This window comes from Enorma massiliensis phI (genome assembly GCF_000311845.1).
Classification (GTDB): Bacteria; Actinomycetota; Coriobacteriia; order Coriobacteriales; family Coriobacteriaceae; genus Enorma; species Enorma massiliensis.
The window spans coordinates 502,091-590,603 of sequence record NZ_HE978575.1 but is presented as its reverse complement, the minus strand read 5'-3'; the positions used below and the strand labels follow the sequence as shown (position 1 = coordinate 590,603).

General features: G+C 62.4%; 67 protein-coding genes and 3 pseudogenes. 29 read left to right on the top strand and 41 right to left on the bottom strand.

From position 1 onward, the window contains the following. Positions 1–62 precede the first annotated feature (62 nt). From rpmE to HGEM_RS10550, 3 genes and pseudogenes are all read right to left on the bottom strand, one after another. Positions 63–494 carry a 50S ribosomal protein L31 gene (gene rpmE, locus HGEM_RS09230; protein ID WP_019129152.1) on the bottom strand — a complete coding sequence of 144 codons (432 nt, stop codon included), beginning with the start codon at positions 492–494 and terminating at the stop codon, positions 63–65. Between the two features lie 648 nt (positions 495–1,142). Next, the gene (locus HGEM_RS10555) at positions 1,143–1,631 is read right to left on the bottom strand and encodes an HAD hydrolase family protein (RefSeq protein WP_019129151.1); all 489 of its coding nucleotides are present in this window, start codon (positions 1,629–1,631) and stop codon (positions 1,143–1,145) included. A 130-nt stretch (positions 1,632–1,761) separates the two neighbouring features. Then, a pseudogene (locus HGEM_RS10550) lies at positions 1,762–1,989 on the bottom strand (HAD hydrolase family protein); the annotation flags it as partial. Positions 1,990–2,215: 226 nt separating this feature from the next. Between HGEM_RS10550 and HGEM_RS09220 the strand changes: the two are divergent. The 6 genes from HGEM_RS09220 (at position 2,216) to HGEM_RS09195 (ending at position 9,355) form a co-directional block, all read left to right on the top strand. Then, on the top strand, positions 2,216–2,437 hold the full coding sequence (locus HGEM_RS09220) for a phosphoheptose isomerase family protein (RefSeq protein WP_019129150.1): 222 nt from the start codon (positions 2,216–2,218) through the stop codon (positions 2,435–2,437). 431 nt (positions 2,438–2,868) lie between these two features. Further along, positions 2,869–3,156, top strand: a complete 288-nt coding sequence (locus tag HGEM_RS09215; RefSeq protein WP_019129149.1) for an ACT domain-containing protein — start codon at positions 2,869–2,871, stop codon at positions 3,154–3,156. Between the two features lie 111 nt (positions 3,157–3,267). Beyond that, positions 3,268–4,683 (top strand): citrate synthase, encoded by a 1,416-nt coding sequence (locus HGEM_RS09210; RefSeq protein ID WP_019129148.1) that lies wholly within the window; start codon positions 3,268–3,270, stop codon positions 4,681–4,683. 26 nt (positions 4,684–4,709) lie between these two features. Then, positions 4,710–5,540 (top strand): Cof-type HAD-IIB family hydrolase, encoded by an 831-nt coding sequence (locus HGEM_RS09205; protein WP_230197266.1) that lies wholly within the window; start codon positions 4,710–4,712, stop codon positions 5,538–5,540. 255 nt (positions 5,541–5,795) lie between these two features. After that, positions 5,796–7,619, top strand: a complete 1,824-nt coding sequence (locus HGEM_RS09200; protein ID WP_019129146.1) for an NAD(P)-binding protein — start codon at positions 5,796–5,798, stop codon at positions 7,617–7,619. Further along, positions 7,613–9,355 carry a [FeFe] hydrogenase, group A gene (locus HGEM_RS09195; RefSeq protein WP_019129145.1) on the top strand — a complete coding sequence of 581 codons (1,743 nt, stop codon included), beginning with the start codon at positions 7,613–7,615 and terminating at the stop codon, positions 9,353–9,355. The genes HGEM_RS09200 and HGEM_RS09195 overlap by 7 nt, the downstream gene beginning before the upstream one ends. 273 nt (positions 9,356–9,628) lie before the next feature. On the opposite strand, the gene HGEM_RS09190 is transcribed toward HGEM_RS09195, so the two are convergent. Genes HGEM_RS09190 through HGEM_RS09175 form a run of 4 tightly spaced genes read right to left on the bottom strand, consistent with a single transcriptional unit; the run spans position 9,629 to position 15,104 of the window. Beyond that, positions 9,629–12,412: a LuxR C-terminal-related transcriptional regulator gene (locus HGEM_RS09190; protein WP_195891261.1), complete on the bottom strand. Its 2,784-nt coding sequence runs from the start codon at positions 12,410–12,412 to the stop codon at positions 9,629–9,631. Between the two features lie 31 nt (positions 12,413–12,443). Continuing rightward, positions 12,444–13,253: an ABC transporter ATP-binding protein gene (locus HGEM_RS09185; RefSeq protein WP_019129143.1), complete on the bottom strand. Its 810-nt coding sequence runs from the start codon at positions 13,251–13,253 to the stop codon at positions 12,444–12,446. A gap of 4 nt (positions 13,254–13,257) precedes the next feature. Beyond that, positions 13,258–14,256 (bottom strand): hypothetical protein, encoded by a 999-nt coding sequence (locus HGEM_RS09180; protein ID WP_019129142.1) that lies wholly within the window; start codon positions 14,254–14,256, stop codon positions 13,258–13,260. Beyond that, positions 14,235–15,104 (bottom strand): hypothetical protein, encoded by an 870-nt coding sequence (locus HGEM_RS09175; protein ID WP_154646837.1) that lies wholly within the window; start codon positions 15,102–15,104, stop codon positions 14,235–14,237. Before HGEM_RS09175 ends, HGEM_RS09180 begins: the two co-directional genes overlap by 22 nt. Before the next feature lie 269 nt (positions 15,105–15,373). On the opposite strand from HGEM_RS09175, the gene HGEM_RS09170 reads away from it, so the two are divergent. Then, a complete protein-coding gene (locus HGEM_RS09170) occupies positions 15,374–16,534 on the top strand; it encodes an ABC transporter substrate-binding protein (RefSeq protein WP_019129140.1) in 1,161 nt (386 codons plus the stop codon). A gap of 18 nt (positions 16,535–16,552) precedes the next feature. Then, the gene (locus tag HGEM_RS09165; protein WP_019129139.1) at positions 16,553–18,058 is read left to right on the top strand and encodes an ATP-binding cassette domain-containing protein; all 1,506 of its coding nucleotides are present in this window, start codon (positions 16,553–16,555) and stop codon (positions 18,056–18,058) included. Between the two features lie 96 nt (positions 18,059–18,154). On the opposite strand, the gene HGEM_RS09160 is transcribed toward HGEM_RS09165, so the two are convergent. The 14 genes from HGEM_RS09160 to HGEM_RS09095 form a co-directional block, all read right to left on the bottom strand. Beyond that, positions 18,155–18,949: a Cof-type HAD-IIB family hydrolase gene (locus tag HGEM_RS09160; RefSeq protein ID WP_035101983.1), complete on the bottom strand. Its 795-nt coding sequence runs from the start codon at positions 18,947–18,949 to the stop codon at positions 18,155–18,157. 18 nt (positions 18,950–18,967) lie between these two features. Then, a complete protein-coding gene (locus HGEM_RS09155; RefSeq protein WP_019129137.1) occupies positions 18,968–20,788 on the bottom strand; it encodes an adenine deaminase in 1,821 nt (606 codons plus the stop codon). A 241-nt stretch (positions 20,789–21,029) separates the two neighbouring features. Beyond that, the gene (locus HGEM_RS09150; RefSeq protein ID WP_019129136.1) at positions 21,030–21,836 is read right to left on the bottom strand and encodes an AIM24 family protein; all 807 of its coding nucleotides are present in this window, start codon (positions 21,834–21,836) and stop codon (positions 21,030–21,032) included. 266 nt (positions 21,837–22,102) lie between these two features. After that, the gene (locus tag HGEM_RS09145) at positions 22,103–22,879 is read right to left on the bottom strand and encodes a vWA domain-containing protein (protein WP_019129135.1); all 777 of its coding nucleotides are present in this window, start codon (positions 22,877–22,879) and stop codon (positions 22,103–22,105) included. Between the two features lie 214 nt (positions 22,880–23,093). Beyond that, a complete protein-coding gene (locus HGEM_RS09140; RefSeq protein ID WP_019129134.1) occupies positions 23,094–24,230 on the bottom strand; it encodes a macro domain-containing protein in 1,137 nt (378 codons plus the stop codon). A 59-nt stretch (positions 24,231–24,289) separates the two neighbouring features. Beyond that, the gene (gene brnQ, locus HGEM_RS09135) at positions 24,290–25,636 is read right to left on the bottom strand and encodes a branched-chain amino acid transport system II carrier protein (protein ID WP_051008511.1); all 1,347 of its coding nucleotides are present in this window, start codon (positions 25,634–25,636) and stop codon (positions 24,290–24,292) included. Between the two features lie 280 nt (positions 25,637–25,916). Continuing rightward, entirely contained in the window at positions 25,917–26,141 is a 225-nt protein-coding gene (locus tag HGEM_RS09130) for a hypothetical protein (protein WP_019129132.1), read from the bottom strand. 194 nt (positions 26,142–26,335) lie between these two features. Continuing rightward, positions 26,336–27,334 (bottom strand): DUF362 domain-containing protein, encoded by a 999-nt coding sequence (locus HGEM_RS09125; RefSeq protein ID WP_019129131.1) that lies wholly within the window; start codon positions 27,332–27,334, stop codon positions 26,336–26,338. Positions 27,335–27,553: 219 nt separating this feature from the next. Next, on the bottom strand, positions 27,554–28,273 hold the full coding sequence (locus tag HGEM_RS09120) for a copper homeostasis protein CutC (protein ID WP_019129130.1): 720 nt from the start codon (positions 28,271–28,273) through the stop codon (positions 27,554–27,556). A gap of 537 nt (positions 28,274–28,810) precedes the next feature. After that, the gene (locus HGEM_RS09115) at positions 28,811–29,512 is read right to left on the bottom strand and encodes an ABC transporter ATP-binding protein (RefSeq protein WP_019129129.1); all 702 of its coding nucleotides are present in this window, start codon (positions 29,510–29,512) and stop codon (positions 28,811–28,813) included. Further along, positions 29,513–30,388, bottom strand: a complete 876-nt coding sequence (locus HGEM_RS09110) for an ABC transporter ATP-binding protein (protein ID WP_019129128.1) — start codon at positions 30,386–30,388, stop codon at positions 29,513–29,515. Beyond that, positions 30,381–31,463 (bottom strand): branched-chain amino acid ABC transporter permease, encoded by a 1,083-nt coding sequence (locus HGEM_RS09105; RefSeq protein WP_035101978.1) that lies wholly within the window; start codon positions 31,461–31,463, stop codon positions 30,381–30,383. The genes HGEM_RS09110 and HGEM_RS09105 overlap by 8 nt, the downstream gene beginning before the upstream one ends. Positions 31,464–31,472: 9 nt before the next feature. Beyond that, positions 31,473–32,354, bottom strand: coding sequence for a branched-chain amino acid ABC transporter permease (locus HGEM_RS09100; RefSeq protein WP_019129126.1), 882 nt, complete (start codon positions 32,352–32,354; stop codon positions 31,473–31,475). Between the two features lie 93 nt (positions 32,355–32,447). Next, positions 32,448–33,722, bottom strand: a complete 1,275-nt coding sequence (locus HGEM_RS09095) for an ABC transporter substrate-binding protein (RefSeq protein ID WP_019129125.1) — start codon at positions 33,720–33,722, stop codon at positions 32,448–32,450. A gap of 436 nt (positions 33,723–34,158) precedes the next feature. Between HGEM_RS09095 and HGEM_RS09090 the strand changes: the two genes are divergently transcribed. From HGEM_RS09090 to HGEM_RS09055, 8 genes and pseudogenes are all read left to right on the top strand, one after another. Beyond that, a complete protein-coding gene (locus HGEM_RS09090; protein WP_019129124.1) occupies positions 34,159–35,496 on the top strand; it encodes a homoserine dehydrogenase in 1,338 nt (445 codons plus the stop codon). 578 nt (positions 35,497–36,074) lie between these two features. Beyond that, positions 36,075–39,830: a phosphoribosylformylglycinamidine synthase gene (locus HGEM_RS09085; protein WP_019129123.1), complete on the top strand. Its 3,756-nt coding sequence runs from the start codon at positions 36,075–36,077 to the stop codon at positions 39,828–39,830. Between the two features lie 345 nt (positions 39,831–40,175). Continuing rightward, positions 40,176–41,546 (top strand): ATP-binding protein, encoded by a 1,371-nt coding sequence (locus tag HGEM_RS09080; protein WP_019129122.1) that lies wholly within the window; start codon positions 40,176–40,178, stop codon positions 41,544–41,546. Between the two features lie 5 nt (positions 41,547–41,551). After that, positions 41,552–42,484, top strand: coding sequence for an HD domain-containing protein (locus HGEM_RS09075; RefSeq protein ID WP_035101653.1), 933 nt, complete (start codon positions 41,552–41,554; stop codon positions 42,482–42,484). A 650-nt stretch (positions 42,485–43,134) separates the two neighbouring features. After that, a pseudogene (locus HGEM_RS10710) lies at positions 43,135–44,526 on the top strand (TrpB-like pyridoxal phosphate-dependent enzyme). Between the two features lie 341 nt (positions 44,527–44,867). After that, positions 44,868–45,617: a cyclase family protein gene (locus HGEM_RS09065; RefSeq protein WP_019129117.1), complete on the top strand. Its 750-nt coding sequence runs from the start codon at positions 44,868–44,870 to the stop codon at positions 45,615–45,617. Positions 45,618–46,088: 471 nt separating this feature from the next. Beyond that, a complete protein-coding gene (locus tag HGEM_RS09060) occupies positions 46,089–46,940 on the top strand; it encodes an AzlC family ABC transporter permease (protein WP_019129116.1) in 852 nt (283 codons plus the stop codon). After that, positions 46,937–47,266, top strand: coding sequence for a branched-chain amino acid transporter permease (locus HGEM_RS09055; protein ID WP_019129115.1), 330 nt, complete (start codon positions 46,937–46,939; stop codon positions 47,264–47,266). Before HGEM_RS09060 ends, HGEM_RS09055 begins: the two co-directional genes overlap by 4 nt. A 44-nt stretch (positions 47,267–47,310) precedes the next feature. Here HGEM_RS09055 and HGEM_RS09050 read toward each other — a convergent pair whose 3' ends face one another. The 3 genes from HGEM_RS09050 to HGEM_RS09040 are packed head-to-tail and all read right to left on the bottom strand — an operon-like array spanning position 47,311 to position 51,235. Continuing rightward, positions 47,311–48,531: an electron transfer flavoprotein subunit alpha gene (locus HGEM_RS09050; RefSeq protein WP_019129114.1), complete on the bottom strand. Its 1,221-nt coding sequence runs from the start codon at positions 48,529–48,531 to the stop codon at positions 47,311–47,313. Next, a complete protein-coding gene (locus HGEM_RS09045; protein ID WP_019129113.1) occupies positions 48,528–49,394 on the bottom strand; it encodes an electron transfer flavoprotein subunit beta/FixA family protein in 867 nt (288 codons plus the stop codon). Before HGEM_RS09045 ends, HGEM_RS09050 begins: the two co-directional genes overlap by 4 nt. After that, complete coding sequence (locus HGEM_RS09040; protein ID WP_019129112.1) at positions 49,394–51,235, bottom strand: FAD-binding oxidoreductase; 1,842 nt, start codon at positions 51,233–51,235, stop codon at positions 49,394–49,396. The genes HGEM_RS09045 and HGEM_RS09040 overlap by 1 nt, the downstream gene beginning before the upstream one ends. A gap of 316 nt (positions 51,236–51,551) precedes the next feature. Between HGEM_RS09040 and HGEM_RS09035 the strand changes: the two genes are divergently transcribed. The 6 genes from HGEM_RS09035 to HGEM_RS09005 all read left to right on the top strand — a co-directional run bounded on the left by HGEM_RS09035 (position 51,552) and on the right by HGEM_RS09005 (position 64,003). Beyond that, positions 51,552–51,896: a hypothetical protein gene (locus tag HGEM_RS09035; RefSeq protein ID WP_019129111.1), complete on the top strand. Its 345-nt coding sequence runs from the start codon at positions 51,552–51,554 to the stop codon at positions 51,894–51,896. Between the two features lie 138 nt (positions 51,897–52,034). After that, positions 52,035–56,594, top strand: coding sequence for an MSCRAMM family protein (locus HGEM_RS09030; protein ID WP_019129110.1), 4,560 nt, complete (start codon positions 52,035–52,037; stop codon positions 56,592–56,594). Between the two features lie 292 nt (positions 56,595–56,886). Beyond that, positions 56,887–57,603: a DUF554 domain-containing protein gene (locus tag HGEM_RS09020; protein WP_019129109.1), complete on the top strand. Its 717-nt coding sequence runs from the start codon at positions 56,887–56,889 to the stop codon at positions 57,601–57,603. 538 nt (positions 57,604–58,141) lie between these two features. Continuing rightward, positions 58,142–60,022: a TerB N-terminal domain-containing protein gene (locus HGEM_RS09015; RefSeq protein WP_019129108.1), complete on the top strand. Its 1,881-nt coding sequence runs from the start codon at positions 58,142–58,144 to the stop codon at positions 60,020–60,022. Then, on the top strand, positions 60,019–61,488 hold the full coding sequence (locus tag HGEM_RS09010; protein ID WP_019129107.1) for an ATP-binding protein: 1,470 nt from the start codon (positions 60,019–60,021) through the stop codon (positions 61,486–61,488). Before HGEM_RS09015 ends, HGEM_RS09010 begins: the two co-directional genes overlap by 4 nt. An 85-nt stretch (positions 61,489–61,573) precedes the next feature. Then, positions 61,574–64,003, top strand: coding sequence for a DEAD/DEAH box helicase (locus tag HGEM_RS09005; protein WP_019129106.1), 2,430 nt, complete (start codon positions 61,574–61,576; stop codon positions 64,001–64,003). 70 nt (positions 64,004–64,073) lie between these two features. On the opposite strand, the gene HGEM_RS10280 is transcribed toward HGEM_RS09005, so the two are convergent. Then, a complete protein-coding gene (locus tag HGEM_RS10280) occupies positions 64,074–64,247 on the bottom strand; it encodes a hypothetical protein (protein WP_019129105.1) in 174 nt (57 codons plus the stop codon). Positions 64,248–64,264: 17 nt separating this feature from the next. Continuing rightward, a pseudogene (locus HGEM_RS10535) lies at positions 64,265–64,423 on the bottom strand (IS256 family transposase); the annotation flags it as partial. A 108-nt stretch (positions 64,424–64,531) separates the two neighbouring features. Here HGEM_RS10535 and HGEM_RS09000 point away from each other — a divergent pair. Both HGEM_RS09000 and HGEM_RS08995 read left to right on the top strand, forming a co-directional pair. After that, positions 64,532–64,882 carry a type II toxin-antitoxin system RelB/DinJ family antitoxin gene (locus tag HGEM_RS09000; protein ID WP_019129104.1) on the top strand — a complete coding sequence of 117 codons (351 nt, stop codon included), beginning with the start codon at positions 64,532–64,534 and terminating at the stop codon, positions 64,880–64,882. Continuing rightward, entirely contained in the window at positions 64,879–65,409 is a 531-nt protein-coding gene (locus HGEM_RS08995; RefSeq protein WP_019129103.1) for a type II toxin-antitoxin system VapC family toxin, read from the top strand. The genes HGEM_RS09000 and HGEM_RS08995 overlap by 4 nt, the downstream gene beginning before the upstream one ends. A 46-nt stretch (positions 65,410–65,455) precedes the next feature. Here HGEM_RS08995 and HGEM_RS09845 read toward each other — a convergent pair whose 3' ends face one another. Both HGEM_RS09845 and HGEM_RS08980 read right to left on the bottom strand, forming a co-directional pair. Continuing rightward, a complete protein-coding gene (locus tag HGEM_RS09845; protein WP_019129102.1) occupies positions 65,456–66,637 on the bottom strand; it encodes a spermidine synthase in 1,182 nt (393 codons plus the stop codon). Beyond that, positions 66,630–68,603 carry an elongator complex protein 3 gene (locus HGEM_RS08980; protein WP_019129101.1) on the bottom strand — a complete coding sequence of 658 codons (1,974 nt, stop codon included), beginning with the start codon at positions 68,601–68,603 and terminating at the stop codon, positions 66,630–66,632. The genes HGEM_RS09845 and HGEM_RS08980 overlap by 8 nt, the downstream gene beginning before the upstream one ends. A 67-nt stretch (positions 68,604–68,670) precedes the next feature. On the opposite strand from HGEM_RS08980, the gene HGEM_RS08975 reads away from it, so the two are divergent. From HGEM_RS08975 to HGEM_RS08965, 3 genes are all read left to right on the top strand, one after another. After that, on the top strand, positions 68,671–69,492 hold the full coding sequence (locus tag HGEM_RS08975) for a class I SAM-dependent methyltransferase (protein ID WP_019129100.1): 822 nt from the start codon (positions 68,671–68,673) through the stop codon (positions 69,490–69,492). A gap of 226 nt (positions 69,493–69,718) precedes the next feature. Beyond that, a complete protein-coding gene (gene trmB / locus HGEM_RS08970) occupies positions 69,719–70,612 on the top strand; it encodes a tRNA (guanine(46)-N(7))-methyltransferase TrmB (protein ID WP_019129099.1) in 894 nt (297 codons plus the stop codon). 389 nt (positions 70,613–71,001) lie between these two features. Next, positions 71,002–73,794: a DEAD/DEAH box helicase gene (locus HGEM_RS08965; protein ID WP_019129098.1), complete on the top strand. Its 2,793-nt coding sequence runs from the start codon at positions 71,002–71,004 to the stop codon at positions 73,792–73,794. Positions 73,795–74,191: 397 nt separating this feature from the next. Here HGEM_RS08965 and HGEM_RS08960 read toward each other — a convergent pair whose 3' ends face one another. From HGEM_RS08960 to HGEM_RS10525, 12 genes are all read right to left on the bottom strand, one after another. Then, positions 74,192–74,473: a hypothetical protein gene (locus HGEM_RS08960; RefSeq protein WP_035101646.1), complete on the bottom strand. Its 282-nt coding sequence runs from the start codon at positions 74,471–74,473 to the stop codon at positions 74,192–74,194. An 83-nt stretch (positions 74,474–74,556) separates the two neighbouring features. Next, complete coding sequence (locus HGEM_RS08955) at positions 74,557–74,997, bottom strand: type II toxin-antitoxin system VapC family toxin (protein WP_019129096.1); 441 nt, start codon at positions 74,995–74,997, stop codon at positions 74,557–74,559. Beyond that, positions 74,990–75,280, bottom strand: coding sequence for a type II toxin-antitoxin system Phd/YefM family antitoxin (locus HGEM_RS09840; RefSeq protein ID WP_019129095.1), 291 nt, complete (start codon positions 75,278–75,280; stop codon positions 74,990–74,992). The genes HGEM_RS08955 and HGEM_RS09840 overlap by 8 nt, the downstream gene beginning before the upstream one ends. 311 nt (positions 75,281–75,591) lie before the next feature. Next, entirely contained in the window at positions 75,592–75,918 is a 327-nt protein-coding gene (locus tag HGEM_RS08945) for an HIRAN domain-containing protein (RefSeq protein ID WP_019129094.1), read from the bottom strand. Positions 75,919–76,079: 161 nt separating this feature from the next. Continuing rightward, complete coding sequence (locus HGEM_RS08940) at positions 76,080–76,556, bottom strand: hypothetical protein (protein WP_019129093.1); 477 nt, start codon at positions 76,554–76,556, stop codon at positions 76,080–76,082. Beyond that, positions 76,549–78,564, bottom strand: a complete 2,016-nt coding sequence (locus HGEM_RS08935; protein WP_019129092.1) for an AAA family ATPase — start codon at positions 78,562–78,564, stop codon at positions 76,549–76,551. Before HGEM_RS08935 ends, HGEM_RS08940 begins: the two co-directional genes overlap by 8 nt. After that, a complete protein-coding gene (locus tag HGEM_RS10275) occupies positions 78,561–78,734 on the bottom strand; it encodes a hypothetical protein (protein ID WP_019129091.1) in 174 nt (57 codons plus the stop codon). Before HGEM_RS10275 ends, HGEM_RS08935 begins: the two co-directional genes overlap by 4 nt. Further along, positions 78,724–80,838 (bottom strand): DEAD/DEAH box helicase family protein, encoded by a 2,115-nt coding sequence (locus HGEM_RS08930; protein WP_019129090.1) that lies wholly within the window; start codon positions 80,836–80,838, stop codon positions 78,724–78,726. Before HGEM_RS08930 ends, HGEM_RS10275 begins: the two co-directional genes overlap by 11 nt. Then, positions 80,835–81,368, bottom strand: coding sequence for a hypothetical protein (locus tag HGEM_RS08925; protein WP_019129089.1), 534 nt, complete (start codon positions 81,366–81,368; stop codon positions 80,835–80,837). The genes HGEM_RS08930 and HGEM_RS08925 overlap by 4 nt, the downstream gene beginning before the upstream one ends. Further along, positions 81,338–82,747: a radical SAM protein gene (locus HGEM_RS08920; RefSeq protein WP_019129088.1), complete on the bottom strand. Its 1,410-nt coding sequence runs from the start codon at positions 82,745–82,747 to the stop codon at positions 81,338–81,340. Before HGEM_RS08920 ends, HGEM_RS08925 begins: the two co-directional genes overlap by 31 nt. A gap of 141 nt (positions 82,748–82,888) precedes the next feature. After that, positions 82,889–83,041, bottom strand: a complete 153-nt coding sequence (locus tag HGEM_RS10530) for a hypothetical protein (protein ID WP_230197264.1) — start codon at positions 83,039–83,041, stop codon at positions 82,889–82,891. Continuing rightward, positions 82,981–85,557 (bottom strand): Sau3AI family type II restriction endonuclease, encoded by a 2,577-nt coding sequence (locus HGEM_RS10525; RefSeq protein WP_230197263.1) that lies wholly within the window; start codon positions 85,555–85,557, stop codon positions 82,981–82,983. The genes HGEM_RS10530 and HGEM_RS10525 overlap by 61 nt, the downstream gene beginning before the upstream one ends. 304 nt (positions 85,558–85,861) lie before the next feature. On the opposite strand from HGEM_RS10525, the gene HGEM_RS08910 reads away from it, so the two are divergent. Together HGEM_RS08910 and HGEM_RS08905 are read left to right on the top strand one after the other, a co-directional pair. After that, positions 85,862–86,602 (top strand): SDR family NAD(P)-dependent oxidoreductase, encoded by a 741-nt coding sequence (locus HGEM_RS08910; protein ID WP_019129087.1) that lies wholly within the window; start codon positions 85,862–85,864, stop codon positions 86,600–86,602. A 713-nt stretch (positions 86,603–87,315) separates the two neighbouring features. Further along, positions 87,316–87,876, top strand: a complete 561-nt coding sequence (locus tag HGEM_RS08905) for a ferritin family protein (protein ID WP_019129086.1) — start codon at positions 87,316–87,318, stop codon at positions 87,874–87,876. Positions 87,877–88,180: 304 nt separating this feature from the next. Here the strand turns inward: HGEM_RS08905 and HGEM_RS08900 are convergent. After that, the coding region (locus HGEM_RS08900) for a hypothetical protein (RefSeq protein WP_019129085.1) at positions 88,181–88,513 on the bottom strand (333 nt) is incomplete at its 5' end.

Below are 88,513 nucleotides of genomic sequence, written 5' to 3'. Positions count from 1 at the left end.
CAAAAACGACCCGCACCGGATTCCGATGCGGGTCGTTCTTCCCTCCGTGCGCGTAGCAGGTGCTACTCAGCAGCAGCCTCGGTCTCAGCCTCAGCAGCGGGGGCCTCGGTCTCGGCGGGAGCCTGAGCGGCCTCCTCCTCAGCCTTCTTGGCGGCCTCGGCGGCGTACTTGGCAGCACGCTTTGCCTTCTCGGCGGCCTTGGCCTCGCGCTCGGCGGCCTTCTTGGCAGCGGCCTCCTCGGCGGCCTTCTGACGCTCAGCCTTCTTGGCGGCCTCGCGCTCGAGCGCAGCCTGAGCGGCACCGCCGAACTTGTCGGCGAAGCGCTGGACTCGTCCACCGGTGTCAACGAACTTCTGCTGGCCCGTGTAGAACGGGTGGCACTCATTGCAGAGCTCGACGCGAATCTCGGGGACGGTGGCGCGGGTCACGAAGGTGTTGCCGCAAGAGCAACGGACCGTGCACTCCATGTACTCGGGATGGATTCCAGGTTTCATGCAGGGACTCCTTACGATCTCGTCCTGGTTACCGACCAGGGCATAAGGCGTCTTGGTTTCCGACCAAGACAGAACAACTGCGATAGGATAGCACACCTGCGCGAAAGCTAGGCGAAGTCATAAAAGCATCATGCTCCAGGAGAACGCCTGCCGCAACGTGCACCCGGCCTTACGGGATCTTAGCCCGCGACCGGAATGACCATCATCGCACCCGGCGAAGCGCCTCCTTGCCCAGGTCCTTCCCAAGCGAAATGCCAATCGCGCGCGGCGGCGGAGCCCATGGAAACGACGGCGAAGCCCAGAAACAACGGACCACTTGCCTAGCGCAGTAAAACTCTCGTCAAACTTGCCTGGCACAGCAAAACTCTCGTCAAAGGCGCGGATTTTCGAGAACCGCCCAGATATACCCGGTTCAAACAAAATTAAAACTGCAGGTAGGAGAAGTGTCGTTGTATAGGCTACTCCGCCCGAGCCATAAAATTCGATCCTTTGACGGGAGTTTTGCCCCGCGCAGGGCCACGAAGGGGCGGACGTCTCGGAACCTCGGCCGAAGCGCCTCGGATGCCTCAGCTAGGGCGTCCCGAAGCTTCGGCCAACGCGCCTCGGATGCCGCGGCCGCAGCGTCACGAGCGCCGCGCGGGAGGAAGCTTACTCCTGGTCGATGAGCCCTAGATGCACGAAAGCGTTCCAGAGGCCGCCGTCGTCCACATCGGTTGTAACCCAATCAGCGGCCTCCTTGGCCTCCATGCCGCCGGAGCCCATGCAGACGCTCTGGGCGCACGCCTCGAACATGGGGATGTCCACCTTGGCGTCGCCCATGGCGATGGTGTCGGCCAAATCGGCACCGAGGTGCTCCATGAGCACGCGCACGGCATGGGCCTTATCGATACCCCTAACCCCAAGGTCGCCGAACAGCGCATGCTCGCCCTTGCCGCCCCATGTACCCGCTTTGAGGTCGGGGAACTCCTCGACAGAATCAAGATGGTCCTGATAGCTCGACAAAATGAAACTCACTTTGTTGAGGTCGTCGCGGTAGAGCTCGGCACCATACACGATGCCGTGAAGGACGTCGTCGACCTCGAGCCCATCGGCCTCCTCGGGCGTAGCCCCCTTGCCCAGCATATACTGGCGCAGCACGGGCCGCGCCGCCTCCTGGAAGCGTTCGCTCGCAAACAGACCGTTGTTGCTCTCGAGGTAGAACTAGGGCCTGCAGCCAGTCCACGATACGCTTGCACTGGTCGAGCGTGATGAGCTGGTGCATCACGACCTCGCCTGCGTCCTCGACGTACGAACCGTTGCCGCCAATCATGCCGTCGAAGCCAATTGCCCAGATTTCTAGCGGATTCTCGGCCTTGCTGCGGCCCGTGCACATATAGACGCGGTGGCCGCGGGCGCGAGCCAGCCGAATCGCGCGAACCGCCGAAGGCGGGACGTTGTTCTCGTAGTCCGTGATGGTTCCATCGACGTCGAGAAAAATGATCTTGCAATCGGCCATGGAGCATCCTTTCCGCCTGCCGCGAGAAGAGAACTGCCGCCTAACGCTTCGAGGCGAGGGCGGCACGCCTGCGCGCCCGCTCTGGGGCGACGCCATCGGCGCACCACCCCTCGAGCCGAAGGCGGCGCACCGGGAGCGCAGCCTCGTCTTCTCATCTAAAAGTCCTAGGGTCGCCGGCGCATGATGAGTCAAAACAAACCCGTCCCAAAATAGCTCACTCGCAGAGGTGCTCGACAACGCTGCATGCATCGATATCTATACGCAGTCGCATAACCTCTATCCTGCGCAGATGTTCTGCGATCGGCTGCTCTCCGCAGGGCGCAACGCAACCTGCCACGAAAGTCCGGAGCGGCTCGTGCGAACCGCCCTGGCCACAGGGGCCAACCACGCCGCGGTGGCCATCTCGTACTCGGGGCTCAACCAACAGCTCGATGCCCTCTATGGATGACTGTTCGCTCGCGACTACGAGCGCAGCATCGCGTTTCTGGAACGGTCGCTCCCCTACACGAGGCTGCCGGGATCGGACGACGCGGAGCCCGGCCAGGCGCACCCCCGATCTGCGGGAACCGGAGCGCGGCCGAGCGGTACGGGCCCTCAATCCAGTCATAACTCCATATTTGCCACAGTGGTGATACGCGGCGGACGCCGAGCCCCGCTGGATGTCGACCCCACCACCCGGATCCCCCCTCGGCAGCAGCCCTCCTGGGCGCCCCTCTGCCGGATGCAGACCCCTCGGCATGTTGCCCGCATGTTTCGCCAGTGTGGTTCTCCTGTGTTCCGCGCCGCGCGCCGCGCCGCTCCATTGCGCAAATGGGTATAGGTGAATCCATGCATCTACACCGCCCACGGGCTGGGGAGCCCGCGAGAGAAAGGCGCCTCATGGCAGAGAACGCATCCAACCGCATCGTCATCACCGTGCTCGGAAAGAATCGCCCGGGCATCGTCGCCGGCATCTCGCGCGTGCTCGGCGATGAAAACGTCGATATCCGCGATATCACCCAGAGCATCATCGAAGACATCTTCACCATGACGATGATCGCCGACATCTCCGCCACCGCGTCCGATTTCACCACGCTCCAGGAGCGCCTGTCTGCAGCGGGCGAGAGCATCGGGGTGAACGTGCAGATCCAGCGCGAGGACGTCTTCAACTACATGTACCGCCTGTAGAGCGAACGCTTCGCCAGGCTGAGCGCCGCACCCGGGCACGAGCTGCGGCGCCCACGGCCCGCGCGACCGGTTAGGTCGCGCCGCCTCGAACCCGAATGGAGGTTGCTGCCCGTGAGCATGACCGAGATCAATCTGAGGCACCCGCTCATTGCCGAGCGCACAACGATCGACTTCGCCGAGACCCGCGAGGTCTCCCCTGCCACCAAGCGCCTGTACGACGGCGCCGTCATGGTGCCCTACGACGAGGAGCTCTTCCGCTCCCATGATGTTAAGCGAGGCCTGCGCAACGCGGACGGGTCGGGCGTGGTCGCCGGCCTTACGAGGATCTCGGATGTGCATGGCTATCGTCGCGAGAACGGGACGCTTGTCCCAGATGAGGGCAAGCTCACCATATGCGGATACAACATCGAAAAACTCGTTGCCCATGCGCAGCAGGAGCAGCGCTTTGGTTATGAGGAACTCGTATTCCTGCTGCTCACCGGCGAGCTACCGCGGCAAGACGAACTCGATGCCACCTGCGCGCGCATCGCAAGCCAGCGCCTGCTGCCCATGGATTACATCAACGAGTTCCCCCTCACCACCAAGTCCAAGAGCATCATGAACGTGCTCGCGCGAGCCGTTCTCATGCTCTACGCCTTCGACGAAACCCCCGACGACATCTCCGCCCCGCACGAGATCGATGTGGCGCTCTCGCTCCTCGCCCGCTTGCCGCGCATCGCAGCCATCGCGCACAGCGTGCGCAATGCGGAGTTCGAGGGGCGCCGGGCGCACATCCCTCGGCCCAACCCGTCCTACTCGATGGCGGAAACCATCTTGCAGGTGCTCCGCGAGGGCGACAACTTCACCCACGACGAGGCAATGCTCCTTGATGTGATGCTCATGCTCCACGCCGAGCACGGCGGCGGCAACAACTCGACCTTCGCCTGCCGCGTTCTTTCGAGCTCCGCGACCGACGCCTATTCCGCCTACGCCGCGGCCATCGGCTCGCTCAAGGGCCCGCGCCACGGCGGCGCCAACTCCAAGGTCATGGCCATGCATGCAGATATCCGCGAGCACGTGCGCCGCTGGGACGACGACGGCGAGGTAGCAGGATACCTCATGAAGATCTTGAACCGCGAGGCGTTCGACGGCGCCGGCCTCATCTACGGCATGGGGCATGCCGTCTACACGCTCTCGGACCCACGCGCCAAGATCTGCCGCCAGTACGCGCGCAAGCTCGCGGAGCAGAAAGGATTGGGTGAAGAGTTCGCGCTCATAGAGCGCATCGAGCGCCTAGCGCCGCAGGTCATGCGCGACGTGCGCGGAACCACCAAACCCATCTGCGCGAACATCGACCTCTACACCGGCTTCATCTACAACATGCTCGGCGTGCCCGAAGATCTCTACACGCCCATCTTTGCCGTAGCGCGCACCGCCGGCTGGGCTGCCCATCGCATGGAGGAGATCTATGGCGCCAACCGCATCATCCGTCCTGCCTATAATTCTGTGATGGAGCAGGCGGAGTACGTTCCCCTCTCCGAGCGATAGGCAAGCGAAGCGAGGGCGAGGCAGCCGTGCCACACCAGAACTTGATCTTCTTTTCCGACCTCGACGGCACGTTTTTGACATCGAGGAAGGAGGTACCGGAGGGAAATCTAGCGGCGCTCGACGCCATTCACGAGGCGGGCGCCCAGTTCGTGCCGTGCACGGGACGGTCCCTTGCCGCCATTCCCAAGGTGCTGCTTAAGCACCCTGCCGCGCGCTATGCCGTGAGCGCGAACGGGGCAACGGTAACCGACCTCTCCACCGGCGAGGCCATACACCGCTGCGATCTGGGCCACGAGCGGACGCGGACGCTGCTCCAATTTGCCGAAGGTCGCGACGTCACCTTCGACCTCTTCGCGGACGGGCGCGTGTTCGAGCATCGCAAGACGTATGACCGGCTTGCCGAGTTCGCGGACGACCCCTACCAGCTTGAGCTCATGCGCTCCATTCGCACTCCCTTTGATGGGGAGACCGAGGCGTTCATGACCACGCTTGAGCACATCGAGCGCATCTCCTACTTCTGGTACGACCCCGCCGATTGCGCCGCGCTGCTCGAGGCGGTGCAACAGGTGCCCGATATCTCGGTCGTGCGCTCGGTATCCAATAGCATCGAGATCTCCGACGCGCGGGCCACCAAGGGCGAGGCGCTCTCATGGCTCTGCTCGTACCTGGACATATCGCGCGCAGACGCAGTAGCATTCGGCGACAACATCAACGACATCCCGATGATCGAAGCGGCGGGCACCGGAGTGGCCGTGGCCAACGCAGAAGACGAAACGAAGGACGCAGCCGACGCCGTGTGCGGCGCCAACAACAACGCGGGCGTCGGGGCTTTCATCATGCAACTGCTCGCAGAGTGAATCTACTGCCCCTCCGGCGCTGCCGCCCAAAGGCCGCCGGGAATGAAACGCAGACACCCGGTGTCTGCGTTTCAACTTGCCTGCGGTGTCCGGATCTTGCCCGAAAGCGCGGCGCGGTGCGAACAGAAATAACCCTTTGTCGAACAGTTTGACCGTTCGCCCGGTTGGGGGCTGCGGGACGGAACACGAGACAGTAGTGTGAGTATTTAGGTGCAAAATACATCGCCAGCACCGCATGGCAGAGGGGATAAGCATATGCTGTTTGAGAACGACAGCTCCTACGGCGCGTTGGGCGAAATGTGCTCCAACACAAGCCGACGTTTGGGAGCGAACGCCCGCGGCACCTGCCCCGTCGATATGACGCGCGCGCTCGTGGGCGTGGCGCACGCGCAAAGCTGCGGCAAATGCACGCCGTGCCGCGTGGGCCTGGGCGCCATGACCGACATGCTCGAGCAGATCATCGGCGGCACCGCCGATCCGGGCACAATCGAACGCCTTGAAGACCTTGCCGAGCAGATTCGCGTGAGCTCCGATTGCGCGGTAGGCTACCAGGCCGCCGAGCAGGTGCTCATGAGCGTGAAGGCCTTCCGCGACGACTTCGAATACCACGCCGCCACCGGCGGGTGCCTTCGCAGCTCGAGCCAGGGCGTGCCGTGCGAGGTCAGCTGCCCGGCGCACGTGGACATCCCCGGCTACATCGCCCTTACGGCAGCGGGCCGCTACGACGAGGCCGTGGAACTCATCCGCAAGGACAACCCCTTCCCCAGCGCATGCGCCTATGTATGCGAGCATCCCTGCGAGGAGACTTGCCGCCGCACCATGGTGGACGATGCCGTGAACATCCGCGGCATCAAGCGCTACGCCGTAGACCACGCGACCGGCCCGCGCGCGACCGATCGAGGCCCCGCCACGGGCAAGCGCATCGCCATCGTGGGCGCCGGGCCCTCGGGCCTCACCTGCGGCTATTACCTCGCCCGCATGGGCCATGAGGTCGTCGCGTTCGAGCAGCGCGAGAAGGCAGGCGGCATGCTGCGCTACGGCATCCCCAACTACCGCCTGCCCAAGAACATCCTCGACGACGAAATCGCCTCCATCGAGGCAGCCGGTGTCGAGATTCGCTGCAGCACCCCGGTGGGACCAGCCGGCATCACCCTCGAAGAGCTCCAGCGCGACTTCGACGTGGTCTACATCGCCATGGGCGCGCACGGCGATAAGAAGCTCCGCATGCCCGGGGAGGACGCCGAGGGCGTCGTGCCCGCCGTGCGGATGCTGCGCGAGATCGGTCTGGGCAACACGCCCGATTACACGGGCCTCGAGGTCTGCGTGGTGGGCGGCGGCAACGTTGCCATGGACGCCGCGCGCTCGGCGGTGCGCTGCGGGGCAAAGAAGGTCACCGTGGTCTACCGTCGCCGCGTAGCCGACATGACAGCGCTACCCGAGGAAATCGAAGGAACCATCGCCGATGGCTGCGAGATCGCCGATCTCATGGCCCCGCTCGAGGTGCTCACCGATGCGGAGGGCCGCGTTCGCGCGCTCAAGGCGCAACCCCAGATCATCGGCCCCGTGAAACGCGGGCGCCCCGCACCCGTGACCGCCGACCGCGAGCCGCATGAATTCCCCTGCCAGGTGGTCATCGTGGCCATCGGCCAGGATATCCAGTCCGACTACTTCGCCGACGAGGGCCTGCCCACGAGCTGGAAGCAGTTCGATGTGGACGAGAGCCTTGCCGTGCCGGAGCATCCGGGCATCTTCAGCGGCGGCGACTGCATGCGCGGGCCCGCAACGGTGATCCTTGCCATCGCCGACGGCAAGAAGGCGGCACGTTCCATCGATACGTACCTCGGCTTCCACCACACCGTATCGGTCGACATCAAGCTGCCGACGCCGCGCCTAGACGACCGCGTGCCCTGCGGCCGCTCCGTGAACGGCGAGCGCCCCACCGAGGAGCGCGTGCACGACTTTGAGCTCGTAGAGTACGGCCTGTCGGAACAGGAAATCCGCCAAGAGACGCTCAGGTGCCTCAACTGCGACCACTTCGGCTGCGGCATCCTGCATGAGGAAGGACGGATGTCATGGTAGAGATCACGATCGACGGTAACGTCTACGAAGCCGAAGAGGGCGCCACGATCCTTGAGGTGGCGCGTGAGCACCGCGTGGACATCCCCACCCTGTGCTACCTGCGCGAGATCAACGAGATCGGCGCGTGCCGCGTATGCCTCGTGGAGGTCGAGGGCATCGACCACCTGGTGGCCGCGTGCAACAACGAGGTCACGGATGGCATGGTGGTCTACACCGACACGCCGCGCGTGCGGCGCGCCCGCGTGGCCAACCTGCAGCTCATCCTTTCGCGGCACGATCGCCGCTGCCCCACGTGCTTCCGCAACGGAACCTGCCAGCTGCAAGCGCTTACCGACCGCATGGGCGTCCACGAGGTGCCCTATACCACGTTCTTCGAGACCAAGCCCATCGACGCGCGGTTCCCGCTCGTGCGCGAGCCCGAGAAATGCGTGAACTGTCTGCGCTGCGTTTCCACATGCCAGAAGGTGCAGGCGCTCGGCGTTTGGGACCTCGTGGACTCCGGAAGCCGCGCGCACGTGGACGCCGTGGCTCCCGACGACTGCGCTTTCTGCGGCCAGTGCATCGCCAACTGCCCCACGGGCGCACTTCATGAACGCGACGACACCGAGCGCGTCTTCGATGCGATCTTTGACCCCGACACAATTACCATCGCGCAGGTGGCACCCGCCGTTCGCTCCTCCTGGGCAGAGCTCCTCGACTTGGGGGGCAAGCCGCCGACACCGGGCCGCATGGTCGCGGCGATTCGCCGCCTGGGCTTCGACTACGTCTTCGACACCGACTTCGCTGCCGACGTGACCATCATGGAGGAGGCAAGCGAGCTCATCGAGCATCTGAAGGAAGGCGCCGAGGGGCCCATGTTCACCTCATGCTGCCCCGGCTGGGTGCGCTTCGCGAAGACGCGCTACCCCGAGCTTGCGAAGAAGCTCTCCACCACGAAGAGCCCGCAGCAGATCTTCGGCGCGCTCGCCAAGACGTACTATGCCGAGATCCTCGGCGTGGACCCCGCAAAGATCTTCGTTGTGTCCTATATGCCGTGCGTCGCCAAGAAGATGGAGGCCGCCTACCCCGGCATGGACTCCACCGGCACCGGTCCGGACGTGGATGCCGTGCTCTCGGTCCGCGAGCTCACGCGCCAGCTTCGCCAGCGCTTCGTAAACGTGGACCTTCTGGAAGAAGAGGACTTCGACCGCCCGCTCGGCGTGGCGACGGGCGCCGGACACATCTTCGGCGTGACGGGCGGCGTGATGGAAGCCGCACTCCGCACCGCCTACAACTTTGTGACCGGTGAGAACCCCGACGCGGACGCATTCCATGAGATTCGCTCCGAAGGACCCGAGCGCGGATGGCGCGAGAAGGGGTTCCAGCTGCCCGACCGTACGCTCCGCATCGCGGTGGCGAGCGGCCTTGCCAACGCAGACGCGCTCTGCCGTGCCATCGAGCGCGGCGAGGCGAGCTACGATTTCGTTGAGGTCATGGCCTGCCCCGGTGGCTGCGTGGGTGGCGGTGGCCAGCCCATCATCGAAGGGTTCAACCTTTCCGCCGACCGCGGCTGCACGCTGCGCATCATCGATGAGCAGAGCGAGCTGCGCTTTAGCCACGAGAACCCGGCGGTCAAGGCCTGCTACGACGACTTCCTGGGCGAACCGCTCTCCGAGCGCGCGGAGGAGCTGCTTCATTCCGACCACGGAGACTGGGCCATGCCCTTCCGTGTGACGGCCGACGGCACCGAGGCATAGCCCGCGGCCACACAGCGGGGCGCGCGACGGGACCAGGCCTCACCCAAAAGCGTCGCATAACTCGTAGGCGAAGGCCTAATATCGACCTCGCCTTCGAGTTGTGCGACGCTTTGCGAACAAGGGGCGCGACCTCGAACGTATCCCGCCGTGCTCTTGGCACCGCTTCAAACGAGAATGCGAGGCGCTGAGACCCGGTCTCAGCGCCTCACGCACGTATGAAATCGTAGACGCCTGGTGTCTACGATTCACTCTTCGACAGGAATGCCCCTCAGCCTAGAGACGCTCCTCATAGCGCTCGAGGCGGCGCTCTACGGCATCGAAGAGCTCCGAGCGACCGTGAACGCCGAGTTTTGCGTATACGTGCCGCACGTGGGTTCGGGCGGTGTTCAAGCTCACCGTGAGCTCGCGCGCGATACCCGCCGCCGTGAACCCTCGGAACAGGTACCCGAGCACGACGCACTCGGCATCGGTCAGCCCCGAACCCTCAAGCGCTTGGTCGAGGAACCCAGCAGTACGCCGCGAAAACGCCAGGCGCCGCCGATAGCTTGCTATCGTACTCGCAAGCGCCCACGCGCCGCAAACCATACCGATAGCGACCAACGCGATAACCGAGCGAACGGAACCATGCGGCTGGAGCAGCACATCGACGAGCACGCCGCTGCTGCACCCAAAGCCAAGAAGCCACGGCATGGCAATGGGAGAGACCACGTCGAGCAGAGACCGCCCTGCACGTTGGGCGAAGCGCATTGCCCGCATCGACGCATACAGCACAGCCGAAAGCGTCGTGCCGTGCAGGGCAAGATGCCATGCGAGCGACGACGCTAGGCGCCATGGATGCAAGGCGGTATACGACCCGTTCAGCAGCTGGAAGAGCATACCGCAGGACATACCTGCCACCACCAGAGCCGCGCCGCGCACGAGACCGATGCGAAGCGAGAAGGCCCGCGGCGAAGTTCGAGGATCCCCGCCATGCGGAACGCTTTCCCCAGGTATGGACGAAGCGGGGGCAGACGCGCACGAGCACGCGTGGACCACCATGGCAGCAATGCAGACAACACCGCAGCTGAGCACAACCGGCACCAGCGCATCGAAGCAAACGGAGCACCCGAACGCCAGGGATGATGCCATGGGAACAGCAACGAGCTCCCGCAGCGGCAGGGCATCGCGCCACAGGCTCCAAAGCGCATGGAACGCAAGCGCAACCGCAGTAAACCCCGAGATACAGGCTACGAGGGCAACCGTGCCCCTCCCAATGCGATGCACTGCGGCCCAACTCAACCCGCCCGGAGCGAAAGCAAGCGCCGCAAAGACCAGTATTGCGACGACCTGCAGCCACATCACGCCCGAAGCGTTTATACGAGGCGAACGGACGGGCGAGGCGCTCCCTAACGCTCCGCCGCAAACTCCTCGAGAAGCCGTGCTCGACCGACTATCTCCCACGCCCGTCCACGTGAGGGTAGCAATCATCACCAGCAGGGCCATGAGGGGAGCCGCTTCCCCATGAAGCGACCAAAACGATTGAGCAGAGCCCAACCAAGACAGGACGAGGGCCTCAGCAAGGAGCGACCAACTCATGAGACTCAAAGCCGCAAAGACGCGTTTGCCATGCAAGCGCACGACAATCTCATGCAGCAGCGGTGGACTCGCCGCATCCTCGGCGGTATGCGGCGCCCCCTCCCCCGCGGCAGCATTCGCCGTGCCCCGCCCCTCGGCGAACGTCGCCCCGCCAGCTTCGATGCACGCGCGAGCCTCCTGGCGCGCGCCCGCAGCGGCCTCTCGCCGCACCGCCTCGAGCGCCTCGGCACGCGATGCAACGCCGAGTTTTACATAAGCTCGTGCGGCATAGGTACCAGCCGTGGATTTCGTTATGCCCTCCGCCTGGGCGATCTGCGCAAGGGAGCGTCCTTCGGCCATGGCAGAAACGACCGCCTCTTCTCGCGGAGTGAAGTCGTGATGCCGAGCGAGCCGGGCGCATGCGTCCCGCACTTCGGCGGCCTTGCTATCGAGAAGCCGGCCAGGTGCCGAATTCCCACCATCTTTTTGGCCGCAATCGGACGGAACGCGAGCCCCATCTGCCCCGCCCATGCCAGCTCTCGAATGCATCCAAACCGCTTGGACGATAAGGAGCACCATGCCGGAGATTTCGAATACCAGCAACGTCGCGGGCTCATTCGCCCCCATCGCGAACGACCGTGCCAATGAGGTTGAAAGCACGACGCCGACCGGTAGAAAGGCCGCACCCGCGCTTTGGCCGTCTGCAGACGCGGAAAGACGGTGCATCGCGAACAGCCAGATGCACGCGACGGCCGCAAATGCAAGCGACGCCCCAAAGGAGGCGAGGGACGCTCCCAAGGGCACCCCGCCCAGCATCCATGAGCCGCATGCAGAGAAGACGGGCAGGATGAGCGCGCCGCGCCAATGGGGAACGCGGCAGATATACGCCAACGCGGCGACCGCGCACCAGCAGCACACGGCGGACCACGCTGCGACCACATGCAGGTCGGGAGAGGCCCACTGGACAACCCCATCGACGTATACCCGCGCGCTTGATAGCATCGCAGCATAGAGAGAGACGACCAAAAGGGAGATGCAGCAAGCCACGAGCGGCGAGCGCCTCACCGGCAAATGCGGCGGCACTTCAAACGCCTCATCTTTCCCCTGCCCCGCGCCCAAACACGCGCTCCCAGCATCGCACGAGAAAAGCGAGACCGCGAGAGGCAGCCACAGCGCGCATCCAACAAGCAGGAAGAGCGATCCCCATAGCGCGCTTCCGCGTAGAAGGAGGATAACCGCAGGCAGCACGACAAGAAGGTCGCTCTTCCAAAGCCGCATGCCGAAACGGAACAGGGCCCGGCGAGCTGGAGCGGCAAGCCACCATGCCGCCAACAAGGCAAGCATGAGAAGCCCGGCAACATCGGCGCACGACAGCCAAGAAATCACGGGGAGGCCGGCATTCCAGCCGACGATCGCAAAAGGCTCGAACGACCAGCCCCAAAGACCGGTCATCGCAACGATCGCGAGGAGACAGAACGCGGCGCGCGAGACCGCCATCGGCATGCGGCACCGGCGCAAACGGGCATCGCAAGCCTTATCTCGCATACGCAGCAGCATGTTCGACATACACGCTCTCAAGATGCTCGACATCCGTCACCTCAAAACACGACCCATCGATAAGCATATACGCCTTGTCGCACACGAGCGAGAGCTCATGCAGCAGATGGCTCGAAACCACCACGATTGCCCCGGTCGCCGCGAGGTGGCGGAGCGCGGCGCGCATCTCTATGACCGCGAGCGGATCGAGCCCGTTCATCGGCTCATCGAGCAGATAGAGAGCCGGCTTGCCGAGCATGGCTTGGGCAAAGCCCAGCCGCTTCCGCATACCCTGCGAGTAGCGCCCCACCCGCGTGCGCGAGCCAGGATTCAGGCCCACGCGCGCCATGGCATCGCGCGCCGCCGTCTCCGCCGATTGCGGCGACATCCCAGCGAGGCGCGCGAGGCTGCGAAGGTTTTCAGCACCGGTACGGTCGTCGTCAAACGGCGGGTGCTCGAATATGATGCCGCAGGGCACACGCTTCCGCCCGCCTAATGGCGCGCCGCATATGGACCCCACGCCGCGCTGGGGACACAGCAGCCCTGCGAGCACGTTGATGAGCGTCGTCTTGCCGGTGCCGTTCGGCCCCATAAGGCCGACGATCTGACCAGGCGATGCGGTGAAAGCGACACCATCGAGCACAACCGCCCCACGAAAGGAAACTCCGATTTCCTTGAGCCAGATACCCTGTCGCACGTCGGGCGCGACGTCCGCGATGCCGGCGCCGGACGCGCGGCTAGCACCGGGTGCGACGGTCGCGCGCACCGCCGCCCCCGCTGTGCGCGCGTGCTTTCCCAACGGTCTCATATCCTCATCCCTTCCCGTGCCGCACACGGCGCTTGAATCCTGGCAGCCCCGCGTTGCGCAACGATGCCGAGAGCACCGCGCACGAGGCGATAAGCATCGCACCGATCATTGCCGTGAGCTGGGCGAAGCTGTTGATGGGAAATGTCATGTCCACGTATTCCGTGTGTTCTGCCGCAGCAATCGCCTCCCCCGCCAGCTGCCCTGCCTGCGTCTGGAAGAACCCGGCGCCAAGCCGGTAGTTGGCGAGGCTGAACCGATCGGCAACCCATCCCACAACACTCCGGCCGCCCTCCAAGCCAAACGCGACCGCAATCGATGACCCGATATCGCCGAGCATGTTGAGCAGCACCACGACGAGGCATCCGCCCACGATAGGCGCCAACCGGGTGCGGCACCGCACGCCGAAAGCCATGACGACGAGCACAATCGATGTCTCGATGATGGAAAACGCGCCCACGAGCGCCGCGAGCACGGCAGGATATGACCAGCCAGCGGGTATGGGGCTCCACATGCCCCACGTCGTATACTCCGGCCCGCGCGTCAACAACCACGCAGGAACGCTTCCATCACCGAGCGGTAGTCCCCGCTGCAGTGCGCCCATCGCAAGTGAAAGCGCGAATAGCGCGACGACGCACCCGGAGCAGAGTACGAACGCAGCGAGCACCTTCGCGGCCGCATAGGACGAACGCCTCGTGCAATGCGACACGATAAGCAAGCGGCTGCTCTCATGCGCATCGCGCGAGATAAGGTCACCGGCGAGCACGATGCATGCGATGGGGAGCGTAGTGCTCGCCTCGACGTTGAGCGCCATGTAAAACGTGTCGAACGCGGTTGCGCCGGCGAGCACAGATGCACCCTCGTACGCCTGCTGCATCGCCACGGTATCGATGACAGCAAGCGATGCCTGAACAATCGCAACCAGTATGCCGAACACGAGCGCCGTGCGCGGCAAGGTTAGCGTGCGCTCAAGCTCATAAGCCGTTAGACGCATGATTTCCGCCATAGCGCCCACCTCCGATCCCGAGCAACGCTGCCGTGAACCATTGCGGCAGCACCTACGCTTACTGCTACCATCGCGACCGCAACGAGCAGCACATCGAGCAGATAGGGCACAACCAGGCGAGCGTCCCCCAGAGGAAGGCCCGCGATGAACCCGAAGAGATCGGGTGGGGCCCACGTGCTGGGCAAGCTGCACGACCATAACGCGCTGCCCACTGGGGTAAAGCGCTGTATCGCCCAAAGCGCCGGCCAGAAAACCATGGCGAAAATCGGGCGGGGGACAGCGAGCGCGATGGACCCCGTCATCGTCGCAATCGCAAGGCAGCTCACGAGCTGCAGTGCGATGAGCCCTGCGCTCCCCGCAGCGCCCCACGAGAGCATCGGCGCGAAGTCGGTGTCCGCCATGTTGATGAGCCCCGTTTCGAACGAGCCGCTGCATACCAGCGCGCAAACGGCGCCGGTTACGAGAGCGACCACGGCGAACGACAGCATCGTCGCAATCATGAGTGCAACCATGCAGGAAAGCGACAAGCGAACCGGGTCGACACCCTTGGCTACGAGAAGGCTGAGGTACCCGTTCTTGAAGCTCCACGCGCTATCGGCAAGTAAAGCAAGGGGAAGCAGCAACGCGAACGCCTCCGAACCGCCCATCGTCATCGCCGCCATGAAAAGCGGAGGCAGGTCGACGCCGAGTAGGCTATCCGCACCGACCGTGCCGTATGAGATGGATAAGTCGTCAGTCAGTTGGTACGCCACAACGATCGCCATCGCGACGGTGATGAGCGCGAACCGCCTCCCGCATATCAGGCGAAGCATGTGCCTGATGAGCACGAACGCACCCACGCTAGCCATGCGCACTCCCCTCAGCATCCCAAGCCTTTCCATCCCGCGCCCCCTCATCCCGCAAACACACGGAACGCATCACGGCATCAGCATGGCAGACAAAGCGAAGACCGTCTGTCGTACGGCATGGGTGAAATGTTGTATACGCAGGTAGAAAGCGTGAAGTCATCGAGGCGAAACCATATCGGCCCCGTCGCGCACGCGCGGGGAGCGCATTCGATTCCGCACTGATATAGTGGTAGGTATCCGCGCTCATCACACAAATTCTGGGGGTTTCCATGGGCACCACGCAACAGCAGCACCATGCCACCATCACGCGTCGCGCTTTCGCCAGCGGGCTCGCCACCATCGCCATCGGTCTGGGCATCACCGGCTGCAGCTCAAATACGGACGGTGGGTCGAACGCCGGCAGCGGGATGAACTCTTCGAGCGAGGGCGCAGAGCCCACCACCGTGCGCATCGGAGCGCTCAAAGGGCCTACGGGCATGGGCCTCGTCGGGCTCATGGACGCCGCGAGCATGTTCGCAGCAAGTGATGCTGCGGCCACCGACGACGGCTCATCGGGCGATGCCGTCGCAACCGATACCCCCGTGGGCACCGACCCCGCCGGCATCGGAGCGCTCGAGAACGACTACGAGTTCACGCTCGCGGGCTCTGCCGACGAGCTCGCTCCGCAGCTCATCCAGGGCGACCTCGACGTGTTGTGCGTGCCCGCGAACCTCGCCGCCACGCTCTATCAGAAGACCGAAGGGGCGGTAACGGTACTCTGCGTGAACACCCTCGGCGTGCTCGACATCGTGGAAGCAGGAGAGACCATCCACGACATCACCGACCTCGCTGGCCGCACCATCTATTCCGCCGGCCGCGGTTCGACCCCGCAGTACGCGCTTGAGTACCTGCTGCGCGAAAACGGCATCGACCCCGAAACGGATGTGACCATCCAATGGGCGAGCGAGCATGCCGAGTGCCTGGCAGCGCTCCAAGCCGACCCGTCCATCGTCTGCATGCTCCCCCAGCCCTTCGCCACGAGCGCGCTCGCCAAGGTGGAAGGCGCGCGCATCGCACTCGACCTCACCGAGGTCTGGGACGAAACCGTCGCTGCCAACGGCGGCGACTCGCAGCTCATCACCGGCGTAGCCGTGGCTCGGAGCGCATTTTCGAGCGAGCACCCGGCGGCGGTCGAAGAGCTCCTTGATGCCTACGCCGCATCCGTCGACTTCGTGAACGACGACCCCTCGGCGGCGGCCCAGCTCATCGAGGCAGCCGATATCGTGACCGCGCAGGTGGCAGAGCGGGCCATCCCCTACTGCAACATCGTCTGCATGACGGGCGCGGAGATGGCGGGAGCGCTCACCGGGTATCTCCAGACGCTCTACGACGCCGACCCCGCCTCCGTGGGCGGCGCGATGCCGGGCGACGATTTCTGCTACGGCGCCTAGCCGAGCATATCTAGATCCATGAGCAAGCGGCAGACATCCGAGCACACGGAACGCGAAGGGCGCACCGGCGCAAAGGGCGAGCGCCCAAGCCGCCGCCCGACTCTCTGGGCCGGCGCCTTCTGGCTCGCGATCTGGCAGCTTGCCGCGATTGCCCTGGGAAGCGAGCTCTTGCTGCCGGGACCCGCCGCCGTGCTTGCGCGCCTCGTCGAGATGGTGCCCCAACCCGCGTTTTGGGCGCGCGTGGGGTTCTCCCTCGTGCGCATTGCGGGCGGCTTCGCGCTCGGAGCGGCATGCGGCACGGTCGGGGCATTCGCCGGCGCGCGCTGGCGCATCGTAGAAGAGCTCCTCGCGCCCCTCATGGCGCTCGCAAAGAGCGTGCCCGTGGCGTCCATCACCGTGCTCGCGCTCATCTGGCTGCGCGCCGCCAACCTCGCCGTGCTCGTCGTGCTGCTCGTGGTGCTGCCCATCGTATACGAGAACGTCCTCCAGGGGCTGCGCGCGACGGACGGCAAGCTGGAAGAGGCGGCCAGGCTCTACCATGTCCCGCCTGTTCGCCGCCTGCGCTTTCTCGTGATGCCAACGCTCTTCCCCTATCTGAGCACCGCACTTGCGCTCGGGCTCAGCACCGCATGGAAAGCCGGAGTTGCGGCCGAGGTCATCGGCATACCTGCAGGATCGCTCGGCGAAGCGATCTACGACGCGAAGGTTTACTTTGATACGCCTGAGCTCTTCGCGGTGACGCTCGCCGTGGTGCTGGCGAGCGCCGCGTGCACAGCCGCCCTGTGCGGGGCGCTCGCATGGATTGAGCCCCTTGCCTGCGGGCGGGCAGGACGCGCCGGTCGCATCGAGCGCACAACGACAGCCGAGTCGCCGGTCGGCAACGCGCTGGCAACCGGTGCGCCCGCCGCACAGAATGCAGAGCATCGCTTGTGTATCGAGCGGCTATCGAAGGCGTTCGGCGGCGCGCCCGTCCTCAATGGCGTCGAGTTCTCGGCGCGCAGCGGCGAGCCGATCTGCCTCATGGCGCCGTCCGGCTCGGGAAAGACAACGCTCCTGCGCATCATCGCCGGGCTCGAGACAGCCGGCGACGGATCCGTCGTGTTCGGGGATCCATGCGATCGCGAACCTCTCCCCCGCGTCGCGATGAGCTTCCAAGACGACCGCCTTGCCGACCAAGCGAGCGCGCTGGCGAACGCGCGCATCGGGCTCCCTGCCGAGAGCCCTGCATGGGCCGAGGCCCCGAGCCTGCTCCAGGCCCTCGGCATCGGCGAGCGACAACTCGCCCCGGCGGGCACCTGCTCAGGCGGCGAGCGTCGGCGCATCGGGCTCGCCCGGGCGCTGCTCACCCCACACGAAATACTATTGCTGGACGAGCCCTTCAACGGACTCGACGCAGCCGCCCGGGAGCACGTCGCCGCCATCATCCGCGAGCGCGAACGGGGGCGCATCGTTGTCATGGCTTCGCACGACGAGCGCGACGCCGAGCTCATCGGCGCGCGCATCGTGCACGTAGGGCTCAGATAAGAGCAGATCCGAAGCAGAAGCGGAAGCGCATGTGCATGCAGAAGGCGCGCGTGCTCTAATCCGCTCTACCGAGCACGGCAGCGCGAATCGAACGCGCTAGCCCAAGCTCTCCAAGAGCTTCCGCATCTCGCCCTGCACAGCCTGGTCATAGTTGTAGCCAATCACGCGGTTGGCAACTGCCTTGAGCGCGGGGCGGCCGTTGGCCATCGCGCAACCGGTGCCCACGAACCGGATGATTTCGTAGTCGTTCATCGAATCGCCGAACGCCATCACCTCGTCGCGCGTGATCCCATGGTGCGCCATGACTTGCTCGATGCCCGTGGCCTTGTTCACGCCGCGCTGAAGCGCATCGATCCAGTGCGTGCCCGAGGGCGCGAATAGGAACTCGTCGCCCAGCTCGCGGGAGAGCGCGTAGGCATAGTCCATCACATGCCCGTCCTCGCAGTAGATCGAGATCTTGAGAATGCTCACATCGGGCCCGGGCAGATACCAGATGCGCTCGGCGTTGGGAAGGTCCTTATCAATCTCGCGCACGAACTTATCCTCGTCGTCGAGCAGGAACGACTTCTCATCGTCGAAAAGCGCCATGTGCAAGCTCTCGAATTTACCAACGGTCTTCGCCAAGCGGCGAATGCCCAGATGGGAGAACACCTCGCGATCCACGAGCTCGCCATCCACATACACCTGGGCGCCGTTGGCGGCCACGAAATCCATCTTGTCTCTCACGGGTGCGAAGAACTGGCACAGCCGGTCGAAGCGGCGTCCCGAGGATGCAGCGAAGTGCACGCCCTTCTCGCGCAGGGCGAGAATGAGGTCGTAGGTCTCGGGCGGAACCTCGCTATGCTCGTCAAGCAGGGTACCGTCCATGTCGGAGGCGATGAGGCGGATCAACATGAGCTCCTTTCGGCATTAGCTTGCATACGTGAAGGTCGTGACATCGAAAACGCCTTCAGGGCGAATCCTGAGCGTGGGGATGACTGGAAGCGGGAGGAAGATCATGCCCATGATGGGATCGAGCGGGGGCTCGATGCCGGCAGCGCGCGCAGCCTGCACGAAGGCATCGTGCTCGCGGGCCACGTCTTCCGCCGTGCCATCGCTCATGAGCCCGCCGAGCGGGAGCGCGAGCTTTGCGACCACCGCGCCGTCGCGCACGAGCACAAAGCCGCCCTGTCCCACGTTTCGCACGGCCTCGAACATATCGTGCGGGTTATCGCCCACCACGCAGACGTTATGGGAATCGTGACCCACCGTGGAGGCGATGGCGCCGCCGGTGATGGTGAAGCCGCGCACCCATCCACGCCCGATGTGCGTGCCCGTAAGGCCGCATCCAGCAGTGCCTGTGCCGTCCGCGCCCGCAGCTTGCGCGGCCACGCCGCGGCCATGACGCTCGATGAGCATGATGCGCCGGAGGCCCTCGCCAGAATCGGGATGCGCGGCCCCCGTGATGGCATTGCCGGGAATCACGTCGATCACCGCGCTTCCAGGCTGGTAATCGTAGGAGAACACCTCGGGCGAGAGCTCGGGCAGGCGTACGGAGCCGCGAAGCGTCGCCTCGAGCTCCTGCACGCGCGCGGTCTCCGGTGCAACGTCGCCCACGAACAAGCCGTCTTCGGCAACGAGCTTTCCCGCAGCATACACGCGATGCGGAGCACGCTCGAACGAAAGGTCGTCAAGCAGCAGCAGGTCGGCGCGCTTGCCCGGCGCGATGGCGCCGCGATGCTCGAGCGGGCCGCCGTGCCCGTGATCGAGCCCGAAGCACTCGGCCGTGGAGAGCGTGCCCATGGAGATGGCGAGCACCGGATCGATGCCGCGCTCCACCGCGAGTCTGCAAGCATTGTCGATCATGCCGATCGCGAGGGCATCCGACGGCGCACGGTCATCGGTGGCAAAGCAGCAGCGGCGCGCGCGAAGCGGGTTCTCGAGCACCACGGGGCTCAGCGCCTCGAGATCATGGCTGCATGTTCCCTCGCGCAGCATGATATACATCCCACGCGAAAGCTTATCGAGCGCCTCCTCGGGACCGGTGCACTCATGGTCGGCGATGACGCCGCTTGCAACATAGGCGTTGAGGTCCGCCCCGGCTACGAGCGGCGCATGACCGTCCACCACGCCCGAAACGGTCGCAGCGGCGGCATCGATGCGCGCAAGGGTCTCCGCATCCGCCGCCTCAACGCCCGGATAGTTCATCATCTCGCCCAAGCCGAAGACCTCGCCCGGATGCTCGCCCATGAACGCGCGCATATCCTCGGCGGTGATGGAGGCACCCGCCTGCTCGTCGGGCAGCGCGGGCACGCACGAGGGCATCATGAACTTGATATCGAGTGGAACGCGGCGAGCATCCTCGATCATGAACGCGAGGCCGTCGAGCCCGCAGACGTTCGCGATCTCGTGGCTGTCCGCGATGGCCGTCGTGGTGCCGCGCGCGAGCGCCATGCGCGCATATTCTGCGGGTCGCACATTCGAGGATTCGATATGCAGGTGGCCATCTATGAAACCAGGGGCAAGATAGCGGCCCTCACAGTCGATGACCTGCGCCGCAGGGGGATCGGGAACAGCACCGTCGCGATCGTCGAAGAGCACTCCCGCGATCGCACCATCTGCCACCACCACACGGCCGCGCACCACGCGCTGCCCGTAGACGTCTACGATCTGGGCATTGGTGAATAGCGTATCGGCCTGTGCACGGCCCTCTGCCACGTCGACCAGGAGCTTGATCTCGTCTGCCGCCATGCTATCCCCTCTCCATCGGGTGCCGGACCGCCCTCGCGCGCAGGAATCCCTGCCGAACCACACGCAGGAATCCCCACCGAACCACGCAGCGCACGTTTGTGGAGCATGATACCCAAAACCGCGCGCGCAATCCGCTGAGGGGCTGCAGCGAAACATAGTAGGAGCGCGATAGATGAAAAAACGGGGCGCCGCGCATAGCACGCCGCGCCCCGCAATGCTTCGCCGAGCACTCGCCGTATCGCTAGTCCGTAGGATTGGCGGCGTTCGTGTTATAGCTCGTCGCCGGCTGCATGGGAGCCATCATGATACGGCCGGTACCACGGTACACGTTCACCAGTCCCTCCCCGCTCACCGCAGAGCCGATGAGCGACTTGCCGGAGCGCTCGACCGCGAACTCGAGTCCCGAAGTCCATGCGAGCGCATAGTTGCCATCGACCTTGAGCTCGTCGCTTTGCAGGTCGACGTAGAGCACTTCGGTTTGCGGGCACGGCGACTCGAGCGCGACCACGCCCGTGCCATCGAGCCTCAGATTGAACAGACCCTCGTTGCCCGCCACGGCCGACGATATATTCGACCGACGCTGCAAGTCGTGGCGAATGGTGCTGTCGCACGCAAGGAACAGGCCGTCATTGAGCACGATCGAATTGCCCCATTGCGAGAGATCGAGCAAGAGCAGGTGGCGCCAGGTGGGCTCGCACACGAGCATGCCCGTGCCGGAATACTCGGGCTTGATGATGGAATCCTGGCTCACCGCGCCGCGCACCATCTTTCCGAAGAGATCGCCCGCGCTCTTGACGCCGGTATTGGCTTGGATCTGTCCGACCGTCCACTGCATGGCCCCCGCCTGCAGGGTCACGCCCGTGCGGCCATCGAGGGTCGCGACGAGCTGGCGACGGCGCACATCCATCTGCGAGGCGAACCACGCCTCCTGCGCGCTCCAGGGCGCAACGGACAGGTCGCGGTCCCACTGGATAACCTGGAATTGCCCCGCCTGGTGCAAAACCTTTACATCGTCGTTGTTGAGAAAGTTGTAGATGGTGTACGACATGATTGCCCCCTCATCTGCGCCGTGCGCCCTAACCTTACCGGGATTATAGGGCCGCGAGGCAGTGCGCCGCGGCGCACCGGGCACCCTTTCGCCCAACGGGGCCGTTGTGCGCGCGAGCGCTCTATGCCTCAACGGGCCGTGGCGAGCGCCCTTTCCCCATGGACCGCAGCGCGAGCTCTCGCTCACGACGCGCCGTGGCGAGCGAGCCCCTCAACGTTCCATGGCGGACGAGCGTCCCGAGAGCAAGCGGGCGGATCGCGCGACGGCTAGCACCCGCGCCGGCGCACGTCCTCCTCGAGCTCGCGACGCCAAACACCCGCCTCCAACGGCTCGCTGCACCGCACCATGCGGGCTGCGCACGACGCCGCCCGATACATCACATTCGTGCCGACCTCATCGTGCACGTATCCGACGGCGCAGTCGCGGTCGATGCCGAGCCGTTCCGCCTCGCGGGCAACGTCGATGTTCGCCCCGACGAAGATGAACTCCCAGCCCTTCTCCCTCTGCCGCTCGATCAGCCGCTTTACCTCGCGATACGAGTAGCGGCTGCTCGCATTCTCCATACCATCCGTCGTGATGACGAAAAGCACTTTGTCCGCCTCGTAGCCCGCAGGCTGCACGCGCTGCACAAGGTCGACATGGTCGATGGCCCCGCCCACCGCGTCGAGCAGCGCCGTGCAGCCGCTGCAGCGATACTCGTTCCGCGTGAGCGGCTCGACGCTGCGGACACCCACGCGGTCGTGGAGCACGCGCGCATGATCGTTGAATATGAGCGTGGATACGATGGCCTCGCCCGGCCCGTCGCGGTGCTCGGCAAGCATCGCATTGAAGCCTCCCACGGTGTCGTCTTCCAACCCTGACATCGAACCGCTCGCATCGAGGATGAATATCAGCTCGGTGCGCGCGGCGGGCTCATCATGCTTGGTGCGCTCGGTGCGCGCGGCGGGCTCATCATGCTTGGCGCGCTCGGGTCGCGCGGCGGGCTCGCTGCAGGCGTTCGAACGGATGCGCCCGGCGTTATGATCGAGGTGTCGCTTATCCATGGTTGCCTCCTTACGGCATCGACTATCCGACACCGTGAAGGGTACGCTGCGCCGATGCGCCGGTGGTCAACCGTCGGGCGACATTTGGCGCAGGTGCCCGGAACGCGCCCGCGAAACGCCCGGCGCCGCCCGAACGCCCGGCCCGCCAAGTGCCCCGGGGCGCCATCCGAGTGCGCCGGCGCCCACCAAGTGCCCCGGCGCCGCCCGAACGCGGCTACACCGAACCGACGAGCGGCAGGTCGTAGGCGAACAGCACTTCGTTAAGCTGGAAGAGGTCGTAGATGCTGCGCTCTATGAAGAAGCGGACGATCACGTCGAACTTGCTGCTCTTCGACAGCGTGAACCCCGCTCGAGCAAGTAGGTCCTGCGTGGCACTCATATCAAGCTCAAGCGCGATGGCGAGCGCCACGACCGTCTGCTTGGACGGGCGATACGATTCATTTCCTCGTATCTTCGAGAAGAGCTGACGGCTGATGTTCGCACGATGGTACACCTCGGCGTCCGTCATGCCCCGGGCATCGATGAGAGCGAGCAGCGTCGTGGAAAACGGTGCGTCGAGCGTAGCGACCAGCTGGGCAATCTCCGCATCGAGCGTAGCGCCGGCACGCGACGGCGCGCCTGACATCGCAGCGCCCGGCATCCTAATGTTTGCAGCAACGAACGGCCTCGGCGCCGCGATAGATGCATCGTCCTCTTGGAGGTATTCAGGCAGGGCGACGGGCTCAGCCATCTCCACAGAAAGCGGCGCAGAGGCATCCTCCGTCCACTGCAGCTCGCGTTCAAGCTCACCCATATCGCGCCGCATGAAGGAGCTCGAATCGACGTATTCGTCATCGATATACTCTTGAACCTGCTCGACGAGCGCGTTGCCCATCTGGACGACCGCGCGCTCGAACACCACGAGCGTCAGCGCGACCTCGTCGTGATGACTCAGGAATGCAGCGACTTCCTCGCGCGCGATAGCGAGCGCTCGCTCAACGGGGAATCCATAGATGCCCGCCGAAATAAGCGGGAACGCGACCGACCGGGCGCCGAGCTCCACGGCGCGCGCGAAGGCGCTGCGGTAGCAACGGTGCAGCAGCTCTTCCTCGTGGGCTCTCCCGCCACGCCAGATGGGCCCCACGGCATGCACGCACCAGCGCGCAGGCAAGTTGAACGCGGGCGTCGCCACGGCATCTCCCGTCGCGCACCCTCCGATAGCCTCGCATGCCGCGCGCATCTCGTCGAACCCCGCAGCCGAGAACAACGCCCCGCATACGCCGCCGCCCGGCGCCAAGCGCACGTTTGCGGCATTCACCAGAACGTCTGCGTGCACGCGAGAGATGTCATCGCGAACGATCGAAAACGGCATGATCGACCCCCCCCCATCAACCTAACGCCGCGCGTACCCGCCGCCGCCAAGCAACAACCCTACCGGCACGCGCCACGAGCGGAAACCTTAGCATGCAGCGCGCCGATGCACGCTGCCGCAATCGCCGGAACGACCCAGCCGAGCCCCCAAGAGGCGAGCGGCAGAGCATCGATGGGCAGCCACGCGCCCGGAGCGACGGCGTCGCGCACGCTCCCGAGTACGCCCACCACGGCAACGACTCCCACCACCCATGGCCACATCTGGGGCAGGCGGTCGCACACGGAATGGCACATGCCCATGATCACGAGCGCGATCGCCACCGGGTACAGGGCGCTCAGCAGCGGAACCGAGAACGCCAAGATGGCGTCGAGGCCCGCATTCGAGGCGATGCACGAGAAGAGAGCGAACGCAAGCGCCCATCCACGATACGGAATACGCGGCACCTCCTGCGAGAAGTAGGTACCGCAGCAACCGATGAGCCCGATGCAGACGTTCAGGCATGCCAGCAGGAATATGGCAGCGACCACCGCCGTTCCCACCGTTCCGAAATGCAATGTCGCAGAAGCCGTGAGCACCGTGGCACCGTTCGTAGCACCCGCGAGCGATTCACTCAACCGAACCCCCACCACGGCAAGACCGCCGTAAATGAGCATCATGAGCACGCCGGCGATGAGGCCCGCGCGACAGACCTCGCGCGTCACGCCAGCGGGCTCGGTCACGCCCATGCCGCGGATGCTCGTCGCGATCACCAGACCAAAGGTGAGCGACGCGAGCAGGTCCATGGTCTGGTAGCCCGTAAGAAAGCCCTGCACGGCTGGGTTTGCGTCGTACGGGGCACTGGCGGGCGCGAGCGGCTCGCCCTCGGAAAAGAGCGCAGAGCCCACGACCGCGATGATGAGCACGATGAGCAGGGGGCCGGTGATCTTACCCAGAAGCCGCGTGATGCGTCCCGGGTGCATGGCGAGCGCATAGGCGAGAACGAAGAACGCCACCGAGAACGCCAGGCGCATCAAGCCGGGGTCCACGGATGTGGGAAGGAGCGGCAGAAGCATCTCATACGCCGTTGAAGAGGTGCGCGGTATGGCAAGGCAGGGACCGATGGCAAGGTAGACCACCGCGACGAAGGCGCGTGAGAACACCGGATGGACGCGGGTGGCGAGGTCGCGCACCGTGCCCGCGAGGGCAACGGCAACGATGCCCAGCACAGGCAGGCCTACTCCCGCGACGAAAAATCCGATGAGCGCGGGCAGCGCATCTTGCCCCGCCTGCACGCCAAGAAGCGGCGGCAAGATCAGGTTGCCCGCCCCGAAGAACATAGAGAAGAGCGCAACGCCCACCGAGACCATCTGGCGTGGCGCCAAGACCTCGCACGACGACGTCTGGTCTGGTTGATTGGGTTGCCGCATCGCCAAGCCCCATCCTTTCCCGGACGCATCTTTTGCATGAGGCTCGGTCGCCGCATGCCGCAGCGTCCCCGCGTGCCTGCATTGAGCACCTGCCATACTAGCATGCTGGGGCCCTCGGCCGAAACAGCGTAGGGCGGCCCTGCCGCCACAGGCCCAGGCGCGCTCCTCGCCGCCAGACCTCATCGATCGGATGACGCCTCCACCATGGCACGGCACCGCCTTCTCATCACCTGGCCCGCACTTCCTCCTCGCCACGCAGCGGCACCCATCGGCAGCTCCATCACTCGGCGAGCGCCTCCGCCACGGAACGGCGCAGCTTCTTCTTCGAGCCCGCCGACACGATGCCGCCCCTCACCCGCACGTACACGCGGCCCTTAAGTTCAGGGTGCTTCTTTCTGCACGCCCCGAAGCAGCCGCAGCGGACATCTTCCTTACCCACGGCGCCTTTAAGGTCTTTGGCCTTGATACCAGAGCATTTCTTGCATAGGCGAACCTGAGCTGCCACGGAACCTCCCTCGGCGTCGTCGGCGCATCTGCGCCCTCATAAATGATGCAACGATTGTGCCATATAAGATAGCCAAGGGCAACTTTTCTAGGGCAGCACTACCCCGCCGCCCCAGATGTACATAAGTCAGCCGGACCAGACGCTCTCATCTGGTCCGACCGACTTTCGCTCAGGACGGTTCTTTCGTCGCTCGGTTAGCTCTCGAAGGGCACGACGCCTGCAACGGCATCGGCAAGCTGAATCTCAGCGTCGCCGTGATCGATGTCTACAAGGCGATAGCGCCAGTTGCCCATGCCGAGCTCATGCATGTAGGAAATCTGGCGCAGGCCGTGCCGGCTCTCCATACGCTCCACAAGGTCGTGGCGCTCCTCGGGCTTAAGGGCATAGACCAGGTCGACCGATGCGGCGTCGACCGCACAGATATCCGTTGACGCGACGATGCCGATATTCGGGGTAACGACGGGGGCAGCTGCTGTACCCTCGCAGTCGCAGGACACGCTCATGTTACGCAGCACGTTCACGAAGGTAATGTGCTCGCCAAAATGATCGACCGTGGCCTTTGCGCTCTCAACCATACGCTCCATGAGCTCTTCCTGCGCGATGCTCCATTGGCCCTCGCCGGTATGCGCATGGATCTCTTTCTTACCGATCTTTCCGTCCGCGCAACCGATGCCGATGTTCTTTGCGGAACCGCCGAAGCCTCCCATCGCGTGACCCTTGAAATGAGTGAGCACGAAAAGCGAGTCGTAGTGCGCGAGGTTTTTGCCCACATGCATCTCGCTGAACCACTTGCCGCCCGAAACCGGGAACGTCGTCGCGCCATCTTCGTCCATGATGTCGACAGGGCAGAACGTCCAGCCGTTCACCTCGAGCGTATGGCGATGCTTCTCGGTGGTGTCGCGGTCGCCCGCATAATAGGTGTTGGTCTCGACGATCGTGGCGTCGGGCAGGTCACGCTCAACAAGTTCGCGAACCCACGGACGCGGGATGATATTGGGACCGTGTTCCTCACCCGTATGCAGCTTGATGCCCACCTTGCCCGTCATTCCGCCAGAAACACGCTCATACATGCGACGCAAGCCCTCGGCGGAAAGGTCGCGCGTGAAGTACACGACCGATTCCGCTCCATCGCGCTCGCTCATGGGGATGTAGACATTGCCGTTCGTTGCCGCTGTGACCTGTTTGTTCTCCATGCTGCGCCTCCTTAGGTGTATGCCTTAGCGCGACCATACACCTTGGAGTAGGGTCCAAGTCCAGCAATTGAGATCAGAATGTAGCAATGTACTCGTCAGCAAGCATCAGCGCGCTGACAAGCGCTGATGCACAGACAGGCACTAAAGGGCGGACGGACGCTGGGGTATAAGCAGACGCGAAATACGCGGGCAGACGGAGCGGCAGCCGCACGGCAATCGCTATGCGAGGCGCACGATCTTGGTCCCATGGACCTCGTCCACGCCGAGCTCGCCAGCAATGCGCGTAGCGTTCTCATAGGTGATGCCGGCACCGGGAAGAATGGTCAGGCGCCCGTTTGCGTATGCGATGAGTTCCCGCAACCTAGGCAGGTTGCCATCGATGGGAGTGCCTGCGGGACCTCCATGCGTGAGGATGCGTGTTACACCCATCTTTACGAGCACGTCGATGGCCTCGAACTGGTCCTCGGGAGCGAGTTCATCGAACGCCATATGAAACGTGATATCGATGCGCTGGTCCTCGCGATCAAACTCACGCGGAACACCGCTCCAGTCGCGCTGGTCCTGCATCCAGCGAACGCGGGCAACGAGCGCCTCAATAGCGGAAAGATCGAGCCAGAAACCGTGCTCCCGACGCTCAAGGCAGCCGAAAACGATGCCGTCGGTGCCCAGCCGGCAAGCCGTCTCGATATCCGATTGCATCATCTGGAGCTCAGCGGGCCCGTACACGAAGTCTCCCCCGCGGGGGCGAATCATGGTCATGACGCGCGCGCCGTGCTCATGCGCGTAAACCGTCGCGGCGCCGATCACGCCAGCAGAAGGCGTGGTACCGCCCACCGCCAGATTGTCGCAGAGCTCGATCCGGTCCGCACCGGCTTCAATGGCGGCAGGAACATCGGTGAAGTTCTCGGCGCAGAACTCGCGCAGCAAGCTAAGAGACATAGGGCAGGCTCCTTAATCGCAATGGATCCATGCCCTCAGAGTACCACGGAACGGAAACGGGGTCGCGCCTCCTCAGCGCTGCAAGCCGGCACACCCCGTACCTCAGGCGCGTTGCGCGCTTCATATGGAACGCGCGCCGAACGGGAAGCTGCTCTCCAACGTATTTGCTACTTTTGGGCACTCCACACAGGGAAGGTTAAGTACAGGGCTTGCAGCGGCTCATAAATCCGCAGGTAGATTAATCACCCATTTCCGGGATACTTGCCGGTGCGCTTTAAAGGCCCAAAAGTTGAAAGCGCCATCGCGCCACGTCCGCGCGCGCCACGTCCGCGTCGATTCAGCATGATTTGAGCCGCAATCCGGGCGGCAACGCAGGAACTCGGTTTTCGATTCCAAGCGAGCCAGCGTCATCCAACCCACGCAGACTTGGCGGTAACGCAGGAAGCCCCGGTCCCCTTCTGAACGATTCCGCAGGAACTCGGCATAGCCGAGTTCCGAGGACCAGCTCAGAAGAGGACCGGGGCTTCCGTAGGGAGTCTACCCGCCCAGGTATGCCTTCCTCACATCGTCATTATGCAGCAGCTCCTGGCCGGTGCCAGAAAGCGTGATCCTGCCCGTTTCGAGCACGTAACCGCGCGTTGCCACCGAAAGGGCCATCTGCGCGTTCTGCTCGACCAGCAAAATCGTGGTACCTGCATCGTGAAGCGACTCGATGATCTCGAAGATCTGCTCCACGAGAATGGGCGCGAGACCCATCGAAGGCTCATCGAGCATGAGGAGCTTGGGGTTCGCCATAAGGCCGCGGCCCATGGCGAGCATCTGCTGTTCGCCGCCCGAGAGCGTGCCGGCAACCTGGCGGCGGCGCTCCTTCAGGCGCGGGAACTGGGCATACACGCGCTCCAGGTTCTCGGCGATACTCTCCTTGGGCTGGGTATAGGCGCCCATGTCGAGGTTCTCTTCGACCGTCATCTGCTGGAAGATGCGCCGCCCCTCGGGCACGTGCACGAGGCCGTTCTGCACGATCTTCTCGGCAGGCATATGCATGAGGTCCTCGCCCATGAACTTGATGGAGCCGGAGCGGGAGCGCAGCAGGCCCGAGAGCGTCTTTAGGGTCGTGGACTTTCCAGCGCCGTTCGCGCCGATGAGCGCCACGGTCTCGCCGTCGTTCACCTCGAAGGAGACGTTCTTGATGGCATGGATCGCCCCGTACCAGACGTTGATGTTGTACACGCTGAGCATCTACGCCTCGCCCCCTTTCTGCTTGCCGAGATACGCCTCGATAACCGCCTCGTTCTGCTGGATCTCCTCCGGTGTGCCCTTCGCGATGATCTTTCCGAAGTTGAGCACGCACAGGCCCTCGCAGATATTCATGACGAGGTTCATATCGTGCTCGATGAGCATGATGGCGATCTGGAAGGTATCGCGAATCTTGACGATGTTCTCCATGAGGTCCGCCGTCTCGGACGGGTTCATGCCCGCCGCGGGCTCGTCGAGCAGCAGCAGCTTGGGATTCGTGGCAAGCGCGCGCACAATCTCCAGGCGGCGCTGGGCACCGTAGGGCAGCGAGCCGGCCTCATGGGTGGCGAGCCCCGTCATGTCGAAGATGTCGAGCAGCTCAAGGGCACGCTCTTGGTACCAGCGCTCGCTCTTCCAATGATGCGGCAGGCGCAGGACGCTCGTGGCAAGGCCGCAGTGACGCTGGTTGTGCAGGCCCACCATCACGTTCTCCTCGACCGTCATCGTGTTGAAGAGACGGATGTTCTGGAAGGTTCGGGCCACGCCCAGCTGGTTCACCTTGGCCGGGTTCATGCCGGCGGTGTCCTTGCCGTCGACCATGATCGTGCCGCGCGTGGGTTGGTACACCTTGGTGAGCAGGTTGAAAACCGTGGTCTTGCCGGCGCCGTTGGGGCCAATGAGGCCGCAGATCTCGGTACGGCCGACGGTGATGTTGAAGTCGTCGACCGCCTTGAGGCCGCCGAACTCAATGCCCAGGTGCAGGCACTCGAGAGCGGGCGCAGACCCGAGGTCGCGCTCGGGCATGATCGAGACGCTCGGCACCGGCACCATCTTGGTGGTCTCACGGCGCTGCTTGCCAAAATCGGTGAGCTTACTCATCGGCCTCGCCTCCTTCCGCAGCAGGCTTGGGCGCCGCCTTATGGAACCGCTCGCGGAGCGCATCGGCCGCGCGCTGGTACACCTTGGTATGCGGCACGACCATCACGAGGATGAGCACCACGGCGTAGATAAGCATGCGGTAGTTGTTGATGGGGCGAAGGACCTCAGGAAGCACGGTGAGGAACGCAGCCGAGATGATCGAACCGGAAATGTTGCCCATGCCGCCAAGCACCACGTAGACGAGGATGAGGATGGACTGATTGAAATCGAACTGCGAGGGGATGACCGTGGAATAGTTCATGGCGTAGAGAACGCCCGCCATGCCTGCCAGGGCCGACGCCACGGTGAAGGCGATGAGGCGGTACTTCGTGGTGTTGATACCCACGCTCTCCGCGGCGATGCGGTTGTCGCGCACAGCCATGATGGCGCGGCCGTCGCGGCTGTGCATGAGGTTCAAGACCACGGCAACCGTGATGAGCACCACCACGACACCCAAGACAAAGGTCGAGATCTTATCGATTCCCACGGCGCCCTTGGGCCCGTTGATGAGAATCGTGCCCTGACTCATGCCGAGCGACGAGCTGTCCGTCATAGAGAAGTGCAGACCGGCATCGTCCACGCCGATATAGAAGTTGTTCAGCAGATTCTTGATGATCTCGCCGAACGCAAGCGTCACGATTGCCAGGTAGTCACCGCGCAGGCGCATGACCGGGATGCCCACCAAAAAGCCGATGATGCCCGCAACGACGGCACCGACGACGGCAGACCCCGCGAAGAGCAAAAGCTCGGACTCGACGCCCATGCGCGCCAAGCACCCCGCCACGATCACGCCGGTGAAGGCGCCCACGCTCATGAATCCCGCATGCCCGAGCGAGAGTTCGCCCGAGACGCCCACCACGAGGTTGAGGGATACGGCGAGCGACACGTAGGCGCAGATGGGCACGAGCTGGCCGGAGAGGGAGTTGGAGATGAGCCCCATCCCGTCGAGGAGCGTTACCACGATGAACGCGACGACCACGATCGCATAGGTGATAACGGTCGAGTGCGTCTGCGGCTTGAGATGCATGAAACCCATGTGAATCACCTACACCTTCTCGTTCACGGGCTTGCCGAGCAAGCCGGCCGGACGGATGAGCAGCATCACGATGAGCACGGCAAAGACCACCGCATCGGCGAGCTGCGTGCCGATGTAGGCGCGCGCGAAGATCTCGATGATGCCGAGCAGCACGCCGCCGAGCGCCGCGCCCGGGATGGAGCCGATGCCGCCGAGCACCGCCGCGGTGAAGGCCTTGATGCCGGGCATAGATCCGGTCGTGGGCATGAGCGTGGGATAGGCGGCGCACATGAGCACGCCCGCGATGGCCGCGAGCCCCGAGCCGATGGCGAAGACCATCGAGATGGTCGAGTTGACGTTGATGCCCATGAGCTGCGCGGCGTCACGGTCCTCCGAGCAAGCGCGCATGGCCTTGCCCATCTTGGTCCTGCCGGTGAACATGGTGAGGGCCACCATGATGGCAACGCAGGCGAGGATGGTGATCACCGCCGTGGCGCTGATGGTGAGGCGCCCGTCAAAGAGATGGAGCGCCGGCAGGCTCAGGATCATCGAGAACGACTTGGGATCGGAGCCCATGATGAGCAGCGCCGCATTCTGAAGGAAGTAGCTCACGCCGATAGCGGTGATGAGCACGTTCAGCGACGGGGCACTGCGCAAGGGCTTGTAGGCGAGCCGCTCGATCACGATACCGAGCACTGTGCAGCCCACGACGGAGAGCAGGATACCCGCAATCACGGGAAGCCCCAGGTAGCTCACGGCGCAGAAGCAGATGTAGGCACCCACCATGATGATGTCGCCGTGCGCGAAGTTGAGCATCTTGGCGATACCGTAGACCATGGTGTAACCGAGTGCGATGATCGCGTAGACGCTGCCCAAGCTCATGCCGTTGATGAGGTTGGCGAGGAACTCCATGTCCCCTCCTTTCATGTGAAAAGCGGAGACCGCCGCAAGGCGGGCGATCTCCGCTCAAGAACAGACTTGCGAATGAGATTCGGGCAAGGTCCCTTACGCGTCGAGCGGCATGTAGACGCCGTCCTGAATGACCATGCCCATGGGCTGCTTGGAAATCTCGCCCGTATCGGACCAGGTAGCCGACTCACCAGCGGTGGTGAGACCGGTGAAGGAGAAGTCCTCGGACGTGAAGGTCTCGACGAGCGCGTCGCAGATGTCGGAGTAGTCCATATCGGCGGTCACGCCGGACTGCTCGATGGCGGCACGCAGCGCGTAGATGCAGTCGTAGGCGTCGGCGGCGAACTGGTTCGGGGTCTCGCCGTCGCCGTAATCGGCGCTCTGGTACTTCTCGACGAAACTCTTGGTGGCCTCATCCTCGGCCGTGGCGACGAACGGGGTCAGGAGCATGGCGCCCTCGGCGAGCGAGGTGTCGAAGCCCTTGACGGTCAGCAGGCCGTCCATGCCGTCCACGCCGAACCACTTGGGCGCATAGCCCATGCTGTTCGCCTGGGTGAGGATGAGCGAGATGGGCGTGTAGTAGATGGGCAGGAAGACCAGGTCGGCCTCGGCGTCACGCGCGGCGTTGAGCTGTACGGAGAAGTCGGTGGCGGAGTCGTTGGTGAACGCCTGCTCGGACACGACCTCGAGACCGAGCTCGGAAGCCTCGGACATGAAGCTCTGATAGATGCCCGTGGAATAGGTGTCGGAGTTGTTGTAGATGATGGCGATCTTCGTGCCCAAGCCCTGCTCGGAGATGTACTGAGCGGACGCGGCGCCCTGGTTGGGGTCGGTGAAGCACATCTGGAAGACGTTCTCCTTGCGCGGCGTGGCGATGTTGCCGTCCGCGTCGGGCTGGCCGCCGATCACGTCGGTCGACGAGCCGGAAGGAGTGATCTGGAACATGTTGTCGGCGTTGGTCTCGGCGGACACGGCTACGCACGGAGCGGTGGTGACGGTGCCCATGAGGATCTGCATGCCCCAGTCCTTGAGGTTGTTGTAGGCGTTGACGGAGCGCTCGGCGTCGTTCTCGTCGTCCTGGAAGTTGTAATCGAACTGGATGTCGCCGCCCTCGGCGTTGATCTCATCGATAGCGATCTGGGCGCCGATGCGCACGCCGTTGCCATAGATGGCGGCGTCGCCCGTGGTAGGCCCGATGCCACCGATCATGAAGGCGCTGCCCGAGGCGGAACCGGAAGCGGAACCGGCCCCAGAGCCGTCACCCTCGTTGGAGCAGCCAGCGAGAACACCGGCAAGGCCAAGGCCCGCCGCACCCGCGACGAGGCTCCTGCGGTTGATGGAAACGTTCTGCATGTTCTCGAGTATAGACATGCGATGCTCCTCTCGTGACGCGCCGAGCGCCTGCCCGGCTTACCCTTCCATTCCTCCGAGGTCGCGATGCCTCGCAGGTCCCCGCCCGAACACGCTGTGCAATCAGGTGGTTCGTGCTAGAATACTCCGATTTTATGCAAAAGGTAAGGCAGCCGAACCATTTTGAGGGCTTCGAGCAGCGGAGAGCCGGTATTGCATTCTTCGCCCAAGGTTTCTACCTGCAGTTTTTATCGGCCTGAAACATCATGAGACGTGTTACATCTGTGTTTCGCATGCATGCCCCATTCCTCGGTAGAATACTAGGCAGATATGGTCGAGGAGCCTTCGCGATGAAAACCCGCGCTGCCGGGACCCAGCTCCTGCGGGTGCGGCACCGGTGGCACCCTCGCGGCCAGATGACCAGCCCGTACGCAGCCTCGAATGCAAAGGAGACGCAATGCCAAGCACCACCCGCACCGTCAACGTAGGACTCATCGGGCTCGGAACCGTGGGCGGCGGCGTCGCCCGCGTCATCGCGCGCCACCACGACGAATACCTTTCCGCCTATGGCATCGACCTGCGCCTCAAGATGGCCAGCGCCCTGGAACCTGAGCGCGCGGCAGAGCTGGGCATCGCGCCCGAAGCCTTCACCACCGACTGGCACGACGTCGTAGCCGACCCGGAAATCGACATCGTGATCGAGCTCATCGGCGGCGATCACCCTGCGACCGAGATCTTCGAGAGCGCCATCGCTGCCGGCAAGCACGTGGTCTCCGCCAACAAGGCGCTTCTGGGCCGCCGCATCGACTACCTGGGAAGCCTTGCCGCACAGGCCGGCGTGCAGATTCGCTGCGAAGCGGCCGCGGGCGGCGGCATCCCCATCGTGAACGCGCTCGAGCACGCGCTCGTGGCAAACGGCATGCTCACCATCGCGGGCATCCTGAACGGTACCACCAACTACATCCTTTCGCGCATGGCTTCCGAGGGGCTCGACTTCGACGATGTGCTCGCCGACGCCCAGCGCTTGGGCTACGCCGAGGCCGATCCCACGGCCGACGTCGACGGCTTCGATGCCGCGAGCAAGGTGGCCATCCTCTCCTCCATCGCCTTCCACACCCGCGTGACCACCGACGATGTGTACATGCAGGGCATTCGCAACGTCTCCGCCGCTGACATCGAGCAGGCGCGCGAGATGGGCTACTGCATCAAGCTGCTCGGCATCGCCCGCAAGACGGCCGAGGGCATCGACGCGCGCGTGCACCCCACCATGATTCCCGCCGACCACATGCTCGCCGGCGTCTCGGGAGCCATGAACGCCGTGTTCGCCGTGGGCGACGCGGTGGGCGAAACCATGTTCTACGGCGCGGGCGCAGGCTCCTTCCCCACCGCGAGCGCCGTGGTTGGCGACGTGCTTGAGCTCGCGAACGGCATCGCCAGCGGGATCGACTTGGGCCCCGAGCCCGAGCCCTTCCCCCGCACCGCGCCGATTCGCTCCATCGAGGAGCTCGAGACGCGCTATTACATCCGCCTTTCCGTCGTCGACCGCGTGGGCACGCTCGCTCCGGTTGTGGCGGCCTTCGCGGACGCGGGCGTTTCCATCTCCGCCATCAACCAGCTGCGCGACGGAGACGGCACCACCTGCTCGGTCGTCTTCCTTACGCACACGGCCCGCGAGCGCGACGTACGGCGCGTGTGCTCTGCGCTCGAGGCGCTTGATGAGGTCGCAAGCGTTGCCAGCGTGATCCGCATCGAAGACGTAGACGCGTGGAGCGAGGGCGCAGAGGAGAACGAGTAGGCGGGACCGGGGGTCGAGGCGGGGGCCGGTCCGCGGCCGGAGATTGAGCTGCTCCGGCTGGAATTGCCGGCGCCTGCCCGCGGCCGGGGATTGAGCTGCCCAGAGCTACCCCTCATCTACCGAGTCCGTCCTGGGCCGCCTCCTCTCTTTAGGCCGTCTCCTCGCCCTTTAGGACTGCCCCGCGAAGTCACGCCCGGGTCGGGCCCGACACGTCATCCCCCTCGCTCTCTTAGGCAGCTCCCTCGCTCAGCGCTGCAAATATGGAGTTATCCGCATCCAGCGCTGCAAATATGGAGTTATCGGCCTCTGCAGGTGGCCTTAGCTCCTGATCTGCTGCGCTCGCCGATGGTAACTCCAGATTTGCTGCGCTCGGGAGGGGGGATCGGCGCCCGCAACTCCGCGTGTGCTGCACTTGGCGGCGGGAAAACAGCAACCTCCCGGCAACGCGCTCGTAGCAGCGGGTTATTTGTAGCAGACAACTTCGCCAACTGGATGCATGGCAACCTGCCGTATCATAGAGACGGTATGCAGCCGCTCGGGGGAACGGTTCCGCGAGCAGGATTCGAAGGGCAGGGTTCATGGTCTCTCGCATCTATGTGGAAAAGAGGGCGGGCTTCAACGTCGAGGCGCAGCAACTCAAGAGCGAGCTTACGGAAATCCTTGGCGTGACGGGCCTCACCGGCCTTCGCCTCATCAACCGCTACGATGTGGAGGGAGCAAGCGAAGAGCTCTTCCGCTCGTGCATCCCCACGGTGTTCAGCGAGCCGCAGGTGGACCACGCATACGACGAGCTGCCGTCGAGCCCCGACGCAGCAGCCGTCTTCGCGGTGGAATACCTGCCCGGCCAGTTCGACCAGCGCGCCGACTCCGCCAGCGAGTGCATCCAGCTCATCAGCCAGGGAGAGCGCCCCACGGTGCGCTCCGCCAAGGTCTATATCCTCGAGGGCGCGCTCTCGGAGGCCGACATCGACGCCATCAAGCACTATGTCGTAAACCCCGTGGAGGCGCGTCTCGCATCGCTCGAGAAGCCCGAAACCTTGGTAGCCGAGACCCCCGACCCCGAGCCCGTCGAGGTGCTCGATGGCTTCCGCGAACTCGATGAAGCCGGCCTTGCGGCCTTCATCGCCGAGCGCGGGCTGGCCATGGATGCGGCCGACATCCGCTTCTGCCAGGAATACTTCACCGAGGAGGGCCGCGACCCCTCGATTACCGAGATTCGCGTGATCGATACCTACTGGTCGGACCACTGCCGTCACACCACCTTTGGCACCGTGCTCGACGAGGTCAAGATCGACGACGCTGTGGTGCAGGAGGCCTTCGACCGCTACATGGAGATGCGCCATGAGCTGGGCCGCGACGAGAAGCCCGTCTGCCTCATGGACATGGGCACGCTCGGCGCCAAGTGGCTCAAGCACACGGGCCAGCTCACCGGCCTTGACGAGTCGGAAGAGATCAACGCCTGCACCGTGAAGGTCACGGTAGATGTTGATGGCGAAGACCAGGACTGGCTCTTCCTCTTCAAGAACGAGACCCACAACCACCCGACCGAGATCGAGCCCTTCGGCGGCGCGGCCACTTGCATCGGCGGCGCCATCCGCGACCCGCTCTCCGGCCGTAGCTATGTGTACCAGGCCATGCGCGTGACCGGCGCGGCCGACCCCACCGTCCCCGTCGCGGAGACGCTCGAGGGCAAGCTCCCGCAGCGCAAGCTCGTGACCACCGCTGCCGCCGGATACGCCAGCTACGGCAACCAGATCGGCCTCGCCACCGGCCAGGTCTCCGAGCTCTACCACCCCGGCTACGTTGCCAAGCGCATGGAGGTGGGTGCTGTGGTGGGTGCCACCCCGGCAAGCCACGTGCGCCGCGAGGAGCCCGCGCCCGGCGACAAGATCATCTTGCTCGGTGGCCGCACCGGCCGTGACGGCATCGGCGGCGCTACGGGCAGCTCCAAGGCGCATAACGTCGAGTCCATCGAGAAGGACGGTGCCGAGGTGCAGAAGGGCAACGCCCCCATGGAGCGGAAGCTCCAGCGCCTCTTCCGCCGCGGCGATGCCTGCCGCCTCATCAAGCGCTGCAACGACTTCGGCGCGGGCGGCGTGAGCGTTGCCGTGGGCGAGCTCGCCGATGGCCTCTACATCGACCTCGACCAGGTCACGAAGAAGTACGAGGGCCTCGACGGCACCGAGCTCGCCATCTCCGAGAGCCAGGAGCGCATGGCTGTGGCCGTGGCCGAGGACGACGTGGACGAGTTCATGGCGTATGCCACCGAGGAGAATCTCGAGGCCACCGTCATCGCCGAGGTCACGCACGAGAAGCGCGTGCGCATGGCATGGAACGGCGACGTGATCGTGGACCTTTCCCGCGCCTTCTTGGCCAGTAACGGCGCACCCAAGCACCAGAGCGTGCATGTGACGGCGCGCCAGGTGTGGCAGCCGGCTTGGGAGGGCGCCACGCTCGCCGAGCGCATGCGCGCGCTCGTAACCGACCTCAACGTCTGCTCGAACAAGGGCCTCTCCGAACGCTTCGACTCGACCATCGGCGCTGCCACGGTGCTCATGCCCTTTGGCGGACGCACCCAGCTCACCCCTGCGCAGGCCATGGTGGCGAAGTTCCCCGTCGACGGCGAGACCTCGACCGCGAGCTCCATGGCATGGGGCTTCAACCCCTATCTCATGGAAGCCGACCAGTTCGCGGGGGCCTACCTCTCAGTCGTTGAGAGCGTGAGCCGCCTCGTGGCCGCGGGCTTCTCCCGCAAGCGCGCCTACCTCTCCTTCCAGGAGTACTTCGAGCGCCTGCGCGACGTGCCGGAGCGCTGGGGCAAGCCGGCAGCAGCCGTACTCGGCGCGCTCATGGCGCAGGTGGACCTTGGTGTTGGCGCCATCGGCGGCAAGGACTCCATGTCGGGCTCGTTCGAGGACCTCGACGTGCCGCCCACCCTCGTGAGCTTCGCCGTAAGCACGGGCCGTGCCGACCATGCGGTCTCCCCTGAATTCAAGGGCGCGGGGCACCCGGTCTTCCGCATCGCCCCCGCTTCGTATGGCGACGACCATCGCCCCGACCCCTCGCAGCTCCTCGCCGTCTTCGATGCCATCGAGTGTCTCACCCAAGATGGAAGCGCCCTGGCGCTGGCAACCCCCGGCTACGGCGGCAGCGCTGAAGCCCTCTTCAAGATGTGCGTGGGCAACCAGATCGGCTTCGAGCTTGCCGACGACGTCGACATCGAGAGCCTTTTCGAGCCGATGTACGGCAGCTTCATCGTTGAGGTTGAGGATGCGGCGGCGCTCGATGCACTCGCTGCAGATTCCTTCGTGATCGAGCCCTTGGGCACCACGGTCGAAGGTTACGTGCTCGAAACCGCAACCGAGCAGATCGACCTTGCCGAGCTGCAGGAAGCATGGGAAAGCGGCATCGAGGGCGTCTTCCCCTACCGCACCCCGGCCGAGGAAGCCAAGAAGCTCGACGATGTGGAGCAGCTTACCTTCACCTGCAGCGACACGGGCCGCATCGCACCGGCCTATGCAGGCGAGAAATTCGCGCGCCCGCGCGTGATCATCCCGGTCTTCCCCGGCAACAACTGCGAGTACGATAGCGCCCGCGCCTTCCGCGCCGCCGGCGCCGAGGCCGACGTCTTCGTGATCAACAACCTCTCGCCCGAGGCCGTGGCCGAAAGCACGCACGAGCTTGCGCGCCGCATCCGCGAGAGCCAGATCGTCATGATCCCGGGCGGTTTCTCCGGCGGCGACGAGCCCGACGGCTCTGCCAAGTTCATCACGGCGTTCTTCCGCGCGCCCGAGGTCACCGAGGCCGTGCGCGACCTCCTGCAGGCACGCGATGGCCTCATGCTCGGCATCTGCAACGGCTTCCAGGCGCTCGTGAAGCTGGGCCTCGTTCCGTACGGTGACATCGTGGACGCCACGCCCGAGGCACCGACCCTCACCTTCAACACCATCGGCCGGCACCAGAGCCGCCTGGTACGCACCCGCGTGGCCAGCGACCTCTCGCCCTGGCTCTCCGCTTGCAAGCCCGGAGAGGCCTACACCGTGGCCATCTCCCATGGCGAGGGCCGCTTCGTGGCGAGCGAGGCCGTCCAGCGCGAGCTCATCGCGGGCGGGCAGATCGCTACCCAGTACGTTGACGAGACAGGCATGCCGAGCATGGACCTTTCGGTGAACCCGAACGGCTCCGTGCTTGCCATCGAAGGCATCACCAGCCCGGACGGCCGTGTCTTCGGCAAGATGGGGCATGTCGAGCGCCGTGGCGAAAACCTGTATCGCAACGTCCCGGGCGAGAAGTTCATGCCGATCTTCGAGAGCGGTGTTGGGTACTTCGCATAGCACGTGCTCCCGGCGGGTCCCCCGCCTATGCTCCTTGCTCAGACATTCTCGAAAGGCCCAGCACTGCTGGGCCTTTCTGCGAAACTGCGCAGGAGCATGGGCGGGGGACCCTGCGCATCATGCTAGTGAAGCTGGCGATATGGGCTAACTGCAGGGTGTTTAGTGCTGGAACGGGCGTGAACCTAAGAAAAACACCGGTTGTTTGCCTAGAATGTCCCGTTGCAGAAGCGAAGTAATCCGAGCCCTCAAGAGAACACCCGGCTAAAACCTTGTTAATTGGTAATTTGAACTTACCAGTTATACTGAAATTGGTAAGATATTATTACCAATTATGCGGAGGTAGCTATGAACCAAACCGTGCTCGGCATATTGCAAGAGTTTGATCTTGATACATACCGTCCCATTGTTCCACGCTCTCTCAACCTAGGTAACGCGCTGCCGCCACGGGCGGGAAATCTCGTCAAGGTTGTAACCGGTATGCGCCGATCAGGTAAATCATATCGCCTTTTCCAAGAAATGGATGCACTGCTCGAAGCAGGAGTTCCCGCTGAAGCTATCTGCTACTTCAACTTCGAGGATAATCGCATCAGCCCTGCCACGCCACAAACGGGAGACGCCGTTCTCGAGGCGTTTCGATACCTCGCCCAACAAGCAGGCGCTAACCTCGACGGCATCTACCTCTTTTTTGACGAGCTTCAGGAGATGAAGCAATGGGGTAGCTGGCTTCGCCGCATCGTTGATACCACTAAAGCTACCATCTACATCAGTGGCTCCTCATCGAAAATGCTCTCAACGGAAATCTCAACCGAGTTTCGTGGTCGCGCCATCGACTTCGAGCTTTTACCGTTTTCGTTTCGCGAGCGACTTACCATGACACCCGATGGCGCTGAATTGCTGAAAGGCCCGCATTTCTCTCCGCGCTTGGGCGCGCGTATGCAGGCGATGTTTGACGAATACCTCACGCGTGGAGGATTCCCTGCGGCGCAGGGCCTCCCGACATCCCAAGCAATCGCTTTGCTTCAGTCATATGTTCAGCGCGTCGTCACATGCGATGTAGTCGAACGTCATGACATCGCGCGACCACGCGTCGCGGCAGCGCTCGCTCGCAGGCTCATGGGGCTCAACGGCAAGCAGATCTCGCTACGAAAAATCGAGAACGATTTGCGCTCGGCGGGAATTGCGACCGGTCGTGCATACCTTGCCGACTTGCTCGCATATTTTGAAGAAGCCTATCTCGTCTTCCAAGTCAAAGAGTTCTCGCTGAGCCTCTCAGAAAAGAGTACGACGCGACCAAAAATCTACGCTGCTGACCCAGGCATTGCCCTAGCAAGCAGCCGAGCAGGAGCGTGCGAACGCGGGCAGCGGCTCGAGGACGCCGTATACCTTGAACTCAGACGACGCCATCCCTCTATGCGCGATGGCGGCATCTCAATGCTTCACACGAAGCAACATGGTTATGAAATAGACTTCGTGGTTGGCGATGCGCTCGAGCAGGAAGCATTTCGACTGATCCAGGTCACCGAATCAATGGAAGACGAAAAGACGGCACAGCGGGAACTCAGAGCATTGTGGGAAGCACTCGACGAAACGGGCCTTGAAGAGGGGCTTCTTCTGGTCGGGAGCGGACATGAGACGATTTACGAGAACAACGGACGGCGCATTGTGCAAGCTTCCGCATGGAAATGGTTGCTTGATGACAGCGAAACGGGGATGTAACCAATATGACAAACGATAAAGCCAGCAGCTTGAGCGACGAGGCAACGGTCTCCATCGATCGCGAGCGGGCGCGAACGGCGTTCGAAGCATACCTCGCCCCCTACGACCGGGAGAACCCGCGCATCGCGCTCAAAGCGGAGCACACCTATCGTGTCGCCGACCTTTGCGACCACATCGCTCGCGCATCGGGCTTCACGCAGGCGGGCGCGGACCTCGCCTGGCTCTGCGGACTCCTGCACGACATCGGCCGATTCGAGCAGCTTCGCCGTTGGGGCACCTTCAAAGACAGCATGTCCGCCAGCCATGCGGCTATCGGCGTCGACGTGCTTTTCGAGGACGGGCGGCACCTGTTTGACGGCTCGCTCGCCCGTGTGAACGCCACACTACCGGAAGCCCTCTCCCATGATGATGAGTTCTTGGCCCACGCGCGCACCGCTGGCAGCGTTCGCACTTTTATCGAAGAGCCCTCGGTCGACGAGATCATCCGTGCAGCAGTAGGCCACCACAGCGACTTTCGCCTTCCTGACGACCTCGACCTTCGCTCGCGCGCGCTCTGCAATCTTGTGCGCGATGCCGACAAAATCGATATCCTGCGCGTTTCGTGCACCGATACCGTCGAGACCGTCGTGGGAGCAACCGAAGACGAGCTGCTCGCAGGCGACATTTCGCCCGCTGCCGAGGATGCGTTCTTCGCGCACCAGACCGTCCGCTATAGCGACCAATCGACCGCCGTGGACCACGTGGTGGGGCTCGCCTGCTTTGCCTTTGAACTGGTCTACCCCGCAAGCCTCGAAATCATGGCCGATCAAGGATATCTGTTCGAACTGCTGAGCACGCCTTTTGGCATAGCGCGCCCGTACACCAACCGTGCCACTCGCGCGCTCATCGGCCGCATGGACGGGCACCTGCGCGCTTGGATCGACGAGCAGCTCAGCTAACCGCCGAGCATTTGTGTCGTTGAGGCACCCGGAACGTCGCTGAGTGCAACTTTTGGGCACTCCAGGGCACAGTGAACGAGTAAAGGCAGATGGGCAGCAAGAGATTGCGCAGCTCAGAGGGCTAATAACTCATGAGCTATCGCGGTTGTACTCAGGGCACACGCCGTGGAGTGTTCAAAAGTTGCGTCCGCGTCCTGTTTGACGGGCTTTTGCGTTTCTCGCTGAGCCAATCGATGGTGGAAACGCTCGAGATACATTTCTAGTTGCCGGCTGCATCGCAGCTTTATCGTGATAAAGTGTCCGCAATCCGATGGAGACTACAGAAAGGCTCCGCTATGACCGCCATCGTCAACAACGCCAATACGCTGCACCTGATGCAGCAGGCCGCTGCCTGGTGGTGGAACAAGCGCATACCGTCTCTCTCGGATTAGCAGGCTCCCCTACCAACGCGCTACACCATGGAAGGCCTCCGGTAATCCGGGGGCCTTCTTTTTTGCCGGCGAACGACGCATGTCGCCTGATAGCGCGCAACAGGCAACGTGTGCCGAGGCGAAAAGCAAGCCTCTTCGATCGCCGCAGCGCACGCGGGAGCATTCTGAGCTTGGAGCGACTGCCGGCGGGCAGCGCCCCCGGATGAGAAAGGACGCATCATGACCGCATCCAAGCACGATCCCTACCGTCTCTACCTCACCGAAGACCAGATCCCCAAAGCCTGGTACAACCTGCGTGCCGATATGCCCGAAAAACCCGAACCCATGCGCCTGCCGAACGGAGCTGTCGCCACCAAGCCAGATATTGCGCCCGTTTTCGCCGACGCACTCATCGACCAAGAGCTCGACGACGGCACCCCGTACTTCGACATCCCCGAACCCGTCCTAGAGATGTACAAGGTCTACCGGCCGAGCCCGCTCTGCCGTGCCTACAACCTTGAGCGCGCGCTCGATACGCCAGCCAAGATCTTCTATAAATTCGAAGGCAACAACACGAGCGGTTCTCACAAGCTCAACTCCGCCATCGCCCAAGCTTACTACGCCTATGCCCAGGGCATTACCAACATCACGACCGAGACGGGCGCCGGGCAGTGGGGCACGGCACTGGCCGAGGCAGCCGCTCACTATGGGCTCGACCTCGATATCTTCATGGTGAAATGCTCCTACGAGCAGAAACCGTACCGTCGCAACATCATGGAGACCTTCGACGCGCGGGCAACGCCCTCTCCCTCCGACACCACCGAGGTCGGCCGGCGCATTCTCGCCTAAGATCCGGGCTCGTCCGGCTCGCTTGGCACCGCGATATCGGAGGCGGTGGAGCGCGCGCTGCATGTGCCCGAGAACCGCGGGCGCTACCAGCTGGGCAGCGTCCTTAACCAAGTGGTGCTGCATCAGAGCATCATCGGGCTAGAAAGCTACGAGGCCCTTCGCGAGCTGGGCGAATATCCCGATGTGGTCATCGGGTGCGCGGGCGGCGGCTCGAACTTGGGCGGGCTCATCGCCCCGTTCATGCGCGACAAGCTCACAGGCGCACGGCCGGCCACGCGCTTCATCGCGGTAGAGCCCGCGAGCTGCCCGTCGCTCACCCGGGGCCGCTATGCCTACGACTTCGCCGACACGGGCCAGACCTGCCCGCTCTGCAAGATGTATACGCTCGGCAACGGCTTCATTCCAAGCCCCGACCACGCGGGCGGCCTGCGCTACCACGGCATGAGCCCTATCGTCTCCAAGCTCAAGCACGACGGCTACCTTGATGCTGTCGCCGTGCGCCAAACCGACGTCTTCGCGGCGGCCGAGCGCTTCGCCAAGCTGGAAACCATCCTGCCCGCGCCCGAAAGCGCGCACGCAATCCTTGTGGCCATGCGCGAGGCGGAGCGGTGCCGCGAGACCGGCGAGGCGAAGACGATCCTCTTCGGGCTCACCGGAACCGGATACTTCGACATGGTCGCCTACGACAAGTTCAACCGCGGCGAGCTGGAGGACCACATCCCCACCGACGAGGAGCTCGAGCGCGGGCTCGCGACGATCCCCTCCATTCCGGGCATCCAATAACGGGAATATGCTCGAACCCACCTGATGGGCTCCGGCATGTTCCAGCTCTTTGACAACTCGAGGCTCGAGTCGGAAGGTTTTTCGAACATCGCCGAGTAAGCCGCCGTTTCGCACTAATGCCAACTGGTGTTTTGTTGTCCAAAGCCTGAGTCTACTCGGCACCTTCGTTAAAACCTTCCGACTCGAGCCTCGAACTTGGCTGGACCGGCGTATTCACGCGCCGATGACAGGTACTATGGAGGAAATGCGCGGTCGCATCGCATGCGTTTGCGGTGCAGCGCCCCGCATGCGACACGCCGTGTACGCATGCCCCTCACCCGCCCCGTCGAAAGGAGACCAAGATGAGCCTCTGGCCAGAACTCAAGAAGCTGCAACAAGGAACCTGGGTAGACCTCACTCACCCGCTTACGAACGACAGCCCGTACTGGGCGGGCATCCCCGAGGGCTCCGTGGAACTGTGCAAGACCGTCTTCGACTACGACGAAGAGATGCTCTCTTGCCGCATTCACACCTACAAGTTCCCCGGGCAGTTCGGCACGCACGTAGACTTTCCGAGCCACTTCACACCGGGCAAGGTTGGCTCCGAGGCCTACGGCGTGGAGCAGATGGCCATGCCGCTCTGCGTGATCGACCTCACCGGCAAGGTCGCCGCCGAGGGCCCCGACACCGCCGTAACCGTGGCAGACATCGAAGCCTGGGAAGCTGAGCATGGGCGCATTCCCGCCGGCGCCTTCGTGGCGCTACGCACCGACTGGTACCAGCGCTGGCCCGATAACGACGCGCTCAACAACTTCGACGAGGACGGAGGCGAGCACTGCCCCGGCTGGTCGATGGAGGCGCTCCGCTTCCTCTATGAGGAACGAGATATCCAGATGAACGGGCATGAGACCTTCGACACGGATGCCTCGTTCCTGGCGGCGGAAGCCGACGATCTTGCCTGCGAGCGCTACGTGCTCGACCATGGCCACCTGCAGGTAGAAGTCATGGCGAACCTCGACAAGGTGCCTGCGACGGGTGCCATCGTGTTTGTGAGCTGGCCGCACATCGAAGGCGCCACCGGCCTCCCCGCCCGCGTGGCAGCGGTGTTCTAAACTTCCCGCGCCCCCAATGCGCTAACTTTTCGTACGCTTGGTCAAAAATATCGTTTCGGTGGTATGCCGCGCACCAAAATAGAGCGATTGCATAGCCGCATGAAAGCTGAAAGGCCATCTCGTTCCGTTGATTTCGTCGATGTGAGCGAATTTTGAACGCGTAAAGGCCTACCCACAGGTAAAAATGGGTGCCTCTTATGTTTGAAAGTACCACCGAAATGGTGTTTTTGACCAAGACCTCGGAATATTGTGTCTGCAGCACACGGCGCTACGAAAAACTTACGGAGCATAGTCTTCTCAATCTTGGCCCGCGCATAGATCGTCTGCAGCAGATTGCCCCGCGGCCCTTCATTCAGTATCTCCCTGCAATAAATGGTGTACGATACGGGACATTGACTATGCACTGAATAGAAACGCGAGCAACGCCCCGTGCCCCATCAACCACTGCACCCAGCTCCATCAAGCGGCGCGATGCACACCAATAGACCTCGTGCCATCTCGCCTGCGCTTCGCGCCGCCATACCACCGACGCTTCCCATCCTCGCCGGCTTCGTCTTCCTCGGTATCACCTGCGGCATATATAGCGTCTCACTCGGACTGCCGTGGTGGACGCCCACGCTCATGGCCTGCCTTATCTTCGCGGGCTCTGCCGAGTTCGTCGTGGCCTCGATGCTCGTGGGACCGTTCGCGCCGCTTCAGGCGTTCGTCACCGTCTTCATCGTTAACGCGCGGCACCTGTTCTACGGCCTCTCGATGCTCGAGCGGTTCCGCGGCCTCGGGCGCAAACGCCCGTATCTCATCTTCGCGCAATGCGATGAAACGTTCTCCATCAACTATTCGACGCACCCGCCGGCCGGCGTGGACGAAGGATGGTTCATGTTTTTCGTGAGCCTGCTCAACCAGCTGTACTGGGTGGTTGGCTGCACGCTCGGCGGCGTGCTGGGCAGCGTGGCAGCGCTCAACGTGGCGGGCGTCGACTTCGCCATGACGGCGCTGTTAGTGGTAATCTTCCTCGACCAATGGACCAAAGATCCAAGCCACGCGAGCGCCGTGGTGGGCATTCTGGCTTCGCTCGTCGCACTCGCGCTCTTTGGGCCTGACGGATTCATGATCCCCGCGCTCGCACTCATCCTTGCCGCGATTACGGTTCTGCGAAGCCACCTCGAACCGGTCTACGATGCGTGCGGGAGCGAGTCCATGACTTCTGCATCGGATACCTGCAAGAGCGGGCCCGTGGCCCCTGCATCGGATACCTGCGAGAACGAGCCCGTGGCCTCTACGCCGGATGCCGCAGGTGCGCACCATGGGGGCGATGCGCGATGACGTCCACGCAGATCATCCTTACGATCCTCGCCGCCGCGGCTGCAACGGTGCTCACCCGGGCCCTGCCGTTCTTCGCTTTCCCCGCAGACCGTCCAGCGCCGCGCTACATCCGCTACCTGGGCAATGCGCTCCCTGGAGCGACTTTCGGCCTGCTCGTGGTTTACTGCCTGCGCAGTGTGGACGTGCTCACCGGCTCGCATGGCATACCCGAAGCGCTCGGTATTCTCGTTGCCGGCGGGCTCTACCTTTGGCGGAAGAACATGCTCGTCGCCATCTTTGCAAGCACCGCGCTCTATATGGTGCTCGTGAACCTCGTGTTCGTGTAACCGAGCCAAACAACGCGACCGTCGTGGCCGCGCGGCTCCGCATCTCAGTCGCGGGCTTCGAGCTGGGCGATGAGCTCGGTCACGACCTCGATGGCATCGCCCACGACCGCATAGTCTGCCACGCCGAAGATGGGCGCTGCAGCATCCTCGTTGATGGCAACAACCGTCTCGGCACCGCCGATTCCCGCCAAATGCTGGATAGCACCCGAAACGCCAATGCTCACCAAGAGCTTCGGCGCGACGGCCGCACCCGTTTGACCCACCTGGTGGGCATAGTCGAGCCAGCCGGCCTCCACGAGCGGACGCGTGCAACCGAGCTCAGCATGGAGCAGCTCTGCCAGGCGCTCCATGAGCGGGAGGTTCTTCTTGGACCCGATGCCCCTGCCCACGACCACGAGCCGCTCTGCCTGCGCGATCGACCCGCCGGTAACAGGCTCGATGCCAAGCACGGCAACGCGCGGCGCAACCTCGGGAGCCAAGGGGGCTTGGGTGATGATGCCTACCGCAAGATCAGCGCCCGTACCCGCCCCGGCCGTCACGCGCTCAGGCGCCGCAAATACGCCCGGCCGCACCGTCGCCATCTGAGGACGATGCGCGGGGCACTCGATCGTAGCCATGAGGTTGCCGCCGAACGCAGGGCGCGTTTGCAGCAGAGCTCCGGTCTTGGGGTCGATGTCGAGCGCGGTGCAATCGGCGGTAAGGCCCGTCTGCAGGCGCACCGCCACGCGCGGGGCAAGCTCGCGGCCGAACGCCGTCGCTCCGAACAGCATCGCCTCGGGGCGGCGCTCTTCGGCAAGCGCGCAAATCCATTGCGCGAACACCTCGGCGTCTGCATACGCGAGGCGCTCATCCACGGTGTGGATCACCTCGGCAACACCGGTCGCGGCAAGACGCTCCGCCTGGCGAGGAGCTCGTCCCGCCTCACCAAGCACCGCCACCACCTGGCAGCCGCGCGCTTCGGCGAGCTCGAGCGCCTTGCCGACCAGCTCGAAGACCACCGGTAGCAGCGCGCCCTCCGCATCAACCTGGGCAATCACCCAGATGTCACGATAAGCGGAGAGATCGCGCCCAGACCCCTCTCCGGCCTCGTCGCGCTCAATCGAAATCGCATCCACCGGACACGCCTCCACGCACCCGCCGCAGAGCGTACAGGCGTCGGTCGGGCGTGCCAGGCGGCCCTCGACCACGATGCCGCCGAACGCGCACGCGCGCTCGCAGCGCTTACAACCCACGCAGCGTGCGGCATCCACCATAAGCCCGCTCATAGCCCCGCCTCCTCAGCTAACGCGATGATGCGCGCCGCCTGCTGGGGCACGCTTCCCTCCAAGACCTCGCACGCGTCAGAACGCTCGGGCACAAACGACCGCACGACCTGCGTCGGAGAACCGGCAAGGCCCGATCGCGCGGGGTCGGCCTGCACGCGCGCTGCACTGAGCACCGCCACGGGCGCGCCCGCGGCCGCGCGTACCCCCGCGATGCTCGGCATGCGAGGCTGTGCGATGTCTTTGGCCACGGTAAGCACCGCCGGCAGCGGAACCTCGACGAGCTCGATGCCCGCATCGGTCGCATGGCGCACGGTAACGCGGCCCCGCTCAATCGCAACCAGTTCGCGCATGTCCGTGACGCAGGGCATATCGAAGAGCCCTGCGAGCTCCGGCCCGATCTGCGCCGTGTCGCCATCGACCGCCATCTTGCCGCAGAGGATGAGGTCTGGAAGAGAGGGGCCGGGGGTGGCTTCTTCGTGCTCCGGAGCACCGGACGCGGCGACGTCGCTCATGCTCGCCGAGCCAAGCTCGCGTATACCGCATGACAGGGCATAACTCGTGGCAAGCGTATCTGCACCGGCAAACGCACGATCAGAAAGAAGGAGCGCATCGCTTGCGCCGCGAGCGATGCCGTCGCGCAAAAGCGCCTCCGTAGCCGGAATGCCCATGGAAAGCACGCTCACCCTACAGCCCTCGCCCGTAGCAGCACGCTCATCCTTGATAGCCAGCGCCACCTCGAGTGCGGCGGCATCGAAGGGGTTCACCACCGACTCGCGGCCGTCGCGCACGATGGTATGAGTGACGGGATCCATCTTGACCTCGGTCGAGCTCGGAACCGCCTTCACACAGACCACGATATGCATCAGGACACCTCCCCGGTGTTCATAGCTTTAGCTAACGCATCTGCCGGTGCAGCCGCCGACGGAACAGGCGCGGCATCGGGGCTGGCAGCAGCATCGAGGTCGGCGCTCGAAGTATCGGGGCCGGCGTCTGCAGCATCCGGTCCGGTGCCCGAAGCATCGGGGCCGGCATCTGCGGCATCCGGTCCAGCATCTGCGGCATCAGCGCCCTCGGGCACCGCCGCGCCCTCCCTGCGAACCTCATCGAGCAGCGCCGCATCGAACAGGTTGCCACGCCCCAGCTGGCACGCCGGGTCGAACGCAAGCTTGAGACGCGCCATCTCGCGCACATGCTCTGAGCCGTACATGGTCGTGAGGAAATCGCGCTTGAGCTTGCCCACGCCGTGCTCGGCCGAAACCGCGCCGCCCATAGCCGCGACATCTTTGGCCCAGCGCGCAAAGAGCGCCTTGCCCCTCGCGTATTCCTCGGCATTGCGCGGCAGGACATTTACATGCAGGTGGTTGTTGCCGATATGCCCCCATGCGGCCGACTCGAGCCCCTCCTCGGCCAGCGTCGAGCGGTAGAGGGAGATGACATCGCGCAGACGGTCGTCGGGAACGGACATGTCGCTGCCGAGCTTGGTGATCGAAGGCTCTTCTCGGCGGCGCTCGTCGATGAGCATGTTCACGCTCTCGGGAACGGCATGGCGGAAGAACCGGAGCGTCTCGCGGTCAACGGCGGTACGGGCCACCCAAGAGTCCCTCTCGCTTCCGCCCGCCGCGCGCACGATGGCGCCGAGACGCTCGAGGTCCGCCATGGCCTCATCTTCCACAGGTGCTTGGAGCTCCACATAAAGGCAGCAGCCGAAGCGCTCGGGAAGCAACGGGAGCGCCGCGAAGGCCGAGCCCTGGGCACGGGCGCGGCGCAGCACGTCAAGGGCGGCTGGGTCGAAGTACTCAAGCGCTGCCGCATGCTTGAGGTCTGCGCGGGCAGCTATGGTTGCCTCGACCGCCTGGTCCTCGGTCGCAAAGAAGCAACTCGCCGCCCAAACCACCGCAGGCGCCGGCATGAGGGCGAGCTCGAGCTCGGTGATGATACCGAGGGTACCGTCCGAGCCGATGATAAGGTCGAGGGCGTCCATGTCGTCCTCAACATAGTAGCCGGAGGCGTTTTTGGCGCGCGGCATCTGATAAGTGGGGAGGTCCGCTTCGATGGTCGAGCCGCCCTCGGTCTTGAGCATGAGATGCCGGCCGCGAGCGCGAACCTCGTCCCGGCGCAACGCGACCACGTCGCCGTTTGCGAGCACGAGCCGTAGCGCCGTCACGTGGCCGCGCATGGCACCGTAACGAAAGCTCCGTGCGCCCGAGGCGTTGCATGCGGCCATACCGCCCAGGCAAGCAGAGGTCTCGGTGGGATCGGTGGGGAACATCTGCTCCGGAGCCTCGGCAAGACGCTGCGCGGCGGTAAGCGACGCCTCGTCCCAATCCTCGGTAGGAAATGCCTTTGCTGCAAGGTACTTTCGAAGTTCGGAAAGAACGAGACCAGGTTGAACGCGCAGGTAGAAACGCCCGTTCCCCTCGCGCAAGCCGAGCGGGCGGTTCATGTGCGAGAGGTTGAGCACATGCCCGCCTTGAGGCACGGCGCCCGCTGCAAGGCCCGTGCGCGCGCCTTGCACCGTGATAGGCGTACGCGCCGAGCTGAGTGAGCGTACGATGGCGCGGACCTCGTCCTCGGTCCGTGGGAACGATAGGGACTCAGCCGTCCCCCTGCTCCGCGACTCATCGCCGCGGTACTCGTCGTATTCGCTCGAGAACTTGATGATGGCCGGAATGGTGGGTGTCGGACCAAACGAGGTTGCAGCCACGGCCCGCCCCCTTTCTCGATGCTGGCTGGCAAACACGTTCGCAGCAGCCGCCGCGAACGCATAGAGACACGTGCTAGAAATTTTATCGGGACCGGCGCTGCCGCATGGCCGGACCTCGCCCGCGTCGCTCATTAGTAACATGAGACGCGACAATGCGCGTGGCCGCCGCGCGCAAAACCTCCATACTTCGATTTTCATCCCCTCTGAGCTGCGCGGTTCAGACTTTGTTTAGATTCATTGGGACATCGTTCAGTTCTACCTCCTAGCGTTCATGCCAGCGAGCCCGGACCGGCCGGGCGGCGTGATTGGAGGAGCCATGGCAGTGTATCTACCCTCAGCGAAAATCGCCGTTGAAATCGTGGACGACCCAACGAGCCTACCCGCAGACCTCAGCGCCTTTCCGGATTTCACTATCGTGCCCATCACCAGCGCCGACCTGCGGAGTCCGGCGGCACGCGACCGCACCGTCAAGCGAATCGCGCGCATGGCGGCGAACAAGCCCGACGCGCACGCCGCATCCGATACACACGACCAGTCAGCGGGAACGTCGACCTCCACGCCGCGCACAGCATCCAAACGCGAGCGCAAGCAGCTGCTGGACCTCATCAACACAGGGCTCGACCTCACCCAAGGGTCGGCAATCGCCCGCGTGGCGGTATAGGCGCGCAAAAGCGCCAAAGCGAAACAGCCCAGGACGAAACGGCCCAAGGCAAAACGAATCCCAAGCGGAGCGGCCCCAAGCGCAACGATTCCAGGGCGAAGCCGCTAGGAGGAAACGACAGACCGATAGGAGGTATCCATGCATAGCAGCAAGCGCCGAGGAGGCTTCAAGCGAGGAGGCCCGCGCATCGCAATGCAGCTGATAAGACGAATTGCAGCCTCTGCGGGAGGCGGCTGGAACGGGGTTGCCGCCGCCTTGATCGCCGTGGCCCTCGTCGCGCTGTCCGTTGTCGCGGCACTCGCACCGTCGACGGCACAAGCACTCGCGGACATCCCGGCCTCGTTCAACCAGAACGTGACCGTCACCCGCCGCGATATCGGAGCGAGCAACCGCTCCCCCATCTCGAACTGGTATCTATCCGACGGGACATGGGTCGTCTGCGGAGAGCCGTTCCATGGCACCCCCGACACCGGCGATGTCTACGGTCCCGCCGTGCCGGTGAGCCAGTTCACCTACGACGACACCCACGACTCCGGCCCCGTCGCATCCGCCCCGTGGGTCACGGGCTCCTCGAGCTTCGACCCGCACGCGATGGCCTACGCCGCCGCCTACGCGCCCACCTCAGCACTCGGCCAGGCGACATACGGCTTTTCCGGGCGAAGCGACCAGCTCGTCGCCGCATGGGAGGTGACCAAGCACCTCCTCATGGGCGCCTCCGTGGAGGGTGAGTCCCTCATGTACAACGGCGGCACCTATACGAACATCTACCGCTCCACCAACGACGGGAGCACGACCGGCCGCGTCGCCAACGCCGCGGAGCTCGCAAAGATCCAACGCCTCGTGGCGGACGCCCGCGCGCACGCCGGCCAATCCGGCTGGTGGGACGACGCGCTCTGGCTGCGGCGGAACCTAACAGACGGGTCCGCGCAGAATATCTTCGTCATCATCCCCGTCAAGCCGGACGTCACCGTCACCTTCACCAAGGTCTCCGCCGATGCCGAATTCACCGCCGGCAACGACGAGTACGCGTATGCTGGTGCAACCTACGACATCTACGATGCCTCGACCGACCAGAAGATAGCCACCATCACGACAGATGAGAGCGGACAAGCGAGCTATCAGCTGCAGCAGGACAAGCGCTACTACGCCGTTGAGACCAAAGCGCCGCAGGGGTTCAAACTCAACACCGAGCGCCACTACTTCACCACCGGAAGCAACAATTCTAGCGAGGAGCTTGCGGATAGCCCGGGTGCGGTCCGGCTCACTATCCAGAAGAAGGATTCCGCCACGCTCGATGCGGCGCAGCCCGGGGCTACGCTCGAAGGGGCTGAGTACCGGCTGGCCGATGCGAACGGCCATATCCAGACCGCAGTGACGAACGAAGACGGGCTGCTCGTCTTCCAAGACATCCCGTTCGGCACCTGCACGGTCGTGGAAACCAAAGCGCCAACCGGATACAAGCTCGATTCGACCGTTCGCACGTATACCGTGAGCTCAGAGCAAATGACCGCGTCTGGCATCGTTGAGCTCGAACCCGAGGACGACTTCAAGGAGAGCGTGATCGCGTTCGACATCGAGGTCGCCAAGTTCAAGGGCGCCGATGAGTCCTGGGATGAGGGCGACGGGCATGAGGAGCCGGCTGCCGGCGTCCGCTTCGAGATCGTCTCCAACACCACCGGCAAAGCGGTGGGCTCCATCACCACCGGCGAGGACGGCTTCGCCGAGACGGACGGGCTGTGGTTCGGCGAGGGCGAGCGCCCCGAGGGCGTCTCCGGCGCCCTCCCCTACGACGCCGCCGGCTACACCGTCCGCGAGGTCGACGAGACCGTGCCCGACGGCTTCGACAAGGTGAGCGACTGGACCATCTCAGCCGAGCAGATGGCGGACGGCGCGAAGCTGCGCTACATCCTGAACGACCAGGCGATCAGCACCCGCATCCAGATCGTGAAGCAGGACGCCGAGACCGGGCAGGCCGTGCCGCTCGCCGGCTTCACCTTCCAGATCCTCGATGCGAACGGCGACCCCGTCTCCATGACGGACAGCTACCCCAACCCCGTCGAGCTCACCGAGTTCACCACCGACGAGAGCGGCTGCGTGACGCTGCCGGAGACCCTCGAGCCGGGCGAGTACTCCGTGCACGAGGTCGCGGCGGCAGCGCCGTACCTCACGGGCGGCGAGGACATCGCGCTCACCGTGTCCGGAGACCATGAGAACGCGGTCCCCACCGCGGTCATCGCCTACTCGGACGCGCAGGCGAAGGGCCGCGCCACCGTGGCCAAGCTCTGCAGCGCCCCCGACGGCTCCGATGAGGGCCACGTGCATGACGAGGGCTGCGCGGGCGAGCTCGCGGGCGCGGAGTTCGACGTCGTCGCCATGGAGGACGTCGTGAGCCCCGACGGCACCGTGCGCGCCACCGAGGGCGAGGTCGTCGACCACGTGGCCACCGGCGAGGACGGCACCGCCACCACCGGTGAGCTCTACCTGGGCGACGGCTCCGCCGCCTACGCGTTTATCGAGACCAAGGCGCCTAAGGGCCACGTGCTCGACGCCACGCCGCATGAGTTCACACTCTCCTACGCCGACGACGATACGGCGCTCGTGGAGGTCGAGGTCGAGGTGGCCGACGCCTACACCGAGGTCACGATCGACAAGAACATCATGGGGACCGGCCACCCACTCGCTGGCGCCGCGTTCCAGGCATGGGAGGCCGGCCAGGAGATCGATGTCGAGCCCGATGACGGCATGGCTGCGGCCGCCGTGCGCACAGAGGGCGAGGGCGCGGCCACGCTCACCGAGGCCGTGGACAACGCCGCGATCGAGGCCGATGTACCCGAGGGATACAGGCTGACCGTCTCCCGCGACGGCTACTCCGCCGACGTCGAGGGCTCCATCGCCGTGGACCCCGGCGCCTACGAGATCGCCCTCACGGACGCCGAGGGCGAAGCGGTCGACATGGGCGGCGAATCGAAGCTCGAGGTGGAGGCCGGCGAGGCCGTCAAGGTCTCCTGGTCCGAGCCCTTCCTCTTCTTCGGCGGGCTCGATATCTCGCGCAGCCGGATTGAGAGGGAAAGCTACGAGCTCAGGCTCGATGAGGGGGCCGGGGCACTCATCGCCACCGACGTCCCCGCCGGCGCCTACGAGCTCGAGATCGGCGGCGAGGGCGCCGGCAGGGTCGAGCTTACCGCCGGAAAGACCTTCTTCGGCTCCTATGCGGACGGCAAGCTCACCATCGCGAGCCACCTGCTCAAACCGGACGAGGAACACATCGAGGTCGTGACGGACGATGACGGAACCGCCACCATCCGCCACCTTTCGCCCGGCAGTTACCGCCTCGAGGAGACGGACGCCCCGGACGGCTTCCTCGTGGACGGAGGGGTGCGCTACTTCTCCGTGGCCGACGACGGTCTCACCGAGGGGCTCGAGAGCTTCCCGCTCGAGATCGAGGACGACTACACCAAGATCGACCTCTCCAAACGCGATATCACCAACGAGGACGAGGTAACGGGAGCCAAGCTGGCCGTAATCCGCCCCGACGGGGGTGTTGTGGAAAGCTGGACCTCCGATGGCACCGACCATCGCATCGACGCACTCGAGCCGGGCCCATACAAGCTCGTGGAGCTCATGGCTCCGCACGGCTACGATGAGACGACCGCGGTCGACTTCACCGTGGAGCCCACCGGCGAGGTACAGCGCGTGGTCATGTACGACGAACCCATCACCGTCGAGGGCTCCATCGACAAGCGCCAGGAGGTCGCCGACCCCACCCACCCCCACACCGATGCCGACACGGGCTCCGCGCGTGCCGAGGTCTCCGAATCCGATGACGGCTCGTACGACTATTCCGTCGACTTCCGGAACGAAAGCAGCACGTGGGTCGACGAGTTTACCGTGACAGACGAGTTTTCCGCTGCATCGGACGGCCTCGCCGAGCTCACGGGCATCGTGACGCCCGTCGCGGGCGAAGACTACGACGGCCTGCTCAACGTCTGGTACCGCACGAGCACCACGTCAGCTGATTACATCGACCCGAGCGACGCCAACGCCACACGCTCCGATGGGCACGCCAACCCCTGGCTTGATCATGAGACGACCGAAGAAGCCCTTGGCGACGACAGTCGAGCCATCGATTACACCGGTTGGCGCCTGTGGGCTCAGGACGTAAGCGCCACCGAAGCCACCGAGCTCAGCGTGGCTGACCTCGGCCTTGAGGAGGGCGAGAGGGTGATCGCCGTGCGCCTCGAGTACGGCCGCGTTGAGGAGGGCTTCTCCTCGCGCACCGACGAGTGGGGACGCGACGACCTCAAGCACGAGCGCGACGACGTCGATAACGTCGCGCCAACCCACGAGGGAGATGAGCTTGAAGGTGCGGAACGAGCCCCGCTCGTGCTCCACATGAGGGTGACCGATAGGTACCGCGACGACACGGAGCTCGTGAACAGCGCACGCGTTGACCTCTACCGGAACGGCGGCAACACCACCGAAGGCGAGGGCCTCGAGGACCACGATTCCGACCGCGTCGAACAGGCGCCTGTCGAGACTCCCTCCCAAGATGACGCCCCTCCCGCCGACTCCCCCGGCCCCACGCCGCTCGCCCGAACGGGAGCTGTCTCCGCCGCCGGGATCTTTGCGGCCATTGCGCTCGCAGCGGGAACCGGCTGGTGGATCTTGCGCCACCGCGACGCGGCTGACCAACGCTAAACCAGGCCCCGCCGCGCCTCGTAAGCCATCGCCCGTAGAACACCCCGTCTCGGCCGCGCGCCGGGGCGGGGTGACGCATGACGAAGCCGCATGCCCCGAGCTTGCCACGCCACCAGCTTCCCCGAAAGCACCCAGTCGAAGCCGCATGCCCCGAGCTTGCGCGCGAGCCCAAGGGCGGCTACATTATCTTCCGCAACCATACTATCCGCTCCACAGGGCCGCTCCATGTATCGGCTTCATTCGCCTGCTGCTCTGCGGAACCGGCTGCACTATGCAGGAAGGCGGGGACGGCGTGATCGGACTGGGCACAATCATCAACGTGGCTTTGATTCTTGCCGGCGGTTTGGTGGGCACCGTTGGCGGCAGGCTTTTCACCCCGCACGTACAGGAAACCCTCATGAAGGCCACAGGGCTGAGCGTGCTCTTCGTGGGTCTCTCGGGCGCGCTCGCCGGCATGCTTTCGCTTGGCCAGGACGGCGCACTCGTGAGTGGTGGCTCCATGTTGATCGTTGGTTCGTTTGCAGCGGGCGCGCTCGTTGGAGAGCTCGTCGACCTCGACGGTAAATTCGAGCGGCTCGGAATTTGGCTCAAAGAGCGCACGGGCAACGCCGGAGACCCCGCGTTCGTGAACGCCTTCGTAACCGCCTCGCTCACCGTATGCATCGGGGCGATGGCCATCGTTGGATCCATTCAAGACGGCCTTACCGGTGATTGGTCCACCCTCGCGCTCAAGGGCGCACTCGACTCACTCATCGTCTGCGTCATGACCGCATCGATGGGTCGCGGATGCATCTTTTCCGCTCTGCCCGTGGGTGTGTTCCAGGGATCCATTACCTTGCTCGCTCGGCTCATCCAGCCCCTCATGACTGCCGAGGCCCTCGCAAACCTCTCGCTCGTGGGCTCGATTCTTATCTTCTGCGTGGGCGTGAACCTCATCTGGGAGAAAACGTTCAAGACGGCCAACATGCTTCCAGCCGTGGTGTTCGCGGTCGTGCTGGCGTTCGTGTAATTCTGCACCGCGTTTCACGCCTTGGGCACGGGGAGCGAGCCGGGCTGGCCGTCTAGGCCGATCCAAGTAATCGCCCGCAGCACCCAACGGCTAATAATGGCTAGTTTTCGTCTTTTTGCGGGCTCTGTGAGACGGTTTTGCCGCCCTTCCGCCGCGCGAGTCGTTCTCGCAGGTCCATCACTCAGCGCTTTCCTGCGTATTTCTCGTTTCCATGCTCCGCTCAGTATAAGCAAGGCGCCCTTTCTCGCATCCCTAGAACGCATATTGACGAAAAATGGCCAGCTGAGGAATCACAATAGGAAAACGCCGCGCGCAAACTCCGGGCTGCACTCGGCACGCACTGCAAACAGCAGATAGCAGGAAGGGACGGACGGCGGGCAGCAGGCGAAACAACCTGCAGGCACCAGAAATGACATCCATCGCTTTGTGCTGGTAATAGGAGGCGCGTTCTTTCTCGAACAGATGTTTGTTTCTATAGTAAAATGTAGGGTTACGACTAGGCATTCCCCAGTGTGAGGCAAGCGGAACGAGGTGAAGCATGGGAGACAAGACGGAAGATGTTCGCGCGCTCATCGAACGAATCACCTCAAGCGAGCGGATGCGCACGAGCTCGCACTTCTCCGATGCGGTTTACCGCGCCGAACCCATTCTTACCACCGGGCGCCAGATGGCAACCTACCTGCCAGATCGGTACCGCGAAATGCGCGCCATATCTCGCTGGCAGGAGGGAGAGCCTCATGGTCGCTGGATTACCGAAGCCGAACTCTTCTGGCGCCAGGGCATGTTCATGGCAGACTTTGAAGACGGCTGCCCGTATCACGGCACGTTCAAGGCATATTTTCCCACCTATGCCGATATGAGCGACCGGCAGCTGCGTGGGTACTTTACCTGGCGCACGGCGGTCCGGCGAGGCGACATCCAAGAAACCTCGTTATCTTTTGCCTACACCTACTTATACGAGCTCATCAATGGCATCGGCGTGGCCAACCCGCTCGATGGCTTCACGCAGCTAAAGACATTTTGGGAAGCGTACCGCGCCTTTGCCCCCGAAATCGATCGGTACGTTCGCGTGTGGTTGCGCGACTATGTGGTCTACCACGGGCTCGAACCATCTCTTTTACACGACAGCCGGTCCCTCTCCTTTGACCACGCGCTCATCGACCTTGTCGACGCAAGTACGCCATACGATCCGGATGCCTCGCTCCTGCTCCTAGATGAACCGGAGAGCCCCACGGCGGACCCCGGGATTGCGCCTGCGCCCGGCGGTGCCACCGGGCGCAGGGCCCTTCAGGCGCGAACGCGCGCACGCAAGGGAAAGCAATCCGCTTTGCCACTCCCGCCGAACGCCGAGCGCGAAGATCGGCTGCTTGCCGCTATCGACGCGCTTTCCTCCTACCGAATTCGGCTGTCGCGCCTCTACAGCGACCACCCCGACGACCTGCGGCATATCGCCTGTTCCGTTTTTGTCCGCATGCTCGAGTATTATCGCAAGCACCGGAAGAGCGGGCTCATCGAATCGCTCTTCGGCGATTTGGTAGACATGCCCTACACCATGTTCGCCTCCGCTGTATTCTTTGAAAGCGAGCGGCACGGGCCCGCAGATATCGAGCTCGACCGCATCCATCGCTACCGGTGCCGCAACGGGCTATGGACGTGCACGCGCGTCTTTGGAGCGCGTGACAAGAGCCCCAAGCTGGGCAGCATCATGCGCGGCGTCGATCGCAAGGTGCGCGAGGCGCTCGAGTACCCACATCCGCTCAAGGTCAAGGAAATGCCAAAGTACCTAGAGCAGGCAATCGACCGCGAGATCGAGGCATGGCTCACCTGGAAGCAAGCGCATGCGCCGCGCAAGGTGGAAATCGACCTCTCTCAGCTCGCTGGTATCCGATCCGCCGCCGCCGTCACGCGCGAGGCGCTGTTAACGGACGAGGAGCGCGATCAGGGCACCACCGTGGAAACGGTTGAAAAGACGCCGACTCAAGACGACACGATACGTGCCGAGGAAAATACACAGCCCCCGAACTGGCCGAGTTCCGAGGCCGAGCTTGGCGACGAGGCAAAACGGTCTGCCGCAAGAAACCCCGAGGCTAAGCAGCCTGAGCACGCTGGCGCACCGGCACCCTCGACTGTCCTCGCCGCCGCTACCGCCCCCGCCGGAAATGTCCCGCCGCGGAATGAGAGCCCCAGCGACAGCCCGCTCTCCCCTGCTCAGGCCGCATACCTGCAGGCGCTTCTCACCGAAGACGAAGATGCCAAGACGAAAGCGGTTCACCATGCGGGAATAAGCGAGGACATGCTGGTCGACGCCATCAACGAAGCGCTATTTGACCTGCTTGGAGACACAGCTATCGAATTCGGTTCCACGGGACCGCAGGTAATTGAGGACTACGAGGACGACGTCAGAGGAGTACTCGCATGACAGACAACGTGAAAGCAGCCGAAGCCGCGCCGCGCGTGCCCAAGCGCGTCGCCGCGGTAATCATCAACTCGCTCAAGGGCGGCGTGGTGCCGCGCATCGGCCTGCCGTACATCACGGTCGGGCGCGAGGCCGAGATTCGCGCGCTCCTTACCGACCTCTCGCTCATCGCCGATGGCGGCGCCTCCTTCCGGTTCCTTGTAGGCCGTTACGGCAGCGGCAAGAGCTTCCTCTTGCAGACCATCCGCACGCACGCCATGGGCGAAGGCTTCGTCGTAGCCGATGCCGATCTTTCGCCCGAACGCCGGCTCCAGGGCGGCCAAGGCCAAGGCCTCGCCACCTACCGCGAGCTCATGCGCAACCTCTCTACCAAGACCCGTCCCGAGGGCGGCGCGCTCATGCTCATTCTCGACCGATGGATCTCGAACTTGCAGATGCAGGTCGCAGGTGAATTGGGCACAGGTACCGATGCCCCCGGCGGCGCCACTGCCACCGGCGGCGCTCCGGTATCCAACGGTGCCGCTGCCCCCGGCGTCACCCCCAACGACCCTGCGCTCAACCAAGCGGTCGAGGCGCGCATCCGCGAGCAGGTCGCATCACTCGAGGAGATGGTCCACGGCTTCGATTTCGCCCGGCTCCTCACCCTCTACTACCGCGCCGTTGTTGACGGCAACGATGAGCTCAAAGGCAACGTTGCCCGGTGGTTCCGCGGCGAGTACCGCACCAAAACGGAAGCACGGCAAGAGCTTGGAGTTTCGATCATCATCGGCGACGACGATTGGTACGACTACGTCAAGCTCTTCGCGCAGTTCCTAAAAGGCGCTGGTTACCAGGGCATGCTCGTGCTCATCGACGAGCTGGTAAACCTCTACAAGATTCCCAACTCGGTCACCCGCCAATATAACTACGAGAAGATCCTCACGATGTATAACGACACCCTGCAGGGCAAAGCGCATCACCTGGGCATCATTATGGGAGGAACGCCACAGAGCATCGAGGACCGCAGGCGCGGCGTCTTTAGCTACGAGGCGCTACGCTCGCGGCTCACGCAGGGCCGCTTCGCCGCAGAGGGCACGCGCGATATGCTGGCGCCCATCATCCATCTGCACCCGCTCACCTATGAAGAGCTGCTCGTTCTCATCGAAAAGCTGCAGCAGATCCACGCCGGTTACTTTGGGTATGAGGCGCGCCTGAACGAGGAAGACCTGGTGCAGTTCCTGCAAATCGAGTTCGGACGCGTGGGGGCTGACACGCACCTTACACCCCGCGAGGTCATCCGCGACTTCATCGAACTGCTCGATATCGCCTACCAAAACCCCAGCACGCCCGTGGCAAGCATCCTAAGCGGCGTTGGTGGAAACGAAAGCGGAGGCGAAGGCGAGGGTGGCGGCGCGCAGCAAAGCTCGCTTTCGGTTACCGCCGCAGCGGGCCAGCGCGATGCATCAGAATTCGCAGAGTTCAAGATATAGCCTGTAATGTGCTGCGAAAGGGGAAAACCCGGCCGCAAGGGATGAGGCAGGGCGTCCGCCAGCAATCGAGCCCGAAAGGAGGGCCATGAGCATCTTCGACCGATACGCACCGTTCGTGCAGGATTTCATCTACGACCACCAATGGGAGAACCTTCGCTCCATCCAGGTGGCCGCAGGCGACGCCATCTTCAACACCGACGAGAACGTGCTGCTCACGGCCTCAACTGCATCGGGCAAGACCGAGGCGGCGTTCTTCCCCATCCTCTCGCTCTTCTGGGAAGATCCGCCCACGAGCATCGGCGCGATCTACGTGGGCCCACTGAAGGCGCTCATCAACGACCAATTCCTTCGCCTAAACGACCTGTGCGAGGAGGCCGAGATTCCCGTCTGGCACTGGCATGGCGATGTGGCCGCCTCGCATAAGCGCAAGCTCCTGGAGCATCCGAGCGGCATCCTGCAGATTACGCCGGAATCGCTCGAGGCGCTCCTCATGCATAAGCACATGGCCGTGCCACGCCTATTCCATGACCTGCGCTTTGTCGTCATCGACGAGGTTCACTCGCTCCTGCGCGGCGACCGCGGCGGGCAAACGCTCTGCCTTATCGAGAGACTCTCTCGCATAGCGGGCGTGAACCCCCGGCGCATCGGCCTTTCCGCCACCATCGGCGATCCGGAGCGCACCGGAGCCTTTCTCGCCAGCGGCACGGGGCGCGGCTGCATCATCCCGCGCTTCGAGGAGCCACGCCGGGTGTGGCGGCTCTCGATGGAGCACTTCTACATCACGGGCCCGCAAGCCGCCGAACGCGCGGCAGAGGGTGCAGGTACGGGCATCGTGCGCGCCGATGGCTCGATCGAGGCCGAGGTGCTTTCCGTCGAGTCATCTTCGTCGGACCTCGCCTTGGCACGCTCGAGCGCTTCGTACGCACATTTGAACGCTTCTGAAGACGAACATGCGCAAAGCACGCCCGAAGATAAATGGGCGGCAGCGAGAGCGACTCGCATGGATACTGAGGGGGCGCACACAGAAACCGAGCTCCTCGCACCCACCGACCGCGCGCCCGAGAACGCCGACCCCGGCATCGGCTACATCTTCGAGCGCACGCGCGGGCGCAAGTGCCTCGTCTTCGCCAACTCGCGCGAGGAGGCCGAGGCCGTGTGCACGATGCTTCGCAGCTATTGCGAGGCCAACCACGAGCCGGACCGATTCCTCATCCACCACGGCAACCTCTCGGCGAGCATCCGCGAGAGCGCCGAGGACATCATGCGCGACGACGAGCGGCTCGACACGACCGTGACCACCGCGACGCTGGAGCTCGGCATCGACATCGGCCGCCTCGAGCGCGCGTTTCAGATTGACGCGCCGTTTACCGTCTCGAGCTTCCTGCAGCGCATGGGCCGCACAGGCCGGCGCGATTTGCCGCCCGAGATGCACTTCGTCATGCGCGAGGAGCAGCCCGAACCGCGCACGACCATGCCGGAAACCATTCCCTGGAAGCTGCTGCAGGGCATCGCGCTCGTCCAGCTCTACCACGAGGAGCGCTGGGTGGAGCCTCCCGCGCTCGACCGCCTGCCCTACAGCCTGCTCTATCACCAGACCATGGCCACGCTCGCAAGCACAGGCGAGCTCTCGCCGGCAGAACTCGCCCAGCGCGTGCTCACCCTCTCCTACTTCCACCGCGTGAGCGCAGACGATTTCCGCGTGCTGCTTAGGCACCTGCTGGAGACCGACCAGATCCAGGCCACCGAGGGCGGCGGCCTCATCGTGGGCCTCGCGGGCGAGCGGCTCACCAACTCGTTCAAGTTCTATGCGGTGTTCCAGGAAAACGAGGAGTTCACGGTGCGGTGCGAGAGCGCGGAGCTCGGCACGATCGTGAATCCGCCGCCGCCCGGCGAGCGCATTGCCATCGCTGGCGCATGCTGGCTCGTGGAGGAGGTCGATTGGAAGCGGCGGCTTGTGTATTGCACCAAGGTGAAGGGGCGCGTGCCGGCGTATTTTGGCGATTGCGCGGGCGATATCAACACGCATATCTTGGAGCGCATGCGACGCGTGCTGCGCGAGCACGAGGTGTATCCGTACCTGCTCGGCAACGCGCGAGCGCGCCTGATGCAGGCGCGGCGCACGGCGGAGCTCTCCGGCGCGGCGACGCAGCCGCTCATCAACCTTGGGGGCGACACATGGGCGCTCTTCCCGTGGCTGGGGAGCTACGCGTTTCTGGCGCTGGAGCGCCTGCTCAAGATCAAGTGCGCCGCGGAGCTCGGGCTCAAGGGGCTCGATCCCGCGCGGCCATACTACATGCAGTTCAGGATGAAGGCAGACGAGGAGACGTTCTTCCAGGTTGTGGCCGATGAAGCGGAGAAGGATTTCAATCCCATCGAGCTCGTCTATCCGAGCGAGGTGCCGTACTTCGACAAGTACGACGAGCTGCTGCCCAAGGAGCTCGTGCGCAAGGGCTTCGCCGAGGGCGTGCTGGACATCGAGGGCATGCGCGAGCGCGTGCGGGAGTGGGTGAGGTAACTTACTCCGAAGCTTTGGGCATCCTGGCTGACGGGAGACGGGCTCGCTTCAATCCATCCCCCATGTCAAATTACCCCAGAGGTTTTTCGACATCGGCGAGCAGCTTGTGCTTCGCCGCGGCGAAGCCCTCCTCATTGAGCACGCCCCTACTGTGGAGCTCGGAAAGGTGCTCAAGATAGCCAACGAGCGATCCCCCAGCGTCTAGGTACCGTCGAGATTCTTTCGCACTTTCCGACAGCCCCATGGGCCTGCCCCTTGCGGTCACTCGTCCAGCAGCGCCACGTCCAAGTAGCGGCGGAAGCCCCATTCGTTCCCAGCGACGCACTTCATCCTTGCAGTCCCGGGCGTGAGGGCGGAGTTCCCGTCAGGGAAAGTGCCGACCACGCGGGCCCGCCCGCGTATCTTGCGGTTGAGCCGCTCGGAAAATACAGATTGAAGAACATCTGAACATGCCGCATTAACTTACTACCGCGCTCCCTATATTTGGCTATACTTAAAGTGAACTTGCGTATAGCACATGGAGGAGACATGGCTGCGACGCAGATGAACATCAGAATGGATGCTGCTCTCAAAGAATCGGGCAACGCGGCGCTTGCACGCCTCGGCTACACGCCCTCGCAGGCTGTTCGAGCCCTGTGGGAGGTTATTACGGTACAAGGCGCTCTACCTCCGGCGCTTGTACGGGCGCTCAATTCGAACGGCGACATGCCGTCTCGCCAGGAAGACCCCACCGAGATGGAATCGACGAGCGGCGCTGAAATCGTTTCTTCGTTTTATCGGCGCCTAGGTATAGACGAGCCGTCAAGCACCCCCGTGGACTACGCCGAGCTTCGGGAGATGGCGGCGGACGAGCAGCTCACTTCTTGGGGGCTCTCATGAGCTCGTCCGTCTTCTCTAAAGACCACCCTATCAAACTGCTCGTAGACACGAACGTCTGGCTCGACTACTTTCTATCCCGGAGCACACGCCATACCTCTGTAAATACGTTCATCGCTGGCGCAATCCACCGTGAAGACATTGTTTTATATACCGCTTCACTCTCGCTGAAAGACCTTGCCTATCAGCTTGCCAACTTGATGAAGAAAGATGCTCGCGATGCCGAAGAGCCGATAACGCCCGAAGTCGCGGCTGCGGCGCGCGAGGTTTCATGGGCGTGTGTTCGCGACGTACTTGGAAAAGCGCTCGTTGCCTCCGTTGGAAACGCCGAGGTTCTCGGAGCCTTCACGCTCCGACATCTTCACGATGACCTTGAGGACGACCTCATGCTTGCTACGGCAGAATCGATTGATGCCGACGCTTTGGTTACCCATGATGCAGCATTGCTCAAACACGCAGAAGATCTTTGCATCACCACGGAGGAGGGGCTCGAGTTGCTCGCGGAGCTTGCCGAGCGAGACGAGGCGTAACAACCCGCCGTGCAGCAAAGCAGCCTATGCTGAAAAATGGGGCACCCTAGCCCGACACCGCCGCCCCATCGGCGTCGCAAAGCGGCGTGCCCAAGAAGTCGTCGTCGTAGGGAATCGTGCCATCAAAGAACGCCATGCCGTCGGTGGCGAGCACGATGTAGTTGTCCTCGCCTGCCCAAACCGGCTCATCGACAGGAAGCACGTACACGTATGTGAACACCTGCTTGAGGGTCGCAACCTCATCGCGGAGGAAGGTGAGGTCCCGGCCGTCATCGCACGAGACCACGTTCATGGCGTAGACGCCGCCAGGAGTCAGGCAGCTCTGCACGGCGCGCGCGGCCTCCACGGTGGCGAGCGCGCGGACCGGCTTCTTGCCGGTGAAGGTATCGTTCACGATGGCGTCGAAGCGGTGGGCACGGGGGCTGGGCTTCCGCTCCTTCGAGCTCTCGATCGCAGGCGGCGCGCCGCCTGAGCCGACGGATGACACGGCCGAGGGCTCCTCGACCGAAGACCCCACGGCCGAAGGCAGCTCGCCCGGAATCTCTCCTGGCAGCACGCGCTCGGCCTGCGCGATGCGCTCCGCCCGCTCCTCAAGATACGCCCGCCCATCGCCCTCGATAATATGCAGGCGCTTGCCCGCGACCTTCTTGAGGCGCTCAACATAGAACCATCCTTCGGCGCACTCAATCACCTTGGGATCGATCTCGACCACGCCCATGATCAGATCAGGGCGAGCAAGCAGTGCATGCTTGGGCCAGGCAAACCCTCCTCCACCGAGCGCGAGCACCCGCCGCACGCCGTGGCCGGTCCGTGCCGCCAGCTCGCGATCCGCCTCAAAGACCGCATCGAACGCGCGGTGATACGCGAACACCGGCTCTGCCCAATGGAGCCCCAGATTCGTAGCCGACTGGTACACCCCGCCCAGCCGCAGAACGCGCACGAGTCTGCCTTCCACCAGCACCGTGTAGATGAACGCACGGCCTTGGGCGGTCTTCACCATATGCGGCCAAAACCGCATGCAAAGGTAGCCAAGAATGCCGATGCCCGCGAAAAAAGCCCAGACCTGACAAGGGAATTTCCACAGCTCGACGATGAGCGCGAAGACGAGCACGATCGCAACGGCGATAATCGTATACATCGCCTCGAGGGGGCTGCGGCCACCGGAGCCGCCCGGGCCGCCTGCACCACCGGAGCCGCCCGAATACGGCGAAATGCCACCATTACCCATGATGCAACATTCCCTCTGTCCTGAATTTGCATTGCTGGTAGAGGCCGTGGTCGTAGAAGCCTAGGTGCCGGTAGTACTCCCGCGTGCCCACCGCGCTGATCACGTTGATGCGCTCGTAGCCCGCTTCGCACGCGAGCTCGCACGCCCGCTCAACGAGCTTGCTCCCAAGCCCGTGATGCTGCGCCGCACCGCCCTCTTCGCCCACGCGCGCCGCCATGCCGTAGACGTGCACCTCGCGGATCATGGCCTCGCCCGGCTGCACCGGAGGCTCGCATCCCGCCGCGCGCAACTCGCTCGCAAGCACCTCCACAGCCGCGGCCTTCGGCAGTGAAAGCCGCAGGAATCCCGCGATGCGTCCCTCCGGCGTCACCCACTGCAAGAATCGTTCGCTGGTGGCAGGCGTCTCGTACGGCACCACCTCGAGCCGGAGCGCCCGCACGTCCACCTCCGATGTCGCGATCTCGCGAAACCGGATCTCCTGCACGCGCTCCCCGGTCTGCTCACTCCGCGCACGCAGACGGCTCTCCACCATCTGCCGCAGGTTGGGCTTCTTGTTGCCCGCCATGATGTCGCCGGACGAGAAATCGCGAATCATGCGCGAGACGCGGCAATATGCAGGCGTTACAAGCACGTCGTCGATGAGCACGCCCACGAGCTCGTCCTCGGTATACGGCCTCCACTCCCCGGCTTCATAGCGGCCGCGCAGCCGCGAGCTTTCAATAAGCGCGCAGGGGTAGAGCTTGACCTCGTCCGGCTGGAACGCCAGCTCGGCGACAAAGCGCTGGTAGTCGAGACGATCGGCTTCCGGCGTGGAGCCGAGGAGATTCACCATGAAGTGAGCGTGGATCTTGAAGCCGAAGAGCCGCAGCAGCGAGAAGGCGCGCTCAATCTGTGCAACCCGAATGCCGCGGCCATTTGCGTCGAGCACGCGCTGGTCCACGCTCTGCACGCCCATCTGGATTTTCGTGGCGCCCATGCGGCGGATGTTCATGAGCGCCTCGGGCGTGATGGCGTCCGGCCTGGTCTCGATGACGAGGCCCACCACACGGTGGCGCGCGGTCTCGTTGCGGCGCTGCTCACGTTCGAGCTCATCCATAGTCGCGCACTGCACGCGGGCGGCCTCCTGCCAGGCAGTGCTTGTGCCGTAGAGCTGGACAATGGCCTGGTTGTAAGAGAGGCGACCGTCCGTAACCTCGCGCTGAACAGCTTCGGTAGCAACAGGGTCAAGCGGCGCGGGGGCGGCGGGGTCGAACGAGGCGGAGGCAGCGCTGGAGCCGGGCGACACAGAAGCAGCGACGGGACCGAACGAGGCAGGGGCAGCGCTGGAGCCGGACGGTGCAAAAGCAGCGCCGGATTCATCGCTGGAACCGACGCGCGCAGAAGAGCCCGATTCGCCCACCGTCGCGTCGTCGTTGAGCGCACGGAACAGCTCGCGCATGAACCATATCTGGTACTCAGCCGGATAGTCGCTCCACGTGCCGCCAAGCACGATGAGCTCGATCTTGTCCGTGGCATGCCCCATCTGCGAAAGCGCCGTCAACCGCGCCGAGACCTGTAGATACGGGTCAAAGCAGGCCTGCTCGGCGCGGGCGCAGGCGGGCTCGTCGGCCAGATAGCTCTTGGGCATGCGCACATCGCTCGGGCAGAAGATGCATGAACCCGAGCACGGCCATGGCTTCGTGATGACGGTGATGGTCGCCACACCCGAGGCAGAGCGGCGCGGCTTCATGCGAAGCACCTTGATGAGACCCTCCTCGAGCTCGGGCGTGATGCCCCAGCGAGCCCAACGTTCGGGATCTTCGCGCTTAACCCGCTGGTAAAACGGCAGCAACCGGCGCTTGGCGAAGGCGCGCTTGTCGCCTCCCGCACGCCGAGCTTGCACATGCACGAGCTTGACGAGCGCACGGTCATCCACCGTCTCGCCGCGACGCAGGGCGTCGAGTATCTGCAAAATGATCTCTTCCATAAAACAGCATTCTATCCTATGGATGATAAGATGCAGCAGGACTGGTTCTCATCGAAACGGGAGGAATGTGAACCGCGCATTCGCACGACAGCTCATCGAGCTCAACAACCGGTTCTACCGCGAGAACGCGTCGTCCTTCTCGGCCACGCGCCAGGCACCGTGGGCCGGATGGGAGCACGTTGCCAAGGAGGCGCGAGCGGTGCTTCCGGCAAGAGCGCTTGACGGTTCCCACCGGCTTCGAGTGCTGGACCTCGCCTGCGGAAACATGCGCCTCGCCCCGTTTCTAGCACAGGCGTTCCCCCACACCCGTATCGACTACACCGGCATCGATGCAAGCGAAGACCTCGCCGGCCATTCCTGTGACCTGTTCAAAGAGCTGGACAACCTCGATGCGCATTTCATCGCCCGTGATGTGCTGGAGCCCCTGTTGGGAGAACATCCCGCACCGCCATCGCCAGATACGGACCGCGCGCATGACTTGGTCTGCTGCTTTGGCTTTCTGCACCATGTTCCCAGCTTCGAACTTAGGGCGGCGCTCGTGGAGCGGCTTTGCCAGTCGACGCGCCCAGGGGGCATCGCCGCCATCTCGTTCTGGCAATTCATGCACGATGAACGCTTGGCCGCGAAAGCACGGGACGCAACTGCGAGCGCGAAGGTGCGCCCCCCGTTTCCCGGTTTTGATGCAGCCCAACTTGAAAACGAAGATTACCTGCTTGGTTGGCAACATGCTTCCGGTGGGTACCGCTACTGCCACAGCTTTGAAGAGTCTGAGCTTGATGAGCTGGCGCAGATTGCCGAAGCACAGGGCGTGCACGAAATCGCGCGCTTCTCTGCAGATGGCAAGAGCGGCGTGCTCAACCGATATCTCGTTCTTGCGCGAGGGGCATAACGCCTCCCCGGTCCGCCCCCTCCATGCGAGATTCCCATATGTAACCACAGGTATCAAATAACTGCATGGCGGCGGTTTCCTTGGAATTGCATATACCTGTCATTTTCAGGACGATGAATGCATATCCACAGAAAGCAGCCGCGCTGCTCTACAATGGACCGGATTCGGCGCGCGAAGCAGCATCCGCGCACGGCAATGGACTTCGTCCGCAGGCAAGAGAGCGACCATGGGACTCACGCACATTCGCACACCGAAGAACTTCGTACTCGAAGATCGCCTTGAGCGGTACGCCGCTGCCATCGAGCAGCGCCCGGAAATCTATCGCGGGCACTGGGGAGAAGCCTGTTCACCCTGCGGCGACGCGGCCCGCGGCGGCGCTACCTGCCGCGACACGCCCTGCAGCAGTGCACCTCGCGGCGACACGCCCTGCTTTGGCCGGGTCCACCTCGATCTCGGCTGCGGCAAGGGCGCCTATCTCGTCGCCCGAGCCCAACGCGAGCCGAGCGCGCTCTTCATCGGCATGGACACCGAACCCATCTGCATCGCCTACGCTGCACAAAACATCGTTGAAACGGGCCTTTCCAACGCAATCGTGCTGCCGCGCAGCGCGGACTCAATCGAACGCCTTTTTGGCCCGGGCGAGCTCGCTGGAATCACGCTCAACTTCCCCACGCCGTTCCCCAAGCGCAAGTTCGCGCGCAAACGCCTTACCAGCGTCGACCACCTGCTAAGCTACCGGCGCGTGCTCGCGCCGGGCGCCGCCGTCACGCTCAGGACCGACAGCCAACCGCTGCACGACTTTACGCTTACGCAACTCGACGCAGCTGGCTACCGGGTGCTTTGGGCATCGATCGACACGCGCGCGGAGCATCCCGAGCATCCGGAAACGGAATACGAGCGTCGTCTTGCTGAACAGGGGGCCGCCGTATACGGCGTCTGCGCCATTCCGGGGCCAGAACCGACGCCGGAGCAAATTCAGACCGGCCGCAACGCTGAGCAGAGCCTCGTCGCATACCTTCCCCGAAACCTCGATTCCATCGGGTACATCCCCCTTGGTATGGAAGGCGCAGTTCTCAACCTGCGCAATCGCCAGCGAAACGAACGGGCGCATAACCACTAGACATGCAAAGCGGGCCCTGGGCAGGCACGCCGCGCCAAGCCCCAGGAAGTTCGTTCCACTTTTGGGAATATCTTTTCGAGACCATAGCGGCAAGCCCGTCCAGTCTCAACAAAACCGCAGGATTGAGTAATGCAATTACGCGATAGCGGGCGAAAAGCAAAATAGATATTCCCAAAAGTGGAACGAATAGCTTGACCGCGCCGACTCGGCTGCCATGAGGGCGCGCAATTGATGAATAAACGGGCCTCGGACCGCCAGCTCGGGACAAATCGCTCAAACGCCACCTCCCCACTGGGGCCGCCCCATGGCGTTCCGCCCACCATCTGCCATAATTGATGCAGCACCCCACGCACGACGCACCTAACGCGAAACCGAAGGGCATCATTTCCATGGCCAACACAGCAGACACTGCAAACGCATCCGCCGCGCCCACCGCCGGGTCTTCTGCCAGCTCGTTTGCCGCCGGCACCGGCGGCACCGGCGAGCACGGCTCGCTCGGCGCGCTTTCGCCAAGCTGGTGGGAACCGGCAGAAGGCGAGGAACCCGAACCCTGGTGCACCGCGGACGAGGCCTTCGAGCGCTTCCTCGCATGGTGCGAGGCGCGCGGCATCGAGCTCTGGGAGCACCAGGAGGAAGCCCTCATGGACCTCGCCGCCGGCGACCATGTGATCCTGGGCACGCCAACCGGCTCCGGCAAATCGCTCGTGGCGCTCGGCATGCTTTTCCTCGGCATGGCACAGGGACGCCGCGCGTACTACACCGCCCCCATCAAGGCACTCGTCTCGGAGAAGTTCTTCGATCTGGTCGAGGTGCTCGGTCGCGACAATGTGGGCATGATCACCGGCGATACGCACATCAACACGCAGGCGCCCGTCATCTGCTGCACGGCGGAGATCCTCGCCAACCAGGCGCTCCGCGAGGGCGAGGACACGGACGTGGGCGTGGTCGCCATGGACGAGTTCCATTACTTCGCCGATCCCGACCGCGGCTGGGCATGGCAGGTGCCGCTACTCACGCTTCCGCACACGCAGTTCATGCTCATGAGCGCCACGCTCGGCGACGTCACACAGATCGCCGACACGCTGGAAGAGCGCACCGGACGCATCGTCGACCGCGTGACCGACGCGCCGCGACCCGTGCCGCTCGCCTACGACTACGTTGACACCGCGCTCGAGGGCACGGTCGAGCTTGCGCTGCGCCGCGACGAAGCCCCGCTCTACATCGTGCACTTCTCGCAGGACGCCGCGCTTGCTACAGCGCAGTCGCTCGCGAACTTCGGCATCGCCACCAAAGAGCAGCGCGAGGCCGTGAAGGAAGCCGCCAAGGGCACGCGCTTCACCACGGCGTTCGGCAAGATCCTGAAGCGCCTCATCTCCAACGGCGTGGGCGTGCACCACGCCGGCATGCTGCCGCGCTACCGCCTCTTGGTAGAACGGCTGGCGCAGCAGGGGCTCCTGCCGGTCATCTGCGGCACCGACACGCTCGGCGTTGGCATCAACGTGCCCATCCACACCGTGGTGCTCACGGCGCTCACCAAATTCGACGGCTACAAGATGCGCCGCCTCCGCGCGCGCGAGTTCCACCAGATCGCCGGGCGCGCCGGGCGCGCGGGCTTCGACACCGAGGGCATGGTCATCGCCGAGGCGCCCGAATACGAGATCGAGAACGCCAAGCTTATTGCAAAGGCGGGCGACGATCCCAAGAAGCTGCGCAAGCTCAAGAAGAAAAAACCGCCTGAGGGCTTCGTAACCTGGAACAAGCAAACCTTCGAGCGCCTCTGCGAGGCGGTGCCCGAGACGCTCAAACCGCGACTGCGCATCACCAATTCGATGGTACTTTCCATGGTGGAGCGCGGCGGCGACGCGCGCGCCCGCGTGAGCGAACTCATTGAGGCGAGTCTGCAGACGCCGGAGGAGAAACTCAAGCTCGAGGCGCGAGCGAGCGAGATCTTCGCCACGCTCATCGACACCGGGGTGGTGGTGCGCAACGAGGTCCCCGGCGGCGTGGATGCACCAAGCGACACGGACACCCCCAGCGACGCTAGTACATCCAGCGGCGTGGACGCGCCCGACGGCGCGGATGCACCAGGCGACACGAGCGCCCCCACGGACGCAGCGCCGCGGGTGGAATACTCCCTCACGGTAGACCTGCCCGAGGACTTCGCCCTCGACCAGCCGCTCTCGCCGTTTTTGCTTGCCGCCTTGGAACTGCTCGATCCGGAGAGCGAGACCTACACCTTCGACCTCATCTCCATGGTGGAGGCAACGCTCGAGGACCCCAAGCAAGTGCTGCGCGCGCAGGAGCGCCAGGCACGCGATGCCGCGATGGCGGCCATGAAGGCCGACGGCGTGGAATACGAGGAGCGGCTCGAGCGACTGCAGGACATTACCTACCCCAAGCCGCTTGAGGACTTGCTCGATGCCGCATTTGCCCAATACTGCACCAAGGTGCCGTGGGCAGCGGACTACGAGCTCTCCCCCAAGAGCGTGCTGCGCGACATGCTGGAGAGCGCGGCGGACTTCAAGGGCTACATCCAGAAGCTCGGCATCGCGCGATCTGAGGGCATCTTGCTGCGCTACCTTGCCGAGGCGTTCCGCTCGCTCGACCGCACCGTACCGCTGGAGAAGCGCAACGACCAGCTGAACGACATCATCTCGTGGCTGGGCTTCGTGGTGCGGAGCGTCGATTCGAGCCTGGTGGACGAGTGGGCCGCTGCGGGCGAGGAGGCTGCCTTCGACGCCGCGCCGCCGAGCGATGCGGACGTGGTGGTGGCGGACCGCCGCGGCATGACGCTTTTGGTGCGCAATGCCCTGTTCCGCCGTGTGAGCCTGGCCGCGCGCGAGCGCGCCGACGAGCTGGGAGAGCTGGACGAAGCGTGGGGCATGGGCGAGCTTCGCTGGCGCCGCGCACTTGATGCATTCTTCGAAGCGCACGAGGAGCTGCTGGTGGATGGCGATGCGCGCTCGACGGCGTTCTTCGCCATCGACGAGTCCGACGAGCTTAAGCCCGCAGCCGAGGGCGGCCACGTGTGGCACGTGCACCAGATCTTCCACGACAGCGATGGCGACCACGACTTCGGCATCATGGCCGACGTTGACCTCGACGCCACGCAGGAAGAGAGCGAAGCCGTGTTCAAGAACTACCGCGTCGGGTTTATTGAGGAGTTGCTGGAGCAAGGGTAGGAAGACGTTTGCTTGGGGAGTGTTATGTCGGCGCCCATGCTGCACAGACAGCTGCGCAGCATGGGCACTCGCGCAAGACGCGCCGCTCGCTTTTGTCAGCTCAGTGCATAGGTATCGAAATCCACACAGTACTGGTTAAACTCAACCAAGCGGGCGTAAAGCCTCACATCCGCCGTAACGACGGGAATTCCCCGCTGAGCAAGTTCACAAATGACGTATCCGTCAACCCAGGCCGTCCATGAGACGGTTCTTCGACTACCAGGCGGGATGGAAGCAGCTCTTCCTCCAAACAGCAGGAGCTCGAGTCGCTGCCTCGAGGCTCCAATTCCCCGCTATGCGCCTGCGGTCGAATATGCCGACGATCAACAGCGCGAGAACGTTGTTGTCAAGCGCAATGCTATGCCGCGATTTCATAGGGTTCCATCTTGCGCAACTCGAGAGTCTCCGCATCTATGAAAAGCCGTTTATGCGTTCTCCGTGACCGCATGTCAACGTTTGCAGCTACGAGCGCCATTTGTGGAATATCACTCGCCAGCGCATAGCCAACGATGACCTCCCACACGTCTTTGTTTGAGCTGAGCTCGATGCCTTCGAGCGCAATGCACTTCGCCTCTGGAGCGAGTTCTCTCACGTACTCCATAGCCTTATCCGCCGCCACTTTTGCAGAAACGATATCCATCCGCTTCACCACCAAACCTTACAAGCTCGAGTACGTTTCGCAAGCGCACCAAAGACCCACCACACCGTACCCAGACGCGCGCTCTAGGTAACCGCTTCGCTATCCTTGTCCATCAACATGCAGTATTCTCGCGCCGTCATACTTGGAACTCTCGAAGTCTTATATGCAGCATCATCGCGAGTAATGATTGCTTCCGCACTCATCAGTTCCGCTGTTGCCCGAACAATGCCATCTTCTACATCCGGCTCGTCCGAGCCGAACGCACGATCAAGCACTTCGTTTGTTAGTTCTGCGACAGACACGACCTGCCTGAAACCGTTAAGCCGATCACGAACAGCAGATTCATGGTGATACTGCCGGCAAAGGATGTAATACACATCCTTAAGACATGCTGCAAGAACCACCGGCTCCTTGTCTGGAGAGCTCAACAGCACCTCAAGAACATCAACGGCATCCGAGTGAAAGGCGCGTGTTGGTGACAAGTAATCGATGATGATGTTGGTATCGAGGATGACGCTAGCCAAAACGCCTCACCCGCTCTTCGTTGAGCAGCTCTCGGTCAGAAACCGATTTGTCCCATACGGGCTCCTCCACAATCTCTGATTCAATTTGCCGCGTGAGTTCCCTGAACCGCTCAAGCCGCTCTCTTCGCCGCGCCAACGCAGAATCTGCCGGCTGAATGGTCACCCACGGCTTGTTGTTCTTCAAGACTATCAACGGTTTACCCGTCTCATTCACGGCAAGCGTCAGCTCGCTAAACCTGTTCTTCGCGTCGCGCACGCCCACAGGGGCCATAACCGGTTCCATAACATCGCCTCCTAGCTGTCTCACTCTTATTATAGCCACATATTAGAGATTGTAGCTACCTATCCGAGAATTCCAGGGAGCAGCGGAGCTTGCCATGGCGCCCCGCCGAATGATTGGAGCGGTATTCGTTTAGGAAGCGAGCCTGCCTTCGCTTCCTAAATCGCTCCACAATTGGAAGCGAAACGACCTTCCTAATAATAAAATCTGTTAAGCCCGCCCATCGCGCTACCCTACAACGCGGCCCAGGACAACGAATTGTTGGGTAACGGTGCCCCCGAACAGTTGTCACCGAATCGCCCGCCTGCTTTCGGCTATCGCGCGTCTGCCAGATAGACCCCTGCACGAACCTGATGCCACGGACTGCGCTCGGGAGCAATCTGCAACACGCGACATTCAAGCACGTCGCCATGACCATAAAACAGCAGCTGCGACACGAGCTCGTTCAGCTCCGACGGTACGAATCCGAGCTTAGCTTTGTCGAGATAGATGGCAACCGCATGCGGATCGTGCGGGTTGTCGAACTCGGGCACCAACCGCAGCTGCCTGCCGGCCTTTAGCTGATCGAGCACAAGCGCACCGTCCCAAAACTGAAATCCAGCGATATGAAAGGTCATAATATTTCGCGAAGGTTCGTACATGGCTGCCTCCTCAAGCCGCGTCGCCGCCCGTCTCCCGGGCGGCGAATTTCCCATGGCATCAAGGTACAACCTCGTGCGGACAAAAAATGCAGCGCGACATCACATCGATTGCTCACCTGGAGCTTTGTCATCTCTCCGCACGGAGCGCGAAATATGCACCGCTACGCGTCAATCGCCTTCCCTGTGTACTGCTCGTAGAGCTTGTCCATTTCCTGGATGTAGGAGTTTGCGAGTTCTTCAGATTCCATATTCTGGTCAAGGTCGCCCTCGATAATCTGAAAACCGCCGTTTGCGTATTGCTCTGCAAGTTCATACGTCGCATGCTGGTCGCGCAGAGAGTCAGAGTCCGTGAAGTCCGACTGGCCGTAATGGACCGCACGCATCAAGACATTCTGCTTGTCAGAAAAATATGTCGTACGCAGGTACCCGCCAGAAACCTTTGAGGAGGGTGCAATCGCCATATCATGGTGCACACCGACGGCGTATGCAAACATAAACACGTCTTTGTTCTCAACCCTGCCACCATCGGCGCTCTTCGAAAAGAATGAAAGGTCACTCATTCTAGGGAGCACGGAGCTATCGACATGACTGTCAACACCCAAAGTCGACTGCGCAGGCCTCAATTCTTCACTAGCCATGAACAACAACCTCCGGATCCATGACATGGGACTCACTTGCATCAAGCCGCAACCTAATAAATGTTGCCGCAGCAGAATCAAATTCATTTGAAATCGATTCCGAATACTCATCGGGTGTAAAGGCGAGAATCAACTGCTTACGCCTACTCACCTCAACAAGCGTACGTGCGAAGTTTTCCCGGTTTTCACCCGAGGCACGCGCAATGGGCGTATCAATAAAGAGAGGCGAATCGAATCCCGATACCTCATGCATAGCCAAGGTGAACGAGAGCGCAAGAAGTGATCGCTCGGCAGCTGAACAGGTACCCGCACAAGAAAAGCCGGCCTTATCGTACAGGGCGGGCGTGTAATTTTGAGATAGCTCGATGTGGTCGCACTTCGACTCTTTCCATACGAGCCCCTTGAAAAGCTCCTCGGTCCGCTGCTCCATGTTCTTTTTTGTCTCTTGGATTACAGCCGCCTCTGCATCCTTAAGCACCTTGAGAGCTTTCTCACCAAAGTCGACGATACGCTTTAGCTCTGAAGCTTCGGAGTTACGATGCAGAGCAACATTGAGCAATTTCTTGTACTTAGTTATCGCGCTTTGCGCGCGTTTGAGATTATTTCTTCTCGTTCCTATCTGCTCGTGACATTCGCCAAGCTGTTTTTGGTACGCCTCACGATCTTCGTAGAGCTTTTTAATGCTCCCGCTGGTCTCAGCATACTTACCCGCAAGCTTATCGAGGTCTCGAAGCTCTGTTTCTGCCGCATCAAGAACTTTGGCAGCATGCTTAATATCGCGAATAACGCGATTACGCGCGGCAGGATAGTGCTCAATCGTTGAAACGGTTCTCCTCAGCTCGCTTCGCATTGACGACAGAATGTTTGATGTCTCGCTGCCGACACGATATTGCTCAAGCAATTCTTCAATGTGTTTTCGCTCATCATCGCTCAACTCGTGCTGGCATACGACGCACCTTCCCTTGTGGAGCGATTCCGATAGCTTCAACGGATCGATTGCCGGAGGAAGCTGGCCCTCATTCTCAAGCGACCGAATGCTGTTCAGCGCACCCGATGCTGCGGGATAAAGGTAAAAATCAACGATGCTATCACGCACAAAAGCGTAGTATTCATTGCGCTTCTGCGTAAGCTGAGCACGGGCCTCATCAGCTTTGCATTGCGCAGCATCGCGACGCTTCTCGATATCCCTCACATCATCAACGCCGCGAAGCTGTCCGTCAACCTCTGCCAACTGCTGCTCAAGCTTCTCGATTTCTGCCTCTTTTTCCTTGATGAACGCTTCGCATCCCTTGGCAAGCCTCTCCTGATCAGAAAGTTTCTGCTCATAGTCATTCGTGTCAATGGACTGAGAAGACGCTTTGCGACGTTGCTGTTTGATTACGTTATCAAGACGGTTAATCATGGTGCGGAACAAATCGATTTGCGAAATCGAATATACCGCCTCTTTGATGCGCTCGCCGCCCGTTGCCTTGAAATAAGAATCGAGCTGTTCACCGTCAAAGAAGAAATATTCTCGTATCGACTCGGGGAGTAACTTGTTGAGAAACTCCTGCGCCTGCTCGCCAGACAAAGGCAGTCGATTTTTACCTTCGACCCATGTGACCGAGAAACGGCTGTCATACACCATCTCGAAATAGCTTCCGTCAACCTTGACCGAAAAGGGCACAGATCGAGTTGCACGAAGCACGGTCCGCCCCTGCTCTCCCCCATATTCGATATCAACAACAACGCGAACGGTGGCTACGCCGCCGCCTCGCTCAACGCACTCCTCGATAATCTCTTTGTTGAGCTTTGGCTCGGTGCGCTGCCTGGTGTCCTGTTTCTTCCCCGAGCTGCCAAGATGAGGCTCTTCGCCATAAAGACACCATGTAAAGGCATTGAGCAGATTGGTCTTACCGACGCCATTGTCTGCAACGATGATTTGAAGGTCATGCTCGCCCGGTTCAAATTGAAGCTTGAGGTCGCGGTACTGTCGATAATTCTCGATAACGATGGAGCGGAACCTCATTTCTTCACCTCCTGCAGCGAGTACTTACGCAGAATCTTCTCGTATTCTTTGACGTATTGCCCCGGCCCATCCGTTTCGAAAACGATGAGATCGCGCAAAAACGAAAGGGTTCGCTCATCTCCCTCCGCTCGCTCGCGAATCTTTTCCATGATCCGTTTATTAATCGCCATAAGCCCTCCCCAACAGGCCCCGCATTTTAATCAGCACATCTGTGCTGTTAACTGCGTTTTTTCTCATGTCTTCGATACGGACAAGCTCTTGGTTGAAGAGCCTGCGCTCGGATTCGATGTCTCCATAGAGCTCGAGCCTGCTCCAATCTGGAACAACCACGAAATCGTAGATGTGAGCAAGGTTCTTTCCGGGACTTCGCCGAATAACGCGTCCCACGCGCTGAACGTATTCTCTAGGATTTGTGCTGCTAGATAGCAAAATGGCGCTCTTGGCCTGAGGAATATCAATCCCCTCATCCAGGCACTTTATTGCAACAAGCGCCTGGAGAACGCCCTCTTTGAACATCTTGATAAGGTAGTCCCGCTCGCTCAGGCCACCGAACTCACGCTTGGGACGCGTTCCCTGCTGCTGCGTAAATCGGTGCGCAGCAACACCGTGCCTTCCCAGTATGGACTCCACCTCGTCAATGCGCTGCGGAGAGGTAAAGACAAGAAGGTCTTCGTGCTCAATATGGTCTAGCAGGGCATCTAAGCCGTCGAGCTTGGCCACGGCATTCTTCTTAATCAGGGCGCGCTTTCTCAGGAGCTGATCGAGACGCTCACGAGCCGCATCGTCATCTTGATGAGAAAGCTTTGCTATCTGCTTGGTCAGCCTATCAAACTTTTCCGCCTCATCATCTGACAACTCTACGGTCTCGAGATGGTATTGGTATGGGCAGAGAAACGTCTCGCCGGCAAGTGGATTTACCGTCTCCTGGGCATCCTTTATCGTAAACTCAAACGACTGGCCACCGAAATATGACCGCAACAGTGCCGAGCCTTCTTCATCGAACCATCTCGACGGCGTCGCTGAGAGGCCAATCCGATAGGTATAGCGCTCAAGAAGAGCCTTTCGCTGCTCGCGCGACCCCATTCCATGAACCTCGTCGCCGACCAAGCACACGGCAAGCGATGGATCAGCCCCCTCGATAGCCTTGATAAAGAGTTCGTTCGCAGCACTCGCGTGAGTTGTATAGACTATGAGGCTCTCATCAATTCCGATGGCAATCCGTCCAAGAGCGGCCCGGATGCTCGATGCCCAAGAAGCACTGGTCCCGGCCGAAGAATCAGCAAATATACTGGTATCGAACTTCAGGCCAAGCGCTGAAACCTCCCGTTCCCATTGCCGCGAAAGCGTGCTTTGAGGTGTAGCGATAACGCACACCAGCTTCGGCTTAGCAATGAGCAGATCCTGTACGCAGGCAAGGGCCGTCCGCGTCTTACCGGTACCTGTCGCCATCTCGAACAGCAGCTGTCCCTCATGACAACGCCACGTTTTAAATGCTTCCCGTTGGTATGGGAACAGCGAAATGCGCTTCATGTTCCTTGCGGCACGCGTCTTCGCAAGCGAGCTGCACTCGATATCAAAGTCTTTTCCCTCAGCAACGAGCAAGCTGCTCAACGAACCTTTGGGCTCAAACGTCATCACCCGTTCGCGCTGATTATTCCAAAGCTCCGAAAACTTACGTTCATCGGATTCAAAGAAGCCTCTTTGGCCCTCGTCCCAGCTCTTAAATACTTTGAATTCCTCTGAATTGAAGAGCCAACCCGATGCCGTTTCGTTAATTGACCCGCTAAAGGAAAGGGCGTATCCCTCGGCATCACGCAGAATACCAACCTTCTGATGAAAGAGTTGATCCTGAAGAATATCGCCGTTCTCATCTATGACACATGCGATACGGAGCTCAAGGTATCCCTTTGCCAGCATCCATCCTAAAGCACGAACATGGTCGTGTTCGATTTCGTCAGCAAGGGCGTCGACATCCATCAAAACCTCGCTCATGATGGACTCAATCACAGATTCCGGGTTGCTCTCCGCCTGCCTGATGATCGCAACGTCACGCTCTGAAAGATGAGGGCTTACCACAAGCCTCATCTTCCCCCGATTGTGAATAAGGCCAGCAACGCCGCGCGCCGCCAGCGCAAGACTCGCAGAAGAGAAAAAGCCAACGCTTCGATCATATTCGACGGACTCTGCCAGAGCGGGGACATAGAAGCCATTGACCGGATCAGTGCCCTCAAGCGTTTCGTAGGACGGTTGTATCTCCAAATCCTTCAAGCTCATGAGAACCTCACGTTGTGCAGCGCATCTTGCAAAGAGCAATCGCTCCCCGTCGCCTGCTCTTCAAGTAGGGAAAACAAGGTACGGAGATTCGGAAGTCGACGTCGTTTCGTGCTTTCGGAAAACGGCTTGAGATATGAAGCCGGGTTTACAACATCCGTCTTCGCATCAACAAGAATCTGCCGCACAACAGGGATGCGGAACATAAGCCGCGCCGCCATCGCCCTCTGGTCTTTGCAAGACAACGAGCAGAACAAGGCGCTAAACGGGCTGGTGCGCACGCTCATAGGAGACCCGGATACGATGTCCGACAGATCAAGAAGTGTCGCCAGCTTCGCATGGTTCTCGCCATACTTCTTGTTAGCGGTCGTCTTTTTACCAACGCCATCATCTAAATAGACGCCTAGCTGGTCAAAAGATTGAGCCTCTCCGATTGCCTCCAAAATCTCGGGGACGCGCAATGCCGAATCAAGACTGCTAAACTGAGGCACATTCGCCGTAGTTACCAGCTCTGTATCGGGATATTCGAGCACCGAGGTAAAGATCTCTTCAAGCGAGGCACCCCGAAAAAGCGCAAAGAGCTTTTCGAAGTACCCCCCCCCGATTGTTCTGCTTCTTTGAAATGTTCTACGCACATGATGTCGAGCTTCTTTGCGAAATACGCCGAAAGCGTCTCGAGCTCGCTCATATCGCCGCGAACAAACCGACCCCAGTACGCACGCTGCTCCTCCAGAACCTCATGAGAGGGCTTCGTAAAGAACGGACGTCCGAATCGCTTCAACATGCTTTCCTCTTCAAACCGCAAATCGAAAAACCGCTCTGCAATACGCGGGAACTCACGTTCAAAAACTGTCATAGCTTGATACGCGGAGCACATCGTGTTCTTGGTCTTGTGATATGCCTGGTTGGCCTCGCAAAACTCTCGGAACGATTTCTTTTTGAAAAACTGAGGCTGATTGCACCATCGCGCGATGTTGACATACAACGAGTGCCACTTGCTCTGTTTGTAGCTCTCATAACGCATGATATACGGCAGGCAATCGTATTTCATGAGGATGGAGATGCGCATAAAGATGGACTCGATATCGTGCTCGTCCTGCGAATCGTATGCGCTCAGCACATAGAGCCTCGTGCCTCGGTCTGTCCACGTACGCCAAACTCGAAGCTTCTTTTCAATGATTTCTCGGTCCTCGATATGGTCAAAGGCAAAGATGAAATCACCGTGGTAGCGAGAGCGAGAAAGGACAAGCGCCTTCTCGTCTGTCATGAGCCTGATATCGAGACCTTGGCGAAACTGAAACGGCTTGCCCGTCGCATTGAGCTGACCAAGGATTTCACGCCACCCGCTGAATCCCAGAAAGTTGTCATCCCACAGGTAAATATAGGGACGTTCCGAATCAAGGAACTCTTCTACCGGAGCATGGGCAAACACACGAGCGTACTTTTTATTGACGCAAAAACTACACTTCCTAAAGCACCCGCGCGTGGTAAATCCAATAGAGTAATCGAGGTAATCCGCAAGAGCGCTCCGCCTTCTACCACGGGCAAGCTCCCGTTCAACATACGGCTCATACAACGTATAGTCGGGATGCGCATGCTCGACGTCATACGGCAAATCTTCTCCACCATCGGGAAAAATTCCCGTACCGCCACAGTACACATTCGAAAGGTCGAGAACGCCCCGCTCTATCGTGGTGAACGAAAAGACGCAGGAAAGAAAGACGGCATCGTATTGCTCCAGATGCAGGTAATCTAACAAGAGGTCAACGTGGTGTCCATGCGCCTTGCAAAACGAAGCGATTTTTAATAACGCGAGGTTGGGATGTCTTGTTCCATGATCGACGAGGTCCGCATCGAGAATACCTATGCGAAGACCGGTTTCTCGTCGCAGACGCTCGTATATCTCCTGCATTGCCAACCTCGATACCATAACGAATAATCGATATGGATCAGATCTTATACGATCCCAAGCATTCGGTAGCAGAGAATACGCAGCTTGCAACGAGGAGCACCCCGGCGGCGCGAATGGAGTGGACGGCAACCCCGCCGTTGCCTACCCCAACCTCCGCGCGATCACCTCACCGATACGGTGCGGGATGCCGACGATGAGCGCATTGCCCATGCAGAAGGCGCGGTGGCCGTCGGTCATGCCGGTATCCGTCCAGCCCTTTGGGAAGCCCTGTAGCTGGTCCAGCTCGTCGGGCACCAAGCGGCGGTAGCGACCATCGGATGTCTGGATGATATGCTTGGTCCGTGAGGCCGACCCCCCCCCTCGTTTGTAAGAATGGTGCGGGCCGGCGCATCAAGCGCATCCGGAAATGCCATCGCTCCCTCAGAGTACCGATACTCGAAGCCGGTCTTCTTGTTCACACGCGGCTCGCTTTTGCGGCCCTTGAGGTAACGCCAGGCCTCGAGTTTGTCGTCCTCAACGTAATACGACTCGGGAACCTCCTCGTTGGGCACGAGCACGTCGCCCAAAACCGTTCGCTCGCCAGAATATGCGGCCGCTACCTTGACGGTCGCGACATGCCCACCCTGCATAACGCCGGCGAGTTCGAACGGCGATACTTTGAGCCCTGCACCGAAGTGCTCGGAGTTCTCATATGGGTCGCCGAGCAGCTCGAACTCCCTAGTTGCACCAACGAGCTCCATCGGGAACGCCTCTGCCATCACGCCGTTGCTCAGGCGCTCCTCAAGGTCCCATGCCTCATTCGTCTGCTCGGCGTAGATATACACACGGCGGCGCTTCTGCGGGAACCCGTAATCCGCACCGCTCACAACGCGCCACTCCACGGCATAGCCGAGCGTCGACAAACAGGAAAGAATGATAGCGAAGTCACGGCCGCGCTGCGACGCGGGGCTTTTGAGCAGACGATCGACGTTCTCCAGTAGCACATAGCGCGGACGTCCCTTGAGCTGCAGGAATCGATAGATCTCCCACCATAGGACGCCCTTCTTTCCTTCGATGCCGCTCGCCTGAGACAACGGGCGCGCCACAGAGTAATCCTGGCACGGAAATCCGCCAACCACCATATCGACATCGGGAATGTCGATGCGTCCAGCCTCATACTCGTCGAGCACACGGGCAATGTCCTCGTTCACCACGGAACCCTTGCCGAAGCGCTCCTCATAGCAGCGCGCCGCGAACTGACGGCGCGGCGAACCTTGAGGCTCCCATTGGTTCGCCCACACCGTGACGAACGGTCCGGCGGCGGGCAGCGCGAATTCCGGGTACCGCGGGTCATCGTAGCCCTCCAGCCCGAGTCGGAATCCGCCGACTCCCGCGAACAGTTCTGCGATTCGTATTACCTGCCCCGCCACGTTGCTCCGATCGATCCTCTCGCGCACCGCCCGCGCGGTCGCCTCCGTTAATTCCCGCTCTACTCTATCGATCTCTTCGCCGATATAGCGAGCATTGATCCAAAAACACTTTTTCGTTTCCTGCGTTCCATACGGCGTGGGAAGCGTATCGGCCTTGTTACGCCCATGCGGGCGCACATGGCAGCAACGATTCTCCCTCGATGTAACCGATCGCTCGGCATGCCCCGCGTTGATTCGCCGCTGCATTTCCTCGTAGCACCGCTTGGCCTCAAGCAAGTCTCGATCCGGCATTTGCCAGAACAGCACTTGAGCAAGCCGGAACACGCCCCGCTCCTCCGTTTCCTCTCGATAGATAACAAAGAGGTACTTTTGGCGCAGGCAGCCGTAGAAATCACTCTCTTCAAACGGCTGCTCGGAAACATCGAAATAGCTGAACGTTGGGAATGAGACCGACTCCCTGGGCACGCCATTTCGCTGCAGGCGCATCGTTTTCGTCTTGATGCCGGCTTTCTCGAACTCCGCGATCTTGTAGCGCACATCTATGCCCAATAACTGCTTCGTGATGAGCGCGCAAAGGCTTTTCGGCTTGCGTCTGCCCACGACGTCATAGCCACATGCCTCAGCAAGCTCGTCCTCGGTCATGCCGATATACGGCTCGAAGCGCTTCTGAATCAATGCGAGCAAGTCAGTTTCTCGCTCAGCCTGATTTCGGCGAATACTCTGCATATCAAGCAGGCCATTAAGGGTTACTGTCATGTATGAGGGCTTGATCGCCCATGACCGCGGCTTCGCCGGAATTGCCGAATATGGCTGCTTGGTGCGGTCTCTTCCCGTAGCGCCCTTTGTCGCCGCCTCTAGATACAGCGTATCCGAGCCAGATAACTCATGTGCCCTTCCGTGGCGAACCTTTTCCACCACCGTATCCCAGTCATGCTTGAATACCGGAACATCCGACGCGGGAATACCCCACAAATCAACGACCTTAATTAGGTAATCGACGGGATTCGTTTCCGGATCGTATTCATACGCCACGAGAAGTATCTTATGGAGCTTCTTCTGCAACGAGCTCGTTTCCCATGTCTCGTCGACCACGGTCATATAGTTGATTTTGCTGATAACGAGACGTTCCTTCGCCGAAAACTCGCCATTTTTCTTTTTGCGAAGCGGTGTGGACTTGAGCTCTGTTTCTGCTTCCCTGAAATCCGCGTCAGGACTGTTGTTGATATCGTAGTGAAAGAAATACTTCTCGAGCGCATTGCCGAAGCTGCCGCGACGCTTCCTGGGATTGGCGACCTCGTCAATCTCGCATGCATCACGCAACGTCGTACCCTCAAGCTGGCGTGCGTACCGCAAGATTGATTCAACTGATGAAGCATCGTAGGTAGTCTGCTCAACATGCATAGTTTGCTCCAAGATCAAACATTTGTTCGATCCGATGATTGTATCGATCGCTCATATGCTCTCTGTGGATCAAGCCCGTGCTCCAGCAGACAAGGCCAAGCGGCAGGGCTGCCCAAACAAGCCAGTCTCCCATCGCTCCACCGAATCACGTGTCGCCACACGTCGAACTCGAACGAACTCGCAGTATCAAATCTCCCCTCCGGGGTACGCCGTCTTTGCAGGCAATCTTCCGGGCCACGAAAGGCGATATAGAAACTCGCCGCGCAGCACCAGCGAATCGCCCGGGAACATGAAAGGAGCAACTATGCTGCTTCAAGGCAAAACCGCCGTTGTCACAGGGGGATCAAGAGGCATCGGCCTGGCCATCGTGAAGCGATTCCTGGAAGAAGGAGCAAATGTCGCGCTTTGCGGAAGTCGGCCCGAAACCGCTCAGAAAGGGGTTGAGGCCATTCTCGCCAAGATTCCCAACGCGCCCGTGATGGGCATTTCCCCTGACATCACCAACGAATCCGAACTTGAGGCAGCGTTTCGAGAGGTTGCCAGGCACTTTGGCAGTCTCGACATCATAGTGAACAACGCTGGTATCTCACAATCCACGCCTCTCGGTGACTACACGCCAGAAGAATTCGATCGCGTCATCGATACCAATGTGAAAGGCGTACTCAATGGATGCCAAGCCGCGGCTCGCACACTCGGTGAAGGTGGCGTAATCCTAAATACCAGCTCAATGGTGAGCAAGAATGGGCAGCCCTCGGGCGTAGGTTACCCCATGAGCAAGTTTGCAGTGAACGGAATTACCGTTTCCCTCGCCCGCGAGCTTGGGCCGCTCGGCATCCGAGTAAACGCCGTAGCTCCTGGAGTGACTGCCACCGACATGGTTGCGGCGCTACCTGAAGAGATGATTAAGCCCATCGCAGACGCCATCCCCATAAGGCGCGTAGGACAGCCCGAGGACGTGGCGAACGCCTTCGTCTTCCTTGCAAGTGACCTCGCTTCATATATTACCGGCGCGGTCTTGCCTGTTGATGGCGGCATGACGGTCTAGGGGAATCGTTTTTTCACAGCGGGCGGTGCGAAGACACAGAGCGTCTGCACCGCCCACGCAACGGATCTTCAAACCACCGCTCATAAAAGGACACGTGGGCTACTCCTATGTGAGCCACCCTATATAAATGCATTGACGAAAACAACGATTACGATCGCCAGCGCGAGCAGCACGCCAATAATAAGCCCACACCCAAGCACAACATTGTCGCATCCACATCCTGAAGCACTTGAACTGCGAGCCTCGCCCCTACGACTGGAGAAGCTGCCCCCATTCGAGGTTGCGGAGACAGTCGGCACGTTGGACCCATCGCCCCGCAACCGTCCCCGCGCATGCTTTTGCCATGCATCGGCAGCAGTGCCCTCCCATTGCTCGATTCTGCCATCGTTATCGAAGTCCGGAATCATTCCCCACCCCCTACCCGTACTGTAATACAGCTCGTTCATCATAGAGCGTATCAACTTGTACCGAACTGAAGAAGGCTGTTAGTCACCTGCGAGCGTGTGAGACGCCAACACGCGATAGCCAACACGCACGACGCATCCGAGTTCTCCGCATTAAACTTACTGTGGAGGTCATGCGTACTTTTGAGAATCAATCTCAATATGAAGCAATCCAAGCAACATTTTGTCATAATCGAGATGTACCGCGCACCGTCCCACAGAGGGGAAACTTGGGTCGACGCGCATCGCCTGCAAAAGAAGGAGTACACCATGAAGTTCGTTTGCCCCGTTTGCGGTTATGTTGAGGAGTTCGACGGCGAGGAGCTGCCCGCTGATTTCAAGTGCCCGCAGTGCGGCGTCTCTGGCGACCGTTTCATCAAGCAGTCCGAGACCGAGATGACCTGGGCCGCCGAGCACATCGTGGGCGTTGGCAAGCTCCCCGAGGTCTCCGAGGATATCGTGAACGACCTCCGCGCCAACTTCGAGGGCGAGTGCTCCGAGGTGGGCATGTACCTGGCCATGGCCCGCGTTGCCCATCGCGAGGGCTATCCCGAGATCGGCCTGTACTGGGAGAAGGCTGCCTACGAGGAGGCCGAGCACGCCGCTAAGTTCGCCGAGCTCCTGGGCGAGGTCGTGACCGACTCCACCAAGAAGAACCTCGAGATGCGCGTTGAGGCCGAGAACGGCGCCACCGCCGGCAAGTTCGACCTCGCCAAGCGCGCCAAGGCCGCCGGCCTCGATGCCATCCACGACACCGTGCATGAGATGGCCCGCGATGAGGCTCGTCACGGCAAGGCGTTCGCCGGCCTGCTGAAGCGCTACTTCGGCTAAACCGTACGAAAACAGCTTAGTTGTTTTGAGGGGTCGCTCGAAAGAACGGCCCCTCATTTTGGTTCAAAGACCCTTGTAACGCCATTCGCAACGGATATCAACGGTTATATTTGGACACACCGAGTAGACACGAGGAATGTACTATAAAAGATGCAGGTCAAGAGCTTGCGGACTTATCGTCTACTCAATGAGTCGAGAAATAACCGTTGATAACCGTCACGAGTGATCTATCACTGCGAAATCTATGCAATCGAGCGAGCAATCCCCCAGTTGTCCATAGCATCTTCCCTGAGAGCATGGAAGCCTAGCGCGCACCGTGTACGAAAAAGGGAGGCATCCAGTTGGACGCCTCCCCATCGTGCTGCGCAAGCTTGGATACCGTGCAGAACTTACCCGCGGTAACCGCCGCGTCCGCCGAAGCCACCACGGCCGCCGCGGTCGTCACGGCCACCAAAGCCGCCGCGTCCGCCGCCGAAGCCGCCACGGCCACCGCGATCTCCGCCGCGCCCGCCGCCGAAGCCACCGCGTCCGCCGCGGTCGTCACGGCCACCAAAGCCGCCACGGCCCCCACGGTCTCCACCGAAGCCACCGCGTCCGCCGCGATCTCCGCCGCGCCCGCCGAAGCCGCCGCGCGAAC

Excerpts from the sequence above, each read along its gene's own strand:
- HGEM_RS09120 (WP_019129130.1), bottom strand. The coding sequence starts at position 28,273 with ATGTCTCTTAGCTTGCTGCGCGAGTTCTGCGCCGAGAACTTCACCGAT.
- HGEM_RS10525 (WP_230197263.1), bottom strand. The coding sequence starts at position 85,557 with ATGCATGTTGAGCAGACTACCTACGATGCTTCATCAGTTGAATCAATC.
- rpmE (WP_019129152.1), bottom strand. The coding sequence starts at position 494 with ATGAAACCTGGAATCCATCCCGAGTACATGGAGTGCACGGTCCGTTGC.
- HGEM_RS09150 (WP_019129136.1), bottom strand. The coding sequence starts at position 21,836 with ATGTCGTACACCATCTACAACTTTCTCAACAACGACGATGTAAAGGTT.
- HGEM_RS08945 (WP_019129094.1), bottom strand. The coding sequence starts at position 75,918 with ATGTACGAACCTTCGCGAAATATTATGACCTTTCATATCGCTGGATTT.
- HGEM_RS09110 (WP_019129128.1), bottom strand. The coding sequence starts at position 30,388 with ATGAGTAAGCTCACCGATTTTGGCAAGCAGCGCCGTGAGACCACCAAG.
- HGEM_RS08935 (WP_019129092.1), bottom strand. The coding sequence starts at position 78,564 with ATGAGGTTCCGCTCCATCGTTATCGAGAATTATCGACAGTACCGCGAC.
- HGEM_RS09060 (WP_019129116.1), top strand. The coding sequence starts at position 46,089 with ATGCACACCAATAGACCTCGTGCCATCTCGCCTGCGCTTCGCGCCGCC.
- HGEM_RS09195 (WP_019129145.1), top strand. The coding sequence starts at position 7,613 with ATGGTAGAGATCACGATCGACGGTAACGTCTACGAAGCCGAAGAGGGC.
- HGEM_RS08910 (WP_019129087.1), top strand. The coding sequence starts at position 85,862 with ATGCTGCTTCAAGGCAAAACCGCCGTTGTCACAGGGGGATCAAGAGGC.
- HGEM_RS09095 (WP_019129125.1), bottom strand. The coding sequence starts at position 33,722 with ATGTCTATACTCGAGAACATGCAGAACGTTTCCATCAACCGCAGGAGC.
- HGEM_RS09155 (WP_019129137.1), bottom strand. The coding sequence starts at position 20,788 with ATGGCGGCAGACGAGATCAAGCTCCTGGTCGACGTGGCAGAGGGCCGT.
- HGEM_RS08905 (WP_019129086.1), top strand. The coding sequence starts at position 87,316 with ATGAAGTTCGTTTGCCCCGTTTGCGGTTATGTTGAGGAGTTCGACGGC.
- HGEM_RS09075 (WP_035101653.1), top strand. The coding sequence starts at position 41,552 with ATGACAAACGATAAAGCCAGCAGCTTGAGCGACGAGGCAACGGTCTCC.
- HGEM_RS08940 (WP_019129093.1), bottom strand. The coding sequence starts at position 76,556 with ATGGCTAGTGAAGAATTGAGGCCTGCGCAGTCGACTTTGGGTGTTGAC.
- HGEM_RS08980 (WP_019129101.1), bottom strand. The coding sequence starts at position 68,603 with ATGGAAGAGATCATTTTGCAGATACTCGACGCCCTGCGTCGCGGCGAG.
- HGEM_RS09190 (WP_195891261.1), bottom strand. The coding sequence starts at position 12,412 with ATGCCGATGGCGGTCTCGCGCGCCGCGTTCTGTCTCCTCGCGATCGTT.
- HGEM_RS09170 (WP_019129140.1), top strand. The coding sequence starts at position 15,374 with ATGGGCACCACGCAACAGCAGCACCATGCCACCATCACGCGTCGCGCT.
- HGEM_RS09215 (WP_019129149.1), top strand. The coding sequence starts at position 2,869 with ATGGCAGAGAACGCATCCAACCGCATCGTCATCACCGTGCTCGGAAAG.
- HGEM_RS09045 (WP_019129113.1), bottom strand. The coding sequence starts at position 49,394 with ATGCATATCGTGGTCTGTGTGAAGGCGGTTCCGAGCTCGACCGAGGTC.
- HGEM_RS09090 (WP_019129124.1), top strand. The coding sequence starts at position 34,159 with ATGCCAAGCACCACCCGCACCGTCAACGTAGGACTCATCGGGCTCGGA.
- HGEM_RS09100 (WP_019129126.1), bottom strand. The coding sequence starts at position 32,354 with ATGGAGTTCCTCGCCAACCTCATCAACGGCATGAGCTTGGGCAGCGTC.
- HGEM_RS09015 (WP_019129108.1), top strand. The coding sequence starts at position 58,142 with ATGGGAGACAAGACGGAAGATGTTCGCGCGCTCATCGAACGAATCACC.
- brnQ (WP_051008511.1), bottom strand. The coding sequence starts at position 25,636 with ATGCGGCAACCCAATCAACCAGACCAGACGTCGTCGTGCGAGGTCTTG.
- HGEM_RS10275 (WP_019129091.1), bottom strand. The coding sequence starts at position 78,734 with ATGGCGATTAATAAACGGATCATGGAAAAGATTCGCGAGCGAGCGGAG.
- HGEM_RS09125 (WP_019129131.1), bottom strand. The coding sequence starts at position 27,334 with ATGGAGAACAAACAGGTCACAGCGGCAACGAACGGCAATGTCTACATC.
- HGEM_RS09840 (WP_019129095.1), bottom strand. The coding sequence starts at position 75,280 with ATGGAACCGGTTATGGCCCCTGTGGGCGTGCGCGACGCGAAGAACAGG.
- HGEM_RS09055 (WP_019129115.1), top strand. The coding sequence starts at position 46,937 with ATGACGTCCACGCAGATCATCCTTACGATCCTCGCCGCCGCGGCTGCA.
- HGEM_RS09105 (WP_035101978.1), bottom strand. The coding sequence starts at position 31,463 with ATGGGTTTCATGCATCTCAAGCCGCAGACGCACTCGACCGTTATCACC.
- HGEM_RS08965 (WP_019129098.1), top strand. The coding sequence starts at position 71,002 with ATGGCCAACACAGCAGACACTGCAAACGCATCCGCCGCGCCCACCGCC.
- HGEM_RS09185 (WP_019129143.1), bottom strand. The coding sequence starts at position 13,253 with ATGAGACCGTTGGGAAAGCACGCGCGCACAGCGGGGGCGGCGGTGCGC.
- HGEM_RS09030 (WP_019129110.1), top strand. The coding sequence starts at position 52,035 with ATGCATAGCAGCAAGCGCCGAGGAGGCTTCAAGCGAGGAGGCCCGCGC.
- HGEM_RS09010 (WP_019129107.1), top strand. The coding sequence starts at position 60,019 with ATGACAGACAACGTGAAAGCAGCCGAAGCCGCGCCGCGCGTGCCCAAG.
- HGEM_RS09845 (WP_019129102.1), bottom strand. The coding sequence starts at position 66,637 with ATGGGTAATGGTGGCATTTCGCCGTATTCGGGCGGCTCCGGTGGTGCA.
- HGEM_RS09145 (WP_019129135.1), bottom strand. The coding sequence starts at position 22,879 with ATGGATAAGCGACACCTCGATCATAACGCCGGGCGCATCCGTTCGAAC.
- HGEM_RS10280 (WP_019129105.1), bottom strand. The coding sequence starts at position 64,247 with ATGGGGCTGTCGGAAAGTGCGAAAGAATCTCGACGGTACCTAGACGCT.
- HGEM_RS08995 (WP_019129103.1), top strand. The coding sequence starts at position 64,879 with ATGAGCTCGTCCGTCTTCTCTAAAGACCACCCTATCAAACTGCTCGTA.
- HGEM_RS08920 (WP_019129088.1), bottom strand. The coding sequence starts at position 82,747 with ATGCAGGAGATATACGAGCGTCTGCGACGAGAAACCGGTCTTCGCATA.
- HGEM_RS09080 (WP_019129122.1), top strand. The coding sequence starts at position 40,176 with ATGAACCAAACCGTGCTCGGCATATTGCAAGAGTTTGATCTTGATACA.
- trmB (WP_019129099.1), top strand. The coding sequence starts at position 69,719 with ATGGGACTCACGCACATTCGCACACCGAAGAACTTCGTACTCGAAGAT.
- HGEM_RS09200 (WP_019129146.1), top strand. The coding sequence starts at position 5,796 with ATGCTGTTTGAGAACGACAGCTCCTACGGCGCGTTGGGCGAAATGTGC.
- HGEM_RS09050 (WP_019129114.1), bottom strand. The coding sequence starts at position 48,531 with ATGAGCGGGCTTATGGTGGATGCCGCACGCTGCGTGGGTTGTAAGCGC.
- HGEM_RS09005 (WP_019129106.1), top strand. The coding sequence starts at position 61,574 with ATGAGCATCTTCGACCGATACGCACCGTTCGTGCAGGATTTCATCTAC.
- HGEM_RS09035 (WP_019129111.1), top strand. The coding sequence starts at position 51,552 with ATGGCAGTGTATCTACCCTCAGCGAAAATCGCCGTTGAAATCGTGGAC.
- HGEM_RS09115 (WP_019129129.1), bottom strand. The coding sequence starts at position 29,512 with ATGCTCAGCGTGTACAACATCAACGTCTGGTACGGGGCGATCCATGCC.
- HGEM_RS09180 (WP_019129142.1), bottom strand. The coding sequence starts at position 14,256 with ATGGCGGAAATCATGCGTCTAACGGCTTATGAGCTTGAGCGCACGCTA.
- HGEM_RS09140 (WP_019129134.1), bottom strand. The coding sequence starts at position 24,230 with ATGCCGTTTTCGATCGTTCGCGATGACATCTCTCGCGTGCACGCAGAC.
- HGEM_RS09085 (WP_019129123.1), top strand. The coding sequence starts at position 36,075 with ATGGTCTCTCGCATCTATGTGGAAAAGAGGGCGGGCTTCAACGTCGAG.
- HGEM_RS08930 (WP_019129090.1), bottom strand. The coding sequence starts at position 80,838 with ATGAGCTTGAAGGATTTGGAGATACAACCGTCCTACGAAACGCTTGAG.
- HGEM_RS09000 (WP_019129104.1), top strand. The coding sequence starts at position 64,532 with ATGGCTGCGACGCAGATGAACATCAGAATGGATGCTGCTCTCAAAGAA.
- HGEM_RS09175 (WP_154646837.1), bottom strand. The coding sequence starts at position 15,104 with ATGGCTAGCGTGGGTGCGTTCGTGCTCATCAGGCACATGCTTCGCCTG.
- HGEM_RS09165 (WP_019129139.1), top strand. The coding sequence starts at position 16,553 with ATGAGCAAGCGGCAGACATCCGAGCACACGGAACGCGAAGGGCGCACC.
- HGEM_RS09065 (WP_019129117.1), top strand. The coding sequence starts at position 44,868 with ATGAGCCTCTGGCCAGAACTCAAGAAGCTGCAACAAGGAACCTGGGTA.
- HGEM_RS08960 (WP_035101646.1), bottom strand. The coding sequence starts at position 74,473 with ATGGATATCGTTTCTGCAAAAGTGGCGGCGGATAAGGCTATGGAGTAC.